The sequence below is a fragment of the Kitasatospora sp. NPDC001660 genome (assembly GCF_053596725.1).
In genome coordinates this window covers 1-93,975 of sequence record NZ_JBSFGU010000030.1, presented here as the reverse complement: position 1 = coordinate 93,975, position 93,975 = coordinate 1, and the positions used below count along the sequence as shown (strand labels likewise).

The 93,975-nt window shown below is 73.7% G+C and carries 88 protein-coding genes and 2 pseudogenes; 49 read left to right on the top strand and 41 right to left on the bottom strand.

Annotation, left to right across the window (positions count from 1 at the left end; all coding sequences use genetic code 11):
* A pseudogene (locus ACWCXH_RS27570) lies at positions 1–96 on the top strand (NADP oxidoreductase); the annotation flags it as partial.
* A gap of 25 nt (positions 97–121) precedes the next feature.
* Here ACWCXH_RS27570 and ACWCXH_RS27565 read toward each other — a convergent pair.
* From ACWCXH_RS27565 to ACWCXH_RS27555, 3 genes are all read right to left on the bottom strand, one after another.
* The gene (locus tag ACWCXH_RS27565; RefSeq protein WP_449804171.1) at positions 122–1,642 is read right to left on the bottom strand and encodes a carboxylesterase/lipase family protein; all 1,521 of its coding nucleotides are present in this window, start codon (positions 1,640–1,642) and stop codon (positions 122–124) included.
* A gap of 180 nt (positions 1,643–1,822) precedes the next feature.
* Positions 1,823–2,059, bottom strand: a complete 237-nt coding sequence (locus ACWCXH_RS27560) for a DUF397 domain-containing protein (RefSeq protein ID WP_449804170.1) — start codon at positions 2,057–2,059, stop codon at positions 1,823–1,825.
* Between the two features lie 472 nt (positions 2,060–2,531).
* On the bottom strand, positions 2,532–4,460 hold the full coding sequence (locus ACWCXH_RS27555; protein WP_449804169.1) for a glycoside hydrolase family 5 protein: 1,929 nt from the start codon (positions 4,458–4,460) through the stop codon (positions 2,532–2,534).
* A 140-nt stretch (positions 4,461–4,600) separates the two neighbouring features.
* Between ACWCXH_RS27555 and ACWCXH_RS27550 the strand changes: the two genes are divergently transcribed.
* Positions 4,601–6,226, top strand: coding sequence for a protein kinase domain-containing protein (locus ACWCXH_RS27550; protein ID WP_449804168.1), 1,626 nt, complete (start codon positions 4,601–4,603; stop codon positions 6,224–6,226).
* Positions 6,227–6,250: 24 nt separating this feature from the next.
* Here ACWCXH_RS27550 and ACWCXH_RS27545 read toward each other — a convergent pair whose 3' ends face one another.
* The 4 genes from ACWCXH_RS27545 to ACWCXH_RS27530 all read right to left on the bottom strand — a co-directional run bounded on the left by ACWCXH_RS27545 (position 6,251) and on the right by ACWCXH_RS27530 (position 8,466).
* Positions 6,251–6,754, bottom strand: coding sequence for an LURP-one-related/scramblase family protein (locus tag ACWCXH_RS27545; protein WP_449804167.1), 504 nt, complete (start codon positions 6,752–6,754; stop codon positions 6,251–6,253).
* A 102-nt stretch (positions 6,755–6,856) separates the two neighbouring features.
* Positions 6,857–7,093: a hypothetical protein gene (locus tag ACWCXH_RS27540; protein WP_449804166.1), complete on the bottom strand. Its 237-nt coding sequence runs from the start codon at positions 7,091–7,093 to the stop codon at positions 6,857–6,859.
* A 75-nt stretch (positions 7,094–7,168) separates the two neighbouring features.
* A complete protein-coding gene (locus ACWCXH_RS27535) occupies positions 7,169–7,966 on the bottom strand; it encodes an alpha/beta hydrolase (RefSeq protein WP_449804165.1) in 798 nt (265 codons plus the stop codon).
* Positions 7,967–8,112: 146 nt separating this feature from the next.
* The gene (locus ACWCXH_RS27530) at positions 8,113–8,466 is read right to left on the bottom strand and encodes a DUF6401 family natural product biosynthesis protein (RefSeq protein WP_449804164.1); all 354 of its coding nucleotides are present in this window, start codon (positions 8,464–8,466) and stop codon (positions 8,113–8,115) included.
* A gap of 142 nt (positions 8,467–8,608) precedes the next feature.
* Here ACWCXH_RS27530 and ACWCXH_RS27525 point away from each other — a divergent pair, with 142 nt between their 5' ends.
* From ACWCXH_RS27525 to ACWCXH_RS27505, 5 genes are all read left to right on the top strand, one after another.
* Positions 8,609–9,535: an LLM class F420-dependent oxidoreductase gene (locus ACWCXH_RS27525; RefSeq protein WP_449804163.1), complete on the top strand. Its 927-nt coding sequence runs from the start codon at positions 8,609–8,611 to the stop codon at positions 9,533–9,535.
* 92 nt (positions 9,536–9,627) lie between these two features.
* The gene (locus ACWCXH_RS27520; protein WP_449804162.1) at positions 9,628–10,275 is read left to right on the top strand and encodes an AAA family ATPase; all 648 of its coding nucleotides are present in this window, start codon (positions 9,628–9,630) and stop codon (positions 10,273–10,275) included.
* Between the two features lie 86 nt (positions 10,276–10,361).
* Positions 10,362–11,339, top strand: coding sequence for a zinc metalloprotease (locus ACWCXH_RS27515; protein ID WP_449804161.1), 978 nt, complete (start codon positions 10,362–10,364; stop codon positions 11,337–11,339).
* Positions 11,340–11,465: 126 nt separating this feature from the next.
* The gene (locus tag ACWCXH_RS27510) at positions 11,466–11,924 is read left to right on the top strand and encodes a universal stress protein (RefSeq protein ID WP_449804160.1); all 459 of its coding nucleotides are present in this window, start codon (positions 11,466–11,468) and stop codon (positions 11,922–11,924) included.
* A 59-nt stretch (positions 11,925–11,983) separates the two neighbouring features.
* Positions 11,984–12,826, top strand: coding sequence for a DNA-formamidopyrimidine glycosylase family protein (locus tag ACWCXH_RS27505; protein WP_449804159.1), 843 nt, complete (start codon positions 11,984–11,986; stop codon positions 12,824–12,826).
* A gap of 45 nt (positions 12,827–12,871) precedes the next feature.
* On the opposite strand, the gene ACWCXH_RS27500 is transcribed toward ACWCXH_RS27505, so the two are convergent.
* Positions 12,872–13,507: a uridine kinase gene (locus ACWCXH_RS27500; protein WP_449804158.1), complete on the bottom strand. Its 636-nt coding sequence runs from the start codon at positions 13,505–13,507 to the stop codon at positions 12,872–12,874.
* A gap of 9 nt (positions 13,508–13,516) precedes the next feature.
* Entirely contained in the window at positions 13,517–14,836 is a 1,320-nt protein-coding gene (locus ACWCXH_RS27495) for an outer membrane protein assembly factor BamB family protein (RefSeq protein WP_449804157.1), read from the bottom strand.
* Between the two features lie 165 nt (positions 14,837–15,001).
* Here ACWCXH_RS27495 and ACWCXH_RS27490 point away from each other — a divergent pair, with 165 nt between their 5' ends.
* The 7 genes from ACWCXH_RS27490 to ACWCXH_RS27460 all read left to right on the top strand — a co-directional run bounded on the left by ACWCXH_RS27490 (position 15,002) and on the right by ACWCXH_RS27460 (position 23,832).
* Entirely contained in the window at positions 15,002–17,485 is a 2,484-nt protein-coding gene (locus ACWCXH_RS27490) for a SpoIIE family protein phosphatase (protein WP_449804156.1), read from the top strand.
* An 84-nt stretch (positions 17,486–17,569) separates the two neighbouring features.
* Positions 17,570–19,237 carry a sensor histidine kinase gene (locus tag ACWCXH_RS27485; protein WP_449804155.1) on the top strand — a complete coding sequence of 556 codons (1,668 nt, stop codon included), beginning with the start codon at positions 17,570–17,572 and terminating at the stop codon, positions 19,235–19,237.
* Between the two features lie 62 nt (positions 19,238–19,299).
* A complete protein-coding gene (locus ACWCXH_RS27480) occupies positions 19,300–19,968 on the top strand; it encodes a response regulator transcription factor (protein ID WP_449804173.1) in 669 nt (222 codons plus the stop codon).
* Positions 19,969–20,523: 555 nt separating this feature from the next.
* Positions 20,524–21,324 carry a transglycosylase family protein gene (locus tag ACWCXH_RS27475; RefSeq protein ID WP_449804154.1) on the top strand — a complete coding sequence of 267 codons (801 nt, stop codon included), beginning with the start codon at positions 20,524–20,526 and terminating at the stop codon, positions 21,322–21,324.
* A gap of 639 nt (positions 21,325–21,963) precedes the next feature.
* Complete coding sequence (locus tag ACWCXH_RS27470) at positions 21,964–22,242, top strand: hypothetical protein (RefSeq protein ID WP_449804153.1); 279 nt, start codon at positions 21,964–21,966, stop codon at positions 22,240–22,242.
* A 110-nt stretch (positions 22,243–22,352) separates the two neighbouring features.
* Positions 22,353–23,102: an SDR family NAD(P)-dependent oxidoreductase gene (locus ACWCXH_RS27465; RefSeq protein WP_449804152.1), complete on the top strand. Its 750-nt coding sequence runs from the start codon at positions 22,353–22,355 to the stop codon at positions 23,100–23,102.
* A gap of 121 nt (positions 23,103–23,223) precedes the next feature.
* Positions 23,224–23,832 (top strand): TIGR03086 family metal-binding protein, encoded by a 609-nt coding sequence (locus tag ACWCXH_RS27460; protein ID WP_449804151.1) that lies wholly within the window; start codon positions 23,224–23,226, stop codon positions 23,830–23,832.
* Positions 23,833–23,921: 89 nt separating this feature from the next.
* On the opposite strand, the gene ACWCXH_RS27455 is transcribed toward ACWCXH_RS27460, so the two are convergent.
* Together ACWCXH_RS27455 and ACWCXH_RS27450 are read right to left on the bottom strand one after the other, a co-directional pair.
* On the bottom strand, positions 23,922–24,407 hold the full coding sequence (locus tag ACWCXH_RS27455; RefSeq protein ID WP_449804150.1) for a (2Fe-2S)-binding protein: 486 nt from the start codon (positions 24,405–24,407) through the stop codon (positions 23,922–23,924).
* A gap of 45 nt (positions 24,408–24,452) precedes the next feature.
* The gene (locus ACWCXH_RS27450; RefSeq protein WP_449804149.1) at positions 24,453–26,936 is read right to left on the bottom strand and encodes a xanthine dehydrogenase family protein molybdopterin-binding subunit; all 2,484 of its coding nucleotides are present in this window, start codon (positions 26,934–26,936) and stop codon (positions 24,453–24,455) included.
* Between the two features lie 127 nt (positions 26,937–27,063).
* Here ACWCXH_RS27450 and ACWCXH_RS27445 point away from each other — a divergent pair, with 127 nt between their 5' ends.
* Positions 27,064–28,317: an MFS transporter gene (locus tag ACWCXH_RS27445; protein WP_449804148.1), complete on the top strand. Its 1,254-nt coding sequence runs from the start codon at positions 27,064–27,066 to the stop codon at positions 28,315–28,317.
* On the opposite strand, the gene ACWCXH_RS27440 is transcribed toward ACWCXH_RS27445, so the two are convergent.
* On the bottom strand, positions 28,266–28,466 hold the full coding sequence (locus ACWCXH_RS27440) for a hypothetical protein (RefSeq protein WP_449804147.1): 201 nt from the start codon (positions 28,464–28,466) through the stop codon (positions 28,266–28,268). The two genes, ACWCXH_RS27445 and ACWCXH_RS27440, sit on opposite strands and share 52 nt — an antisense overlap.
* Before the next feature lie 105 nt (positions 28,467–28,571).
* On the opposite strand from ACWCXH_RS27440, the gene ACWCXH_RS27435 reads away from it, so the two are divergent.
* Entirely contained in the window at positions 28,572–29,330 is a 759-nt protein-coding gene (locus tag ACWCXH_RS27435) for a Mut7-C RNAse domain-containing protein (RefSeq protein ID WP_449804146.1), read from the top strand.
* A gap of 169 nt (positions 29,331–29,499) precedes the next feature.
* Complete coding sequence (locus tag ACWCXH_RS27430; protein ID WP_449804145.1) at positions 29,500–29,913, top strand: cupin domain-containing protein; 414 nt, start codon at positions 29,500–29,502, stop codon at positions 29,911–29,913.
* 155 nt (positions 29,914–30,068) lie between these two features.
* On the opposite strand, the gene ACWCXH_RS27425 is transcribed toward ACWCXH_RS27430, so the two are convergent.
* Positions 30,069–30,914, bottom strand: coding sequence for a hypothetical protein (locus ACWCXH_RS27425; RefSeq protein WP_449804144.1), 846 nt, complete (start codon positions 30,912–30,914; stop codon positions 30,069–30,071).
* Between the two features lie 122 nt (positions 30,915–31,036).
* On the opposite strand from ACWCXH_RS27425, the gene ACWCXH_RS27420 reads away from it, so the two are divergent.
* Positions 31,037–32,221 (top strand): cytochrome P450 family protein, encoded by a 1,185-nt coding sequence (locus ACWCXH_RS27420; RefSeq protein WP_449804143.1) that lies wholly within the window; start codon positions 31,037–31,039, stop codon positions 32,219–32,221.
* Between the two features lie 87 nt (positions 32,222–32,308).
* Complete coding sequence (locus tag ACWCXH_RS27415) at positions 32,309–33,391, top strand: TerD family protein (protein ID WP_449804142.1); 1,083 nt, start codon at positions 32,309–32,311, stop codon at positions 33,389–33,391.
* A gap of 38 nt (positions 33,392–33,429) precedes the next feature.
* Here the strand turns inward: ACWCXH_RS27415 and ACWCXH_RS27410 are convergent, their stop codons facing one another.
* Entirely contained in the window at positions 33,430–33,648 is a 219-nt protein-coding gene (locus ACWCXH_RS27410) for a hypothetical protein (RefSeq protein WP_449804141.1), read from the bottom strand.
* Between ACWCXH_RS27410 and ACWCXH_RS27405 the strand changes: the two genes are divergently transcribed.
* Positions 33,641–35,224, top strand: a complete 1,584-nt coding sequence (locus tag ACWCXH_RS27405) for a phytoene desaturase family protein (protein ID WP_449804140.1) — start codon at positions 33,641–33,643, stop codon at positions 35,222–35,224. The two genes, ACWCXH_RS27410 and ACWCXH_RS27405, sit on opposite strands and share 8 nt — an antisense overlap.
* Positions 35,225–35,291: 67 nt before the next feature.
* A complete protein-coding gene (locus tag ACWCXH_RS27400; RefSeq protein WP_449804139.1) occupies positions 35,292–35,900 on the top strand; it encodes an SUKH-4 family immunity protein in 609 nt (202 codons plus the stop codon).
* Positions 35,901–35,933: 33 nt separating this feature from the next.
* Here the strand turns inward: ACWCXH_RS27400 and ACWCXH_RS27395 are convergent, their stop codons facing one another.
* From ACWCXH_RS27395 to ACWCXH_RS27385, 3 genes are read right to left on the bottom strand one after another with little or no spacing between them, the layout of a single operon-like run.
* Positions 35,934–38,657 carry a molybdopterin-dependent oxidoreductase gene (locus ACWCXH_RS27395; RefSeq protein ID WP_449804138.1) on the bottom strand — a complete coding sequence of 908 codons (2,724 nt, stop codon included), beginning with the start codon at positions 38,655–38,657 and terminating at the stop codon, positions 35,934–35,936.
* A gap of 5 nt (positions 38,658–38,662) precedes the next feature.
* Positions 38,663–39,493 (bottom strand): FAD binding domain-containing protein, encoded by an 831-nt coding sequence (locus ACWCXH_RS27390; RefSeq protein ID WP_449804137.1) that lies wholly within the window; start codon positions 39,491–39,493, stop codon positions 38,663–38,665.
* Positions 39,484–39,690: a hypothetical protein gene (locus ACWCXH_RS27385; RefSeq protein ID WP_449804136.1), complete on the bottom strand. Its 207-nt coding sequence runs from the start codon at positions 39,688–39,690 to the stop codon at positions 39,484–39,486. The genes ACWCXH_RS27390 and ACWCXH_RS27385 overlap by 10 nt, the downstream gene beginning before the upstream one ends.
* Before the next feature lie 132 nt (positions 39,691–39,822).
* On the opposite strand from ACWCXH_RS27385, the gene ACWCXH_RS27380 reads away from it, so the two are divergent.
* From ACWCXH_RS27380 to ACWCXH_RS27370, 3 genes are all read left to right on the top strand, one after another.
* A complete protein-coding gene (locus ACWCXH_RS27380) occupies positions 39,823–40,791 on the top strand; it encodes an antibiotic biosynthesis monooxygenase (RefSeq protein ID WP_449804135.1) in 969 nt (322 codons plus the stop codon).
* A gap of 140 nt (positions 40,792–40,931) precedes the next feature.
* Complete coding sequence (locus tag ACWCXH_RS27375) at positions 40,932–41,423, top strand: N-acetyltransferase family protein (RefSeq protein ID WP_449804134.1); 492 nt, start codon at positions 40,932–40,934, stop codon at positions 41,421–41,423.
* A gap of 273 nt (positions 41,424–41,696) precedes the next feature.
* A complete protein-coding gene (locus tag ACWCXH_RS27370) occupies positions 41,697–43,169 on the top strand; it encodes an MFS transporter (protein WP_449804133.1) in 1,473 nt (490 codons plus the stop codon).
* 60 nt (positions 43,170–43,229) lie between these two features.
* On the opposite strand, the gene ACWCXH_RS27365 is transcribed toward ACWCXH_RS27370, so the two are convergent.
* The gene (locus ACWCXH_RS27365) at positions 43,230–44,072 is read right to left on the bottom strand and encodes an ABC transporter permease (protein WP_449804132.1); all 843 of its coding nucleotides are present in this window, start codon (positions 44,070–44,072) and stop codon (positions 43,230–43,232) included.
* Entirely contained in the window at positions 44,069–44,980 is a 912-nt protein-coding gene (locus tag ACWCXH_RS27360; RefSeq protein ID WP_449804131.1) for an ABC transporter ATP-binding protein, read from the bottom strand. The genes ACWCXH_RS27365 and ACWCXH_RS27360 overlap by 4 nt, the downstream gene beginning before the upstream one ends.
* A gap of 178 nt (positions 44,981–45,158) precedes the next feature.
* Here ACWCXH_RS27360 and ACWCXH_RS27355 point away from each other — a divergent pair, with 178 nt between their 5' ends.
* The 3 genes from ACWCXH_RS27355 to ACWCXH_RS27345 are packed head-to-tail and all read left to right on the top strand — an operon-like array spanning position 45,159 to position 47,414.
* A complete protein-coding gene (locus ACWCXH_RS27355) occupies positions 45,159–46,373 on the top strand; it encodes a sensor histidine kinase (protein WP_449804130.1) in 1,215 nt (404 codons plus the stop codon).
* A gap of 50 nt (positions 46,374–46,423) precedes the next feature.
* Positions 46,424–47,077, top strand: a complete 654-nt coding sequence (locus ACWCXH_RS27350) for a response regulator (protein WP_449804172.1) — start codon at positions 46,424–46,426, stop codon at positions 47,075–47,077.
* Positions 47,078–47,105: 28 nt separating this feature from the next.
* Positions 47,106–47,414, top strand: coding sequence for an alpha/beta fold hydrolase (locus ACWCXH_RS27345; RefSeq protein ID WP_449804129.1), 309 nt, complete (start codon positions 47,106–47,108; stop codon positions 47,412–47,414).
* Here ACWCXH_RS27345 and ACWCXH_RS27340 read toward each other — a convergent pair.
* The 6 genes from ACWCXH_RS27340 to ACWCXH_RS27315 form a co-directional block, all read right to left on the bottom strand.
* A complete protein-coding gene (locus ACWCXH_RS27340) occupies positions 47,383–48,108 on the bottom strand; it encodes a hypothetical protein (RefSeq protein ID WP_449804128.1) in 726 nt (241 codons plus the stop codon). The two genes, ACWCXH_RS27345 and ACWCXH_RS27340, sit on opposite strands and share 32 nt — an antisense overlap.
* A 207-nt stretch (positions 48,109–48,315) precedes the next feature.
* Positions 48,316–49,005, bottom strand: coding sequence for a DUF6304 family protein (locus ACWCXH_RS27335; protein ID WP_449804127.1), 690 nt, complete (start codon positions 49,003–49,005; stop codon positions 48,316–48,318).
* A gap of 58 nt (positions 49,006–49,063) precedes the next feature.
* On the bottom strand, positions 49,064–50,377 hold the full coding sequence (locus ACWCXH_RS27330; protein ID WP_449804126.1) for an ABC transporter ATP-binding protein: 1,314 nt from the start codon (positions 50,375–50,377) through the stop codon (positions 49,064–49,066).
* 12 nt (positions 50,378–50,389) lie between these two features.
* Complete coding sequence (locus tag ACWCXH_RS27325) at positions 50,390–52,066, bottom strand: ABC transporter permease (RefSeq protein WP_449804125.1); 1,677 nt, start codon at positions 52,064–52,066, stop codon at positions 50,390–50,392.
* A gap of 218 nt (positions 52,067–52,284) precedes the next feature.
* Complete coding sequence (locus ACWCXH_RS27320) at positions 52,285–53,277, bottom strand: DUF1648 domain-containing protein (protein WP_449804124.1); 993 nt, start codon at positions 53,275–53,277, stop codon at positions 52,285–52,287.
* A 53-nt stretch (positions 53,278–53,330) separates the two neighbouring features.
* A complete protein-coding gene (locus ACWCXH_RS27315; protein WP_449804123.1) occupies positions 53,331–53,678 on the bottom strand; it encodes a GntR family transcriptional regulator in 348 nt (115 codons plus the stop codon).
* Positions 53,679–53,941: 263 nt separating this feature from the next.
* On the opposite strand from ACWCXH_RS27315, the gene ACWCXH_RS27310 reads away from it, so the two are divergent.
* The 4 genes from ACWCXH_RS27310 to ACWCXH_RS27295 all read left to right on the top strand — a co-directional run bounded on the left by ACWCXH_RS27310 (position 53,942) and on the right by ACWCXH_RS27295 (position 59,309).
* On the top strand, positions 53,942–56,317 hold the full coding sequence (locus ACWCXH_RS27310; RefSeq protein ID WP_449804122.1) for a DUF4118 domain-containing protein: 2,376 nt from the start codon (positions 53,942–53,944) through the stop codon (positions 56,315–56,317).
* 250 nt (positions 56,318–56,567) lie between these two features.
* Positions 56,568–57,122 carry a universal stress protein gene (locus ACWCXH_RS27305; protein WP_449804121.1) on the top strand — a complete coding sequence of 185 codons (555 nt, stop codon included), beginning with the start codon at positions 56,568–56,570 and terminating at the stop codon, positions 57,120–57,122.
* 6 nt (positions 57,123–57,128) lie between these two features.
* Positions 57,129–57,545: a hypothetical protein gene (locus ACWCXH_RS27300; protein ID WP_449804120.1), complete on the top strand. Its 417-nt coding sequence runs from the start codon at positions 57,129–57,131 to the stop codon at positions 57,543–57,545.
* A 225-nt stretch (positions 57,546–57,770) separates the two neighbouring features.
* Positions 57,771–59,309, top strand: coding sequence for a hypothetical protein (locus ACWCXH_RS27295; RefSeq protein WP_449804119.1), 1,539 nt, complete (start codon positions 57,771–57,773; stop codon positions 59,307–59,309).
* A 112-nt stretch (positions 59,310–59,421) separates the two neighbouring features.
* Here the strand turns inward: ACWCXH_RS27295 and ACWCXH_RS27290 are convergent.
* A pseudogene (locus ACWCXH_RS27290) lies at positions 59,422–59,583 on the bottom strand (oxidoreductase C-terminal domain-containing protein); the annotation flags it as partial.
* Between the two features lie 340 nt (positions 59,584–59,923).
* Between ACWCXH_RS27290 and ACWCXH_RS27285 the strand changes: the two are divergent.
* Complete coding sequence (locus tag ACWCXH_RS27285) at positions 59,924–60,898, top strand: asparagine synthase-related protein (RefSeq protein ID WP_449804118.1); 975 nt, start codon at positions 59,924–59,926, stop codon at positions 60,896–60,898.
* Between the two features lie 41 nt (positions 60,899–60,939).
* Positions 60,940–61,464 carry a GNAT family N-acetyltransferase gene (locus ACWCXH_RS27280; RefSeq protein ID WP_449804117.1) on the top strand — a complete coding sequence of 175 codons (525 nt, stop codon included), beginning with the start codon at positions 60,940–60,942 and terminating at the stop codon, positions 61,462–61,464.
* A gap of 861 nt (positions 61,465–62,325) precedes the next feature.
* Here the strand turns inward: ACWCXH_RS27280 and ACWCXH_RS27275 are convergent.
* From ACWCXH_RS27275 to ACWCXH_RS27255, 5 genes are all read right to left on the bottom strand, one after another.
* A complete protein-coding gene (locus tag ACWCXH_RS27275) occupies positions 62,326–63,567 on the bottom strand; it encodes an NAD(P)/FAD-dependent oxidoreductase (protein WP_449804116.1) in 1,242 nt (413 codons plus the stop codon).
* Between the two features lie 135 nt (positions 63,568–63,702).
* The gene (locus ACWCXH_RS27270) at positions 63,703–64,134 is read right to left on the bottom strand and encodes a nuclear transport factor 2 family protein (RefSeq protein WP_449804115.1); all 432 of its coding nucleotides are present in this window, start codon (positions 64,132–64,134) and stop codon (positions 63,703–63,705) included.
* A 6-nt stretch (positions 64,135–64,140) separates the two neighbouring features.
* The gene (locus tag ACWCXH_RS27265) at positions 64,141–64,944 is read right to left on the bottom strand and encodes an MBL fold metallo-hydrolase (RefSeq protein WP_449804114.1); all 804 of its coding nucleotides are present in this window, start codon (positions 64,942–64,944) and stop codon (positions 64,141–64,143) included.
* 87 nt (positions 64,945–65,031) lie between these two features.
* The gene (locus ACWCXH_RS27260; protein ID WP_449804113.1) at positions 65,032–65,589 is read right to left on the bottom strand and encodes a hypothetical protein; all 558 of its coding nucleotides are present in this window, start codon (positions 65,587–65,589) and stop codon (positions 65,032–65,034) included.
* Between the two features lie 28 nt (positions 65,590–65,617).
* Positions 65,618–66,898, bottom strand: a complete 1,281-nt coding sequence (locus ACWCXH_RS27255; RefSeq protein ID WP_449804112.1) for an MFS transporter — start codon at positions 66,896–66,898, stop codon at positions 65,618–65,620.
* 178 nt (positions 66,899–67,076) lie between these two features.
* On the opposite strand from ACWCXH_RS27255, the gene ACWCXH_RS27250 reads away from it, so the two are divergent.
* Both ACWCXH_RS27250 and ACWCXH_RS27245 read left to right on the top strand, forming a co-directional pair.
* A complete protein-coding gene (locus ACWCXH_RS27250; RefSeq protein ID WP_449804111.1) occupies positions 67,077–68,165 on the top strand; it encodes a DUF5937 family protein in 1,089 nt (362 codons plus the stop codon).
* A 121-nt stretch (positions 68,166–68,286) separates the two neighbouring features.
* Positions 68,287–69,153 (top strand): PhzF family phenazine biosynthesis protein, encoded by an 867-nt coding sequence (locus ACWCXH_RS27245; protein WP_449804110.1) that lies wholly within the window; start codon positions 68,287–68,289, stop codon positions 69,151–69,153.
* Between the two features lie 55 nt (positions 69,154–69,208).
* Here ACWCXH_RS27245 and ACWCXH_RS27240 read toward each other — a convergent pair whose 3' ends face one another.
* The 3 genes from ACWCXH_RS27240 to ACWCXH_RS27230 all read right to left on the bottom strand — a co-directional run bounded on the left by ACWCXH_RS27240 (position 69,209) and on the right by ACWCXH_RS27230 (position 72,901).
* Complete coding sequence (locus ACWCXH_RS27240; RefSeq protein WP_449804109.1) at positions 69,209–71,593, bottom strand: FtsX-like permease family protein; 2,385 nt, start codon at positions 71,591–71,593, stop codon at positions 69,209–69,211.
* A gap of 91 nt (positions 71,594–71,684) precedes the next feature.
* Positions 71,685–72,371, bottom strand: coding sequence for an ABC transporter ATP-binding protein (locus ACWCXH_RS27235; RefSeq protein WP_449804108.1), 687 nt, complete (start codon positions 72,369–72,371; stop codon positions 71,685–71,687).
* Positions 72,368–72,901 carry a PadR family transcriptional regulator gene (locus ACWCXH_RS27230; protein ID WP_449804107.1) on the bottom strand — a complete coding sequence of 178 codons (534 nt, stop codon included), beginning with the start codon at positions 72,899–72,901 and terminating at the stop codon, positions 72,368–72,370. The genes ACWCXH_RS27235 and ACWCXH_RS27230 overlap by 4 nt, the downstream gene beginning before the upstream one ends.
* 127 nt (positions 72,902–73,028) lie before the next feature.
* On the opposite strand from ACWCXH_RS27230, the gene ACWCXH_RS27225 reads away from it, so the two are divergent.
* Positions 73,029–73,757, top strand: a complete 729-nt coding sequence (locus ACWCXH_RS27225) for a dienelactone hydrolase family protein (protein WP_449804106.1) — start codon at positions 73,029–73,031, stop codon at positions 73,755–73,757.
* A 140-nt stretch (positions 73,758–73,897) separates the two neighbouring features.
* Here the strand turns inward: ACWCXH_RS27225 and ACWCXH_RS27220 are convergent, their stop codons facing one another.
* Positions 73,898–74,155, bottom strand: a complete 258-nt coding sequence (locus ACWCXH_RS27220; protein ID WP_449804105.1) for a ferredoxin — start codon at positions 74,153–74,155, stop codon at positions 73,898–73,900.
* On the bottom strand, positions 74,152–75,369 hold the full coding sequence (locus ACWCXH_RS27215; protein WP_449804104.1) for a cytochrome P450: 1,218 nt from the start codon (positions 75,367–75,369) through the stop codon (positions 74,152–74,154). Before ACWCXH_RS27215 ends, ACWCXH_RS27220 begins: the two co-directional genes overlap by 4 nt.
* Before the next feature lie 565 nt (positions 75,370–75,934).
* Here ACWCXH_RS27215 and ACWCXH_RS27210 point away from each other — a divergent pair.
* From ACWCXH_RS27210 to ACWCXH_RS27200, 3 genes are read left to right on the top strand one after another with little or no spacing between them, the layout of a single operon-like run.
* Positions 75,935–77,020, top strand: a complete 1,086-nt coding sequence (locus ACWCXH_RS27210; protein WP_449804103.1) for an S-(hydroxymethyl)mycothiol dehydrogenase — start codon at positions 75,935–75,937, stop codon at positions 77,018–77,020.
* Entirely contained in the window at positions 77,017–77,658 is a 642-nt protein-coding gene (locus ACWCXH_RS27205; protein ID WP_449804102.1) for an MBL fold metallo-hydrolase, read from the top strand. The genes ACWCXH_RS27210 and ACWCXH_RS27205 overlap by 4 nt, the downstream gene beginning before the upstream one ends.
* 55 nt (positions 77,659–77,713) lie before the next feature.
* Positions 77,714–78,115, top strand: a complete 402-nt coding sequence (locus tag ACWCXH_RS27200; RefSeq protein ID WP_449804101.1) for a PPOX class F420-dependent oxidoreductase — start codon at positions 77,714–77,716, stop codon at positions 78,113–78,115.
* Between the two features lie 20 nt (positions 78,116–78,135).
* Here the strand turns inward: ACWCXH_RS27200 and ACWCXH_RS27195 are convergent, their stop codons facing one another.
* From ACWCXH_RS27195 to ACWCXH_RS27180, 4 genes are all read right to left on the bottom strand, one after another.
* Positions 78,136–78,540 (bottom strand): SRPBCC family protein, encoded by a 405-nt coding sequence (locus ACWCXH_RS27195; RefSeq protein ID WP_449804100.1) that lies wholly within the window; start codon positions 78,538–78,540, stop codon positions 78,136–78,138.
* The gene (locus tag ACWCXH_RS27190; protein WP_449804099.1) at positions 78,537–78,851 is read right to left on the bottom strand and encodes an ArsR/SmtB family transcription factor; all 315 of its coding nucleotides are present in this window, start codon (positions 78,849–78,851) and stop codon (positions 78,537–78,539) included. Before ACWCXH_RS27190 ends, ACWCXH_RS27195 begins: the two co-directional genes overlap by 4 nt.
* A 344-nt stretch (positions 78,852–79,195) precedes the next feature.
* Positions 79,196–80,236, bottom strand: coding sequence for an LGFP repeat-containing protein (locus ACWCXH_RS27185; RefSeq protein ID WP_449804098.1), 1,041 nt, complete (start codon positions 80,234–80,236; stop codon positions 79,196–79,198).
* A 38-nt stretch (positions 80,237–80,274) separates the two neighbouring features.
* Positions 80,275–81,510 (bottom strand): DUF4185 domain-containing protein, encoded by a 1,236-nt coding sequence (locus ACWCXH_RS27180; RefSeq protein ID WP_449804097.1) that lies wholly within the window; start codon positions 81,508–81,510, stop codon positions 80,275–80,277.
* 283 nt (positions 81,511–81,793) lie between these two features.
* Between ACWCXH_RS27180 and ACWCXH_RS27175 the strand changes: the two genes are divergently transcribed.
* The 3 genes from ACWCXH_RS27175 to ACWCXH_RS27165 all read left to right on the top strand — a co-directional run bounded on the left by ACWCXH_RS27175 (position 81,794) and on the right by ACWCXH_RS27165 (position 84,538).
* Positions 81,794–82,843, top strand: coding sequence for a helix-turn-helix domain-containing protein (locus tag ACWCXH_RS27175; RefSeq protein WP_449804096.1), 1,050 nt, complete (start codon positions 81,794–81,796; stop codon positions 82,841–82,843).
* 120 nt (positions 82,844–82,963) lie between these two features.
* Positions 82,964–83,503, top strand: a complete 540-nt coding sequence (locus ACWCXH_RS27170) for a carboxymuconolactone decarboxylase family protein (RefSeq protein WP_449804095.1) — start codon at positions 82,964–82,966, stop codon at positions 83,501–83,503.
* Between the two features lie 51 nt (positions 83,504–83,554).
* Positions 83,555–84,538 carry a hypothetical protein gene (locus tag ACWCXH_RS27165; protein ID WP_449804094.1) on the top strand — a complete coding sequence of 328 codons (984 nt, stop codon included), beginning with the start codon at positions 83,555–83,557 and terminating at the stop codon, positions 84,536–84,538.
* 51 nt (positions 84,539–84,589) lie between these two features.
* Here ACWCXH_RS27165 and ACWCXH_RS27160 read toward each other — a convergent pair whose 3' ends face one another.
* Positions 84,590–85,519, bottom strand: coding sequence for a LysR family transcriptional regulator (locus ACWCXH_RS27160; RefSeq protein WP_449804093.1), 930 nt, complete (start codon positions 85,517–85,519; stop codon positions 84,590–84,592).
* Positions 85,520–86,514: 995 nt separating this feature from the next.
* On the opposite strand from ACWCXH_RS27160, the gene ACWCXH_RS27155 reads away from it, so the two are divergent.
* From ACWCXH_RS27155 to ACWCXH_RS27125, 7 genes are all read left to right on the top strand, one after another.
* A complete protein-coding gene (locus tag ACWCXH_RS27155) occupies positions 86,515–87,168 on the top strand; it encodes a PucR family transcriptional regulator (RefSeq protein WP_449804092.1) in 654 nt (217 codons plus the stop codon).
* 249 nt (positions 87,169–87,417) lie between these two features.
* On the top strand, positions 87,418–88,089 hold the full coding sequence (locus tag ACWCXH_RS27150; protein WP_449804091.1) for a DUF4142 domain-containing protein: 672 nt from the start codon (positions 87,418–87,420) through the stop codon (positions 88,087–88,089).
* Positions 88,090–88,160: 71 nt separating this feature from the next.
* Positions 88,161–89,549, top strand: coding sequence for a DUF1996 domain-containing protein (locus ACWCXH_RS27145; protein WP_449804090.1), 1,389 nt, complete (start codon positions 88,161–88,163; stop codon positions 89,547–89,549).
* A 165-nt stretch (positions 89,550–89,714) separates the two neighbouring features.
* Complete coding sequence (locus ACWCXH_RS27140) at positions 89,715–90,620, top strand: hypothetical protein (RefSeq protein WP_449804089.1); 906 nt, start codon at positions 89,715–89,717, stop codon at positions 90,618–90,620.
* Positions 90,617–92,059 (top strand): NADH-ubiquinone oxidoreductase-F iron-sulfur binding region domain-containing protein, encoded by a 1,443-nt coding sequence (locus tag ACWCXH_RS27135; protein WP_449804088.1) that lies wholly within the window; start codon positions 90,617–90,619, stop codon positions 92,057–92,059. Before ACWCXH_RS27140 ends, ACWCXH_RS27135 begins: the two co-directional genes overlap by 4 nt.
* Before the next feature lie 226 nt (positions 92,060–92,285).
* A complete protein-coding gene (locus tag ACWCXH_RS27130) occupies positions 92,286–93,323 on the top strand; it encodes an SCO0930 family lipoprotein (protein ID WP_449804087.1) in 1,038 nt (345 codons plus the stop codon).
* On the top strand, positions 93,320–93,838 hold the full coding sequence (locus ACWCXH_RS27125) for a hypothetical protein (protein WP_449804086.1): 519 nt from the start codon (positions 93,320–93,322) through the stop codon (positions 93,836–93,838). The genes ACWCXH_RS27130 and ACWCXH_RS27125 overlap by 4 nt, the downstream gene beginning before the upstream one ends.
* The last annotated feature ends 137 nt before the right edge of the window (positions 93,839–93,975 follow it).

Here is a 93,975-nt window from a genome sequence, read left to right as displayed (position 1 = left end):
CCCGGAGGCCTGTTCGCCGGGGCCGCCGAGGGCTTCGCCGTGATCGACACCGGCAACTACTACCCGAAGGAGCGCGACGGCCTGATCGCCGAGATTCCCGGCACCCCCACAGCCGGTCGCGTCAGGAGTCCTGCGACCAGAGGTCGCAGTTGTGCTCGTCCGCCAGGTCGACCGTCCGCGCCCCCTCGCCCGGCGCCAGGCTGCGGGCCTCGCCGCCGTCCTCGTCGAACTGCTGCCACGGGTACCCGGTGGCGGCGAAGTGCGTCCACGAGTGAATCATGCGCTCGGCGAGCCGTTGCTGTCCCGGGTCGAGCGTCGTGGGCAGACCGGCGACGTCGAACAGGTAGGGCAACTCCGAGGCGTGGTAGGCCCCGTAGGGGAAGCCCGCCGGGAGCCCGGCCGACACGGGAGCGCTGCGGTCGGCGAACTCGTAGGCGTACACAAAGGTGTGACGGGCGAGCAGACGGTCGCTCGCCAGCGTCGGGCATGACCAGATCCGGTCGGTGGCGACGGTCGCCCACGCGACGGCGGGGGAGGGGTAGTCGCTCGCCGGGTACCGCTCGGCGACGGCGTCGGCCCGGTCACCGAAGCTCTGCGCCAGCAGGTCGTGGTAGCCCTGCTCGGTCATCGGATGCCCCAGGTTCAGGACGGCGGCGAAGCCGCGGTGCTCGTCGCGCGTGCCGCCCTGGAGCACCGGGACGCGCTGGAACCGGCCGTCCCGCAGCGCCTGGGCCGGTTCGGCGGGAAGCAGTGGCGTGTCGTACGCGGGTTTGACGAACTGCCCGAGGTGGTCGACCAGTTGGGCGGCGGGTTTGCGCCGCAGGCAGTCGACATCGGTGCAGTCGAGGGCGGTGCCGAGCGCACTGCCCGCCGACTCGACGGCGGCCCGGCTGGTCCACGGCGAGCCGGCCGGCATGGTCGGCCAGAACAGCGCCTTCGGGTAGTCGATGAGGCAGGAGCCGCTCTGGATGACCGCCTTGTCGAACAGGCCCGCAGCGGAGGGCGAGGTGAGCTGGGAGCACACGCTCATCCCGCCCGCCGACTGCCCGGCCAGCGTGACGTTCCCGGGGTCGCCGCCGAACGCGGCGGCGTTGCGGCGCACCCAGCGCAGCGCGGCCTGCTGGTCGGCGAGGCCGAAGTCGCCGGAGCCGGCGAGGCCCGGGTAGCCGAAGTACCCGTAGATGCCGAGCCGGTAGTTGACCGTCACCACGACGACGTCGCCGTCGACGGCCATGCGGTGCGGGTCGTAGTCGCTGCCGGCGCCGCCGGTGAAGCTTCCGCCGTGCAGCCAGACGACGACCGGGCGGTGCTTGGCGCCTTGCGGGGCGGTGACGTTGAGGTAGAGGCAGTCCTCGTCGCCGGTCGTACCCTGCGGGCAGCGGTTGCCGGGCGCGGTCGCGTCGCGCGGGCCGGACCACGGTATGACGGGCTGCGGGTCGCGCCAGCGCAGGTCGCCGGTGGGCGGGGCGGCGTAGGGGATGCCCTGGAACGTGCGGTACCCGTTGTGGGCGCTGCCGTGGACGCGTCCGGTGTCGGTGGCGGCGATGGGGTCCGCATCGGGCGCTGCGGCTGAGGCCGGCGCGGCGGGCAGGGCGAGCGCGGTGAGTAGCGCGCCCACGAGGAGCGCGGAGAACTTTGGCATGTTCGGAGACCTTCCGGGTCGGAGGCATGGGTTGGATGCATGGCTCGGAAGAGAAGCTCGGAATCCTGGCCGAGCACCCCGATGATACAGATGTATCACGCGGTGGTGATAGGGGATTCCGACCACAAAACAGGCCGCCCGCTCGGATCGAGCGGGCGGCCTGGGGAGGTTGACGGGGGCTCAGACCTCGCCGAATTCACCGGCCTGGACAGCGCAGACAAACGACCGCCAAGCCTCGGTCGGGAAGACGAGTGTGGGACCCTGGGGGTCCTTGGAGTCGCGGACCCTGCCCGGGTGCGCGTCATCCACCTCGATGCAGCCGCCACCGCCGTTGCCGACGTGAACCCGGGCGATCTCCTCCTCGCCGGGCTCCACGTAAGTTCCCTGGCCGCCGGGGGATTTGCTGCCGTGGAACACGCCGCGGCGGTCACCGGCCCAAGACTTCCGGGGAGCCCCGGCGGCCCGGCAGCGGGTGGCGTACGCTCCTGCACGACCCGGACGTGGGCCCCGAACCGCCACGCAGGAAGTCGGTCGGGCCGACTTCCTGCGACGGGGGCGCCTCCGCCATGGTCCGGCTCCGTGCCCAAAACCGGCGGGCTGGCTGACCCAATCATTCATTCGACTGACGGACCCAATCAGGCTCGGCGGATTTGATGAGACCTCCATTTTACAAGGGGCGGATTCCGCCGCCGATCCCGAACGTGGCTATTGAAACGTCCCTCCGGTCCTTCGGGAGCGAGGGCCGGCCGGTTTCAGGAAGTCGACCAGGCCGACTTCCTGCACGCAACCATGAAAGAGCTCAGTACCCGTGCACTTAAGTCCACGACCTGGAGCAGCGGTTATGGAAAGGCCGGGCCGCCCTCCGCGCGAGGACGGCCCGGGGTGGTGCTCAGCCCAGCGCGCGGCAGAGCAGCGCGTCCGGCACGCCGTAGTGCAGCCAGCGCCAGGTCATCGCCACGCCCGCGACGTACTCGCCCGCGGCGCACTGGCCCTTGTAGTAGCCCGGGGCCCAGTCGCTGGCAGCCGAATCGGCGCCCGTCGACGCCTGCGGCCGGTTGTCACCGTGGTCGAACCACAGGACGCGCCCGGTCGTGGGCAGCGTGCCGGTCGCCGGTGCGCACAGCAGGGCCGCCATCGCATTGCTGTGGACGCTGTAGCCGACGGCGAAGTCCCCGTTCGGGCACTGGAGTTTGTTGTAGCCGGAGGCCCAGTCGCCGTCCGTGACGTAGCGCTCGTCGGTCACCGCGACCCAGTCTCCCGCCCCGGTGCCCGGCTGCCCGGCGTCCGTGCACAGGCCGCGGCTGTCGCTGCGCCCGAGGCCGATCAGGCGCTGCCCGTCCGGGCAGTTCCCCTTGCGGTTGCCGCTGCTCCAGTCCGGCAGGTCGAGCATGCGGCGGGACACGTTCTGGTCGGCGTGGTCGAGGTCGAGCATGTTCCAGTGCGGTGCGTCCGCCACCGGGCCGGTGTACGAGGGGGCGGTGACCAGCCGGTTCCAGTCGTCCGCGCGCCAGTCGCCCGGGTCCTCGACGCTGAGCCGCCGCCCGGACCGGTCGTAGTGCAGCAGCGCCCAACTGTCCTGCGGGACACCATTGTTGTGCCAGCCGACGAGCGGCCACACGGCGAAGTCGGTGTCGTGTGCGGCGAGGATCGCGGTGAAGTTGTCGAACCAGGCGTGCTCCTTGGCGTCCGTCGAACCGCGTCCACCCGCGCCGAACTCGCTGATCCAGACCGGCGCGGTGAAGTGCTGTCCGGTCCGGGTGGCGAAGAGGGCCTCGTCGTCCACGGCCGCGGCGAGCTGCTCGGGCGTGAAGTCCTGGTAGCGCGGGTCGCCGGTGGCGCCCAGTCCGCTGCCCGCGCCGGTGTTGGCCGGTCCGGTGTAGGCGTAGAAGTGTGCCGAGTAGACCAACTTGCCGGAGTCGACGAGGGTGTTGGAGAGCGTGGCCACCGGCGTGAGCATCGGCCGGCCGTGCGGCAGGCCCGCCAGCGGGATGCCCTGCCAGTTGATGCCCTCCATGATGATCAGCAGATCGGGGTCGGCCCGGAGGATCCGGTTGCCCGCCTCCTCGAACGCGGCGTACTCGTCATGGCCGTCGCCCATGCCCCAGTTGGGGTCGTCCCAGGTGTCCCGCCGCACCTCGTTGCGCAGGTCCGCGCCGACGACGCGCTTGTTGTCGCGGTACCGGTTCGCCATGAACAGCCAGTCGTCCTCCCACTGCTGGGTCGACTGGCTGCTGTTCCAGCGCTCGTTGCCGTCGAGCCCGCAGCAGAACCGGTACGTGGTCGTGTGGTTGTTGAGGATGACGGCGAACCCGTCCGAGGTGAGGGCCGAGACCACGGCGTCGTACACCTGGAGCGGTGTGCTGCCGCGCAACTGGGGGTTGGCGGCGACGGCGGCGTCCGGGACGGCGGTGCCGTCGTGGATCATCGCGTCCGCGAACGGCAGCCGCACGCTGTTCAGTCCGAGGCTGTGGAAGCCCGCCAGGATCTCCGTCAGTGGCGCCCGGTCGAGCCCGAGCGGCAGGTTGTACGAGACCTGCCCGGCCTGGTTGTTCGCCGGGTCGTTCGGGTCCCCACTGCCCTCCCAAGTGCCCTGCGCCCCGGACCAGTTCCCGGACCGCAACTTGAAGCGGTTCCCGCCGGCGTCGACGACGTACCGCCCCCGGGTGCTCAGCGGTCCCGTCCAGGAGGCCGACAGTTGCGCGCCGGTGAGCGCCACCGGCGCCGGCACCACGGCGGCCGAAGCGGCCGGGGGCGGTGCAACAGCCAATGCACACAGAGTCGTTGCGAGCGACAGCAAACGTATCGCGAGTCTTCTCATGGTGATCCCGACGTGGTGAGGGTGATGGAGACCGGACGCTGGTGGTCCTCCACCTCACTTCCCCTGTTTGTGACGGTCATGCCATGCGTCGCCCCCACCTCGTGCACGTGGTGTCCCCGCCGCCCCCTACGATGACCGCCATGAATGCACCGGGGGCGGAGAGACGCCTCATCGACGGCCGGTTCGACCTGCTCCAGCAGCTCGGCGGCGGAGGCATGGGCCTGGTCTGGCGGGCCCTCGACACCGCGCTGCAGCGCGAGGTCGTCCTCAAGGAGGTCCGCCCGCCGGACCCGGCCACGGCCGCCGCCGATCCGGCCATGGCGCGGGAGCTGCGCGAGCGCGTCCTGCGCGAGGCCCGGGCGCTCGCGCGCCTCCAGCACCCCAACGTCGTGGTCATCCACCACATCGTCGACACCCCCGAACACCCGCACCCCTGGCTCGTCATGGAGCTCGTCTCCGGCGGCAGCCTCGCCGACCGCCTCGGCCAGGGCCCGCTCGGCGTCGCCGAGGCCGCCCGGATCGGCCGCGGCGTCCTCGCCGCGCTCCGCGCCGCCCACGCCGTCGGCATCCAGCACCGCGACGTCAAGCCCGGCAACGTCCTGCTGCGCCCCGACGGCACCCCGGTGCTCGCCGACTTCGGCATCGCCGCGATCCAGGACGCCACCGCCCTCACCGCGACCGGCGCGCTCATAGGCTCGCCCGAGTACATCGCACCCGAACGCCTCCGCGGCCAGGAGGGCAACCCCTCCTCCGACCTGTGGTCGCTCGGCATGATGCTGTACGTCTCGCTGGAGGGCTACCACCCGCTGCGCCGCGCGAGCACCCTCGCGACCCTCGCCGCCGTCCTCGACGAGCCGCTCCCGCCCCCGCACCGGGCCGGCCCGCTCGGGCCGCTGCTGTCCGCCGTGCTCGCCAAGGACCCGGCGGTGCGCCCGGACGCCGAGCAGTTCGACCGGATGCTCGCGGCGGCCGAGCACGACTTCCCGACGCCCCCGCCGATGACGGTGCAGACGACGAACCTGCGGCCCGGGCCGCCGCCGATGGACGTCGTCCCGTCGGGCCCGGTCACGGCTCCGACCCCGGCTCCGGCCCCGTCGCGGCGCAGCCTCGCGCCCCTCGCCGTGGCGGCCGTCGTCGTCGGGCTCGGCTACGGCGGCCTGAACTGGTACATGCACCAGGGCGGCAGCACCGCGGCCCCCTCGACCACGGTCACGGCCGGGACGAAGGTCTCCGCGGGCACCGGCGCCACCCCGGCAGCCGTCCCGCCCTCCGGGCTCGCGCTGCCGTCCGTCGCCCCCGAGACGCCCGCCGCCAAGGTGGACCTCCTCACCCCCGACGGCGTCCGGAAGGTGGTGGACGCCCTGCACCCGTTCGCGCCGAACGGCATGGTCTGGGAGCTGACCATCTACCCCGAGTACGCGATCGCGAGGGTCCCCGTCGCCGGCCAGCCCAAGGGCTACGACCGCATCGAGTACCGCGACGGCGAGTTCACCAAGGAGGCCGTCGCCGGGAGCGGTTCGATCATGCCCACCGACAAGCTCTTCGATCTCGGCCAGTACAACTGGGACCTGCTCCCCGGCCTCCTGAAGAAGGCCCAGGACAGCATCAACGTCCCCCAGCCGACGTCGCGTTACGTGGTTGCCGAATCCGACATCCTCGACCAGGCCCCTGCCCTCCTGGTCTACCTCGGCGACGACTACGGCGACGGCTACCTCGAAACCGACCCCAAGGGCAACGTCATCCGCACCTACCCCAAGGGCTCCTGACCCCGTCGGCGGGCGCCGGGGCCGTCAGAGGTTGGTGAGCTGGTCGCCCTTGGCGTCCTGGAGGACGTGGTCCACGCACACGGCGAGGACGAGCAGGAGGAGCGCGTCCTGCGGGTAGAGGACGTCGACGGCGTAGGCGTCGCGGACCGTGAACCAGCGGCGGGAGATGTGGGCGAGGGTCGTGCCCTCGTGCTGGATGTCGAACTCGCGGTCCCACAGGTTGCCCGCTATCCGCAGCCGCCGGCCGTCGGCCAGGCGCACCTTGAAACGGTCGCCGAACAGGGAGAACATCTTCTTGCTGATCTTGGCCGTCACCGCGCCCTCCTGCTTGATGAGGAGGGTGTGGTGGATCGTGAAGGCCTTGCGGACGATGCTCGCGACGTGCTCGCCGCGGGTGTCGACCAGGGCGAAGGTCCGCCGCAGCCGGAGGAACTTCCGGTTGACCCGGTAGAGCCTCTCCCGGTGCTCGGTCTCGATCCAGGCCTCCTCGTGGAAGGCGAACATGCGGTCGCGGACCAGGTAACGCATCTGGCGAATCCCCCCGTGCTGATCGTGTCCGCCGGCCCTGCGGCGCGGCGCGCACAGAGCGTAGCGGCTGATCGGTGCGGGGGACCGCGAGGGGGTGGGCCTTTACCGGTCCCAGAGGTTCGGCTGGGGGTTGATGCCCTGCCCGTCGATGTCCGCCCCCCACTCGTCCTCGCCCTCGGCGCCGGTGCAGTAGCCGACGCCCTCCACGTGTCCGCCGGCCGCGTGGCACTGTTCGGCGGTGACATCGCGCCGGGCGGCCGAGGCCGGGGCGGCGGCGCCGGTGGCGAGGAGGGCGGCGGCGACGGTCAGGGCCGCGCGGCGGATCAGTGTGGTGTGCATGTGGCCAACGACAGCACGGCGCCACGGGCGCGGCGAGTCCGATGCCTCCGTTTCGCCGACGGGTCCGGTGACCGGTCAGGCGTCGCCGCGCCGGGGCTGGCGCGGCAGCGGGAGGGTGAGCGCCTCGCGGGAGCCCCGCGGCAGGGCGAGTGCGGAGACGGTCTCGGCGGGCAGGTCGCGCAGGCCGAGCATCGCGGTGGCGAGGCGGGCCGTGGCGCGGTGCCAGTCGGGGATGCGCTGGAGCATCGCGTGACCGCTGCCGGTGACGGTGTAGCCGCAGACACGGGCGCCGGCGGCGCGGCTGCGGGCGGCGAAGGCGTGGGTGTCGGCGGGCGGGGTGACGGTGTCGCGGTCGCCGTGCAGCATCAGCACGTCGCGGTCGGCGAGGTGCTCGCACGGGTCGTCGGCCGGGCACCAGGGGGCGAGCGCGACGAGGCCGGTGACGTTCGGGTGGCCGCCCGCGCGCAGCGCCGCCCGGCCGCCCATCGAGTGCCCGATCAGGACGGTCGGCACGCCGCCGAGCTCCTCGCGGAGCTCGTCGAGGGCGACGAACGCGTCCCGGGCGGCGTCGGCGCGCTCGTCGTTCCAGCCACGGTGGCGGTAGCGGACGGTGCCGATGGCGATGCCGGCCCCGGCGGTGTCCCGGCGCAGCGCGCGGAGGAAGCCGTGCATCCGGAGCAGCGGCAGGTTGAGACGGCCGGGCCGGGCGAGGTTGCGCTCCTCGCCGCCGTGCAGCACGAGGACGGCCGCACCGGGCCGCTCCGGCCGGACCCGCCAGTGCAGCGCCCGGTGCCCGCCGGGCAGCGGCCCGGCCGCCGTGTCCGCCCGACTGGTCGAGTCGTCGTCGACGCCGGCCCTGATCGTCCCGCTCACTCCGCGTCCTCCCAGCCCCCCGCGCCCTTCGTCCGTGGACCGCCAACTGTACGCGCGCTGACGTCCCCGGTCGCCGGTGCGTCGCGCGGAGCCCGGTTCACCCGGGGGGATCAAGCCGCAGGAGCCTGGCACCGGAACGAAAAGCCCTAAGCGGGGAGCAGCCCGTGCTCGCGGACCAGCCAGCAGATCGCGGTGAGCCGTCCGACGGCGAAGTCGTACCCGACCGGCTCCCGCCAGCCGATCTCGGCGAGCGCGTCCAGGAAGCCGAGCGCGTACTGCGACAGTTCCTCGCGGTCCAGGGGCCAGGGCAGCAGCTCCGGCCCCTGCGCGTACAGGAGCTCGCGCAGTTCGGCGGCGTGCTGGTCGACCGTCGCGACGAAGCCGGGCTCGAACGCGAACTCGGCCAGCCGCGGCGTGAAGGCGGCGACGATGCCCGGCAGCGGGCAGCCGGCCGGTTCGTCGGGGAAGCGGCCGAAGGACTCGTCGGAGGTGGCGAACATCCGTCCACGGTAGGCGAACCCGGGGGCGGGAGCGGCGAGCGGTGACGGTTCCGTGCTGAGACCTTGGCCACCTCGCGGACACCTCGTGCATTGGCCGGTTCCGTCGCGTGACCGGCGGGCCGGCGGTACGAGAATGGCCCTCATGGATCTTCGAATCTTCACCGAGCCCCAGCAGGGTGCGAGCTACGAGACCCTGCTGACGGTCGCCCGCGCCGCCGAGGACCTGGGCGCGTTCAGCGCCTTCTTCCGCTCCGACCACTACCTGAGGATGGGCGGCGTCGACGGCCTGCCCGGTCCCACCGACGCCTGGATCACCCTGGCCGGCCTCGCCCGCGACACCAGCACCATCCGCCTGGGCACCCTGATGACCGCCGCCACCTTCCGGCAGCCCGGCGTCACCGCGATCCAGGTCGCCCAGGTCGACGCGATGAGCGGCGGCCGGGTCGAGTTCGGCCTCGGCGCCGGCTGGTTCGAGGACGAGCACCGCGCGTACGGCATCCCCTTCCCGAAGGAGCGGATCGGGCGGCTGGAGGAGCAACTGGAGATCATCACCGGCCTCTGGCGGACCGAGCCCGGCGAGAGCTTCGACTTCGCCGGCCGGTACTACACCCTCACCGACTCGCCGGCCCTGCCCAAGCCGGTGCAGGAGCGCATCCCGGTGCTGGTCGGCGGGCACGGGCCGAAGCGCACGCCGGCCCTGGCTGCGCGCTTCGCGGACGAGTTCAACCTGGCGTTCTCCTCGATCGAGGACACCGAGGCGCAGTTCGGCCGGGTGCGCGTCGCCGCCGAGCGGGCCGGCCGCCGGGCGGACGACCTCGTGTACTCGGCCGCGCAGGTCGCCTGCGTCGGGCGCGACGACGCCGAGGTGGCCCGGCGGGCCGCCGCGATCGGCCGCGAGATCGACGAGCTGAGGGCGAACGGCCTGGCCGGCACCCCGGGGGAGGTCGTGGAGAAGATCGGCCGGTACGCCGCCGTCGGCACCGGGCGGATCTACCTGCAGATCCTCGACCTGCACGACCTCGACCACCTGGAGCTCATCGCGACCGCCGTCGCCCCGCAGCTGGACTGACCGGTATCCCCGCACCCGCTCTGACCACGGCTCTTTACTCCCTCTTGGGAATGCGCGATGCTCCAGGTGGAGGAACGGCAGGGGGAGGCCCGGTGACCAGGACGCGAACGGGGGAGGCGGCGGCACCCCGGGTGCCGCCGCCCCGGTCCGCCCCCGGGGCGCTGCGCCCCCACGGGCTGCACGACCTGCGCAGCGCTTCCGCCCCGGGGGTGCTGCACTACCCCGCGGGCGACCTCCTGGTCGTCTCCGGCCTGCCCGGCAGCGGCAAGAGCACCCTCATGCGGCACAGCATCCGTGCCCCGCTGATCGACTCCCAGCAGGTCCGCGAGGAGTACGCGGCCCGCCTGCCCGCCCGCCTCCCGTACGCGCTCTACCGCCCGCTCGTCCGGCTCGCCCACTACCGGCGGCTGCGGCGCGCCGTGCTCGACGGCGGGCCGCTCGCGGTGCACGACTGCGGCGCGCTGCCCTGGGTGCGGGCCTGGCTCGTCGCCGCCGCCGGGCGGCAGGGGCGGCGGGTGCACCTGCTGCTCCTCGACGCCGACGCCGACACCGCGCTCGACGGCCAGCGGGTCCGCGGGCGGGCCGTCTCCCGGTACGCCTTCGCGCGGCACCGCGCCGCCGCCCGTCGCCTGTACGAGGGCCTTGGCGCGGGGGAGCGGCCGGCCGGGTGTGCGTCGGCCGTGGTACTCGACCGGGCCGCCGCGCGTGCCCTGCGGGAGATCGTCTTCGTGGCGTCGTAGTCTCGGCGAGTCCGCGCGCGGCCGGCCCCGGCCCGGCCCGGCCGTAGCAGCCGGCGCCCCGTCAGATCCCCTCGTCAGGAGCGCAGATGCGCCGTTCCGTTCGGGTGCGCTCGCGTGCCCTCCGCCTGTTCCCCTGCGCCGCCGCGCTCGTCGCGGCCGCCGGCCTGGGGCAGGTCAGGGCCCCGGCCGCGCACATCGCCCCGGTGGCCGCCTCCGCCGCCTCCGCCGCCTCCGCGGCGTGCGACGGCACCGACGCCGCTGCCCGCCGGCCCGCCGGGAGCGACGGCGGGCGGGACCCGAACTCCGTCACCGCCGCCCAGGCCCAGGCCATGGACGACGACCTCCGCTCCCACCTCGCCCAGCTCGCCGGCTCACACGCCCTCGGTGGCACCACGACGATCCCGGTGTACGTCCACGTGATCCACGCGGGCGACACCGGCCGCCTCGCCGACGCCACCGTCGCCGCCCAGGTCGACCACCTCAACGCGACCTACGGCGGCCAGGGCGAGGGCAACACCCCGACCGGCTTCCAGTTCGCGCTGGCCGGCACCGACCACACCGACAACTCCGACTGGTACTACGGCATGACGCCCGGATCCGCCGCCGAGCGTGCGATGAAGAGCCGGCTACGCAAGGGCGGTGCCGGCACCCTCAACCTCTACACGGCCAGGCTCGGCCAGTCCCTGCTCGGCTGGGCGACCTTCCCCGACCTCTACCGCTCCGACCCGACCGACGACGGTGTCGTCGTGCTCGACGCCTCCCTGCCCGGCGGCTCGGCCGCCAACTACAACGCGGGCTCCAGCGCCACCCACGAGATCGGCCACTGGCTCGGCCTCTTCCACACCTTCCAGGGCGGCTGTCTGCCCCCGGGCGACTACGTGGACGACACCCCGCCCGAGCGCAGCCCGGCCTACGGCTGCCCCGAGGGCCGTCACACCTGCCCGGGGCTCGGCCTCGACCCGATCCACAACTTCATGGACTACAGCTACGACTCCTGCATGACCCAGTTCACCCCGGGACAGGTCCAGCGGATGGCCAACTCATGGGTGGCATACCGGAGTTGATTGAGCCTGGGGCGGCCTGCGGCCGGCGGCGCGCAGCCTGTGGTCCGCCCGGCGTGGCGCCGCCCGGCGTTATGCCCGATTTGATCTAGGTTGGCAGGGAAACCGTTACCCGAAAGGAGCAACGCCATGACCGGCATCCCCCGGATCGTCGTCGGTGTGGACGGATCGCCCGCCTCCGAGCAGGCCCTGCGGTGGGCCCTCGACTACGCGAGGGCCGTCGGAGGCAGCGTCCACGCGGTCGCCGCCTGGGAATACCCCGCGTTCTACGGCTGGGCCGGGACGAGCGTGCCGCCCGACGGGTTCAACCCCGAGGACATCGCCGGGACGACCCTCGCCGAGTCCGTCGCCAGGGTGGCCGGCGACGCCCCCGGCGTACCGGTCAACCAGAGCGTGATTCCGGGCAACGCCACGGGGGCGCTGCTGCAGGCGGCCCACGGCGCCGCGCTCCTCGTCGTCGGCAGTCGCGGCCTCGGCGGCTTCTCCGGCGCGCTGCTCGGCTCCGTCAGCCGCCACGTCACCGAGCACGCGCCCTGCCCGGTCGTCGTCATCCGGGAGGGCCAGGTACCCGCCCCCGGCGAGGGGTAGGCACCCGGCCGCCGCATTCGGCCGCCGCACCGGGCCGCCGCGCGGGGCAGGATGGACTCATGCCAGAAGGTGACTCCGTCTACCGCGTGGCGGCCCTGCTGCGCGACACCCTCGCCGGGGTGCGGCTCACCGCCGCCGACCTGAGGGTTCCCGCCCACGCCACCGCCACGCTCGCCGGCCGCTGGGTCCTGGAGGTCGCCCCGCGCGGCAAGCACCTCCTCACCCGCCTCGAAGGCGGCCTCACCCTCCACACCCATCTGCGGATGGACGGCCGCTGGGAGGTCTACCGCCCCGGCGAGCGCTGGGCCGGCGGCCCCGCCTGGCAGATCCGCGCCGTCCTCGCCACCGAGCGCGGCACCGCCGTCGGCTACCGGCTGCCCGTCGTCGAACTGCTGCGCACCGCCGACGAGGAACGCGCCGTCGGCCACCTCGGCCCCGACCTCCTCGGCCCCGACTGGGACCCGGTCGAAGCCGTCCGCCGCCTGCTCGCCCACCCCGGGCGCCCCCTCGCCGAGGCCCTCCTCGACCAGCGCAACCTCGCCGGCATCGGCAACGTCTACGCCAACGAGCTCAGCTACCTCGCCGGCGTCACCCCGTGGACCCCGATCGGCGAACTCCACAGCCCCGACCGGCTCGTGGAGCGCGCCCGGGAACTCCTCGACGCCAACAAGCTGCGCCCCGGCCACATCACCACCGGCGACACCCGCCACGGCCACCAGCACTGGGTCTACGGCCGGGCCGGCCGCCCGTGCCCGCGCTGCGGCACCCTCGTCCTGACCGCCCGCCAGGGCACCCCGCCGCAGGACCGCGTGGCGTACTGGTGCCCGTACTGCCAGCGCGGCCCCGCGCCGGAGGTCCGCAGCGCCGGACCGCGCACGCCGGGCCGTCGGCTGGGTGCGTGATCAGGCGTGGGGAGACCGGCCGCCGGGCGATCGGCCGCTGGGCGCTCAGTCGCGCTCGACCAGGGCCGGGCGGCGGGGGTCGTCGACGCGGACGGTGACGTCCGCGGCCTCGGACGGGGCCGTCTCGTCCTCGTAGCGGGCGAAGGCGGGCAGCGTCCACCGCTCGTCGGCGGGCGTGCGGCGGGCGAGCGCGGCCGGGGTGAGGGCGAGGTGGACGGTCAGCTCCAGCGGCAGCCAGCGGCCGAGCAGCAGCGCGCCGTCGAGCAGCAGCACACCGCCGGGCGGGAGCCGGGTGTACGGCGCGCGGGTGGAGCGGTCCGTCACCGGGTCGCGCAGGGACGGCAGGACGCGGCCGGTGCCGCCCGGCTCCAGCGGGTCGAGGACCTCGCGCAACAGTGCGCCGTCGTCGAGCCAGAGGTCGTGGAAGGCGTCCGCGTCCTGCTTGCCGTACTCCAGGCGGACGGACGCCGGGCGCAGGAAGCCGCTCGCGGACACCCGCAGGGTGGGGCGGCCGCGCAGCCGCAGCGGCTCGACCAGGGCGTCGGCGAGGTCCCCGGGGCGGGCGGCGGGGGCGCCGTCGACGGCCACCCGCAGCCATCGCCGCCCGGCGCCGGGCAGGGTGGTGATCCGGTCGGCGAGGTGCTCGGCGAGCCGTTCGGGGGAGATCGGGCGTACCTGCACCGGGGCCGCCTAGACCGTGGCCAGCGGGAGCGCGTGCAGGACGTCGTCGTGGCCCGCGTACAGGCACTTCGCGTCGGCGGCGAGCGACCACACGTCCTTGCCGGGACCGGAGTCGCGGAAGGTCCAGAGCGGCCGGCCCGTCGCGGCGTCGATCGCGCACACGCCGCCGCCGGCCGGGCCCGGCACGTAGACGACGCCGCCGACCACCATCGGGTGGCTGCGGGTGTCCAGCAGGAACGGCAGCCTGAGTGACCAGAGCGCGTCCGGGGCGGTCTCGGCGTGGGCGGTGACCAGGCCGTTGTCGCGCGGGAGGTAGATCGTGCCGCCCGCGGCGACCGGGGTCAACGCGCGCCAGTTCTCGCCGCGGGCGGGGGCGAGCGTCCAGAGCTGCGCGCCGGTGGCCGGGTCGAGGGCGCACAGGCCGCCGGAGCCGTCGGGAACGTGGACGGCGCGCTGCCCCACCGTGCACCAGCGGAGGTTCTCGTGCCCCGGCGCCGTCCAGCGCTGCCGGCCGGTCGCGGCGTCCCGGACGACCAGCTCGGTGCGGCCCTCGGGGGAGCGGACGGAGGCGATGACGCCGGTGGGGTCGGCCGAGGGGGCGAGCAGCTTCTCGCCGAGGTCGGCGGGGGAGGCCCAGAGGAGCGTGCTGTCCGCGATGCGCACCGCGAAGGTCTTCTGCCCCGGGACCCCGCCCCCGGGCGGGGTCCGGCCGTAGGCGGTGCCGTAGAGGGCGGTGCCGTCGCAGCCGGCGAGGACGACGTCGTCGGTGACGGCCTCCGGCAGGGCGACGGTGAGGTCGGCGGCGGGGTCGGCGAGGTGGCGGCCGTCGATGTGGCCCTGGGAGGTCGTGAACACCCGGTCGCCGCTGATCACCACCCGGGCGGAGGTGGCGTCGTCGCCGTAGTTCCGGTCCGGGGGCGCGAGACGGAGCAGGCGGGTGGGGGCGCCGGTGGCCGGGTCGAGCAGCTGGAGGCCGGCGCTCGTGACGTAGAGCGGCCGGTTCGGACGGGCGGTGAGCCGCTCGGGCGTCATGGCCTCGGGCCCGCGGTACGTCCACACCGGGGTCGGCCCGGAGACGGCGACGGGCGGCGGCGTGGTCGGCGCCGGTGCGGGCGCGGGCCGGTCCGCACCTCGGCGGCCGAACGCCCACACCGCCCCGCCGGCGGCCAGCACCCCGGCCCCGGCCAGCAGCCGGCGCCGGCTCAGCCGGGGCCCGTCACCACCTCCGCCGACCACGTCGCCGGGGGCCCCGCCGCCATCGCCCCCGTCCTCCCCGTCCCACACCCACGCGGCCTCCTGGACACCGCGCTCGGACGAGGACGACTGCATCCTGACAACCTACTTCCCCCGGGGCAGCCCTCGCGGTGCCGATCACCCGGAGGATATCGAACGGCACTCGAACCGTCCGTCCCCGCACCGTGGTCCGCCGCCGGGGCCCGGTGGGCGGGGTGGCTTCGCCTTGACACCGTTCGGGGCCCGGCGTAGCAAAAGAGCATGCGCCAGGGTGTGCACGCCGGTCCGCACGGGCCGCACCGCCCCAGGGAGCCCGATGCCGCCGCCGGGGCGGTGCAGGAGCGGGACGCCCTGTTGGCGGGCGCCGTCCGGGCCGCGCTCGGGGCGACGGGGGCGTACGGGGCGATGGTGTACCTGCGCTCGCGGGACCGGCGCTCGCTTGTGCTGTGCACGATCGCCGGGGTGCCGCTGTCGATCGTGAGCGCGTTCCGGCGGGTCGCGGCGGCCGGGCCGCTGCCGGTGGCGGTCAGCTTCCGCACCAGGCGGACGATCACCCTCGCCGACACCGAGGACACCATGCGGCGCTTCCCGCAGCTCGCGGTCGGCATGCCGTACGACTTCGCCTCCGCCTACGTGCCGGTGACGGCCGGCGGGGAGCGGTTCGGGGTGCTGAGCGTCCTGTGGGCGGCCTCCGACGAGGGCGTGCCGCACGGCGCGCCGCGCCGGCTGCGGTCGGTCGCGGAGCGCCTCGCGGCCGGGCTCGCCGGGCTGGCGGCGGCCGGGCGGGCCCGCGAGCCGAACGGGGACACCCCGGTGGTGGAGCTGCCCGCGCCGTCCACGCCGACCACCCGGGTGGGCCTGTTCGACTGGAACGTGGCCACCGGCACGCTCGCCGCCGACGAGCAGTTCCGGGAGATCCTCGGCTTCGCACCCGGCGAGTTCGACGGCCGGGTCACCTCGCTCACCGCCCGGATCGCACCGGGCGACCTGCCGGAGTTCCGGGCCGCCGTCAAACTTGCCCTCGACCGCGGCGAGGTGCTGGCCGCCTGCCTGCGCGTGCTCGGCCGCGACGGCCGCCCGTACCCGGTGGAGCTGTGGGCGCGCGTGCCGAAGACGATCGAGGAGCACGGCCCCCACCTGGTCGGCGCCGTTCTGGACACCCACACCCTCACCGCCGCCGCGGCAGCCGTCGAGCGACTGTGCGAGGGCGTCTTCTCGCTCGACCCGGACGGCCGCATCACCTACGCCAACCGCGGCGTCGAACCCCTGCTCGGCGCGGCGCGCGAGGACCTGATCGGCCACCTCCCCTGGGAGGCCATGCCCTGGCTCGCCGACCCCTTCTACGAAAACCGCTACCGGGCCGCGATGATCTCCCAGCAGCCCACCGCCTTCCTCGCCACCCGCCCGCCGGACGGCTGGCTGGCCTTCTCCCTCTACCCGGACGCGCACGGCCTCACCGGCCGGGTGGTCGCCGCCGAGGCCCCGCCCGGCGCGGCCGGACCGCCCGCCGCCCCGCCGCGCGGCGCCCGCCCCGGCGTGGGCGACACCTACCACCTGCTCCAGCTCGCCAGCGCCCTCACCGAAGCCGTCAGCGTCGCCGACGTCTGCCGGGCCGTCGCCGAGCAGATCCTGCCGGCCTTCGGCGGCCAGGAGCTCGCCATCTACGCCGTCCGGGACAAGCGCCTCCACCTCGTCTCCCAGACCGGTTACCCCGACGGCTTCCTCGACCGCTTCGAGGGCACCCCCACCAGCGCCCGCATCCCCGGCGCGGAGACGCTCAGCACCGGCACCCCGATCTTCTTCGAGAACGTCGGCGAACTCGCCGCCGCCTACCCCGGCCTCGCCCTCGACGAGATGGGCGCCTGGGCCTTCCTCCCGCTCATCGCCTCCGGCCGACCCGTCGGCAGCTGCATCCTCGGCTTCGACGAGCCCCGCCGCTTCACCGTCGAGGAGCGCGGCCTGCTCACCGCCCTCGGCGGCTTCATCGCCCAGGCGCTGGAGCGCGCCCGCCTCTACGACGCCGAGTTCGCGCTCGCCCGCGGCCTCCAGCAGGCGCTGCTGCCGCACCGGCTGCCCGACGTGCCGGGCGTGCGCACCGCCGCCCGCTACCTGCCCGGCACCCAGGGCATGGAGATCGGCGGCGACTGGTACGACGCGATCGTCACCGGCGCCGACCTCACCCTCGTGATCGGCGACGTCGAGGGCCACAGCGTCGGCGCCGCCGCCACCATGGGCCAGCTGCGCAGCGCCGTCCGCGCCTTCGCCAGCGGAGGCGAACCGCCCGGTCGCGTCCTCGCCCGCACCAACCGGCTGCTCCTCGACCTCGACCCCGGGCTGCTCGCCAGCTGCTGCCTGATCCGGCTCACCCCCGCCGACGGCACCGTCCGCATCGCCCGGGCCGGGCACCTGCCGCCGCTGCTGCGCCGCCCCGGCGGGCGGGCGGAGGCGCTGGACGTGGCGGGCGGGCCGCTGCTGGGGGTGGACGACGGCGCGGAGTACCCGGTCAGCGAGCTGCACCTGGCGGCCGGCTCGGTGCTCGCGCTGTACACGGACGGGCTGGTGGAGGACCCCGCGGTGCCGATCGACCAGGGCATAGACCGACTGCGGGTCGTGCTCGGGCAGGGCGGGCGGAACGAGGGGCCGGAGGCGCTCGCGGACCGGGTGCTGCGGGAGGTCGGCTCGACGCACCGGGTGGACGACGTCGCGCTGCTGCTCACGGAGTTCCGCGGGGCGGTGCGGCGGTGACCCGCCCCGGGGCGACTTTCGTCGGCCGGTGGCGCTACGAAGGGTGACGGCGGCGGGTACGTGCGTCCGGTTAGCCTCGGACGGGTGAACGCGATTGCACGGGCCTGCACGAAGGCGGTACGGACGGCGCTGCCCGGGCCCTGGGGCCCCTGGCCGGCGGTGCGCGAGGCGGTGTTCGCCCTGCTGCTGGGCGGGACGGCCATCCTGCTGGAGGCGCTCGGCCGCACCGGCTTCGCGGTGCCGGTCGGGATCGTGACCCTGCTGCTGTTCCTGCTGCGGCGGGCCTTCCCGGCGAGCGTCCTGCTCGTGACGGCGGCCGTGGCCGGCTGGGCGCCCGGGCCGCTCCCGCTGCTGGTGGTGGCGGGCTGGGCGGCCGGCGCCCGGGTGCGCCGGGTCGGCGCGCTGGTCGCGACGTTCGTCGCCAGCTGGGCGCTGTTCACCGCGACCGGGGTGCTGAAGGACGCCGGCTCGATGTCGCCGAAGGCGATCGTCGCGATCTCGCTGGGCGGCTTCCTGATCACGGCGGTGCTGCCCGCGCTGTGGGGCCGCTACCGGGCGCAGCGCCGCGCGCTCATGGACGCGCTGCGCGAGCGCAACGACCAGCTGGTGCGCGAGCGCGTCATGGTGGTGCACCAGGCGCGGCTGCGCGAGCGGCACCGGATCGCCCAGGACATGCACGACAGCCTGGGCCACCAGCTCGCGCTGATCTCCGTGCACTCGGGTGCGCTGGAGGTGGACCGCACGCTCACCGACCGGCAGCGCGAGGCGGTCGGCGTGCTGCGGCAGGCGGCGGTGGCCGCGATGCGCGAGCTGCGCGAGGTGGTCGGCGTCCTGCACGACGAGTCGACGGCAGTGCCGGCGGCGCCGGCCCCCGCTGGTGCCTCCGGCGGCCGGGGCGGGGTGGACGGGATCGAGGGGCTCGTCGAGTCCTCGCGCGCCGCCGGGGCGGAGGTGTCGTTCGCCGAGGAGGGGGAGCAGCGCCCGTCGGCCGCCGCGGTCGACCACGCGGCGTACCGGATCGTGCAGGAGGCGCTCACCAACGCGCACAAACACGCTTCCGGCGCACCGATCGCGGTCGCGCTCCGGTACGAGCCGGACGCGCTGGTGATCGAGGTCACCAACGCGCGTGCGCCGGAGCCCGTGGGTGCGCGCGCCGGGGCGGGGCAGGTGGTCAGCGGCGGACAGGGCCTGACCGGCCTGCGGGAGCGCGCCCGGTTGGTCGGCGGCATGGTGCACGCCGGGGCGACGCCCGACCAGGGCTTCCGGCTGGCGGCGATGCTCCCGTACGAGGGGGCGGCGGACGGCGCGGGCGACGGCGGGGAGGGTGTCGCCGGGGTCGAGGAGTGGGTGCTGGAGGGCCTGCCCTCCGTCGAGGACGGCGGCCGGCGGCGCAGTCCGGCGCTGGGCTGCGCGGTCGGCGTGGTGGTCGTCGGCCTGACCCTGCTGGGGCTGCTCGTCTGGGGCCTGTGGACGTTCGTCCAGGCCAGCGACGACGCGACCGTGAAGAAGGAGGTCTACGACGGGATCCAGGTCGGTCAGTCGGAGGCGGACGTGGTGGGCCGGCTGCCGCACGGGAGCGACTGGCTGACCGAGGGCTTCGACAAGGGCGGGCCGCCCGTGCCGGCGGGCTCGCACTGCGTGTACTTCCAGTCCAGCGATGAGAGCGACAGGTTCGGCGAGGACAACGCGGTGCGGTTCTGCTTCGCGGACGGGGTCCTGGTGGACAAGGAGCACTACCTGGTCAAGGAGTGACCGGGCCGGGATGTGAGGATGGTGTTGCTGCCGATTCAGCACCGTTCGAGGGGATGACCAGCGTGATCCGAGTCCTCGTCGCCGACGACGAGCCGCTCATCCGGGCCGGGATAAGGATGATCCTCGCCTCCGCCGACGACATCGAGGTGGTTGCGGAGGCCGCCGACGGGCGGCGCGCGCTGGAGCTCGCGCGGGCGCACCGGGTGGACGTCGTGCTGCTGGACATCCAGATGCCGGTCATGGACGGACTGACAGCACTCGGGGAGCTCTCGAAGGCCGCCCCCGGCGCGCGGGCGCTGATCCTCACCACCTTCGGCGAGCGCGAGAACGTCCTGCGCGCCGTGACCGAGGGCGGTGCGGGCTTCCTGCTCAAGGACACCGCGCCGACGGAGCTCATCCAGGCCGTGCGCGCCGCCGCGAGCGGCAACGCCTTCCTGTCGCCGGCCGCGACCAGGCACATCGTCGACTCGCTCGCGTCCGGGCGCAGCGGCTCGGCCGCCGCCCGCAGCGCCGAGGCGCGGCGCCGGCTGGAGGTGCTCACCGAGCGCGAGCTGGAGGTGCTGGCGCTGCTCGGCGAGGGGCTGTCGAACGCCGACGCCGGGGCGCGGATCCACATGAGCGAGGCGACGGTGAAGACGTACGTGAGCCGGATCCTGGCCAAGTTGGGCTGTGAGAACCGGGTTCAGGCGGCGCTGTTGGCGCGGGACGCGGAGCTGGACGGGCGCGACTGAGCGTGTTCCCGTGACAGCGGATCGTGTCGGGTGTGTCGGACGTCACTCAATGGCTGCGCGGAGCCGGGAACTTCGGTTCTGATGGTGACGGTCCGTCATTGATCGTGGCGCTCTGTGGATGAGTGTGCTCGATCTGACGAATGGGCAGGTGTGAGCGAGGGCACGGGAATTGAACATCCGATCTTGAAAATCCGATCGAATGCGGTCGAAATGGACGCCGCTTCTTGATCGATACCGCCGGTAACAGTCAACTGACCTGCGTACCCGAAGAATTGCTTGCTGAGCGGACCGGACCGCCCTTAGCTTCGTTGGCGGCGCAACGAGCGCCACCCGGGTTCACCCCGACGCATGGCCCGCCGACTGACCCGCGGCGCGAGGGCCGTGCCCGCCGACGCGACCGGCCGTACCCAGGCCGTCGGCGAGCGGAGGTGGCCGGGACGGCACGGCACGTCCGACACGTGCCCCGCCGTCCATCGAGTGAGGCGCGCGGATTCGACCGGCCCCGTCCAGGGCCTGGTTCCGTCTGCCTGCCCGGGGCTTGTCGAGAGGATCTACATGAATCCCCGTCACGAGACCGCCGCTTCCACCGACTCCACGACCTCCACCCCCGCCGCCGCCAAGCGCAACCGCGCGCGGATCGGGCTCGTGGCAGGTGCCGCCGTCGCGGCCCTGCCGGTTGCCGGCCTCGTCACGGCCACCTCGGCCTCCGCCGCGCCCACCACCGCCTGGGACACCGTCGCCCAGTGCGAGAGCGGCGGCAACTGGAGCATCAGCACCGGCAACGGGTTCTACGGCGGACTGCAGTTCACCTCCGGCACCTGGGCCGCGTACGGCGGGACCGCGTACGCCTCCCAGGCCAACCAGGCGACCAGGGCGCAGCAGATAGCGGTCGCCGAGAAGGTCCTCGCTTCCCAGGGCCCGGGCGCGTGGCCCGTGTGCTCGCACAAGGCGGGCCTGAGCAAGGGCGGCGCCCCGGCGGAGGTCGCGGATTCCGCGGACGACGCCCCGGCGAAGCCCGCGGCCAAGCCGGCCGCGAAGCCGTCGAAGCCGGCGGCGAAGCAGAGCGCCAAGCAGGACACCAAGCCCGCGACCAGGTCGATGCCGCGGACGCAGCCGCAGGCCCAGCAGGCGCCCGCCCGGCCGGCGAAGCCCGCGAAGCCGGCTCCGGCCACGGAGAAGGCTCCGTCCACCGGCAGGAACGGCGCGGGCGGCAGCTACATCGTGAAGAGCGGTGACACGCTGAGCGAGATCGCGGCCAAGTTCGGCACCGACACCGACACGCTGTACGGCAAGAACGTCCGCATCATCGGCGACGACCCGGACCTGATCTTCCCGGGTCAGGACCTCACCGTCTGACCCATCGTCCGACGCCTCGTCGCACGCAGGCCGAGCGGCCATCCCGAGTCTGGGATGGCCGCTCGGGCGTTGTGGGGGGTGGGGGTTGGGCCCCGGGCCGTCGCCCGACCGCCCGGGGCGCTGTGGGGGCCCTCGGGGCCGCGGGCGGCCCTTCGGCGTGTCGGGCCTGTGCGAACGGTCTGAGGCCGGAGGCATCGTGCCTGGTCGGGTCGCGTGTCGAGAGGGTCGGCCGATGGTGCGGCTGATATCCGACGCCGAGCTCCTGGGATCGTCCGTGGTGGCCAACGACACGATGAACCGCGAGCGCGGGCTCGGCGGGGTGGACAGCTATGCGCGGGAGCTGGGGTTCGACCCGGCACAGTGGCTGCTCGGGAGCGGTGGGGCCGCGCCGGCGTGGCTGGATCTGTGCAGCGGGGAGGGGCGCGCTGGCCGAGGCGGCGCGGCGGTTGCCGGAGGGCGCGGTGCTGACCGGGGTGGACCTCGTCGGGCCGCTCGCGCCGCCGCCCGATGCCGATGCACTGCCGGGGTTGCGGTTGGTCACGGCGGCGCTCGCGGACTGGTCTCCGCGCCGGTCGTACGACCTGATCACCTGTGTGCACGGCCTGCACTACCTCGGCGACCAGCTGGGTGCGATCGCCCGTGCCGCCTCCCTGGCTCGCGCCGGACGGGCGGTTCGCCGCGCACTTCGATCCGGAGTCGGTGCGGTGGGCGGACGGGTCGAGCGCGGCCCGGGCGGTGGTCGCGGGGCTGCGGGCGGCCGGGTTCGAGTACCGGGCGCGGCGGCACCTGCTGGTGCTGGAGGGCGGTCGGAGCGTTCGCCTGCCGTTCACGCACGCCGGGGCGGACGCGGGCGCGGGGCCGAACTGCGCGGGGCAGCCGGCGGTGGCGTCGCACTACCGCGCGCCGGAGCACTGTTGAAGCTTCAACGCGACGTCCGAATACCGCCGGAGGTTCAGGACGCCGCCGCCGAGGATCGAGTCATGCCCGACAGCGGGCCTTCGACGGACATGACGTGTGGAGGGACGGCAATGAACGGTGTGGCGGGGCTCGACGGCAAGGTGGCCCTCGTGACCGGCGGGAGCCGGGGGATCGGGGCGGCGATCGCGCTGCGGCTGGCCGAGGACGGCGCGGACGTCGTCCTCACCTACCAGGGCGGTGCCGAGCGGGCCGGAGCCGTCGCGGCGAAGATCACCGCGATGGGGCGGCGCGGCTGGGCGGTCCGGGCGGACTGCGCGGATCCGGAGGAGGTGCGGGCGGTGGTGGCGGCCGCCGCCGAGCGGTCCGGGCGGCTCGACATCCTGGTGAACAACGCCGGGGTCGGGGCCGTGGGGCCGATCGGCGACATGACGGCGGCGGACGTCGACCGGGTACTGGAGGTGAACGTCCGGGCGCCGTACCTGTTCGTCCAGGCGGCCGCGCCGCTGCTGGCCGAGGGCGGGCGGATCGTCACGATCGGCAGCTGTATCGCCAAGCGGGTCGCCTTCGGGGGAGCGGTGCTCTACGCGACCAGCAAGGCCGCGGTGATCGGGCTGACCAGGGCGCTGGCCCGGGAGCTGGGCCCGCGCGGGATCACGGCGAACGTGGTCCACCCGGGGCCGATCGACACCGACATGAACCCGGCCGACGGCGAGTCGGCCGCGTTCCAGGCCGGTCTGACCGCGCTCGGGCGGTACGGCACCGGAGCGGAGGTGGCCGCGGCGGTCGCGTACCTGGTGAGCGAGGACGCCCGGTACGTCACGGGCGCCGAGCTGGCGGTGGACGGCGGCTTCGCGGCCTGACGATCGCCGATGGTCCGGCCCTGGTTCCCGGCGCCACGCCGGGGCAGGGGCCGGGCCGTTGTCGGTGGTCACGATTAGCATCGCGTCGACCGATCACCTGCCCGCCCAGGAGGGGTGCGCCATGACCGCGACCGACGACCCGATCGACCTGCTCGCCCGGGCGCTCGCCCAGACCGCCGGGCTGATCGACGGCACGGGCGTCGAGCTGGCCGGCCATCCGACGCCGTGCCGCTCGTGGGACGTCGGCATGCTGGTCAGCCATCTCCTGTTCGACCTGCGGCAGTTCACCGTCCAGGCGCGGGGCGGCCGGCCGGACTGGTCGCAGACCTTCGAGCCGGTGGAGACGGACTGGCTGCACGCCTTCGAGGCGGGCGCCGAGGAGCTGGTCGACGCGTGGCGGGCCGCCGGGGACCTCACCGGCACGGTGGAGGTGCCCGGAGTGGGCTCGTTGCCGGCCCGCTTCCCGCTGGACCAGGAGGTCACCGAACTCGCCGTCCACGCCTGGGACTTGGCGCGCTCGACCGGGCAGTCCACGGACGGGCTGGACCACGAGGTGGCGCTCGCCTCGCTCGCGTGGGCGCGCGGGGCGCTCAAGCCGGAGTACCGGGGGACGGACGAGGGCGCGTTCGGCTTCGGCCCCGAGGTCGCCGTGTCGGCGGACGCGCCGCCGTACGACCGGCTCGCGGGGTTCTTCGGCCGTGACCCGAGGGCGGTGGTTCCGGGGGCGTGAGCCAGGTGAGGTAGGGCGCGCGGGGCGTATGCGCGGGAGCGGGTGCGCCGCGCGCGGCAACGTCATCATCGGGCCGCCCCGCTGAACCGTCACCCTCGTCGCCCCGGCCAGGACGCCGGGCGGGTGGCGGCGGCCGCCTGCTTGATGGCCTCGCGGATGCGCGGGTAGGTGCCGCAGCGGCAGATGTTCTGGATCTGGTCGATGTCGGCGTCCGTCGGGTTCGGCGTGCGGCACAGCAGTGCGGCGGCGGTCATGATCTGGCCGGGCTGGCAGAAGCCGCACTGGGCGACGTCGCAGGCGAGCCAGGCCTCCTGGACGGGGTGCAGGGTGTCGCCGTCGGCGAGACCTTCGATCGTGGTGACGGCGCGGTCCGCGCAGTCCTTGACCGCCATCGTGCAGGGCTGGAACTCCTGGCCGTCGAGGTGGCTGGTGCAGGCGCGGCAGACGCCCACGCCGCAGCCGTACTTGGGGCCGGTGACGCCGAGCTTGTCGCGCAGAACCCAGAGCAGCGGCATGTCGTCCGGTGCGTCGACGGTGACCGGCTGCCCGTTGAGGACGAACGTGTGGCTGGGCAAGGTGGAGTCCTTCGGCGGGCTGGGGTGTCGGAAGATGACCGGAGGTCAGAAATTGACGGGGAACGAGCGCGGGCTGGTGCCGGTCGCGCGGGCGTAGGCGTTGGCCACCGCGGCGCAGGCGGCCGGGACGCCCAACTCGCCCGCGCCGCCGGGCGGTCCGCTCGGCGGCATGAGGTGGATCTCGACGACGGGCGGGGAGTGCCGCTGCCGAGCGTAGTGGAAGTCGGCGTAACTGCCTTCGCGGAAGGCGCCGTTGTCGAGGTGGTTGCCGGCCTGCAGGATCACCGAGATGCCGTCCATCAGCGCGCCGGTCAACTGGGCTTCCAGACCCCGGGGGTTGACCACCTGGCCGACGTCGGCGGCGATCACCGCCTTGGTGACGCGCGGGTTCTTCGGGTCGGTGGCGTCGATCTCCACCAGGCAGGCGGCGCGGCCGCCGTTCTCGTCGTGGTAGCCGACGCCCTGGGCCTGCCCGGGCGGCATCGGCCGGCCCCAGTCGCCGGCCTTGGCCGCGGCGTCCAGGACGGCCCGGCCGGCGCCGTCGCGCAGCCGGGCGCGGCGGAAGGCGACCTCGTCCTGCCCCATCCGGCGGGCCAGTTCGTCCATCATGATCTCGTCGGCGACCCGGACGGTGCCGGAGTGGACCGAGCGCCAGCTGCCCGTGTGCACGTCCAGGGGCACTTCGGTGAGGAACTGGGCCGGGAGTCCGACGTCGTAGGGGTTCTTCTCGGCGAGCAGGAAGTACGCCTGGCTGAGGCTGATCCCGGCGAGCGAGAGGTCGAAGCCCGCGGCGGACAGGGCCTCGCCGAGGCCGTGGCGCAGGTCTGTCTTGATGGCGGCGGCGCGGTGCTCGTAGGTGAGCACCTGGCCGAGGCCGTAGGTGGCCCGGACGCGGTGGTGGCTGGCGGGGCGCATCCGGCCGTGGCGCATGTCGTCGTTGCGCGTCCACATGAGCTTGACCGGGCGGCCGGCCGCCCTGGAGACCTGCGCGGCCTCCAGCGCGGCGTCGAAGAACAGCCGCCGCCCGAACGAGCCGCCGCCGCGCACGACGTGGACCGTCACGGCGCTTTGCGGGAGGCCGAGTTCGGCGGCGATGGCCTGCTGGGCGATGATCGGCGTCTGGGCGGCGAACCAGACCTCGGCCCGGTTCGGCCGCACGTCGGCGACGGCCGTCAGGACCTCCATCGGGGCGTGGTTGACGAACGCGAAGTCGAACTCGCCGTCCACGTACCGGGTCAGCAGCGGCGGGACGGGGAACGGCGCGTGGGCGGCGCGGAGCCGGGCGCGGATGTCGGCGTCGGACAGGCCGGCGGCCGGGCCCGGGTTCCAGGTGGTGACGAGTGCGCTGCGGGCCTTGAGCGCCTGGTCGAAGGTTTCCGCGAGGACGGCGACGCCGCTGGGGATCCGCACGACGCCGAGCACGCCGGGCATGGCGCGCGCGGCGGTGGCGTCCAGGGACTTGAGCGTGCCGTTGACCGTGGTCGGGCGGGCGACGACGGTCGGCACGGCGCCCGGGACGGCCAGGTCCCCGGCGTACTTTGCGCGGCCGGTGACGAGGTCGCGGGCGTCGATGCGGCCGGTCGGCCTTCCGACGAGGCGCAGTCGGTCGGCCGTCTTGGGGGCCGAGGAGACGGCCGGGGCGGCGATCGCCGCGGCGTCGGCGGCGAGTTCGCCGTAGCCGGCGCGGCGGCCGTCCGGGGCGAGGACGGCGGAGTCGGCGGTGCGCAGGGTGTCGGCGGGGAGGTTCCAGCGGCGCGCGGCGGCGGTCACGAGCCGGGCGCGGGCGGCGGCAGCGGCGGCCCGCACCGGGTCGTACAGCGAGCGCACCGAGTTGGAGGCGCCGGTGAGCTGGTTGAACAGCAGCTCGGGGCGGCCGTCGGAGAGCGGCACGTCGACGTCGGCGAGCCGGGCGTCGAGTTCGTCGGCGACGAGCAGCGCGACGGCGGTGGTGATGCCCTGGCCGACCTCCAGGCGGGGCAGGTGCAGGACGGCGCGCCCGGCGGTGGTGAGCTCCAGGACGAGCAGGTGCGAGGTCGGCAGGCCGGCCACGATGAGGGCGTCGCCGGGGCCCAGGATGTCCGGGATGCCGGGCAGGCCGGTCAACTGCGGCGGTGCGGAGGACTTCTGGGCCTCGGGCGCGGTACGGACGGCGGCGTGCGCGGTGGCGGGTGCGGCGGCGTCGAGGCCGAGCCGGGCGGCGACGGTGAGGGTCGGCGCGGCGAGGAGGTAGGTGAGGAAGCGGCGGCGACCGGTGGCGGTGTCGGGTGTTCCGGCCGCGTCGGGTGCGCCGGGGGCGCCGTCCGAGGAAGCGGTGGAGGTGCTGATGGGAGGAGCCCTTCGAGCCGGTGGCGGAGTCGAACGGTCGGTGCCGGGTCGCGAATGCCGTTGAGCATAGGAGGGCCTTACTGACGGGTCAACACGACCAATTTTGGTCCGGAGACGGGCGGGTGGGCGGTGGGCGGCCCGGTTCGTTCGTACGGCAGTCCAGTGGTCGCGAGCAGGTGCGGGGGTGTCGGGGGGCGCATTCAAGTGGACCAGGGAAAGGCTTGATCATTGGATCTGTCGCATGGGCCACTGGTTCCCTAGGCTGACGTGCGAGCCGTTGCGAACGGCCGCGGCGCGCGCCGTCCCCCACCGTCCGACCGTCAGGAGCGAAGTGCCGACTCGTCTTGTCCCGCCCGCCGGGCCCCAGCGGACGCTCGCCGCAGCCCAGTTGGCGAGCGCCGTCGGCGACGGCGCCTACTACACCTGCTCCGCGCTCTACTTCACGCACGTCGTCGGGATGTCGGCGGCCCGCCTCGGCGTCGGCCTCGCCGTCGCGTGGGCCCTCGGCTCGCTCGCCGGCGTGCCGCTCGGCCACCTCGCCGACCGGCGCGGGCCGCGGCGCACGGCGGTGGGGCTCGCCCTCGCGACGGCGGCGATCGTCGCCCTGTTCCTGGTGATCCGCTCCTACCCGCTGTTCCTGCTCGCCATCTGCCTCTACGCGACCACCCAGTCCGGGCTCACGGCCGCGCGTCAGGCGCTGGTCGGCGGGCTGGTGTCGCCGGCGGAGCGGACCGGGCTGCTCGCCCACCTGCAGTCGACCCTCAACGGGGGACTGGCGGTCGGCGCCGCGATCGGCGGGATCGCGCTCACCGCCGGTACCCGGGAGGCGTACCTCGGGGCGTTCGTCGTCACCGCGCTCGGGTTCGTGGCGGGCGGGCTGACCTTGCTCCGGCTGCCCGAAGTCCCTTCCAGGGCGGGCGAGTCGAGGCCGGGGGCGAGGTTCGAGGTGCTGACCGACCGGCGCTATGCGGTCGTCGCACTCGTCAACACCGTCCTGCTGCTGCGGATGCCGCTGCTGAGCCTGGTGATCCCGCTCTGGATCGCCGGGCGGGCGCCGGGGCTGGGCTGGCTCGGGTCGGCGCTGTTCGTCCTCAACACCCTTGGGGTGATGGCCTTCCAGGTGCGGGTGGCCCGCGGTGTCACCGGTCCGGCGTCCGGTTCGCGCGCGGTGCGCTCGGCGGGGGCGCTGCTGCTCGCCTCGTGCGCGGTGTTCGGCCTTTCGGCGCTGGACGTGCCGGTGTGGGCGGTCGGGGCGCTGCTCGTGGCGGCATCGGTCCTCCTGGTGATGGGGGAGATGCGGCAGTCGGCCGGTTCGTGGCAGATCAGCTTCGACCTCGCGCCGGCCGACCGGCTCGGGCAGTACCAGGGCTTCTTCGGGACGGGCGTCGCCGTCGCACGGACGCTCGGGCCGCTCGTGCTCACCTCGCTGCTGCTCGACGGCGGGTTGGCGGGCTGGCTGGTGCTGGGCGCGGCGTTCCTCGTGGCGGGCCACGCGATGGGCCCGGCCGTCCGGTGGGCCGAGCGCGACCGTCACTACCGGTCGTCGGCCTCCTCGATGTCGCTCACCGCGGCCGAGGCGCCGTAGAGATCGTCGTCGCCGCCGTAAGGAGGCTCCTGGGTCTTCCGTCCGGGCCCGGGCGTCTCGTCGCGCGCGTCGAAGAGATCGTCCGGCTCCCCGGAACCCAGCCGCGTCAAGGGGTTCGCCGCATCGTCCCGCTTGCTCTGCCCGGCCATCGCGTGCTCCCTGGGCCAGTGCTGCTCCGGATACGTCCGATCGTACTCCCGGACCGCGGCGGAAAACGGTGGCCCCGGCTCGCCGTGCGCTGGCATGCTGGCCGCGTGGACAGACCGCAGATCTCCGTCGACTTCGCCCCCGAGCTGCACCTCTTCGTCGCCGGCCGCCGGCGCGAGGGCCGGTCCGAGCTGCGCACCGACGGCACCTCGACCCTCGGCCACGTCGTCGAGTCCCTCGGCGTGCCGCTCACCGAGGTCGGCACCCTGCTCGTCGACGGCCGCCCGGTGCCCGACTCGCACGTGCCGGCCGACGCCGAGCACGTCTCGGTGCGGGGCGTCGCCCGCCCGCAGCCCGCCCCGGGCCCGCTGCGCTTCCTGCTCGACGTCCACCTCGGCACCCTCGCCCGCCGCCTGCGCCTGCTCGGCATCGACGCCGCCTACGAGAACCCGGACATCGGCGACGCCGCCCTCGCCGCCCGCTCCGCCGCCGAACAGCGCGTCATGCTCTCGCGCGACCGAGGACTGCTGCGCCGCCGTGAACTCTGGGTCGGCGCCTACGTCTACAGTCACCGCCCCGCCGAGCAGCTGCGCGACGTCCTCTCCCGCTTCGCCCCGCCGCTGGCCCCCTGGAGCCGCTGCACGACGTGCAACGGAGAGCTGCGCACCGTGGCGAAGACGACGGTGCGCGAGCAGCTGCACGACGGCACCGAGCGGTCGTACGACGCGTTCGCGCAGTGCGCGGACTGCGGCCAGGCGTACTGGCGCGGCGCGCACCACGCGCGGCTGGACGCGATCGTGGCGGACGCGGTGCGCGAGTTCGGTGGGACGGCGGTCGCGGCGGGTGACTGCGCGGCGGGTGACTGAGCGAGGCCCGGGCGTGGCGCGTGACCTGGGCGCCGCGCCCGGGGTAGAGCCAGGACCGGTGCTCTGGCGGGTGGTCCGCGGCGCGTGGTCTCATCGGCGGTGGGGGGCGAGCCCGAGGTGCTCCGTCGTGCAAGACGTGTCAGAGAGGCCGGGTCGGATGAATTTCCGGATGAACACGCAGCCGTTCGGGACGGCAGAGGTCGGTGGGGCGCCCGTCGTGGTGGCGCCGGACGGGGCGGCGGTGCTCCCGCTGCTGGAGATGGACGGACAGGGCAGCCTCGCCGTGTTCGAGCTCGCACCGGGGGCGGTGACGCGCGCGGTGTCGCACGCCACCGTGCAGGAGCTGTGGTTCGTCACCGAGGGCCGCGGCGAGCTGTGGCGCCGGCAGGGGGACCGGGAGGAGACGGTGGCCCTGACCCCAGGGCCGTCCGCGTCGATACCGCTCGGCACCGCGTTCCAGTTCCGGGCGGACGAGGACGCCGACGGGCCGCTGCGCATCGTGGCCGTCACGATGCCGCCGTGGCCGGGGACGGACTCCGAGGCCCGCCCGGAGAAGGGCGAGTGGGAGGCGACGGTCCGATGAGCCGGGCAGGGGGAGATTGCGCCGCGTCTCGGCGGCGGCGCTCACGGTGCTGACCGTGCTCGGGTTGTCGACGGTCCCGGCGGCCGTCGCGCCGCCGGTCGAACCGCACCTGCGGCCGTGGGACGCCTGACGGACCGCCGGCCGTCCTCCGCCCGTCACTGCGGCAGGTGGAGGGCGAGGGTCCAGGTGTGACTGATGTACTTGTTCGCCCGCTCGGGGTTCTGCTCGCGGATGACGGCGGTGAGGCGGTCGGCGGCGGTGTGCTCCAGCGTGGAGGTGAACCGGTGGCCCTCGCCGCCTGGCACGGTGATGAGTTCGGCGAGCACGGCGTCCGTCAGGTCGCGGCCGACGGCGCGCAGCACGCCCGCGTCGAGGAGCAGGACGGTGCCGTCGGGCAGGACGACCGGGCGCCCCACCTGGGGCGCGGTGAGCAGCAGCGGACTGCGCTCGATCACTCCGCCGGGGCGCAGCCGCACGACGCGGCTCCCGGTGGGGTTCCGGCGGTCGGTCTCGACGACGCGCACGCCGGTGCCGACGACGTAGTGGCCGTAGGTGTGCCAGGTGTCGGTGAGCTCGCCGTCGCGGTCGTACTGCCAGGTGTGGAAGAGGTCGTAGCCCTCCAGCCCGAGCACGAACCGGCCCCCGCCGAGCGCCGCGCCGCGCTCGCCGCGGAGTTCGGCGATCAGGGTGCCGTCGGCGAGGTCGAGGAGGTACGCGGGGCCGAGGGGTCCCCACGCGCAGTAGTCCACCGAGCCGGTGGTGACGAGGACGCGCCCGGAGGAGATGTGCGCCGCGTTGGGCACTCCCGGGACGGGGTGGGTCCACCGGACGTGCCCGGCGGTGTCGGTACAGGTGATCTCGAAGGCGCGGCCGCCGATGACCAGGTCGTCGCGCCGGGCGAACGGCTCCTCCGGGACACGGTGCGTAGGCTCCAGGCCGCGCTTGCTCTGCTGGTCGAGTACGGTGACGCGCCAGTTGCCCGGGCCGGTCGTGTTCCCCATGCCGGCGATCCTAGGGCCTTTCTTCAAGCCCCCGCCTGCCGGGCGCACCCGGCGTGAGCGGTCGGGGGACGGGCGGAGGGGACGCGGGCAGGGCGGCCCGCCGCTGCCCGTAGGGTGATCATGTGACGTCATCCGACCTGACCGTGAAGGCCCTGATCGCCGACCCCTACGCGGGCTACGCCGCCCTGCGCGCATCCGCTCCCGTCCACCGGATCGTCGGACCGGACGGACTGCCCGTCTGGCTGGTGACCCGCTACGCGGACGTCCGCCAGGCCCTCGCCGACCCGCGCCTGTCCCTCGACAAGGCCCATGCGGCGCCCGGCAATTACCACGGCTTCAAGCTGCCGCCCGCCCTCGACGCCAACCTGCTCAACATGGACCCGCCCGACCATACCCGCATCCGCCGGCTGGTCACCAAGGCGTTCACCCCGGGCCGGATCGCCGCCCTGCGCGGCCCGATCGAGCAGGTCGCCGAGAAGCTGCTCGACGCGATGGCCCCGCTCGGCCGCACCGACCTGCTCGCCGCCTACGCCGCGCCGCTGCCCATCACGGTCATCTGCGACCTGCTCGGCGTCCCCGAGGACGACCGGCACGACTTCCGCGCCTGGACCGACACCCTCATCACCCCCGACCCGAACCGCCCTCAGGACGCCAAGGCCGCCGTCGGCGCGATGCTCGGCTTCTTCACCGGCCTCATCGAGCGCAAGCGCACCGAACCCGGCGACGACCTCCTCTCCGACCTGATCGCCGTCCGCGACGCCGAGGACCGCCTGACCGAGGACGAACTCACCTCGCTCGCCTTCCTGATCCTCTTCGCCGGCTACGAGAACACCGTCCACCTCATCGCCAACGCCGTCCTCGCCCTGCTCACCCACCCCGAGCAACTCGCGGCCCTGCGCGCCGAACCGGCGCTGATCGACGGCACGTTCGAGGAGTTCGCCCGCTTCGACGGCCCGGCACCGCTGTCCATCCGCCGCTTCCCGCGCGAGGACGTCACCATCGGCGACGTCACCGTCCCGGCCGGCGAGACCGTCCTGCTCGTCATCGCCTCCGCCAACCGCGACCCCGACCGGTTCGCCGACCCGGACCGGCTCGACCTGCGCCGCCGCGACAACGGCCACCTCTCCCTCGGCCACGGCATCCACTACTGCCTCGGCGCGCCGCTCGCCCGGCTGGAGACCGAACTCGCCCTCGGCGCCCTGCTGCGCCGCTTCCCGGACCTGGCCCTCGACGTGCCCGTCGAGCAGCTCCGCCACCGGCCCGCGCTGCGGGCCCGCGGCCTGCTGGAACTGCCCGTCCGGTACTGAGCCGGCAGCGGGAACCGGGACGACTTCGACAGCGTTGTCGAGGTCGGACAGCGGAAAAGCGCAAGGGTGTGGAGGAGAGGAAGCGCCATGGGTGTGGCCCTGACGAAGGGCGGCAACGTCTCGCTGGGCAGGCAGGCCCCCGGGCTGGGGGCCGTGCGGGTGGGCCTCGGCTGGACGGCGGGTCCCGGATACGACCTGGACGCCAGCGCGCTGCTGTGCGGGCGCTCCGGGAAGGTCGTCTCGGACGGGCACTTCGTCTTCTTCAACAACCTGCGCAGCCCGGACGGTTCGGTCCGCCACCACGGCAGCGACGCCGGCGGGGCGGGCGGTCCGGCCGGGCCGGGCGGCACCGGCGGCGACCGCGAGTGGATCGACGTCAAGCTCACCGACGTGCCCGTCGAGGTCGAGCGGATCGTCTTCGCGGTCGCCATCTACGACGCCGCGCAGCGCTCCCAGGCCTTCGGCCAGGTCCGCGGCGCGTACATCCGCCTCACCGACCCGGACGGCGCCACCGAGGTGGTGCGCTACGATGTCGCGCCCGAGGCGGGCAGCGAGACGGCGATGGTGTTCGGCGAGCTCTACCGGCACGGCGCGGACTGGAAGTTCCGCGCCGTCGGGCAGGGTTACGCGACCGGGCTGGCGGGCATCGCGACCGACTTCGGCGTCGCGCTCCTCCAGCCGGCGCCGGCTGCTCCCGCCGTCCGACCGGCCGCCGCCCCGGCGGTCGTTCCGCAGCCGGTAACGTCCCACCAGGCATCAACGGCTCAGCAAGCAACAGGGAGTTCCCCAGTGACGTGCTTCTTCGACCCCTCGCACGGCGTCGGCTCGACCGCGGTGCTGTGGTCGCCGCAGTGGGGCGTGCCGCGCCAGATCCAGGCGTGTGCGGCCTGCGCCCAGCGCGTGCAGACCACCCCGCCGCCGTTCTACACCCCGCAGCAGGGGTACCCGCAGCCGGTCCAGCAGGGGTACCCCCAGGGCTACCAGCAGGGGTACCCGCAGGTCCCGGGGCAGGGCCAGCAGGGCGGCCACCGCTACGGCACCGGCGCCCTGGTGGGCGCGGGCGTCGCCGGCCTGGTCGGCGGCGCGCTGCTCAACGAGGCGCTGAGCGACGACGAGCCCGAGGTCGTCGTCAACAACTACTACGAGGGCGACGACGACAGCTTCTTCTAAGCCGTTTCCCTGGGCCGTGCGCGCCTCGATGGCGGTCGTCAGCTGATGACGACCGCCATCCGGCCGTACGTCGCACAGCCGTTCTCGAAGTCCTCCTCACGAGACCGTCGTCCGGCCACGCGCAGGATCACCGTGGCCATGACGCCACGAAGGACGGCCCCGGAGCGCAGCCGGTACGCCTCGAACGGGTGGCGGAGCGTTCGTCCCGCCCTGTTCCCTCCTCCGCGGTGGCTGCCGTAGCGTTGCGGGATGACCACGAACGCGTCCTCGCGGTACGACGCCGTGATCGTCGGCGGCGGGCACAACGGACTGGTGGCGGCGGCGTACCTCGCGCGGGCCGGGCAGCGGGTGCTGGTGCTCGAACGTCTGCCGAGGGTGGGCGGGGCGGCGGTGTCGGCCGAGGTGTTCCCGGGGGTCGACGCGCGCCTGTCGCGGTACTCCTACCTGGTGAGCCTGCTCCCTCACACGATCGTGCGCGAGCTCGGCCTGCGGCTGGAGCTGCGGCGGCGCCGGATCGCCTCCTACACGCCCGCCGTGCGGGACGGGAAGCCGACCGGGCTGCTCGTGGACGCGGCCGACCCCGACCGGACGCGGGAGTCGTTCCGGGCGCTCACCGGCGGGGACCGCGAGTGGGAGGCCTGGCACCGCTTCTACGGCACGACCGGGCGGGTGGCCGAGCGCGTCTTCCCGACGCTCACCGAGCCGCTGCCCCCGCGCGCCGAGCTGCGCCGCCGGATCGGGGACGACGCCGCCTGGGAGGCACTGTTCGAGCGGCCGCTGGGCGAGACGATCGAGCGGACCTTCGCCGACGACCTCGTGCGCGGCGTGGTGCTGACGGACGCGCTGATCGGCACGTTCACCCACGCCCACGACCCCTCCCTGCGGCAGAACCGCTGCTTCCTCTACCACGTCATCGGCAACGGAACGGGCGACTGGGACGTCCCGGTCGGCGGGATGGGCGCGGTGACCGGCGCGCTCGCCGAGGCGGCGCTGGCGGCCGGCGCCGAGCTGCGCACCGGCTGCGAGGTCACCGCGATCGCCACCGACGGGCACGGCGACGCGGAGGTGGCGTACCGTCACGAGGGCGGCGAGTCCGTGGTGGCGGGCCGAAAGGTCCTGGTGAATGCCGCCCCGGCCACTCTGGCCCGGCTGCTCGGCGACGAGCCGTCGCATGAAGTGGCGCCGGAAGGTGCGCAGTTGAAGGTCAACATGGTGCTGCGCCGACTGCCCGCCCTCCGGGACTCCGCCGTGGACCCGCGCGACGCCTTCGCCGGGACCTTCCACATCGCCGAGAGCTACCGGCAGTTGGAGACGGCCTACCGTGAGGCGGCGGCCGGTCGGCTGCCCTCGGCGCCGCCGTCGGAGATCTACTGCCACACGCTCACCGACACCTCGATCCTCGGCCCGGACGCGCTCCGCCAGGGCCTCCACACGCTGACCCTGTTCGGACTGCACACGCCCGCGCGGCTGTTCACCGACCCCGAGGCCAAGGAGCGCGCGCTGGCGGCGAGTCTGGCGCAGCTGGACGAGGTGCTCGCCGAGCCGATCGCCGACTGCCTGGCGACGGACGCGGACGGGCGGCCGTGCGTGGAGGCCAGGACGCCGCTGGACCTGGAGCGCGAGATCGGCCTGCCGGGCGGCCACATCTTTCACCGCGACCTCTCCTTCCCGTACGCGGAAGGGGATCCGACCGCTGCCGCCGCCCGCTGGGGCGTGGCGACGGCGTACTCGAACGTGCTGCTGTGCGGCGCGGGCGCGGTCCGCGGCGGGGGAGTGAGCGGCATTCCCGGGCACAACGCGGCGATGGCCGTCCTGGAGGAGCCGATCCGGTAGCGCCTGCTGTCGGTGCGATGCGCTTGGATGGGTCCGTTGCACCGCTCAGACCGGGGGAGATCCACCCATGACCACCGCTTTTGACGCCGAGTTGCCCGCCGCAGCCAAGAACCCCACCGCCGAGTGGCTGGAGTCCTGCTACGGCCCGGGCACCCTGTGGCGCCCGAGCCCGGAGTCGCTGCCCGAGGGGCTGGAGCACGCCGGGACCCGTGCGTTCCTGACGGAGATCGGCATCCCGGCCGCCCGGAACGGCTTCACCGGGTTCGACGGCGAGGACCTCCCCGAGCGCGGCCTGTGGGAGGCGGACCCGGACGAGATATTCGGCCGCCGCTACCCCGACGACGACACCCCGCCGGACGGCTACGCCTACTGCGTCGGGCTCGTCAACGAGGTGCACCTGATGGCGGACGGCGTCAGCGGCACGGTCGAGGCGTACGACCCGAACGGCTGGGACCACGCCGCCGGCCACGTGGGGTGCGTGGCCGAGTCGGTGCCGCAGGCGCTGGCCGCGTTCGTCCTGCTGGCCGGGCTGGAGGAGCGCTTCGACGACGGCGACGCGACGGCACTGGACGAATTCACCGCGCTGCTGGAGAAGTTGGGCCTCGACCTGGAGCAGCACGACTTCTGGCAGAGCGTGGTGGACGAGCTGCGGGACGGCTACCTGGACCTCGACTGACGCCCTCTCCCACGTCTCCCTGTCGGCATCGGTTCAGCCGGTTCCGCGGTCGGCGGCGATGGCCAGACAGATCCGGTCGCGCGCCAACGGCAGGGTGTCGAACCGGATCCCGGTGGCATCGCGCACCGCGTTGGCCAGGGCGGGAGCGATCGGGGTGAAGGGGCTCTCGCTCATCGGCTTGGCACCCAGCGGTCCGAGGACGTCGGCGGTGTCCGCGAAGTACACCTCCGGCAGCGGCACGTCGCCGAACGCCGGGATGTGGTAGTTGCGGAAGGTCGCGGTGGTGACGTGTCCGTCCTCGTCCAGCACCAGCGATTCGTACATGGCCGCCCCGACGGCCTGCACGATGCCGCCCTCGATCTGCCCGCGGCACTGCATGGGATTGATGACCCGGCCGGCGTCGGCCGCGTGGACGCTCTGCAGGATCCTGATCTCGCCGGTCCCGGCATGCACCGCGACCCGGAAACCCTGGACGTTGAACGCAACCGAACGCGGGGAGCCCGCGCTCGTCCCGGTCGCGGACAGCTCCTGCCCGGCGGCCCGGGACGCCGTCGCGATCTCGGCGAGCGGGACCCGCGCGTCGCCGCACCGCGCCTGGTCGCCGTCGAGCTCACAGTCCGACGGATCGACACCGGCGTACTCGGCGCCGGCGGCGACGATGCGATCGCGCAGCGCTTCCGCGGCACGGGTGGCCGCCAACCCTGCGACCACGGTGCCGGTCGAGCCGAACGCCCCGGTGTCGTGGTCGACCTGGTCCGTGTCGGCGTGGACGATCCGGATGCTCTCGGGATCCGCACCGAGCACGCTCGCAGCGAGCTGCCGGTGCACGGTCGTCGTGCCCTGGCCGAATTCGGCGGTGCCGACGGCCAGTTCGTAGCGACCGTCGGCCAGCAGCGAGATCCGTGCATCGGCCCGGTGCCCTCGGGGCGGGATCGTGTCGATCATCCCCAGCGCCATGCCCTGTCCGACGAGCCAGTCCTCTCCCGGCGGCAGCGGCACGCCGTCGCCGCGACGCAGGGCCTCGCCGACCACGGCCAGGCACTGGTCCAGGCCGTAGCTGCCGATTTCGACGTCGTCCGGCTCCGTACTGAAGCTCACCATGGGATCGCCCGGCCGGATCACGTTGCGTTCCCGGAAGGCGACCGGGTCCATGTCGAGCGCGCGGGCGAGTTCGTCCATCGCCGACTCGACGGCGAAGATCGTCTGGCTGAGCCCGTATCCACGGAAGGCCCCGGAAGGCACGGTGTTGGTGTACACGGTGTAGCCGTCGACCCTCTTGTTCGCGCAACGGTAGACGGCGATCGACTCGTTGCAGCCGTGGACCACCGTGGTGGCGTGGTTGCCGTACGCGCCGGTGTTGGACACCACCCGCAGCTGCAACGCCGTGAGCGTTCCGTCGCGCTGAGCGGCGGCCTTGACGTGCACGCTGACCGGGTGGCGGGTGACGGTGGCGGTGAACTGCTCCTCACGCGTGAACTCCACCTGCACGGGCCGCCGGGTGCGCAGGGCCGCGAGCGCGACGAGGTCCTCGGTGAGCATCTCCTGTTTGGCCCCGAAGCCGCCGCCGACACGGCCGCACAGGACCCGTACCTGCTCCGTCGGCAGGTCGAAGAGGGTGCACAGCGCGTTCCTGGTGAGGAACGGCACCTGGCTGCTGGTCCGCACGGTGAGGCGGCCGGACTCGTCCAGCCAGGCGATCGAGGCGTGCGTCTCCAGGTGCGCGTGCTGGACGCGCTGGCTGACGTAGGTGCGCTCATGGATGACGTCGGCCGCCGCGAAGGCCGCCTCGACGTCGCCGATGTCCCCGTGCACCTCGGCGGCGATGTTGCGTCCGGCGTCCGCGATGTACTGCGCGGTCCCCTTGTTCGGGTGCAGCACCGGAGAGCCGGGCGTCATCGCCTCCTCAGGGTCGAACACGGCCGGCAGCACGTCGTAGCTGACGACCAGCCGGCGGCAGCCCTCCTCCGCGGCGGCCACGGTGTCGGCCACCACGGCCGCGACCCGCTGCCCGGGGAAGCGGACGACGTCGTCGAGGAGCAGCGTGTCAGCGGGGTCGAACGTGGGGTCCTCGTGCCGTCCCGTCGAGTACAGCCGTGGCGGTGAGTCCTCGTGGGTGAACACGGCCCGCACGCCGGGAACGGCACGTGCGGCGCTGGTGTCGATCGCCGTGATCCGGGCGTGGGCATGCGGCGAGCGCAGCACCTTCATGTGCAGCAGGCCGTCGACGTGGACGTCCAGGGTGTAGCGGGCCGTGCCGGTCACCACCTGCGGGCCGGCGGGCGCCGGCAGATTCCGCCCGCACGGCTGCCCTTCCGGGTCCTCCTCGATGCGCTCGACGCCATGGATGGCTTCCTCGATCGAGCGGTATCCGGTGCACCGGCACAGGTTTCCCTTCAGCGCCCTGGGGAGGTCCTCCTGTTGACCGGGGTCCAGAGCGGCCACCGTCATGATCATTCCTGCGGTGCAGAAGCCGCACTGGAAGCCCTGCGCGGCCAGGAAGTTCCGCTGCACCGGATGCAACTCGCCCTCGCGGGCCAGCCCTTCGACCGTGGTCACCCGGCGGCCGGCCGCGCGGAGCGCGGGAAAGAGACAACTGTGCACGGGCCGCCCGTCGACGTGCACGGTGCACGCACCGCAGTCGCCCGCATCGCAGCCCTTCTTCACACCGAACCAGCCGAGGTCCCGCAGACACGTGCGCAGGCACTGCCCGGGGCGCGGCTGGGTGCTGAAGAGCTGGCCGTTCACCTCGATCCTCATGACCGTCACCTCTCCTGCCTGCCGGACAGCTCGGTCCGGATCTCCTCGGCGAACCGAACGGTCATGAGCCGCCGCCACGCCGGCGCTCCGTGCACGTCGCGGTGGTAGAGCTCCGGCGGTACGGCCCGTTCCAGAGCGGCGAAGAGCTCGGCCCGCCCGGGCAGCCCGTGGAACGCCAACCGGACCGGGCGGACGGTGGAGGCCGTCACGGTCAGCACGAACGAACCGTCGTCGGGTGACCGCCTGCCGATCACCAGTGCCGCGGAACGGCCGTGCGGGGTCAGCGAGATCCAGCGGAAAGCCGTACGGCAGCGCAGCGCGGAAGCCGGCAGCGTGACCGAGCGCAGTAGCTCGCCGGGGCCCAGCACGTTGCGCTGCGGACCGGTGACGAAGTCGGCTGCCCCGACCTGCCGTTCCGCACCGTCGGTCGTCCAGATCGTGCAGGTGCCGTCGAGTGCAGCGGCGAGCGAGATCATCGGGCCCGCGGGCAGCGACAGGCAGAGGTTGCCGCCCACGGTCGCCTCGTTCCAGACCTTGAACGAGCCCAGCAGTGCCTGACGGCACTGGCCGATCAGCGGGGCCGCGATCCACTCCGCCGGCGCCTTGATCTCGAAGAGCCGCGCCAGTGTGCACGTCGCGCCGATCTCCAGCCCGTGTGCGTCGATCCGAAACGGCTGCCAGCCGAACCCTCTCAGATCGATCAGCCGGCGAAGCTGTGGCTGCGGTTCGGAGAACAGCCACGTACCGCCGGCAAGCCACGCGTCGCCCGGCTGCCACGTCGCCTGCTCCGCACGGGTGGGTGCCTCGACGACCGAGGTGATGGTGTTCAGATCCACCGGGGCCCCCAAACCGTCTTCCGGATGGTCCCCACTGTGCCGTGCGCCGCCGGGTCCACCTGGAGGACGCCGTTCTGTCCACGAATGATGATCTCGCCGTCACGGGTGATCGCGGCGCCGCACGGGCCGCCCCAGTCCTGCTCGACGGAATCGGCGGCCAACGCGACCGCCTCGGTCATGAATTCCCGGTGTTCCATGGCCGGCGCCTCCGATGAGAGTGCCGCACTCGATCCATCACGTGGAGTGACCAATGTGAAATCAAGAGGAAATCTCAACCTTCAAAGGCGTCAACTTGCGCCGTATTTTTCCTCCTCGTTAGTCTAGTGAGGGTGAGTTCCCCTGCAAGCCGCGGCTCCCGCAGCGACGTCGCCACCGTCGTGACCTCGCAGAAGGTCCGTGCGGGCTGCGAAGCCGACTACCGGCGCTGGCAGGATCGGACCAGCGAGACCGTGCGGGGCTTCGAGGGATTCGAGGGCACCGAGCAGTACCCGTCGAGTTCCGCCGGCGAAAACGAGTGGGTCGTGGTATTCCGCTTCTCACGCCTGGACCAGTTGACAGCGTGGCTGGATTCCGATGCGCGCCGTGAGCTCCTCGAACAGGGACGTACCCTGTTCGAGGAGCCCCCCACCCAGGAAGTTCTCGTTGGCGGCACTCCGGTCCGCGATTCCGTGACAGCGGTGATCTCCCATGAAGTGCGGCCCGAGCGGGAGCAGGATTTCGTGCGCTGGCAGGAAAAGGCCGTGGCGGCGCAGCGGAAGTTTCCCGGCTTCACGGGTTCGGAGTTGTTCCGGCCGGTGGAGGGCGTCCAGGACAGGTGGGTCGTCGTGTTCCGCTTCGATACCCGTCAACACCTCGACGACTGGCTCGGATCCGCCGTGCGTGAGCGGCTCCTGGACGAGGGCCGGGACTTCTTCGTCTCCTATGACGTCCGCAAAATCGGATCCGCTTTCGGCAGCTGGTTCGGGTTTGACGCAGACGCAGAGCGCGGAGTTCCGCCCGACTGGAAGCAAGCCATGGTCGTGCTCCTGGCCCTCTATCCCACCGTCACGGTCCTGAACCTCACGGTGGCTCCCTGGCTCAAGGCTCTGGGGGCGCCCGGATATCTCGGCCTGTTCATCTCGAACGTGTTGAGCGTCTGCATCCTGACGTGGCTGCTGATGCCCCTGTTGACCAGGTCCCTCGCGTTCTGGCTGATGCCCAGCCGGGCGCAGTCGCTGCGCACCCATGTGGCAGGCGCCGTACTGGTGGCGCTGTGCTGGGCGGTGTTCATCGCGATCTTCGGCTTCACCACCGGATGAGTCGGCGCCGGCGAACGGCCGCCGACTCACCGGCCCGGTACGACACGGCCGTTCAGTCCCGAGTACATGCTGCGGGCGGGCGGGCTCTCGCGGGAAAACGGGCTTGCCGTTCCGGCGTCCGGTACGGCAGGGTCCGCAGCATGCTTGAACTGCGAATCCTTTCTTCGGATGACTGGCCCGTCTTCCGCGAGCTGCGCCTCGCCGCGCTCGCCGAGGCGCCGTACGCCTTCGGGTCCACGCTGGCCGACTGGCAGGGCGCGGGCGACCACGAGGCGCGCTGGCGCTCCCGGCTGGAGATCCCCGGTGCGCTCGACCTGGTCGCCGTGCTGGACGGCCGGCCCGTCGCCATGGCCACCGGCGTCCCCTCCGACGAGGACCCGACCGTCGCCGAACTGATCTCCATGTGGGTCGGCCCGGAGGCCCGCGGCCAGGGCGTCGGGGACCGCCTCATCGCCGAGATCGCCGGATGGGCCACCACCCAGGGCCATCGGACCCTCAAGCTCAGCGTGATGCCCGGCAACGACGCCGCGATGGCCCTCTACCGCCGCAACGCGTTCGCCGACACCGACGAACTCGGCGACCTCCTCGACGACGGCGTCAGCCGCGAACTCGTCCTCGCGAAGGCTCTGTAGGCGTAGCCTCCCGGCGCCGTCTTAAGGACCCAGCGTCGCCTCATGGGTGACGCGGTCTGGAACGGCATGCTGGAGGACGCGGCCGGGGACGACGGCGCCGGACCTGCGCCGCACGCCTGGAGGCCGCTGTGACGCCGAGGCCCCGGGCGGATAGGGGTCCTGGACCCGCCGCGCGGCGGTTCGGCCGTCCGGGTGAGCCGGGTGGACCCCGCGGTCGGGCGGGGCGAGGATGAGTGCCGAGGACGGGCTCCGGACGTCCGGAAGAGGCTGCCCATGAACCCCGATCCCACCAACAACGCCGCGCCCCTGCCGTCCCCGTCCGGCGCCTCCGCCGTCGGAGGGCGGGCCGAGGCACGGCGTTGGCAGGCGCTCGCGGTGTGCCTGGTGGCCGGGTTCATGACGCTGCTGGACGTCAGCATCGTGAACGTCGCCCTGCCGACGGTCCGCACCGGGCTCCACATGTCGGAGAGCGGGCTGCAGTGGGTGGTGAGCGGCTACTCGCTCGCCTTCGGCCTGGTGCTCGTCCCGGCCGGGCGGCTCGGCGACGCGCACAGCCGGCGGGCCGTGTTCCTGACCGGGCTCGCGCTGTTCACCCTGGCCAGCGCGCTCGCGGGGGCGGCGCAGGACCAGGACTGGCTGGTGCTGGCCCGGCTGTTCCAGGGTGCGGCGGGCGGGGTGCTGGTGCCGCAGGTGTCCGGGTTCATCCAGACGCTGTTCCAGGGGCCCGAGCGGGGGAGGGCGTTCGGCGCGCTCGGGGCGACGATCGGGGTGTCGACGGCCGTCGGCCCGCTGCTGGGCGGGCTGCTGATCCACCTGTTCGGGCCGCAGGACGGCTGGCGGTGGGTGTTCCTGGTCAACCTGCCGATCGGGGCCGTGGCCCTGCCGATCGCCCACCACCTGCTGCCGGCGCCCGCGCCGACGGGCGAGCGGGCGGGGCGCCGGGACTTCGACCCGGCCGGGGTGCTGCTGCTCGGCGCCGGGACGGTGGCGCTGCTGCTGCCGTTCGTCCAGGTGCAGCAGTGGCACAGCGCCGCGCGGTGGCTGCTGCTGCCGGTGGCGGCCCTGCTGCTGGGGGCGTTCGTCGCGTGGGAGCGGTACTACGCGCGGCGCCGGGAGCCGCTCGTGAACATGGAGCTGTTCGCGGTGCGCCCGTACGCGGCGGGGGTGTCGCTGTCGCTGGTGTACTTCGCCGGGTTCACCGCGATCTTCTTCATCTTCACGCTGTACGTCCAGACGGGCCTGCACTACTCGGCGCTCGCGGCGGGCCTGTCGGTCACGCCGTTCGCGGTCGGCTCGGCCTTCGCGGCGGCGTTCGGCGGGCGGGTGGTCACCCGGCTGGGGCGGCGGCTGGTGGTGGCCGGGCTGGTGCTGGTGCTGGTCGGTCTGGCGGCGTCGATCCTGGCGGTGTGGCTGGGCCCGGGGACGTGGACGGGCTGGGCGACGGCGCTGCCGCTGCTGGTGGCGGGGGTGGGCAGCGGGCTGGTGATCTCGCCGAACCAGACGCTGACCCTCCAGCAGGTGCCGCTGGCCCGGGCCGGCAGCGCGGGCGGGGTGCTGCAGACCGCGCAGCGCGTCGGCTCGGCGGCGGGCATCGCGATCGTCGGCTCGGTCTTCTTCGCGTCCGTGCAGGGCCGGAACCCGGACTGGTCGCTGGCCTTCCGGCTGGGGGCGACGGTCGCGGCGGGGTTGATCCTGGCGGCTCTGGTGATCGCGCTGGCGGACCTGGCGGCGGGGCGACGGAAGTGAGGCGCGGGGCCCGCCGCCCCACGTGGCGGGCCCCGCGAGGGCCGGCCGTTCCGGAGGCCGTCAGTGGTCGCGGCGGCGGATCGTGAGCGCGGCGATCACGACCGAGGCGAGCGACCACACCGCGAACGTGATCCAGCCGCTCGCGACCGTGGCCGGGTACGCGGACACCCGCTGGTTCGTCAGGTCGACGGCGGCCAGGGTGCGCCAGGCGGTGAACGGCAGGCCGTGCTCGATGTCGGCCGACCAGTGGTAGGTGTCGGTGAAGAAGGACGGCACGAAGAAGAGCATCAGGATCGTGCTCACGACGCTCGCCGCGGTGTGCCGGATCAGCACGCCGAGGCAGAGGCCGACCAGCGCGCAGACCGGCGCGAACAGCGCGGCCGCCGCGACGAACCGGAAGGCGCCCGGATCGGTGATCGGCAGCCCGATGCCCTGGCCGGCGAGGATCGCCTGCGCGACCCCGAAGGCGGTGCCCGCGACGGCGACGCCCCAGCCGAGCGTGACGGCCGTCAGCACGAGGGCCTTGGCGAGCAGGAACGCGCGCCGGTCGGGGACGGCCGCGAGGCTCGCCCGGATCAGGCCGCTGGCGTACTCGCCGACCACCACGAACGCGCCGAGCCCGCCCGCGACCAGCATCACCACGTCGGCACCGATGGCGCTGAACGCGGAGTCGAGGGCCGGCTGGACGTAGCTCGCCGCCGGACCTGGGGTGTAGTGGTCGTACGTGTAGGTCGCGTTCTTGACGGCGGCGATGACGGTCACGGCGGCGCCGAGGAGCAGCACCCAGGGGATCGAGCGCAGCGACCAGAACTTGATCCATTCGGCGGCGAGGAGGTCGCGGAAGCGCGGGCGCGGCTCGGTAGTGACACGGGTAGCGCTGTCGGTGTGCGTCATGGTGCTCAACGGGGCTCTCCGGCAAGGTATTCGACGCTGTCGGCGGTCAGTTCCATGAACGCCTCCTCCAGGGAGGCGCCGCGGGTGGTCAGGGTGTGCAGCAACAGGCGGTGATCCAGGGCGAGTTCGCCGATCCGGGTGGCGTCCAGGCCGGTGACGGCGAGGCTGCCGTCCGGGCCGGGGCGGACGGTGGCGCCCGCGTCCGTCAACACGCCCGTCAGCCGGCCGGGTTCGGCCGCGCCGACGGTCACGCTCGACCGGCCGGCCCGGGCGGAGAACCCCGCGAGGCTGTCGTCGGCGATCAGCCGGCCCCGGCCGATCACGACCAGGCGGTCGGCGGTGTGCTCCATCTCGCTCATCAGGTGGCTGGAGACGAAGACCGTCCGCCCCTCGGCGGCCAGACGGCGGAAGAGGCCGCGCACCCACAGGACGCCCTCCGGGTCGAGGCCGTTGAGCGGCTCGTCGAAGAGCAGCACCGGCGGGTCGCCGAGCAGGGCGCCCGCGATGCCGAGCCGCTGGCGCATGCCGAGCGAGTACCCGCCGATCCGGCGGCGCGCCGCGTCGGCCAGGCCGACCTCGCGCAGCACCTCGTCGACCCGCCCGAGCGGGATCGCGTTGCTGCGGGCCAGGGCCCGAAGGTGCGCCCGGCCGATGCGACCGCCGTGGACGTCGGCGGCGTCGAGCAGGGCGCCGACGTGCCGCAGGCCGCGTGGCAGGCTCCGGAAGGGCCGCCCGTCGACGGTCGCGGTGCCGCTCGTCGGGTCGTCGAGCCCGAGGATCATCCGCAGGGTGGTGGACTTGCCGGCGCCGTTCGGGCCGAGGAAGCCGGTGACGTGGCCGGGGCGGACGGTGAAGGTGAGGTGGTCGACGGCCGTCCGGCGGCCGTAGCGCTTGGTCAGCTCGGTGACTTCGATCATGGGCACCACAGTGCCGGGACGGGGCCCGCCGCCACATCGGACCAGCGCTGACACCGTGTGACCCGGTCCGTCACTCCCGGCCGTACGGGCTGTCAACCCCAGCCGTACGGGCCGTCACCCCCGGTCGTACAACCACGGTCCGATGACCGGCCGGCGCACCGTCGATACGATCATCCTCGTGATCGCGACGCCCTCTCCGCCCCTGTTCCGGCGCGTCCCGCCCGAGGTGTGGGTCGGGCTCGCCTGGTGCGTGGCCGCCGCCTACCCGGCCGTCCTGCTGGGCGGTTCCGCCCGGTACCACGACGGCGCCGCCGCGCACGGCGGCCTGGCCTTCACCCTGCTCGACACCGCGGTGGCCTTCGCCGGAGCCGCGCTGGTGCGCCGCCTGCCGGTGCTCTCGGTCGCGCTGCTGTTCATCGCCGCCTGGACGGAGACCGACGGCTGGCGGGCGGACGTCCAGGTGCCCCCGCTCTCGCTGCTGGCCGTCTACACCGCGCTCTGCCTGATCACCGCCGCCGCGCCGCGCCGCACCTCCCGGCTCGCGTTCGCGCTGGTCATGACGCTCCTCGTGCTGCACATCGGTCTCGTCCACGGAAACACCGTCGGCATCTTCACCGGCACCCACATCGGCTCCGCCGACGGCGCCGCGCTGCTCGCCCTCGTCGCCTGGCTGGTCGGCCGCTCGGTGCGGCAGAACCGCGAGCACGCCGGGGCGCTGAGCACCCGGGCCGCCGCGCAGGCCGTCACCGACGAACGCCTTCGGATCGCCCGCGAGATGCACGACACCGTCGCGCACAGCATCGGCATCGTCGCCCTCCAGGCCGGCGCCGCCCGCCGGGTCATCGACACCCGGCCCGAGCGGGCCAAGGAGGCGCTCGGCGAGATCGAGGCCGCCGGGCGGGAGACCCTGGCCGGGCTGCGCCGGATGCTCGGCGCGCTGCGCCAGGCCGAGGGAGAGGTGTCGGCCACCGCGCCGCAGGGCCTGGCCGACCTCGACCGGCTGGCCGCCGCGACCACCGCCGCCGGGGTCGAGGTCGAGGTCCGGCGTCTCGGCGAACAGGGCCGGCTGCCGCCCGAGTTGGACCTCGCGGTGTTCCGCATCATCCAGGAGTCCGTCACCAACGTGGTGAGGCACGCGGACGCGCGCGCGTGCCGGGTCTCCGTCGACCGTACGAAGGAGGACGAGGTGTCCGTCGAGATCACCGACCGGGGCCGCGGCCACGGCACCACTGCGGGCCGCGGCCACGCCATCGCCCCGGGCAGCGGCTTCGGCCTCGCCGGGCTGCGCGAGCGGGTCGCGCTGCTGCACGGCGAGTTCAGCGCCGGGCCGCGCCCCGACGGCGGGTTCCGGGTCGCCGCCCGGCTGCCCCTGCGGGCGGAGGCGGGGCGGTGATCCGCGTCGTGCTGGCCGACGACCAGCCGCTGGTCCGGGCCGCGCTGGAGATGGTGATTGCGGAGACGGACGACGTCGAGGTGGTCGGGGAGGCCGGCAACGGCGCCGAGGCCGTCCGGCTGGCCGCCGAACTGCGGCCGGACGTCGTCGTGATGGACATCCGGATGCCCGGCACGGACGGCATCGAGGCCACCCGCCTGGTCACCGCCGCCGGCGGGCCGACCCGGGTCGTCGTCCTCACCACCTTCGACGACGACGACCACGTGTACGCGGCGCTGAGCGCCGGGGCGTCCGGGTTCCTGGTCAAGGACATGGCCCTGGACGACATCCTCGGCGCCGTGCGGGTGGTCGCGGCGGGGGACGCGCTCATCGCGCCGAGCGTCACCCGCCGCCTGATCTCCACCTTCGTGGAGCAGGCCACACCGGCAAGGCGGGCCGGGCCCTCCGCCGGGCGGGCCGCGCCCGCCGCGGCGTTCGCCGACGAGCACCCGCGCCTCGCCGCGATCACCGGGCGGGAGCGCGAGATCCTGACACTGGTCGGCCGGGGCCTGTCCAACACCGAGATCGCCGCCGAGCTGGTGCTCAGCATCGCCACCGTCAAGACCTACATGACCCGGTTGCTCGCCAAGCTCGACGCCCGGGACCGGGTGCAGCTGGTCATCCTCGCCTACGAGGCGGGCCTGGTCCCGGCGGCCCGGCCGTGAGCGGTCCGCCGGGAGGCCCGGTCAGCGCTTGACCGCCACGCCCGCGTACATCGCCCTTGCCCCGGCCGTCCTGCGCGCGGCCGCCGCGAGCGACCTGCCGGACCCCGCGACCCTGCGGACGCTGCCGCATCCCACCCTGATCCTCGCCTGGGAGGGCGACCCGGGCCACCCCGCCGAAACCGCCGGGGCCCTGGCCGAACTGCTGCCCGCCGCCGAGCTCCACATCTCCCGGGATCCCGACGACATCCACACGTGGGGCCCGCGTGCGGCGGCCTTCCTCGGCCGGGTGCCCGACGGCCCGTCCGCTACTGCGGCGCCGGGTCCGCAGCCGGTGTGACGGCGGACGGCCGCCCGGACAGCCCCGCGGCGGATGCGAGTTCGACCGCGGCGCCCGTCCAGGCGGCACCGAAGGCCCACGTCGCGAGCCATTCGCAGAGGTACACCGGCCGGATCGTCCAGTCCGCCCCGACGTGCGTCAGCGCGGCGGCGACGGCGAGCAGGAGCAGTGCGGGGATCAGCACGCCGGCCGCCAGGTAGCCCCGGGCGACCCACGGCCGCCGGTCGTACCGCGGGTCGCGGAACGAGCGGATCGAGAACAGCGCCAGCACGACGTACAGCAGCCCCGCGAGGACGAGGTGGACCACCCCGACCGCCCTCTGGAGCCCCGTCGGGTCCGCGGACGTGGTCGGGAACAGCGCGACGCCGAGCGCACACACCCCGGCCGCCGTGCTCCACCGGTCGTCCCGGCGGTCGAAGCGGTAGCAGACGAGGAACACCCCGAGCGCGCAGAGGCTGCCGACGAGGATGTTCCGCGTGCTGCTGTAGTAGGCGCCGCTCATCGACGCCGGCCAGGATCCGGCTGTGCTCAGCCCCCTGAGCTCGGCGAACAGCCAGTTCCCCAGCGGCAGCGCGATCGGCAGCAGGATGCCGATCAGCCCGACGCCGAGACGGAGGAAGGTGACGGTCCGCTCGTCCTGCGAGTCGGACGGATCACGTGACGGGTTTCTGTCGGTACGCCAGTCGTGGCTCATGAACGCCTCCTTGACGCTCGGCGCTGCAACTGTTGTACCCACGACCGTTCATGAGCCCACACCACCGGATCGGGCGGTTTCCACGGGCCCGGCGGTGACACCGCGCCTCGCGCTGAAGAAGCGGTACGCCCCGGTCGACCGGGGCCGGCAGCGCCGCGCGGGTGTACCACCACGGGCCGCGCGCACCCGCGCCCGCGGCGCCCCGCCCTACCCCCGGTAGCCGGTGCCCGGGTGGCGGGGTTCGAACTCCGCGCAGTGGAAGGTCTCCTGGGCGAAGCCGGTGCGGCGGTCCCAGAGGCGGAAGATGTCGGCCTTGCCGGTGACGGTGCGGTAGGCGTCCTTGGCGTCGCGGAAGCAGGCCAGCGAGCCGATGAAGCCGGAGCCGGCCGGGGAGTAGTCGGAGAACGCGCACGAGATGCAGGCCAGGAGGCCCGTGCCGGGCGGGAGTCGGCGCTGCAGGTCGAGGAGCGCGTCCTCCATGTCCTCCCACGGGCTGCCGGAGGTGACGGTGCCGCCGTCCTCCGGGAGGTCGAGTTCGAGGGTGACGTGCAGGGCGTCGACGCTGCCGTCGGGGTCGGGGTCGCCGAGGACCAGGCGGGCGCGCAGGACGCCGGGCCGGGGGCCCGCGCCGGGGCCGGTCACCTGGAGGGGGGTGCTCCACTCGATCGTGCAGGAGCACAGCTCGTCGAGGCGGGTCAGGTCGGGCGGCAGCGCGTTCTCGTCGAGCCCGCCGACGAGTTCGAGGGAGTCGAGACTCTCGCCCTCGTACCGGTTGCCCCGCAACAGCAGGGTGAAGGTCTGCCCGTCGTTGACCAGGACGGTGTCCACACGGCCCCAGCGGTCGGTGACGACGGCGGGCAGGCGCAGCGGCGGCTCGTATCTCAACTCGCTTGGCATGGTGGAAGTATGGGCCGTCGGGTGAGGACCAGCCACGGTTTTCGGAGGACTGGCGGGACTACAGCGCCGCCTCCGCGCCCGGCTCCAGGACGAACTCGGCGTCGTCCGCGTCGTAGTCGTACAGCTCGCCGTAGCGGCCCCAGTCGATGGCCGTCTCCAGCTGACGCCGGGCGTCCTCGGCGTCGTAGCCGCCGCGCAGGAGGTCGAGGAAGAGGTCCTCGCGGAGCTTGTGGTCCTCGGTGGCGGCCAGGGACTGGACGATGGCGCGCACGAGGGGCGCGCGCCGGGCGGCGTTGCGGGCGAACAGCTGCTTGCTGGTGAGGATGTCGGCGGCGGCGAACTCGCGCCCGGTGGCGGTGATCGCGAGGCGCCCGGCCGAAGTCGCCCCCAGCCCCAGCAGCACGGCGGCGTCGACCAGCGGCAGCAGGTCGTCGACCTCGAAGTTGAGTTCGTCCGCGATCTCGGCCAGGCCCTCCTCGCCGCCCATCGAGAGCAGGATCTCCAGCAGACCGGCCAGCCCGCCGACGCTGGCCGGCGGCAGCGGGGTGGTGACCGGGGTGGCCTGGCGGGCGGCGGGTTCGGCGGCGGGCTGCTCCTCGCGGCCGGTGAGGATGCCGTAGACGGTGTCGACGAGGGCCTCGAACCGCGGGGTGCGGCGGTCGCGCGGGCGCGGCAGGTCGACGGTCAGTTCGGAGCGGATCCGGCCGGGATTGCTGGACAGCACGAGGATCCGGTCGGCGAGCAGGACCGCCTCCTCGATGTTGTGGGTGACGATCAGGATCGACTTGACCGGCGCCTCGTGCCCCTCCCACAGCCCGACCAGCTCGGAGCGGAGGTTCTCCGCGGTCAGCACGTCCAGCGCGGAGAACGGCTCGTCCATGAACAGCGCGTCCGGCTCGACCACGAGCGCCCGGGCGAAGCCGACGCGCTGGCGCATCCCGCCGGACAGCTCCTTGGGGTAGGCGCCCTCGAAGCCGTCCAGGCCGATCAGGTCGATCGCCCGCAGCGCCCGCTCCCGCCGCTCCTCCTCGCCCACCCCGCGCGCCTGGAGGCTGAGTTCGACGTTCTGCTGGACGGTGAGCCAGGGCAGCAGCGCGAAGGACTGGAACACCATCGCCACCCCCGGGTTGGCGGCCCGCAGCGGCGTGCCCCGGTAGGCCACGGTGCCGGAGGACGGCGAGATCAGGCCGGCCAGGCAGCGCAGCAGCGTGGACTTGCCGGAGCCGGACTTGCCGAGCAACGCGACGATCTCGCCCTCGGCCAGGTGCAGGCCGATGTCGTCGAGCACCGGCAGCGCCCGCCCGTCCGGGGTGGTGAAGGTCTTGGTGACGCCGGTGGCCTCGACGATCGTGGTGCGGGTGCTGGTGGTCACGGCGGTCACCCCTCAGAGCGCGTAGCGGGTCTCGGCGAGGCGGTACAGCCGGCGCCAGAGCAGGCGGTTGAGCGCGACGACGTAGACGCTCATGACGATCACCCCGACCAGGATCTTCGGGAAGTCCCCGGTGCCGGTGGCGTCGGCGACGTAGGCGCCGAGGCCGTCGGCGGTGAGGTGGTGCGAGCCGTAGTCGACGACCTCGGCGACGATCGAGGCGTTCCAGGCGCCGCCGGCGGCGGTGATCCCGCCGGTGACGTAGTACGGGAAGACGGCCGGGAGGATGAACGCGCGCCAGCGCAGCCGCCCGCGGACCTGGAAGCCGGTCACCGCCTCGCGCAGGTCGCTGGGGATCGCGGAGGCGCCGGCGATGACGTTGAACAGGATGTACCACTGCGCGCCGAGCGCCATCAGCAGGATCGCCCCGAGGTTCAGCGAGATCCCGAGGGCGACGAACGCGGCGGTGGCGAACGGGAAGAGGAAGTTCGCCGGGAAGCTGGCGAGCACCTGGACGACCGGCTGGGCGAAGCGGGTGACCTTCGGGTTCATCCCGATCCAGACGCCGATCGGCACCCACACGACGGTCGTCACCGTGAGCAGCACCACCACGCGCCCGAAGGTGGCCGCGCCGAGCGCGAAGGCGTGGCCGAACTCGCCGAGCCCGACGGTGGTGTGGACGTAGTCGAAGGCCCGCCAGGCGCCGAGGACGACGACCGCGGCGACGGCGCCCGCGAAGAACGCGTCCCCGGTGCGCTCGCGGACGGCGGTGCGCGAGAGCGGGTGCTCGGCGAGGCCGAAGACCCGCGTGCCGCGGTCCAGCGCGAGCCCGACCGGGCGCAGCGGCCGGGCGACCAGCTCCGGCAGGCTGGAGCGGCGCAGCAGGTCGAGGACGACGCTGCGCGGCCGGTCGGCGGCCTGCGACTCCTCCACCCGGAACCGCTCGGACCAGGCCGTCATCGGCCGCCAGAACAGCACGTTGACACCGATCACCAGGACGATCATCACGCCGATGGCGATGCCGACCTGTCCGAGGTCGCCGGCCGCGATGGCGGTGGCCGCGTAGGAGCCGATGCCGGGCAGGGCGTAGTGGTGGTTGAGGACGCTGATCGACTCGGAGGCGGCGAGGAAGAACCAGGCGCCGCCGAAGCTCATCATGCCGTTCCAGACCAGCGGGATCATGCCGCTCGGCACGTCGAGCCGCCAGAACCGCTGCCACTTGGTCAGCCGCATCACCCGGGCCGCCTCGTCGAGTTCGCGCGGCTGGCTGGTCAGCGAGTAGTGGAACGCGAAGGTCATGTTCCAGGCCATCGAGGTGAAGATGGCGAAGATCGACGCGCATTCGAGGCCGAGGGTGGAACCGGGGAAGAGGTTGATGAAGGCGGTGACGGTGATCGACAGGAAGCCGAGGACCGGGACCGACTGGAGGATGTCCAGGACCGGCAGCAGCACCTTCTCCGCGCGGCGCATGCGGGCCGCGGCGGTGGCGTAGACGAAGGTGAAGAGCACCGAGGCGACCAGTGCGGCGAACATCCGCAGCAGTGAACGCACCGCGTAGAACGGCAGGTTGGCCGGATCGGTGGAGACGGTGGCGGGGGCCTGGTCGGGCAGGAAGGGTGCGTTGAGCGAGGGGGCGAGGCGCAGCAGCCCGTAGAGCAGGGCCACGAGCGCGGCGGCGACCAGGACGTCCACCCAACGCAGTGCGGGGCGGTGCCACACTCCGCGCGACGGGAATCCGCCGTCGCCGGCCACCCGCACCACCGCCCGTCCGCGTCTCGCCGCCGTGCCGTCCGACCGGCACCGGCTGATCGGACGTGGCCGAACCTGCCCGGCCGCGCTCCAGCCTGACCGCAAGCGGGCGGGCCCGCCACCCGGACGGCGCCGGGTGGCGGACGGCCGCACGACTCGGGTCAGGACGGTGTGCGGGACCCGGCGGCGAGTGAGTTGAGCAGTGCGGCCCCGCGCTCGGCGTCGTCGACGCTGACCGCGAACCGGCGGCCGTGGCGGTCGTGGACGACCAGGCAGGTGCCGCTGCGGAGCATCACGGTGGTGCCCGGGCCGCTCACCCGGTAGCCCCAGCCGCCGGCCTGTGCGGGAGTGCGCTGCTCGGCGCCCGCCGCGTCGATGTCCGCCGGGGACCAGTGCCGCTTGGGCCAGCCGAACGGGCCGAAGCCGACGTCCAGGCCCTTCGGCGTCACCCGGGCCTGCACGGAGGAGCAGACGAGGACGGCCAGCGACGGGAGCGCGAGCGAGACCGTCAGCGTCCAGTGCGGGGCGGTCACCCCGGTCGCTCCCGCCAGCGCGGTGCCGGCGGCGCCGAGGGCGAGGACGGCGGCGATGACTTGCAGCCACACGTTGGAGGTGCGGGACAGCCAGACCACCTGCTCGCCGGCCGGGACCGTCATGACCGGGCCGCGCCGCGGGGTGCCGGTGCCGGTGGCAGCGGCGCGGGCGGCGACGGGCGTGCGGGTCGCGAACCAGGTGGCCAGGCCCGCGGCGCCGGTCGCCAGGACGATGACGATCACCCAGGCGTCCATCGAGGCGGCGTCCTGCCAGCGCGTCCGGTCGATGTTGGCGTGCACGATCGACGCCTGCGCGCCCGTCAGCAGCACCCCGCCGGAGGCCAGGATCGCCCCGGGCGCGCCCGGGGCCTGGCGGCCCTGGAAGTGGCGGACGACGGCGGCGAGCAGCACCAGCCCCAGCCAGACCGCCGCCGGGAACAGCGCGGCGGCGGTCAGCGACATCGAGCCGTCGGGCCGGCTGCCGCTCCAGTGCGTGGCCACCGGGTCCGGCAGCCGGTGGTGCGCCGCCAGCGGGAGGGCGACGAGCAGCGCCAGCACGCCGAGTGAGAACACCGCGCTCGCCCAGAGCCCTCCCCGGCGTGGCTTGCGGCCTGCTGTCACAGGCTCCGTTCCTACAGGCTGCGTTACTACAGGCTCTGAAGGCTCCGAGTCCTTCACGGCATCCCCCTGATCAGGTCCACGAGATCGTTCCTGCTGTAGCCGGCGCGGGCCGCGTCCGCGATCAACTCCCGTACGCGGTCCACCAGTTCGGCGCGCGAATCGGCGTCGGCGGCGACCGTGATGCCGCGGCCGCGGCGGAACTCCAGCACCCCCTCGTCGCGCAGGGCGCGCAACCCGCGCAGGACGGTGTTGGTGTTGACGCCGAGGGCCCGGGCGAGGTCCCGGGCGGGCGGCAGCTTGTCACCGGGGGCGCACTCGCCCTCGGCGATCGCCCGACGGATCGCGCCCGCCACCTGCTCGTGCAGGGGGCGGGCGTCGCCGATGTCCAGCTTCAGCAACATGGTGCTACTGACGATAGCACCATGCGGTCTCAGTGGGAGCGGGCGGTTCCGGGGGCCGTCGCGGCGGCCGTCTCCAGCTCCGGCAGCGCCGACCGGACGGCCTGGCAATCCGTCGCCGCGAGCCGGTGCCGCACCAAGACGATCCGTCACCTCGGATTTCGGATGCGGCCTGTTGCTTGCCGCAAAACCGCAGGTCGGGGTGGTCGTCTCGCGCGGCGTGCCGCCCTGGACGACCATGGACCGGAAGGAGGTGACGGCAGCGCGTGACCGGACGACTGCGGGTGTTCCTGGGGGCGGCGCCGGGGGTCGGCAAGACCTACGCCATGCTCGCCGAGGGCCGTCGGCTGCGCGACGAGGGCACCGACGTCGTCGTGGGCCTGGTCGAGACCTACGGGCGGCGCGGCACCGAGCGGCAGCTGGGCGACCTCCCCGTGCTGCCCCGCCGCCGGACCACCTACCGCGGCATGGACCTCACCGAACTCGACACCGGCGCCGTCCTCGCCCGCCGCCCCGCCCTGGCCCTCGTCGACGAACTCGCCCACACCAACGCCCCCGGAAGCCGCCACACCAAGCGCTGGCAGGACGTGCGCGAACTCCTCGACGCCGGCATCGACGTCGCCACCACCCTCAACATCCAGCACCTGGAGAGCCTCAACGACGTCGTCGAGCAGATCACCGGCGTCGCCCAGCACGAGCACATCCCCGACGACGTCGTCCGCGGCGCCGACCGGATCGAACTCGTGGACCTCAGCCCGCAGGCGCTGCGCTCGCGCATGGCCCAGGGCGAGATCTACCCGCCCGACCGCGTCGACGTCGCCCTCGACCACTACTTCCGGGCCGGCAACCTCGGCGCCCTGCGCGAACTCGCCCTGCTCTGGCTCGCCGACCGCGTCGAGGAGGAACTCGCCGACTACCGCGCCCGGCACGGCATCCGCGCCCCCTGGGAGACCAAGGAGCGCATCGTCGTCGCCCTCAACGGCGCCCCCCAGGGCGAGCACCTCATCCGCCGCGGCGCCCGCACCGCCACCCGCGTCCACGGCGACCTCATCGGCGTCCACGTCCGCCCCGACGACGCCCTCGCGATCCGCGAACCCCCCGCCCTCGCCGACCAGCGCACCCTCCTGCGCGAACTCCACGGCACCTACGTCGAAGTCAGCGGCGACGACGTCGCCCGCACCCTCGTCGACTTCGCCCGCACCGAGAGCGCCACCCAGCTCCTGCTCGGCCCCACCAGCCGCAGCCGTCTGCGCGAACTCGCCACCGGCTCCGTCATCAACCGCGTCATCCGGCTCGCCGGCCCCATCGACGTCCGCGTCCTGCCCCCGCCCGAACCCGGCCTCCTCGCCGTGCCGCCCGCACCCCGGCGCCGCCGCCCGGCCGCCGTCCCGCTGCCCCGCCGCCGCCTCGCCTGGCTGCTCGGCCCCGCCGGCACGGCCGCCCTCGCCTGGGCGCTCTCCCCCCTGCGGACCTCCCTCGCGCTCCCCGGCGCCCTGCTCTGCCTCCTCCTCGCCGTCGCCGCCACCGCCCGCCTCGGCGGCCTGCTGCCCGCCGCCGGCAGCACCGCCGCCGGGGCGCTCGCCGCCGACTACTTCTTCACCAACCCCTGGCACAGCCTCGCCGTCGACCGCGGCGCCGACCTCGCCGCCCTGCTCCTCTTCCTCGCCGTCGCCGGCATCCTCGCCCACCTCATCGACGGCCTCACCCGCCGCGGCCAACAGGCCGACCGCGCCCGCGCCGAGGCGGCCGTACTCGCCCGGCTGGCCGGCGCGACCGTCGAGTCCGGCGCCCGCGCCCTGCCCGAACTCGTCGCCGACCTGCGCCAGGTCTTCGGCCTCGACGGCGCCGTCGTCCTCATCCGCACCGGCCCGCTCTGGCAGCCCGCCGCCGCCTCCGGCGCCGCCGTCCCGCTGCGCCCCGACGAGGCCTCGCTCACCGTCGAGCTCGACCGGGACGCGGTCCTCGCCCTGCGCGGCCCGGCGCTGACCGAGGAGGACACCCGCCTGCTCGGCCCGTACGTCACCCAGCTGCGCCTGGCCCGCGAGCGCGAGCGGCTGGCCGCGCAGGCCTCCGCCGCCGAGACCCTCGCCCACGCCGACGCCCTGCACACCGCCCTGCTGGAGGCGGTCGGCCACGACCTGCGGGCGCCGCTCGCCGCCGTCCGCCGGGAGGCCGCCCGGCTGCCTGCGCCGGAGGGCGGGCGGATCGGCGCACAGGCGCAGCGGATGGAACGGCTGGTGACCGACCTGCTGGACCTCAACCGGCTGCGGGCCGGAGTGACGCCGGTGGTGCTGCGGCCGACGGCCGTCGGCGGGGTGGTGGCCGCGGCGGCGGCCTCCTCGCCGCCGGGGGTGCGCGCCGACCTGCCGGAGGGGCTGCCGCGCGTGCTCGCCGACCCCGGGCTGCTGGAGCGGGCGGTCACGGACGTCCTCGCGGCGGCGGCCCGCCCGGCCGTGGTCGACGCAGGCGCGGTGGGCGCCCGGGTCCACGTCCGAGTCACCGCCCCCGGCCCGGCCCCGGACGCCCCGGGCCTGACGGTGGCCCAGGGCTTCGTCGAGGCGATGAACGGCGAGCTGACCGCCGAACCCGCACTGGGCGGCGGCACGGCCTACATCCTGGACCTGCCCCGCGCGCCGGGGTGAGGTGCTCGGCCGACGGCCGGGCCCGACCAGTGCACGAGCAGTTCTTCACGCCGGCCTGGCGGTTCCGGGCCCGCCCTGATGATTCCTTGGTGAGACGGGCTCCGCTTCCTCCGTTCGGCTGGCGTATGGACCGCGTTGGGATGGCCATCGAAGGCGTCAGGGAAGCGCTAAGAAACGTGCCAAAGGGCCGTCCCGGCGATTGGCTGGAATCCGACGCGAAACCTGCGAACGACGGACACGAGGACGGACCATGCACGGCAACCGGCGGTACGAGGACAGCGACACCCCCAGGGTGGTGGTCGGCGTCAGCGGGTCGCTGGGGAGTCTCGCGGCGCTGCACCGGGCCGCCGCCGAGGCCCGCCGCACCGGCGCCGCGCTGGTGCCGGTGCTCGCCTGGGAGCCGCCGGGCGGCGAGCTCGGCTACCGCCGCTCGCCCTGCCCGCCGCTGCTCTCCGCCGCCCGCGCCGCCGCCGACCAGCGGCTGCGCGACGCGCTCGACGCGGCCTTCGCGGGTGCAGACCCCGGGGTGCCGGTGCGTCCGGTGGTCGTCCGCGGCGAGACCGGCGCGGCGCTCGTCCACGTCGCCGACCGGCCCGACGACCTCCTCGTCCTCGGGCACGGCGGTGGCCTGCTGCGCCGCCGCTTCCGTCGCGCCGTCGCGGCGTACTGCCTGCGCGAGGCCGGCTGCCCGGTGCTGGCCGTCCCGACTCCGCCGCTCCAGCGCGAGCTGGAGGCCCTGCACCGGCGCACCCGGTGGCACCTGCCGATCGGTCCTGCTCCTGAACTCGTGGCCATGAAGGGGTAGTTGCCCGTGCGGATGTACTCGGCGCGCCCCGGCGGCCGGCGCTACCGCCCGGTCGTGGACCGGCTGGCGGTGGCGGTCTCCGGCACCGTGGCGCTCGTCGCCGGCGGCGCGCTGGCGCTCGGCCTCGGTGCGCTGGGGGAGCTGCACTCGGGCTGGTTCGCCCTGACCGCGTACGTGGCGCTGAGCGGGCTGACGGGCGTGTTCTCCCGGCCGTCGGCGGCGCCGGTGATCGGGGTGGCGGCCTGGCTGTGCTGCAACGCGTTCGCCGAGCACCGGCACGCCGAGCTGGGCTGGTCCGGGCCGTGGCCGGAGGGCGGCCACTTCGCGCTGTTCACGGCCGCCGCGCTGCTGGTGGCACTGCCGGCCGCCGTGCCGCGGCGGACGGTCCGGGTGGGCAGGGTGAGCGTCCGCCCGCACGTATGAGCGAAGCGGGCCCGCCAAGGTGGCGTCAAGATCGCCGCCCCGGGCGTCAGGGAGTCGTCAGGAACGGCCGGCCGGGCAGTGGGCGCGCCTAGCGTGAGCTGCGCAGAAACGGTTCGGCGCCGGGCTTGCAGGGCCCGTCGGCGGACCGCGCCGACCCCGGGTCCCGGCCGGTTCCTCCGGGACCTTCGGCAGCCGGTGAAAAGCAGGTGAAGGGGGCGCGCGGCGATGCCAACGGGTACGTCGAGCGGTACGGTCGTCGTTCGGACAGCGGAATCGCCCGGGGAGGCGAGGCCCGCCACGGCCGTCCCGCCCGCCGGGCCGCGCGCCCCCCGCCCCTGGAGACCGCGGGCGCCCCGGGCGTGGTCCGCACGCCGAACGTGGTCCACACCCCGCCTGGTCCGCGCCCTCACCGGCACCTGCCTCGCCGGCCTCGCCCTCTCCGGCGTCGTCACCGCCACCGTCCTCGGCGGCGCGCACGACGGCACCGACGCCATCGGGCACCAGGCCGCCCCGCAGGTCGTCCGCTCCGCCGACCTGTACTTCGCGCTCAACGACATGGACGCGCAGGCCGCCAACCTCCTCCTCTACGGCGCCGACCCGGACTTCGCCAAGGCCCGCCGCGAGAGCCTCGACACCTACGACCAGCGCCGCAACCAGGTCGCCACCGACCTCCAGCAGGTCGCCGAGGCCACCGCCGACGACCCGGCCGGGCGCACCGCCGTCCAGACCGTCATCGACGAACTCGGCCGCTACGAGGCCCTCGTCGCCCAGGCCCAGCTTCTCGACGACCAGGCCCACGCTGCCGCCGGACGCCCGCCCGCGGACGCCCTCGCCGCGTACCGCTCCGCGACCGACCTGCTGCGCCAGCGCCTCCTGCCCGCCGCGGACGGCATCACCGCCGCCAACGCCGCCACCGTGGAACGCCGGTTCGCCGCCGAGCGCGGCGACCTCGGCAGCGGCCGCTGGTGGATCGTCGCCGCCGGCGTGCTCACCCTCGCGGCCCTCGCCGGACTGCAGCGGCTGCTGGCCGTCCGGTACCGGCGCGTGCTCAACCTGCCGGTCGCCGCCGCCACCGGGCTCGCCCTCGTCGGGCTGGTGGGCGGCGTCGCCCTGGTGAACCGGGCCGACCGGAACCTCGTCGTCGCCAAGCACGACGCCTACGACTCGGTCATCGCGCTCAGCCGCGCCCGCGCGACCGCCTACGACCTCAACGCCGACGAGAGCCGTTTCCTCAGCGACCCGGGCCGGGCGGCCGCGTACGAGCAGAGCTACTTCGACAAGGCACAGTCCTTCGCCCGCGTCAGCGGCACCAGCCTGGCCGGCTACCCCGCCGCCCTCGCCCCGCTCGCCGACCGCCACCGGGCCGACCACACGAACATCGGCTTCGGCGGCTTCCTCGGCGACGAGCTGCACAACATCACCTTCGCCGGCGAACAGGACGCGGCCGAGCGGGTGCTGGCCACCTTCCAGGACTACCAGCGCGACGACCACAAGATCCGCGACCTCAACACGGCCGGCCGCCTCAAGGAGGCGATCGCCTACGACACCGGCACCGCCCCCGGCGAGTCCAACGCCGACTTCGCCCGCCTGGCCGCCGCCCTCGACGACGTGCAGGCGATCAACCAGAAGGCCATGGACCGGGCCGTCGCGACGACGGACGACGACCTCGACGCGGTGACGGCGATCATCGGCGCGGCCCTGCTCGCCGCCGCCCTGGCGCTCACCGCCATCGGCGTCCGCCCGCGCCTGCGCGAGTACGCCTGAGGGCCGGTCGGCGCGGCGGTGAGCCCGGCGGTGACGGCTGCGGGTGTACCGGTACCGGGTCGGGCTGCTGCGCCTCGGTGTCGGTGACCGCTGCGTCCTGCATGTCCGCGCCTCACGCCTCGCCGAGCGGCACCTCGGGGTCGGCGAGGCGGCCCGGGTCCACCGGGCGGGCGGAGCGGACGAGTTCGCGGACCGGGTCGGTGACGTCCCAGATGTTGACGTTCATCCCGGCGAGCACCCGGCCGTCCGAGAGCCAGAAGGCGAGGAACTCGCGGGTGGCCGCCACGACGACTGGGTGATGATCGAAACGCACCAGCGGTCGCGCCCGCGTTCTCACCGGGACCGCCGGTACGGCGCCGGTGTATCTCACCACACGCCCGGACGCCCTGTACGGCTCGTGGGATCTGCTGGGACTGCGCCGGCATTTCGGGCGCCTGGACCTTCAGGAGATCTCCCGGCGAATCTCGCTGTCGGCGCGCTACACCGACGCGACGTTCTGGGCCGACGTCCACCAGCTCACCGAACGCGCCGAAGCCGGCTATGAGAACGGCAGGTTGTCCATCCGGTTCCCGGAACCGGCCGAACACTCCCGGGCCCGTACCCTCCGCGACGGGATGAATCCGGTCGACACCTTCGACCGGCTGCTGAGCAGCTCGATCGGCAGGACACCGTGGGACGGCACCTCGACGGCCGTACAACTGTCGGGCGGTCTCGACTCCACGAACAGCGCTCTGGCTCTCGGCGCCGACGAACGAGGAGCTGGCGTCGTCGCGGCAGCCCTGATCCTCTCCCGCGCGCAGGGAACGCAGCAGGCCCGCCGGCGCCGGACCGTGATCGACCACATCGACCGCGGATGGGCCGACGTGACCGTGAACGCAGTGGACCACCTCCCGTACGCACCGGACTCGATCTACTCCCACCAGGTTCCCGTGTCCCCTTACGGAGACCTGTACCTTGACGCCGTCGACACCCTTCACGCCCGGCTGGAGCAGCACGGGATTCGGACGGTGTTCACGGGCATCGGAGGTGACGAGTTGATGGCCTTCACGAGCGCGGAGGCCCCGCAGCGTGGGGCGCCCCTCTCGGAGCTGCCGGTGTGGCTCGGAGATGTCGCTCGTGAGGCTCTGCGGGATGTCGACACGGGAATCGCGCCCGCTGCCGTTGTCCCCGAGACGGCGCTCATGGCGAAAGCCGGTGTGGCACCGCCGCTCCTCAAGCGCGGCATGTGGCCGGTGCACCCGCTCACCGAGCCCGCGTTGGTCAGGCTGTGCGAGTGGACACCCAGGGACTGGCGCGAGGACAAGCGGCTCCTCAGGGAATGCATCGCCCGCTGCGGGATGGCGCCGGAGATCGCCCGCCCGCCGATCCCGGAGAACTTCGGCAACATCATGGTCCTCGCCATGAACCGCCACGGGGCGCGTCGCATCAGGCAGCTACTCTCGGAGGGCTCACCCCTGCTCGACGCCGGCCTTCTCGACTCCCTGGCACTGCGCGACGTGGCGGACCGACTCGACTCCGGTACCGCTCAACGTGCGGACCGGGAGGTTGTGTTCGCGCTCCTGGCCGACTCGGCAGTCACAATGCGCTGACCACCTGACAAACCTTCAGATTGGAGACGCCCGTGTACCGAATGCGCGAGGCGACCGGGGCGGACAGCGTGGCCATCGCGGACATGATCCGTGAGCGGTCCCGCTGGCTGTCCGATCGAGGCCTTGGGGAGTGTGAGGACGCCGCCGACGAGTTCGGAGCCCAGGCCGCCGCCCCCGACATCCCAGTGTGGGTCCTGGACCACCGGGAACGCGGCATCGTCGGCTGCACGACGATCCTGCGGGAGAGTGCCCTTCCCTCCTGGGGCTTCACCGACGCGGAACGTGCCGAGTCCAGCCTCTTCCTCACGACCAGCTTCACTCGACCGAACCCCCACCGTCTCGGCCGACTGCTCGCTTGGTGGGCCCTCGACCACGCGGCCGGCCACGGCATCCAGTGGGTGCGTCGGGGCGCGGCGCAGGAAGAGCTGTCGCGCTACTACCAGCGCGACCAGGGCTGTGAGCTGCTGCGCGTGGCCGAACTCCCCGAGGCGAAGGTTCACCTCCTCCAACGTCGGGCTACACACATGCCCAACCTGCCGAACCTCATGTCCGGCTTCGGCCTTTAGCGCCGATCATCTGGCCATTGTTCTTCCGCGTCACTATCGAGGCGCGGGGGAGCGGGCAGCAGAGCCCCCGGAGATGCTTGGCGGTGTCATCCCGGGGGCTCTGTGCTGTTGACCTACGAATCAGATCTGCCGCCGGGTAGGCGTCCTGACCCGATGACCCTGCTTCGTAAGGATTGGCGTGAGTCACCCACGCCGACCTGTGCATGAATAGCCTGGGAATTCGGTGGTTCCTCGATCCTGGCGACCGCGAGCGGCTGTCTCATACCGCTCGATCTGGTACGAATTGTGGTACGGTCACTCGCCGAAGCTAGACACGAGCGGGGCGCGGCGCGGCCGGCCGAACATGCAGACGGCGCAGCGACATCCAAAGGCCACGGGCCGTTCTGTTTCGTCGGGGGCTCTGCGCTCAGCACCGTCGACGCAGGGTGTGACGGTGGCTCCCGCCGTCGGCGTGCAGAGGTTGCCCACCGAGTGCAGGGTCGGGATCATTAGCAGCGTGATCATCCTGTTGGAGCTGGAGCCGTCAGATAACTCCGGGCTCGGGCCGGACGTGGTCGACATCGCCCCGGAGGTCCGCTGGGTGCACGCCGCGCCGGCGGATGCCGACGTCCCCGAAGACCCCGGCCGCGGACGCTGTGCGGGCTCGATACAACGTCGATGCAGCACGAGCCGTACCGTCCATCAGGACCGGGACAGCCGTGGTACCCGCCGCTCCTCCACGACCGACGTTGCCGGGAGTGTGAGGCCGTCCTTCGGAGTTTGTGACCAGGCCCGGTGAGATAGAGAGCCCCCGGCCAACGCTTTGCGGCGTCGCTCCGGGGGCACTGTGCGCTACGGGCGGCTCCGGCCGCTTGGCTCAGCTCAGACGTCGCCGAGGGGGATAGCCGGATCCGTCAGCCGGTCCACATTCACCACCCGCTTCGAGCGGATGAGTTCGCGGATCGGGTCGGTCACGTCCCAGATGTTCATGTTCATCCCCGCCAGAACCCGGCCGTCCTGGAGCCAGAACGCCACGAACTCATTGGCCGCCACGTCACCCCGGAACACCACCTTGTCATACCCGTCGGGCTCGACGTAGCCGACGTACTCCATGCCGAGGTCGTACTGGTCGGTGAAGAAGTACGGCACCCGGTCGTACACCGCGTCCGGGTGCCCGAGCATCGCGCGGGCGGCGGTCTGCGGCTGGTTGACGGCGTTGGCCCAGTGCTCGACGCGGATGTGGCGGCCGAGCAGCGGGTGGTAGGCGTTGGCGACGTCGCCGGCCGCGTACACGTCCGGGGCGGAGGTGCGCAGGTGTTCGTCGGTCTTGATCCCGTTGACGATCTCCAGGCCGGCGGCCTTGGCGAGTGCGATGTCGGGGGCGATGCCGATGCCGACGATCACGGCGTCGGCCGGCACGGTGGTGCCGTCGCCGAGCCGCACGCCCGTCACCGTGCCGCCGGTGCCGGTGAGTTCCTCCAGGCTGACCTCGAACCGCAGGTCGACGCCGTGGTCGCGGTGCAGGTCGGCGAAGACCTGGGCGACCTCGCGGCCGAGCACGCGCAGCAGCGGCAGTTCGGCCGCCTCCAGCACGGTGACCTCGGCGCCCGCCGTCCGGGCCGCGGCCGCCGTCTCCAGCCCGATCCAGCCGGCGCCGATCACCGCGACCCGGGCGCCGGGCCGCAGCGCGGTCCTGATCCGGTCGCTGTCCTCGACCCGGCGCAGGTAGAGCACGCCGTCCTGGTCGGCGCCGGGCACCGGCAGGCGGCGCGGCACCGAGCCGGTGGTGAGCAGCAGCTTCCCGTACTCGATCCGCCCGTCGTCGGTGAGGGTCACGGTGTGCGCGGCGGGGTCGATCGAGGCGACGGCGGTGCCGAGGCGCAGCGTGACATCGTGCTCGGCGTACCACTGCGGCGGGTGGACGTAGATCTTCTCGCGGGGCGTCTTACCGAGCAGGTAGCCCTTGGAGAGCGGAGGCCGCTCGTACGGGCGCTCGTGCTCGTCGCCGATCAGGACGATGCCGCCCTCGTACCCGGCCTCGCGCAGCGCCTCCGCGGCCTTCGCGCCGCCGAGCGACGCGCCGACGATGACGATCGGTGGTTCCCGCTCAGGGTCGGTTCCCATGCTGAACTCCTCGCTCTCCGGCCGGAATCAGGGGCCAGCCTGCCGGTGCGGCGGCGGGGTGTCGAGACCGCGGCGGGCGCGCCGCCCGCGGCTCCCCCGTTCGGGTGAAGCCGGGCGTCCGGGTGGAACCGGGCGTCAGCCGGTCGTCGCGTCGCGGACCAGCGCGGTGTCCGTGAACTGCTCGAAGCGCACGATCCGTCCGCCGCGCACGACGAAGTGGTGGGCCACCCGGGCCGCGAGCGGCTTTCCGGTGGTCTTGTGCACGGCCGTGTAGCGGCCCAGGACCACGACGTCCTCGCCGTCCACGACGTAGGTGTCGTCGTGCGCCGTCCAGTTCTGCCACTCGGCGGCGAGGCGTTCCATGACGTTGCTGGTGACGCCCTTCGGGGCGCGGTAGGTGCCGGCGAGCGGGAAGCCGGCCATCTCGGTCCACTCGACGTCGTCGGCCAGGGTGGCGCGCAGGGCGGTGAGGTCGCCGCGGGCGGAGGCCAGGTACTGGCGGCGGACGACGTCGGCGGGCGCGGCGGACTCGTTGAACGCGGCGGTGTCGCGCGGGATTTCGATCATCGCGGCTCAGCCCGAGGTCATCTCGCCCATGGCGACCTTGGTCCCGAGGTCGACCGCCATCAGCAGGCCGAGGCCGGGGAAGCGGCGCTTCAGCGCCTCCTTGGCGGCGGCGGCGTCCGGCGCCCGGTCGATCTCGGTCTCGAACGCGCGCAGGTAGTCGCGGGTGTGGAACACCGAGGTGAGGTTGGTGGGCGAGCCCGCGGTGCGGTGGCCGGCCGCGACGAACTGCGGCTCCAGCGCCTCGATGCCGTCCAACAGGTCGATCCAGGCGGCCCGTTGCCCGGGCGTCGGGGTGTCGGCCGTCCACACGTGCAGGCCCTCGAAGAGCAGCACGCCGCCGAGGATCGCGTGGTGGTGGTGCTGCCACAGGTAGTGCCGGTCGGGCAGGTGGAAGTCGGCGCCGCGCAGCTCGAACCGGTGACCCTCGAAGACGATTTCGTCGTTGTGGAGCGGCTCGGGCCGCACCAGCCGGGTGGGCAGTTCGGGGCCGAGGCGCGCCCAGGCGCGGAGCTTGGCCTCGTACGTGTCCTGGATGTGCTGGACGGTGGACGCGGTGGCGAGGAACCGGGCCTCGGGGAAGGCGTCCTGGACCTCCTGCGCGCCGAAGTAGAAGTCCGGGTCGCCGTGGCTGACGAACACCGTGGTGAGCCGCTTGCCGGTGGCCCGGATCCGCTCGGCGAGCCGGCGGCCGTCGGAGCGGGTGAAGCCGGCGTCCACCAGCAGGGCGTCGTTCGGGCCGGTGACCAGGACGGAGGTCTTGTTGAGGGAGCTGTCCGGGCTGTCGATGACCTCGAAGTCCAGTGCACTCATGTTCCGTGAGTCCTTCCTCGCGGGCCGGGCAGGCGTCGCTGCCCAGCATCGGCCGGGCGGCGCCCGCCCGCATCCGGAAGGAGGGGGTCACCGGGTCCAGAGCGTGAGGTCGCTGCTGGTGGCCACCGCCAGGGTCCGGCCGGAGGGGGAGAAGCCGGCCGCGCGGAAGGTGGACCAGGACGCGTTGAAGACGTACCACCAGCCGTTGCCGTGCCCGGCGTCCCACGGGCCGTGCGTGAGCAGCACCCGGTGGTTCGGCCACTCCGGCGAGATCACTTCCAGACCCCAGTGGTCGGCGGCGCGGTTGTGCAGGCCGCCGCCCCACATCCCGGCCACCGGGATCCGGACGTCGGCGACCGGGCCGAGGCCGGGGCAGGAGAGGTCGGGGCCGTCCGGGTCCTCCTCGGGGTCGTAGTCGCGCTCCAGCTTCTCACCGGTGACGGCGTCGAACAGGCCGTGCCCGGTGACGCTCACGGTCAGCACCAGGTCGTGGCCGCTGCCCGGGTCGGTGGCGAAGCCGATGCCCTGCAGTCCGCCGACCGCGATCACGCCCCGGCCGACGGGCCGCCAGGGCTCCGGCGGGGCGGTCACCTCGGCGGAGGTGACCTGGTCGTGGAGCCGCTGCTGGAACGGGGTCAGTGCCATGCGGATGATCATCCCACCGCCGTCGGCGTCACTCGGCCGGCCCCAGCCGCAGCACCGCCACCGCCCCCGCCAGCGTGCCGACGGCCAGCGTCGGCCACAGCACCCCGGGCCCGGCCGCCAGCAGCGCCGTCAGCACCGCCGGCGCCGCCGCCCGGCCCACGCCCGTCGACAGCTCCCAGCGGGCCAGGGCCCGCCCCAGCAGGTGCGGCGGCGCGACGGCCGTCACCAGGGCCGTGCCCGAGCCGGTGTAGAGGATCTCGCCGAGGGTGAACAGCACCGCGACCACCGCGATCCCCGCCGCGCCCGGCGTGCCGCCCAGCGAGCCGGCCGCCCAGAAGCCCACGAACGACAGCGAGAGGGCCACCCCGGCGGCCGCCATCACCACGCGCCGGGGCCGGTGCGCGAGGCGCAGCACCAGGGCCAGCTGGAGCGCGATCACCATCACCGTGTTGCCCACGAACACCCCCGAGGACCACGCGGGGGAGGCGTGCAGGTGCAGCACCAGCAGCGCGGGCAGGGCCACCTCCAGAATGTCGAAGCAGAAGGCGTACGGCAGGTTGGCGAGGCTGAGCAGGGTGATCCGCCGCATCGGCGCCGGCTCGCCCGGGGCGGTGGCCTCCGCCCGGTCCGGGACCGGAGGAGCCGTCACCCGCAGCGAGTGGACCAGGACGGCGGCGCCGAGGCACGCCACGCCCGTCACACCCGCGAGCAGTCGGATCGCACCCCCGCCGCCGGTCACCGCCAGCGTGGCCAGCAACGCGCCCGCGCCCAGCCCGGCGTTGCGCAGCGAACGCCCGGCGGCCAGCGCGGCGTCCCGCAGCCGCCCCTCGGTCAGCGTGCTCACCACCGCCGCGTGGGTGGCGGGCCAGGACTGGCTGCCCACCCCGATCAGCACGGCCGCCGCCGTGAACCCGGGCAGGCCGCCGGCCACCAGCAGCGCGAGGGAGCCCACCGCCCGCACCGCGAGCGTCGCCGCGGCCGGCCGGGTCCGCGCGCCCCGGTCGATCCACCGGCCGGTCAGCGGCACCACCAGCAGGCCCACGACCATCCCGACGGTCATCGCGAGGCCGGCCGGGCCGGCGCCCAGGCGCAGCACCTCGATCCCGTACAGCAGCAGGAACGGGCGCAGCAGGCCGGTGCCCACCGCGTCCACCAGCAGGGCGGTGGCGTAGCGCGGCCCGCCGGCGGCGGTCAGCAGGCTGAGCAGCGCGGACGGGCCCCGGCGGCTCGTGCCGATCGGCAACGCGGGCGGCTCGCCGGTCCGGGCGGCGGCGTGGTCGTGGACGGACTTCTCCTGGATCAGGCTCATGGCCGACACCGTGCGCCCCGCCCCGCAGCCGGGGCACGTCGATTGACGGTTCGCGTCAATCGACGACAGCACGCATCGGCGCAGGTGGCAGGATCGGGGCCGTGAGAGAGCGAAGCGAGCGAACCATCAAGAGGTGCGCGTGGGCGAATGCCCCTGCCGAGCGCAGCGAGGCGGGCGCATGAGCTTGATCATCGACATCACTGGACTGCCCGACGAGCGGCTCGTCTTCACCCCGTCCCCGCTCGCCGAGCTGAACGCGATGCTGCACGTCCTCGCCGAGCCCGGGCACCACCCCGCGCTGCACGGCTGGGCCTCCAGCACGGCCGCGACGATCCCGCCCGAGCTGTCCGAGCGGCTGCTGGAGGCCGACTTCCTCTGGCGCTCCTCCCGCGCGGACTTCCTCGTGCCCGGCCTGCCCGGCGCCACCCTCGCCGAGGAACTCGACGCCGTCGACCGGATCGACGACGAGCTGTACGTCGCCTCCGCGCTCATCACCACGTGCGGTTCCTCCCGGCTCACCCGGCGGATGGGCTCCCCGCTCACCGACCCCGCCGCCAACGAGCGCGCCCGCGAGCTCGCCCTCGCCCGCGGCCCCCGCCAGGCCGCGTTCGCCGACCGGTTGCTCGCCGACCCGCCCGCCGTCCGCGCCCTGGTCCGGCGGATGCTGGAGGACTGTCAGGACGCGTTCTTCGCCGACGCCTGGCAGCGCGTCCTGCCCGACCTCGCCGCCGACGCCCGGCACAAGGGCGACCTGCTGCGCCTGCGCGGCGCCGGCGAGGCCCTCGCGGCGGTCTCCCCTTCCGTCGCGCTGGAGCAGGCCGGCGGGCGGCGCCGGATCGTCATCGACAAGCTCCAGGACAGCGCCACCACCGGCACCGGGGGAGTCACCTTCATCCCGACCGCCTTCGGCCGCCCCCACCTGCTCGTCGTGCACGCCCCGGGCTGGCGGCCGGTCCTCCAGTACCCCGTCGCCGAGGCCGGGCTGCCCGAACCCGTCTCGCTGGCCCTCGTCCAGCAGCGGCTGGAGGCGCTCGCCCACCCCATCCGGCTGCGCCTGGCCCGCACCATCGCCCGCGGCCCGCACACCACCGGCGAGCTCGCCGCCGCCTGGCAGCTCACCGCCCCCGAGGTCTCCCGCCACCTCGCCGTGCTGCGCAAGGCCGGACTGCTGATCACCCGTCGACGCGGGCGGTACATGCTGTACGAGCTGGACCTGGCCGGCAGCGCCCGCCTCGGCTCCGACCTGCTGGAAGCGGTGCTGCGGTGAGCGAGCGATGGGGGTGCCCGCCCCCGGCCTGGCGGCCGGGAGGTGCCCCCAGGCCGGAGGCTGAGGGAGAGGTGGGCGCATGGGCGGGAACAGCCGTGAAGCGGAAGGCGTTCGTCCCGGCATGACCAACGACGCACCCGCCGCCGCGCCCGAGATCCTCCGCTACGCCGCCTTCGCCACCCGCCCCGAGGGCGGCAACCCGGCCGGCGTGGTCCCCGACGCCACCGGGCTGTCCGCCGAGCGGATGCTCGCCATCGCCGCCGAGGTCGGCTACTCGGAGACCGCCTTCCTCACCCCGGGCACCGCCGAAGGCGCCTACGACGTCCGGTACTTCAGCCCGCTCGCCGAGGTGCCGTTCTGCGGGCACGCGACCGTCGCCTCCGCCGTCGCCCTCGCCGAACGCACCGGCCCCGGGCGGTTCGTCTTCACCACCCAGGCTGGGGAGGTCCCGGTCGAGGTGGACGCGGACGCCGACGGCGTGCTGCGCGCCACCCTCACCAGCGTCGAGCCGAAGGTCGAGGAGGTCACCGAGGCGGACGTCGCCGAGGCGCTCGCCCTCCTCGGCTGGGCCGCCGCCGACCTCGACCCGGCCCTGCCGCCCCGCGTCGCCTACGCCGGCGCCCGCCACCTCGTGCTCGCCGCCGCCACCCGCGACCGCCTGGCCCGCCTCGACTACGACTTCGAAGGCCTCGCCGCCTACATGACGGCGCGTGACCTGATCACCCTCCAACTCGTCTGGCGGGAGAGCGAGCACGTCTTCCACGTTCGCGACCCGTTCCCCGTCGGCGGCGTCGTCGAGGACCCGGCCACCGGCGCGGCCGCCGCCGCGTTCGGCGCCTACCTGCGCGAGCGGGGCGCCGTCGAGGCCCCGGCCGTCCTGACCCTCCACCAGGGCGCCGACCTCGGCCGCCCGGGCCTCCTCCTCGTCGGGCTGCGCGAGGGCGACGCCCGCGTCCGCGTTCGCGGCACCGCGGTGGCGATCCCGTAACGACAGGGCAGCGGTGCTCCCCGTCAGGGCCGCGGTCCTGACGGGGAGCACCGTCCTACTCGTACCGCAGCGCGCTCGGCCGCATCAGGCGCAGCAGTTGCGGCAGCCCGAGCGCGGTCGTGAGGAGGACGGCGCCCGCGGCGATCGCGGTCATGGCCAGCATCGCGCTCCAGTCGAGGGCGAACGCGAGCCCGGCCGTGTACTGCAGCACGGCGCCCGTCGCCAGACCGCCGGCCGTGGCCAGTAGCACGCCGAGGGCCATCGGGACCAGCGTCTGCCACAGCACCGACAGGCCCAGGATCCTGCGCCGGGTGCCGACGGCGTTCAGCACGCCGAGGATGCGGCGCTGCTCGCGGAAGCGCTCCAACTGGCCGACCAGCAGGCTGAGCGCGACCAGCAGCACCGTCACCGCGGAGCCCGCCGTGAGCAGGCGCTTGACGGCGAGGTAGGTCGGGTCGAGCACGCGGTCGAGCGGGAACTCGGCCCGCGCCTGCGGGTCGATCGCCATGACGTTGCTCGTCAACTGCTCCTTGGCGTCCGGCAGTCCGGGCGTCATCGACACCAGGACGGTCGCGGGCTGGCCGCGCAGCGCGTCGGCGGGCGCGGCGCCGGGGGTGAGGAGCAGCAGGCCGTTGCCCAGCCGCCCGTGGGGGTCGCCGCCCTCGATGCCGTCGACGGTGGCCGTCACGGCGGGCAGTCGCCAGGCGGCCGGTTGGCCCGAGGCGCGGAAGAAGGCGGCATGGACGGTCGTCCCGGGCTGGACACCGCCCGGCTGCGCTCCTCGCTGCTTGACGACGAACGCGTCGCCGTCCTTGCAGTCGGGCAGGTTCGCGAAGTCGCGCAGCACCGCGCAGCCGGCGATCCGCACCGCCGGCATCTCCCAGGACTTGCCGGTGGCGGTCTCCAGGGAGAACTCCGTGTAGGCCGCGGTCGCCGCGACCCCGGGCGTGTGGGCGAGCCGCTCCGCCAGGCCGTCGGCCCGGGGCGCACCGCCGGGGAAGGTCACCGACTGCTGGTACGGCCCGACCGCCGGGCGCGGGCGCGGTCGGCCCTCGTAGCTCGCGCTGACGCCGAGGAAGAGCGTCTGGAGCGCGATCGCCCCGGCGATGGCCACCACGATGCCGCTGACCGCGGCCGACGCGGGGCCGGCGCCCAACTGCAGGCGGCGGACCGCCAGTTGCCAGGACACCCCGCCACCGCCCGCGCGCCGGGTGACGGCCTCCACCAGCCAGGGCAGCAGCGTGCAGACGCCAATCAGCATCAGCAGCACGCCGAACGCGACCAGCAGTGAACCGCGGGTGTCCTGCACCGAGTTGAGGACGCCGGTGCGCGGCATCCCGCTCGGGTCGTACTGCGTGGGCAGCACGAGCGCGAACACCGTCACCGCCAGCCCGGCCAGCGGCAGCATCAGCCGCCACCCGATCCGCCGCCGGCCCGGGCCGGTGCGGCGGACCACGCCGAGCGGGTCGACGACGACCCGGCGCAGGGCGGCCAGCGTGACGCCGACGGCCAGCAGCGGCACGGCGACGGCGATCGCGGCGGCGACCGCCGGGTGCGGGGCGACGTCCTGCGGGTAGAAGCTGAAGCCCGCGAGCCTGATCCGCCCGATCAGCTGCCGTCCGACCACGAACAGGACCGCGCCCGCGGCCAGTCCGAGCACGGCGCCGGCCAGCGACTCCCCGGCGGCGATCCGGGCGGCCGTCCGGCGGTCCGCGCCGCCCAGGCGCAGCGCGGCGAGCCTGCGGTCGCGCCGCTCGCCGCCGAAGCGCGCGGCGGCGGCGAGGAAGACACCGACCGGGGCGAGCATCACCATGAGGCCGACGGCGTTGAGCAGGATCAGCTTGGGGTCCATCGGCTTGGGCGGCGAGAAGTGCCCGTACTCGTCGACCCGGACGGCCCCGGTGTCCACCGCGAGCCCGTCGCCGCCGAGCACGTAGCCGGCCTGGCCGGGGCCGAGCAGTCCGGCCGGGCCGATGGTGCCGACGACGCGGTAGGGCAGCCGGTCGCGCAGGAGTTGGTTGGCCGGGTCCTTGAGCAGGTCGGCCAGGGCGGGGGAGACCACCATGTGTCCCGGGGCGGGGTAGGCGGCCAAGCCCGGCGGGAGCGGCGGGTGCGCGCCCTCGGGCTGGACGACCCGGCCGCGGATCGGCGTGCCGCGGAAGGTGGTGTCGGCGGCGGCGACGAGGACGGTCCGGTCGCCGGGGGCGGGGAGGTCCTCGTCGACGAAGGTGTCGTTCTGCGTGTACAGGCGGTCGTTGCGGTGCTGGACGATGCCGGGGAAGGACGCGGTGAACAGCAGCAGTGCCACCCCGAGGCCGACGCCGCACGCGGTGAGCAGCAGCCGGCCCCAGCCGTCCCGCCCGCCGTTCACCGCCAGGCGCACGCCGAGGCCGAGCTGGTCGAGGAACGGCGAGCGGACGTTCTCCGCGGTCCGGCTCATATCGCTGCGCTCCCTCATGCGCCCACCCCGCTCCGCTCGGCGGGGGCATTCGCCCACGCGCACCTTCCGTCGATGAGCTCGCTGCGCTCGCTCATATCGCCGCCGCCAGGTCACGGGTGCGGCCGTCGCGCACGACGATCTCGCGGTCGGCGTACGCGGCGACCCGGACCTCGTGGGTGACGAGGACGACGGCGGCGCCGGACTCCCGGGCGGCGCGGGTGAGGAGCTTCATCACCCGCTCGCCGTTGAGGGAGTCGAGCGCGCCGGTCGGCTCGTCCGCGAAGATCGCCTTCGGCCCGGTGATCAGCGCCCGCGCCGCGCCCACGCGCTGCCCCTGGCCGCCGGAGACCTCGCCGGGGCGCTTGGCGGCGGCGTCCGCCACCTCCAGGCGCTCCAGCCACTCGGCGGCCCGCGCCTCGGCGGCCTTGCGGCGCATCCCGTTGAGGCGCAGCGGCAGCGCGACGTTCTCCAGGCAGGAGAGCTCCGGGACGAGCTGGCCGAACTGGAACAGGAATCCGAACTCGGTGCGCCGCAGCGCGGAGAGCTCGGCGTCCGAGCAGCCGGTGAGGTCGCGTCCCCGGTAGGTGATGGTGCCGCCGTCGGGGCGGGTGATCCCGGCGAGGCAGTGCAGCAGTGTGGACTTGCCCGAGCCCGACGGGCCCATCACGGCGACGAGTTCGCCGGCCGCGACGGTGAGTGAGGCGCCGTCCAGGGCGGTGGTGAGCCCGAAGGCCTTGTGCAGGTCCCGGGCGACGAGCAGGGGTGCGGGGGCGGTCATCGCTGGGACTCCGTGATCCGGGCGGCGAGTTCGTCGAGGCGGGTGGCGGTGAGTTCGAGCCAGCGCAGGTCGGCCTCCAGGTGGAACAGCGCGTGGTCGCAGATCAGCTCGTCGGCCAGGTCGCCGTCGAGCTTGCGGCGGGTCAGCTCGCGCATGGCCTTGAGGTGTTCGGAGCGCTGGAGGTCGAGGATGTCGGCGGCGGAGCGGCCGGTCAGCAGGGCGAGCACGACCTTGTGGTACAGCGTGCTCTGCAGGTACGGCTGCGGGCTCTCCGGGTGGCCGAGCCAGTCGGCGAGGTCCGTGACGCCCGCCTCGGTGATCGCGTACTTCTTCCGGTCCGGCCCGCCGCCCGCCTCGACGCCCTCCACGACGACGAGCCCGTTCTTCAGCAGTCGCGACAGCGTCGCGTACACCTGCCCGTAGTGCAGGGCGCGGTCGCGCCCGAAGTGTTCGTCGTAGAGCCGTTTGATGTCGTATCCGTGGCGGGGCTGGTCTTCCAGCAGGCCGAGGAGCATCTGACCGAGTGACATGCCGGGAACTATACACACCATGTATACAGGGGGGTGAATAGTGCCGGGGAGGGCTCGACCGGCGGGTCGGGGCTAGAATGCGCGCGACATCGCCCGGATCTCCGGGCCCTGCTCCATGGGGGAATTGATGAATGGTCAGTGGCGGGAGCTCGGCGCGCCGGGCGGGATCGAGGCGTACGTCCACCGCCCGGAGGGCGAGGTGCGCGGCGCGGTGGTGGTCTGCCCCGAGCTGTACGGGGTCAACGCCTTCGCCCGTGGTGTCTGCGCGGATCTGGCGGCCCTCGGGTACGTGGCGCTCGCGCCCGACTTCTACTGGCGCAGCCGCCGGCGCACCGAACTCGGCTACAGCGCCGAGGAGCGCGAGGAGGGCCTGGTGCTGATGCGCGGCCTGGACCGCGACCAGCTCGTCGCCGACGCCGCCGAGGCGCTCGCCGCGGCTCGTGGGTGGGCCGACGGGCACGGGGTGGCGTTCGTGGGCACGAGCATGGGCGGCCACATCGCGGTGCGCGCGGCCACCGAGCTGCGCTTCGAGCTGGCCGCCGTGTTCTACCCGGGCTGGCTGCTCAACTCGAGCTTCCCGCTGGTCGGTCCGGTGCCCCCGCTGGAGACGGCCGAGCGCATCGCCGCCAACGGCGTGTACCTGCTGGGCTTCTGTGGCGAGCTGGACCACATCCTCCCGCTGCAGGAGTGGCGGGAGGCCGAGCGGAAGCTGACCGAGGCCAAGGTCGCCCACGAGCTGGTCACCTACCCCGGCGCCCGCCACGGCTTCGTCGCCGACCGCCCGGCGGACCACGACCCCGATGCCACCGCCGACGCCTGGCGCCGCGTGCACGCGGCGCTGGCCGAACGGCTGTAGGGCCGGTCCCGGCCTCGGAGGCGTGCGCCTGTGGACAGCCGCGCCTGACCGAGCGGCCGCTCATCGATCACAGGTGGAGGCTGCGGTGCTGCCCCGGCGAGGCGGGCAGCACCGCAGGAGGGCCTGCTGCGGCAGGGCGCTCACTCCGCCGGGGCGATCCGGTACCCGCCGCGCGCCGAGTGCAGCGTCAGCGCCTCGACCGGGCAGAAGTCGACCGCCTCGCTCAGCCCGGCCGTCAACTCCGCGCCGCCCGCGCCGTATCCGGCCACCGGCTCGGCCAGCCCGTCGGCCCCGAGCGCCAGCGACTCGGGCGCGCTGAGGGCGCACATCCCGGAGCCGATGCAGCGGTCTCGGTCCACCCGCACGACCACGGCGTCCGCCCCCGGACCGGCCGTCACCAGGCCACCTGCAGCGTGTTCGGACTGCGGGTCAGCAGCCCGCGCCGCCAGTCGATGGACCCGGCCGGCTCGGTGAGCCGCAGCGAGGGCAGCCGACGGGCCAGGCGGTGCAGGGCGAGTTCGAGCTCCATCCGGGCCAGCCACGCGCCCAGGCAGTGGTGCGGCCCGGCGCCGAAGGTGTACATCGGCGCGGCGAGCGGGGAGAACAGCTCGGTCAGCAGGTCCCCGGTGAAGACCTCCGGGTCCATGTTGGCCGCGTTGGTGTCGGCGGCGACGACGCTGCCGGCCGGGATCACCACCCCGCCGATCTCGACCTCCTCGACGGTGCGCCGCAGCAGGCCGGGGAAGTAGTCGGTGTCCCCGAGCGGGACGGCCCGCAGCAACTGCTCGGTCGCGGCGGCGGCGCTGGCCTCGTCGGCGGCCAGCTGCTGCCAGGCGTCGCGCCCGTCTCCCAGGAGGTAGACCAGTGCGTTGCCGAGGGTCGTCATGGTGGTCTCGTGCCCGGCCACGACGAGCCCGATCACGAGCGTGACCAACTGCCCCTCGGTGATCGAGCCGTCCTCGGCGGCGGCCGCGAGCAGGCTGCTGACCAGGTCCTCGCCGGGGTCGGTGCGCCGCTCGGTGATCACGGCGGCGCCGAACTCGGCGAACTCGCCCATCGCGGTGACGATCGCCGCGGCGCTGTGGGCGGTGGTGGAGAGCGCGTGGTCGCTCCAGTGCGCGAGCCGCTTGCTGTCCAGGTTGTCGAGCCCCATCAGTCGGCTGATCACCGCGACTGGCAGCGGACGGGTGTAGGCGGCGACGATGTCGGCGGGGGATCCGTGGTCGATCAGCTCGTCGATCAGCCCCTCGATCACCGAGGCCACCCAGGGCCGCCAGCGCGCGATGGCGCGCGGCGTGAACGCCCGTTGCACGGTGCGGCGAAGCCGCTGGTGCTCGGTGCCGTCGATGTTCAGCATGCTGTTCGGATCGTCCAGCAGGTTGGGTGCGTTGGTGAGCGGCGGCGCGTCCGGCGCGTACAGCGGGGCGCGGCCGAGCCGCGGGTCGGTGAGCACCTGCCGCACGTCGGCGTGGCGGCTGACCAGCCAGACCGGGGTGCCGGTGGGCAGCGCGGCGAGCCGGGGCGGACCGCCCTCGACGTGGCGCGGGCAGTGCAGCGGAGTGAGCGGGGCGGTGCCGGTGCCGGCGCCGGTCGCACTGTTCTCGGTGGACATCCGTACTCCAGACTCCAGGGCGGTGGGCCGCGCGGGCGGCCCTGCGGGGGGTGGAACCGGGGAGGTGCGGGGGACGGGTGGGACGGGCCGGCGGACGGCTCGGCTCTGGCCGGCGGGACCGGGGTCGAATGGCTCGAACCGGGTCGGACGGGACCGGGGTCACATGGCTGGGACCGGTCGACGGGTGGGACCGGGTCGGACGGGTCGGGCGCGTCGAACGTGTCGGATGTGCTGAGCGTGGTCGCATGGACCGTTTCTGCTATGACCGTACGTGGGCGGCGGTCCGCACGTCTGCGGTACTTCCGGCCAACGGCGATGCATTCCGGGCACTTCGGTGCGCGCGGACAGGCGCCCGGCGTCGTCCGTGCGCTCCCCGGTCGGGCTGCACCGGGACGACCACGGGATGTGCCGCCGTCATATGCCCTGGGCAGGGCGGACGGTGATCCGGATCACCGGGCCCGTTCTCCGGGCGGGCGCGGGCGTGGACGATACGCTTCGTGGGCAAGTGGTTGGACGCAGGTCACGCCGGGTGCGACGGCGCCCCGGCCGACGGAGGTGGAGACGGATGGCCCAGCAGGTCAAGGCAGTCATCGCACGCGCCAAGGGCGCGCCCGTGGAGGTGACCACGATCGTCGTGCCGGACCCGGGCCCGGGCGAGGCGGTCGTCCGGATCCAGGCCTGCGGCGTGTGCCACACGGACCTCCACTACCGTGAGGGCGGGATCAACGACGAGTTCCCGTTCCTGCTCGGCCACGAGGCCGCGGGCGTGGTCGAGTCGGTCGGCGAGGGCGTCACCGAGGTCGCCCCGGGCGACTTCGTCGTCCTCAACTGGCGGGCGGTGTGCGGCCAGTGCCGCGCGTGCCGGCGCGGCCGCCCGCAGTACTGCTTCAACACCCACAACGCCAAGCAGAAGATGACCCTGCTGGACGGCACCGAGCTGTCCCCGGCGCTCGGCATCGGCGCGTTCGCCGAGAAGACCCTCGTCGCGGCCGGCCAGTGCACCAAGGTCGACCCGGCCGCCGAGCCGGCCGTCGCGGGCCTGCTGGGCTGCGGCGTGATGGCGGGCATCGGCGCCGCGATCAACACCGGCGGCGTCGGCCGGGGCGACTCCGTCGCCGTGATCGGCTGCGGCGGCGTCGGCGGCGCGGCGGTCCTGGGCTCCCGCCTGGCGGGCGCGGCGCGGATCATCGCCGTCGACATCGACGACCGCAAGCTGGAGAAGGCCCGCGCGCTCGGCGCCACCCACACCGTCAACTCCCGCACCACGGACCCGGTCGAGGCCATCCGCGAGATCACCGGCGGCCACGGCGCGGACGTCGTCGTCGAGGCGGTCGGCCGCCCCGAGACGTACCGGCAGGCCTTCTACGCGCGCGACCTCGCCGGCACCGTCGTCCTGGTCGGCGTGCCCACCCCGGAGATGACGCTGGAGCTCCCGCTGCTCGACGTCTTCGGCCGCGGCGGCGCCCTCAAGTCCTCGTGGTACGGCGACTGCCTGCCCTCGCGGGACTTCCCGATGCTGATCGACCTCTACCTCCAGGGTCGCCTGGACCTCGGCGCGTTCGTCACCGAGACCATCGAACTCGACGCGGTGGAGCAGGCGTTCGAGCGCATGCACCAGGGCGACGTGCTCCGCTCGGTGGTCGTGCTGTGAGCGGGCGGAGCGAGCTCGTCATCGACCGTCTCGTGACGGCGGGGACGTTCGAACTCGACGGCGGCAGCTGGGAGGTGGAGAACAACGTCTGGATCGTGGGCGACGACGCCGAGGCGGTGGTGATCGACGCCGCGCACGACGCCGACGCGATCGAGGCCGCGCTCGGCGGGCGCCGACTGGTGGCGATCGTCTCCACCCACGCCCACAACGACCACATCGACGCGGCCCCCGCACTCGCCGAGCGCACCGGCGCGCCGATCCTGCTGCACCCGGACGACCTCCCGCTGTGGAAGCTCACCCACCCCGAGCGCCTCCCGGACGGCGAACTCGCCGACGGGCAGCGCATCGAGGTGGCCGGCACCGCGCTGACCGTCCTGCACACCCCCGGCCACGCGCCGGGCGCGGTCTGCCTGTACGCGCCGGACCTCGGCACCGTCTTCACCGGCGACACCCTCTTCCAGGGCGGGCCGGGCGCGACGGGCCGGTCGTTCTCGCACTTCCCGACGATCATCGACTCCATCCGGGACCGGCTCCTCACCCTCCCGCCCGAGACGGTGGTCCGCACCGGCCACGGTGACCCGACCACGATCGGCGCCGAGGCCCCGGCCCTGCCGGAGTGGATCGCCCGCGGGCACTGACGTCCGCGGCCCCCGGGGTCGGTGACCGTACCCCGGGGGCCGTACGATCGCGGCCATGTCCCACGATCCCCTCCACCTCGACGACGCCTTCCTCGCCTTCTGGCGCGAGCGCCACATCTCCACCCTGACCACCCGGCGCCCCGACGGCTCGCCGCACGTCGTGCCGGTCGGCGTCACGTACGACCCGAAGACGGGCATCGCGCGGGTGATCACCAGCCGCGCCAGCCGCAAGGCGCGCAACGTCGCCGCCGCCGGCGCCGAGGGCCAACGCGTCGCCGTCTGCCAGGTCGACCGCGCCCGCTGGTCCACCCTGGAAGGCGTCGCGGTCGTGCGCGACGAGCCCGAGGAGGTCGCCGACGCCGAGCGCCGCTACGCCGAGCGCTACCGCGAGCCGCGGGTGAACCCGGACCGCGTCGTCATCGAGATCACCGTGGACCGCGTCCTCGGCCGGGCCTGAGCCCCGACCTCACCGCGACCTCACTCCGCCAGGACCGGGGCGATCCGCCGCAGCACGCCGGGCCAGCCCTGGCCCATGCCCTGGTGCGCCTGGCGTCCCATCGGGGTGTCGAGGTCGAAGCCCGCGTGCTCCAGCAGCAGACGCGTCCCGCGCCCCTCGGGCACGAGGCGCCACGTCACGGTGGTGTCCAGCGTGCCCGCGGCGAAGCTGTAGCTCAGCAGCCGCTCCGGCTCGACCGCGACCACCTCGCACGGCTGCTGCCCCCACGGCCCCATGTCGAGCGTGAACCGGTGCCCCACCACCGCCTTGACGTCCCCCGCCGCCCACCACCGGGCGTGCAGTTCCGGATCCGTCAACGCCTGCCACACCCGCGCCGGCGGGTGCGGCAGGAACTCGTCACCGTTGATGACGGCCTTCTCGGTCATGAATTCTCCTCATCCAGGAGCTCGCGCAGCGAACGCATCCGCGCCCGCCAGTACCGCTCGAACGGGTGGAGCCACTCCTCGACCTCGGCGAGAGGCCCGGGCTCCAGGTGGTAGTACCGATGCCGCCCGCGAGGCTCCTCCCGCACCAGCCGGGCACTCTTGAGCACCGCCAGGTGCTCGGAGACCGCCGGCCTGCTGAGCTCGAAGTCACCCGCCAGCTCGCCGGCCGCCCGGGGCCCACTCCGGAGGCTCTCCAACAGCTTCCGCCGTACGGGATTGGCCAGCGCGCTGAAGACATCGACTTCCGCCATGCCTCCACCATGCGTCGGAGTCTCCCGACGTGTCAACTTTTCCCGACATGTGGCCTGCTTCGGACGGGTTCGGGGCGAGTGCGCAGTAGTGGCGGTCGTGCAGGCGGAAGAGCCCGCATCGGCGATGACCTCGACCTCGCCGGGGTCCACCCCTAGGGCAATTCGGCTTCGGCCAACCCGATGTGGCCGGTCGGCCCGACACGATGTCGGGCCGACCGGCCACATCGCTCTTGTCCGTCAATCAGTCGACACTGCGAGCGGGAACCCGTAACGGACGTCGCTTCCGCGAGCGAGGAGGCGGCACGCCGGGCCCGTGAGGCGCCCCCGCAGGGCGGATGCCCGGCCTAGCCGGTGGTGATCCAGGTGCCCCGGGTGGGGTTCCAGTGGATGGTGGCGTTCTGGAAGTGCTGGGCCTTGCCGCCGTTCTCGTCGACCTCGTCGGAGGTGGCGTAGCCGAGGGCGGCTTCGCGGCCGTTGGCGGCGAAGGCGTCGCCGATGGCGCCGTGGATCTCGTGGGTCCCGGTCTGGGGGGACCAGAGGAAGAGGCCGCGTTCGAAGAACTGGTAGCGGCCCTGGGTGCCGTTGGGGGCCTTGGCGGCGTCGGCCTCGTCGGTGGTGGGGAAGCCCCAGCGGCGTTCGGCGTCGGTGGCCCAGAAGGTCTTGAGGATGTCGCCGTAGACGGGGTGGGCTTCGTCGGGGTGCCAGAGGATGATCCCGTTCTGGAACAGCTGGAACCGGCCGCCCAGCGAGGAGTCCTCCTCGGCGCGCACCGGCGGGCCGACCACGCTGCCGGCCCCGCCCAGTGCGGTCCACTTGGCGCCGATCGTCCCGTACGGCTGGAACGCCTCGTCGCGTTGGGCCCGGGCGGTGCCCTCCGCCTGGTCGTAGCGGTCCGGGTACGCCGAACGCTGCACGGCCTGGGCGAGTTGCCCTGGCGTGCTGTTCGGCAGGCCGGGCTCCATCTGCAGGGCCACCTCGAAGAACTTGCCCGCCGCGTAGTCGACGTTGAGCAACTGGTCCGGGGATCCCCAGCCCTGGGACGGGCGCTGCTGGAACACGCCGAGCGAGTCCCGGTCGCCGCAGGACAGGTTGTTCATGTGGGACTCGACCCAGCCGGTCTCGAACCCGGCCAGCATCACCTTGTCGTCCACGTTCATCCGCTGGCCGACCTCGTACACCTTGCGGGTGACGGCGATGTCGCGGTCCGGCGGGACGTTGCAGCCGGCCTCGGTGGCGGGGAGGTGGTCCGGCGGGCCCGGGACCGGCTGTGTGGTGGTCGGCCGCGTGGTCAGCGCCCGGGCGGGAGCGGCCGAGGCGGCAACTCCCGTGGTGGCCAGCAGGGCCGCGGACGCCAGGACGGCGAGGCGGGCGGTGGCGTTGCGCATGTGCTGTCCCTTCCTTGTCGGTTCGTGCTCGGCCACGGTCACGGGTTGATGCCGTCGTACTGGAGCACCCGGTAGGGCGACTGGCCCTGCGTCCCGTTCCACTGAGAGACGATCAGGGTGAGGGAGTTGGCGCCGGCGCTGCCCGGGTGGATGTAGCCGCCGTAGAGGAACGGGAGCTGGGGGCGGCCCCAATGGCTCGGCGGGAAGGTGTTGTTGCCGGCGATCTGGACCTTGGGCGCCGTCCACACCGCGTCGGGGCGGGCAGCGGTGCGGGTGCAGATCGAGTAGTCCGTCACGTCGAAGTAGCTCATGCAGTAGGTGCCGCCGATCCGCTTGACGGAGAACTCCCCGATGTTGTTGCCGGAGAGGATGACCGACGGCGGGGCGGCGGTGGTCCACTGCCAGGACCCGTTGAGGTAGGCCCAGTTCTGCTGCGCGCCGAAGTTCCCGGCCCGGAAGTCGTTCGGCTGGATCCGGAAGAGCTGGATCGCACCGCCGTCACCGGTGTTGCGGTGGGTGCCGTTCCAGCGCTTGGAGAAGATGTAGAGCCAGCCGTCCGGGTCGATCCCGGCGAAGGACCACATCCCGTACATCGACTGGTTGGCGCCCTGGGTGTCGCCCGCCCAGTGGTAGGGGTAGTCCTGCCAGGTCACGCCGTAGTCGTCGGAGTAGGCCACCCCGGACATCAGGGAGCCGTCGTAGCCGGCCGGCGGGGTCCAGGTCGCCACCGAGGTGTACTGGATGTAGGTGCGGCCGCCGAACTCGATGCAGTCGTTGGGGATGCGGCTGAACTCCCAGCCGTAGCCGTTGTCCGCCTGGTGCGCGTAGGTGAACAGCTGGTTGGCCTGGCCACCGGTGGGCATCGCCCAGGTGAAGGAGACCGGCGAGCCGCCGCTGCGGTCGAAGTTCGACTGCGCGAGCATCACCGGCGAGCCGAGGTACGGGTCGCGCTGGGCCGGGTTGGCCCAGGAGTCGCCGAAGACGTACCCCCAGGTGCCGTCGTGCTCCCGGAAGTAGGGGATGCCGAGGTCCCCGGAGCCGAGCCCCTGGGCGCTCGCGGAGTCGCCGGGGGTGTCGCAGAGCGGGGTGCCGTTCTGCGCCAGGGTGGTGGCGCTCGTGCGCGGGGCGGTGGCCGTGCGCCGGGCGGCGGAGTTCGCGGTGGCGGGGCCGGCGGCCGTGCCGAGCAGACCCGCACCGATCGTCAGGCCGGCACCCGCCCTGAGCACCGTGCGGCGGCCGGGCTCGCCGCGGTCGGGCCGGGAAGCGTTGGACATCGGCGGATCCTCCTGAGGGTGATGGTGTGTCACCGGGGCATGCTGCGCCTGTTGACGGCATGTGAACTACCGCACACGACACATCCGGTGGAAAACGGAGTCACGGCACCCCCGGAACCGGTTTGATTCTTGGCATGACCAGTGCGAGGCGAGGGCGCGCCGCCCATCAAACCCGGTCCGGGTCGTGCTGTCACGAGCCGACGAGCCGCTCGGACAAACGCCGGACAAAGCCCGGATGCGCGGTCGGCTGCCACCAGCCCTGACGGACCGAGAGGAGAAGCAGGTGGGACGGCAGGAACAGCCGCTCGACGCCGGGGACGGTCCCCTGGTGCTCTTCGCGCTCGAACTGCGGGAGTTGCGGCGCCAGGCCGGCAGCCCGCCGTACCGCCGGCTCGCCGACCGCACCAACTACTCCGCCTCCACGCTCGCCGAAGCCGCCGCCGGCCGCCGACTGCCGAGCGACGTGGTGCTCGCCGCCTTCGTGACGGCGTGCGGCGGTGACCCGGTGGAGTGGGAGGAGCGCCGGGTCCGCACGTACCGGCTGATCACCCGGCCACCGACGGCGGTCGGACCGGCGCCGGCCGGGGAGGCGGAGCCGCCCGTCGATCCTCCGGCGGTCGAGCCGGTGCCGGCCGGGGAGCCGGTGCCGTTCGCCGATCCGCCCGCGGTGGTGGCCGGTGTGACGACGGCTCGCCGGCCCGCCGTGCTGCGCCGGGTCCTCGGTTCCGCCGTGACCGTCCTGTGCGCGCTGGTCTTCGGCGTCTGCGTGCCGGGCGACTCGGCCGTGCCGGGCGTGCTGACGGCCCTCACCGTCCAGGCCGCCCCGCCCCGGGACACCGCACGGTGGCTGCACCCCGGCACCGACATCCCGGCCCGGTACCGGGAGCTGATCATCGAGGCGGGCACCGGCTGTCCCGAACCCGAGATCACCCCGGCCCTGATCGCGGCGATGCTCAAGGCCGAGAGCGGGTTCGACCCCGAGCTGAGCGACCCGGCCAAGGACGAGTACGGCATCGCCCGCTGGACGCCCCGGGTGCTCCGCCACTACCTGCCGGCGGACCGCCAGGACAGCGTCCCCACCCCGCCGTTCACCGCCGAGGACTCGATCCTCGCAATGGGCCGCATGCTCTGCGCCATCGCCCCGGAGCTGCACGGCGTCCAGGGCGATCCGGCGCTCAACCTGGCCGCCGCCTACCGCACCGCCACCTGGGTGGTGCGCAGCCATGACGAGACCAGGCTCGCGGCCCTCCGGCCGTACCTCGACCAGGTCGGCGACAACCTCCGGCGCTACCGGCCAAAGCCCGCCCCGCACACGGCCCCGGAGACCCGGTAGCCGCCCCCTCGCCGGATCAGCCTCGGCCGGCGGAGCCAGGGCAATCTCGGAGTTGGCGCACCGGCGCGGCACTCGTGACGATGGAACGCCGTCCGTCCTTCCCAGACAAGGGAGTGCACCGTGCCGCACATCACCATCGACAACGGACAGCCGGGAATCAGCGGCCTGCTGACGCTGCGCCCGGACACCGCAGCCCCGCTGGGGATGCTCGCCGACGCGCTGCTGCGGGACCCGGCCCCGATGAGTCGGGGCGAGCGCGAGCTGGTCGCCGCCTACGTCTCCCGGCTCAACGGCACCCGCTTCTGCACGGGTGCCCACAGCGCCTTCGCCGCAGCGCAGTTGGAAGGGGGCGAGGAACTGGTGAAGGCGGCCCTGGCCGATCCCGCGTCCGCGCCGCTCACGGAGCGGATGCGGGCCCTGCTGCGGATCGCGGCGGAGGTGCAGGCGCAGGCCAGGCCGGTCTCGCAGGAGGCGGTGGCGGCCGCCCGCGCGGCCGGCGCCGGCGACACCGAGATCCACGACACCGTTCTGATCGCCGCCGCGTTCTGCATGTACAACCGGTACGTCGACGGCCTGGCCACCGAACTCCCCGAGGACCCGGGCTACTACGCCGCGGGGGCGAAGCGGATCGTCGACTCCGGCTACCGCCGCGGGAACTGAGTCACCGAGCCGCCCGGAGCACCGGAGCCCTGCCGAAGGAGAGTCGCTGCCATGAGCACTTTCGCGTCGGGTCGGCCGAAGGCACAGGCCGACCACACCCCGCGCCACCGCGCCTCCCGCACCTCGCTGTTCGTCACCGGGGACTTCCCCCGGCGCCGCTGGCCCACCCTGCTGCTCAGCACCGCCGGCGGGCTCCTGCTGGCGTACGCCTGGAACGCGAACCTGGTCGACGACGAGATCGGTTTCAGCAGCGCCGACGCCCTGCTCGGGCACGACGCGCACGGCACGCCGATCACCGGGGTGCTCTCCGGCATCCTGTTCGCCTTCGTCTCCGGGCTGGCCGGCTCGTTCACCGCGTGCAACATCGCTGCCTTCGGCGCGGTCGGTCCGCTGGTCGGACAGGCGCCGTCGCTGCGCGGCAGGCTCCTGCACATCGCCCGGCCACTGGGCTGGATCTTCGCGGGCATGGCACCGGTCTCCGCGGCCTACGGGGCACTGGTCGGCCTCGCCGGCACGCACATGCCGCAGTTCTCGACGGCTGCGGGCAAGGGCCTGACGCCCCGGTCGATCCAGTCGATGGCGACCTTCGGCCTGATCGGGCTCGTGATGATCGTGCTCGGCCTGGCCGCCGTCGGCCTGGTCAGGGACCCGCTGGCCGGCCTGTCCCGACGCTTCCCGAACGCACCGCTGGTGCTCGTCGGCGCACTGATCGGCGGCTTCCTGGTGGGCCGGCCGTACCCGCTCTTCCGCGACCTGTTCCGGCACGCCGCCGGTACCCACGACCCGGTCTACGGCGCCGGCGCGTTCCTCCTGCAGTCGGTCGGCAACACCGTGGTCATGGCGCTGCTGTTCCTGCTGCTCGCCTACGGATCGGGCGGACGGCTGCAGCGCAGGCTGGCGGCCGAGCCCGCCCGGATCAGCGTGCTGACCGCTTCGGCCTTCCTGGTCGCCGGGGTCTTCACCGTCGTGTACTGGGACGTGCGGATGCTGGCCAGGCTCGGCTACCTCTGGTTCCCGTCCTCCCCCTGGGGATGAGGCCGGCGGCCGACGACGCGGTCCGGACGCGCCGGCCGGTGGGGGTGGGGATCAGTCGGTGACGAGTTCGGCGGGGCGGTGGGGGGTGGTGGGGGTGTCGGCCACTTCGTGGAGGAGGGAGAGCAGGAGTTCCTCGTAGCCGGAGAGGGGGCGGGCGAGGGTCCAGTTGGCGGTGACGGCGAGGGGGGCCGGGCCAGGGCGGACGTGGAGTTCGGCGAGGACGCCGTGGAGGAGCTCGAAACGGACGGAGCGCCTGGGGACCAGGCTGACGCCGAGGCCGATGCGGACGGCCTCCCGGACGCTCTCCGTTCCCCACAGGTCGAGGGTGCGCGCGCCGACGAGGTCCCAGGTGTGCAGGAGCTCCAGCAGCTGTCGTCGGGTCCGGGAGCCCGGTTCGAGGAGGAGGAAGGACTCGGAGGACAGCTCGGCCGGGATGACCTCCCGCGCGGCCAGCGGGTGGTCGGGCGCGCAGATCAGCACCATGTCGTCGCTGGTGAGTTCCTGCGACTCGTACCGGCCCGGGGGGAGCGGGCCGTCTGCCACGCCGACGCCGATCCGGCCCTGTTCGAGCGCGTCGGCCAGGCACTCGGGGCTGTTGACGACCACGGTGAACAGCCCGTCGGGTTCGCGGCGCCGCAGCTCCCGCATCACCGCCGGCAGCAGGTAGTCGCCGACCGCGGTCGTGCTGCCGACCACCAGGCGTTCGATCGGCCAGCGCGCGGCCGCCTGGACGGCGCCGACGGCGTGATCGGCCAGTGCCAGCATCTCCTTGGTCTGGGCGAGCAGGACCCGTCCGGCCGGGGTGGGGCGGATCTTCGGTCCGGAGCGGTCGACCAGGACGGTTCGCAGGGCCGTCTCCAGGTTCTGCACCTGCTTGGAGACCGAGGACTGGCTCAGGAACAGCACCTGGGCCGCCGCGGAGAACCCACCACATTCGATGACCTTCGAGAAGATCGCCAGCTGGTTCAGGTTGAGTCGCATCACGGCCCCGATCGCGTGGATGTGGTGCAGGGTGTTCGGGCCCGAGGGCCGTGAGACAGGCTTCCGCGGTTCCTGTCATCCCCTCGTGGGGGGCACAGACTACAAGCAAATCGGAGAATACCTGTTCGGTCGGCACAATCGCGGGGGCGAACGGGCGTTCGTCGATTCGGGGGCTCAATGCGGCTGTCCGTGTTCTGGTGGTGATCTCTCCTGACCGGAGCGAAGTGGTCTGTGATCGTGGTGATCTGATGGGACGTCATCACCCGTGTCGCGAGAGGCGTGGACGCCGACCGGGTGCGGTTGTGAGGGATTCGTGCAGTCGAGCTTGCGTCAGGTGCGCCTTTCCGCACACGGAAGTCGGGCGACCGTTGGTGCGTGCACCGGTGGCCCTTGCGGGGTGGCGTCTCCGGTGGTGGGTAACGGTGGTGGGCAACGGTGTGGGCGCCACGCAGAAGATAACGGATTGATAACGCGGCGGGACGAAACCTCCGGCGGCCCATCTCTAAACATGTCCGGCCCGGTCGGGGCCGACGGTTTCGAGAGAGGGGCGTCGCCATGCGGGAAACACGCTCCGGCAGCAGGTCGCCGGTGCCGACTCCGTACGAACTCTTCGTGTTGGGAAGGGTTGCGGGCGGGACGGCGGCCACCGGGTCGCGGTGCGTCAGGCCGCGTCCTGCCCGGGCCATCCGGGTCGGCGCGCTCCCGGAAGGGTCGGGCGGCGGGAGTCTCGGCCTCGCGGGAAGGGGGCCGCGGTGAACGATCTCGCCCTACCGGGGGCTGTCGGCCGCAGGGAACCCGCGCAACGCCGACCCGCCGGTCACGGTGGCACGGCGGGCCACAGCAGCACGATGAGCCGTGAAGGCGCCGTCGGCCGTGGTGGCGCGGCAGATCGCAACGGCACGGCCCGACACGGCGGCACGCCGGGACGGACCGGAACCGGCCACGGTCCCCGCGGCGGCCGGGAGCGGCGCACCGAGCCGACCGCGGTACAGGCGGTGGCACTGTACTCGTCGCCGGGGGCGCCGCCGTCGGGCCTCTCCGGAACGGAGGTCGTCGCCGGCACCAAGGGGAGCTTGCCCTACCTGCTGATCCCGGACCCGCTGCCGGGCATGCCCCGGGCGCTCGCCCTCTGGCTGGAGGGCCGGACCGCCGTGGTGGGGCCGGTCGTGCCGGTCGAGGACGCGGTGGTCTCGCTCGGCTGGGCACGCAGGCTGCTGACGATGGTGCCGCAGGGAGCCTCCGGTGGGATCCACTTCGTCGAGGACCACCTGGCGACGCTCATGCTGTTCCAGGACCCGCTGCTGGCAAGCCACCTCTCGGCCAAGTGGCTCGGACGCCTGGCCGACATGACACCGCGGCAGCGGGAGTGGGCGGAGGAGACACTGCTCGCCTGGTTGGAGGGCGGCGGCACGCTTCCGGCCGCCCGCCTGCTCCGCATCAACCCGCAGGCGGTCCGCAACCGGCTGCGCAACCTGGAGAAGATCTTCGGCAGCGGTCTGAACGACCCCCGGGCCAGGTTCGAGCTCCTGCTGGCGTTGAAGATCCAGGTCATGGCGTCCGAGTACGCGCGCCTGCGGCGCAGAGCCGGGATGCTGTCCCTGCTCCAGACCTCCGGGCCCGAGCGGACCGTCCGGACGAACGGGCGCTGAGGCCCGCCCGCCGACGCCGACTGTTTCCGCGCCGGCGGCACACGGCGCTCGGCACGCCCGTCCCCGGGACCGTCCCCGCCCTCACCGCGCGGACCACCGAGGCCCACCCGGACCAGTTCGCGGGTTCCGCGCGGCCCCGTCCTCCGGGTGCAAGGGAGCCTCCGGGTGCAATGGAGGAAGAGCCCCATGTCATCTTTGAGGAAGAAGCGTCGACCGGAAACGGCCGCGGCTGCCTACGGCCTCCCCCGGGTGAGTCGTCTTCCGAGGTCGTTCGCCACCTTCCTGATCATCGTCGCGATGATCCTCACCGCGGCCGCCCTGGTGTACCCGGTGGCGAAGTCGGCCGGCGCCTACCGCAGCGCCCCGGTGAGCGACGACCAAGGAGTGGTGCAGACGCCCACCGGGCCGCTCACCGCCCTCGACCGTGACTTCGTCAAGCGGGTGCGGCTGGCCGGACTGTGGGAGATCCCCGCAGGCCGGATGGCCCTCGCGAAGGGCACCAGCCCCGAGGTCAAGACGGCCGGGGAGCACCTGGTCCAAGGCCACACCGACCTCGACAAGGCGGTGTTGACCGCCGCCCAGACCCTGAACCTGAACGTGCCCAGCGAGCCCTCGGCGCAGCAGCAGGGCTGGCTCAAGCAGTTGGACGCCGCGCAGGGCGGGCAGTTCGACGAACTCTTCGCGAACATCCTGCGCAGCGCCCACGGGCAGGTGTTCGCGGTCGTGGCCCAGGTGCGCGCGAGCACCCAGAACTCCACGGTCCGGGACCTGGCGAACACGGCCAACGGCACGGTGCTCGACCACATGAACGTCCTGGAGGGCACCGGACTCGTGAAGTTCGACAAGCTCACCGCGCTGCCGACCGGTTCGGCCGCTCCCTCCGCGAGCAGCCCGCCGGCGCCCGCCGGATCGACCCGTTAGACGACGACCCAGATGAAGGCTGTCCGTGGCCTGCTCGGCAGGCCTGATTCCGCCTGAGGAGTGCGAAGAACATGAAGTCTCATAAGCGTGGCACGTCGAAGCGAAGGGCCGGTGCCCTGCTGTTGGCGGGGATCCTGGGTACCGGCGCCGCGGGGACCGTCGCGGCGGTGGCCTTCGCCGGCCAGCGTCCCCCGAGTGAGCCGTCGGCGTCCCCGCAGCTCGGCACCGTCGCCTGCGCCGACGCCGGAGTGGCCCTGAACGAGGTGCCGGAAGCGTCCCAGGACGCGGTCGACAAGAACCTCGCCGACCTCGACGTCCAGGTGGCGGACGCGTACAACCGAATGTCCGCGCCCGCCCCGGGCGACAACGAGAACCGCGTCATGGGCGATCTCGCCAACAAGCGCGCGGACACCCTGAAGAAGCTGGCGGACAGCGCCGGTCCGGACTCCGGTCTGCCGAAGGACCTCTCGGGCATGGCGAAGTGCACGATCAGGCACGACCTGGTGGCGCAGGACGCGGCCAAGGGGTTCAGTGCCGACGGCATGGGCGGCGCCGTCGCCCAGACCAAGGCGGCCGCGCAGGTGAAGTCCCTCCCCAAGAAGGGGTTCGTCGACATCAAGAGCGTGTCCCCGAACGTCCCGGCGCCCGTCACGAAGGGGTCGGCCACCGGCTCCTTCACGTCCCAGTGCGGGCGCAACGAGAACCGCCACCTCAACCCCGACAACGTGATCGTCGCCCCCGGTGTGAGCAACGGCGCGCACCACATGCACGACTACGTGGGGAACGTGGCCACGGACGCGTTCGCCTCCAACAACAAACTCGCCGCCTCGGGCACCACGTGCACCAACGGCGACGGGTCGGCGTACTACTGGCCCGTCCTGCGCGTCTTCGACGGCACCAACGAGAAGGACGCCAATGCGCCCGGTGGTGGCAAGGACAAGAACGTGGGACGGATCCTGCAGCCGGCCGAGGCGGACATCACGTACACCTCCAGCGTCGGGAACCCCGTCCAGCCGATGAAGCGGTTCCTGCGCATCATCACCGGCGACGCCAAGGCCTTCACCAACGGGCCGGCGAACGCCCATGCGTCGTGGAGCTGCACGGGCTTCGAGAACCGCCAGGTCGTCGACAAGTACCCGATCTGCCCGCAGGGGAGCAGGGTCGTCCGGACGCTGAAGTTCCCGGACTGCTGGGACGGCAAGAACATCGACAGCGCCAACCACCGGACCCACACGGCGTTCTCCGACAAGTCGGGCGCGTGCCCGAAGAACTTCAAGGCGATCCCGCAACTGACGCAGCGCATCACCTACGACGTGCCGGCCGGGGTCCGGTTCGGCGTCGACAGCTTCCCCGAACAGCTCCACAACCCGATCACCGATCACGGTGACTTCATCAACAACATGAACCAGGGTCTGCTGGACCAGATGGTCGGTTGCATCAACCAGGGGCGTCGCTGCTAGTGACCCACCCCTTACCGGGCCGACGCGTGGAGGGTCGGCTCCAGGAGAGCGACGGGCGGGCCCGGCCCGGAGCGTGGGAGCGATCGAGACTCCCGCCGCCGCCGGCGCCGCGACCCCGACATCCGATTCGACAGCAGGTTCAGGACGAGGCCGGAGGGCTCAGCAATGGTGAGAGGGCAGAGGCGGCGGTCACGGCGGTTCGGCCCGGTACCGCGGGGCGTCGAGCGGGCCGGCCGGGCGCGAGCGGCGGCCGAGGGCGCCCAGCCCGCGGAGGGCGGTCGCAGGCGGCCGAGCCCGTGGTCGTTCCTGCCGCCGCTGGCGGCGGGCCTGGGCGTGACGGCCATCGTGGTCGACCCCAGACTGCAGTCGTTCCTGACGTACGCCGTCGGGGTGCTCGCACTCGTGTCGTTCACCTCCGCGGTCCTGTGGGGGCTGGCGGCGACCGACCGGCTGATCCTCAGGCCGGCCCACCGGCTCGTCGCGCAGACCGTCCACCGTGCGATGGGCGTCGCCGGCGTCGTCTTCCTGGTCCTGCACGTCTGGATGAAACTGATCGTGGGACAGATCGGCGCGCTCGCGGCCTTCGTGCCGTTCACCGACCCGGCCCGCCCGGTGGTCCTCGGACTGGGCACCGCCGCCGGCTACCTGTTCCCCGCGGTGGCGCTCGCCGGGGCGGCCCGCGGGAGGCTCGCCCGCTCGGGTGACGCGCGCCGGTGGAGGGTCATCCACCTCTGCTCGTACCCGGCCTGGGGCGCGGGCCTGGTCCACGGGCTGCAGTCGGGCCGGCTCGCGGCCTCCTGGGTGGTGCTGCTGTACGGCGTGGCCGTCGTGGGCGTGGCCGTCGCGCTCACGCTCAGGCTGGTCCTCCAGGACCGCAACGGCCCGCGCAAGGCCCCCGCCCTGCCACTCCCGCCGGAGGCCGACGGCTCCGAGGTCACCCTCCCGCGCCTGCCGGCGGCCACGAACCCCGAGATCACCGTCCCGCGCGTGCCGGTGGCCGCGGGGCAGGCCATGGCCGCCGGGCCGGGCCTGGCCGGCATCGGACTCGGACGTCGGCGGCAGGACGGGTGAGCGGCTTGCCCCCACCCGTCATCTGGTTCGGACGGCCGGTCCTGTTCGCCGGCCTGGAGAGCCTGGACCGGGTCGACTACCGCTCCCACCTCGTGGTCCACGGTCAGCTGCCGACACTGCGCGCGGAGGAGCTGGCCGAGCTGGCCGAGAACGTGGACCTGCGCGGCCGGGGAGGTGCCGGATTCCCCTTCGCCCGGAAACTCAGGGCGGTCGTCAAGGCGGTCGCCCGGCGCCGCACCAGGCCGGTCGTGGTCGTCAACGGAACGGAAGGAGAACCGAGTTGTCTGAAGGACACCACGCTGCTGCTGCGCACCCCGCACCTCGTGGTCGACGGCGCGCTGATCGCGGCCGCCGCGCTGGACGCGGAACAGGTGGCGATCGGCGTCACGCGGACCGACACCGAGGAGTCCCTGCGCCGGGCGCTGGCCGAACGGAGGTCGGTGAAGCCGCCGGTGACGGTGGTGCGGCTGCCCGAGCGGTTCGTCACGGGCGAGGGGAGCGCCCTCGCCCGCGGCATCACCAACGGGATCGCCCTGCCCCGGGGAGGCGGCGTGCGCACCAGCGACAGCGGTGTCGGGGGAGCCCCCACGCTGCTGTCCAACGCCGAGACGTACGCCCAGCTCGCCGTGGCGGCCCGCTGGGGTGCGCTGCCCTACCGGGAGATCGGCACCCCCGAGGAACCCGGAACGGTGCTGCTGACGATCGCCGGCTCGACCGTGGTGGAGACTCCCACCGGGGTGCCGCTGGAGACCGTCCTGGCGGCGTGCGGCCTGGACGTCGGACAGGGGGTCCTCGTCGGCGGCTACCACGGGAAGTGGCTGACCCCCGAGGCGGCCCGCTCGGCCGTCGTGTCCCGTCAGTCCTTCCGGAGCCTCGGCGGGGCACTGGGCGCCGGGGCCATCCTGCCGCTGCCGGAGACGACCTGTCCGCTGTGGGAGGTCGTCAGGATCTCCCGCTGGATGGCGGACGAGACGGCCGGCCAGTGCGGGCCCTGCTACCTGGGGCTCCCCGACCTGACCGCGTCCCTGGAGGACCTGGTGCGCGGCGGTGGCCAGCGCGCACTCGACCGGGTGCAGGCCGGCATGCGGGCGGTCACCGGACGGGGGGCGTGCAGCCACCCCGACGCCGCCGCCCGTTTCGTGGCCTCGTCCCTGGCCGTGTTCGACGACGACCTGGTCGCGCACTCGTACCAGGGAGGGTGCGGGCGGCCGTCGCAGGACGTCCTGCCGCTGCCGGAAGTGGAGAGCGCCGGCACCATCGTGGTCGACTGGACGCTCTGCGAGGCCCACGGCCTGTGCACCGGCGTCCTGCCCGACGTCATCCGGCTGGGGGCGGACGGGTTCCCTGCCGCGGGCGTGATGCCCGTACCCGCGAGGCTGCTCTCCCAGGCGGCGCGAGCCGTCGACCGTTGTCCCGCGCTCGCGCTGCGGATGCAGTGAGGCCGACGCGGCCCCGGGCGCTGCGGCGCCGCTTCGAGCGTGGTCCGCGTGGCCCGGGGCGCTCGTCGGGCCGTCGGGCCGGCGGGCCGGTCGAGAGGTTCCGGCGGGCCGTCGAGCCCGAGACCCACATCCCGTGTCCGCGGACCGGCGTTCGACGCCGGACCGGATCACCGGGGACGCACACATCCATGGAACGCCAGATTCCACCGATGGAAAGGCAAGGAACATGTTGACGAAGCGATACGGACTGGCCGGGCTCTGCCTGCTGCTGGTCGGGCTCGTGGTGATGGCCCTGTGGGGCAGCATGAGCAGCAGCGCCAAGACGCCGTCCGGGTCGGGTTCCGGCCAGCTGGTGGGCGCGCAGGAGGCCGCGCCGGCCGGCAGCGGATCCTACGGTTCGTACGACTCCTACGGCGGCGGCAGCGCGTCGCCGTCCGCCGGTGCGTCGGCGGGCGCGGGCCAGGCCGGGGGAGCGCTGACCGTGCGCAACGACGCCAAGCTCGGCATGGTGGTCACCGACGGCCAGGGCTTCACCCTCTACCGGTTCGACAAGGACACGGCCAAGCCCCCGATGTCCAACTGCAACGACGGCTGTGCCAAGACCTGGCCGCCGGTCACCAAGGAGGGCACGACCGCGGGGAGCGGGATCGACGCCGGCGCGATCGGCGAGGTCACGCGGGCCGACGGATCGAAGCAGCTGACGCTGGGTGGCTGGCCGGTCTACCGCTACGCGCAGGACACCGCGGCCGGCGACACCAAGGGCCAGGGCGTCGGCGGCGTCTGGTTCGCCGTGGCGCCCGACGGCAAGAAGGCGGCCCCCGCGGCAACCGGTGCGCCGGCCTACCCGTCGGAGATGCCGACCGGCGCGGCGTCGACGCCCCAGCCGGCGCAGCCCGCCCCGGGTGGAGCCCAGGTCTCCGTGACCACCCAGTCGCAGCTCGGTTCGATCGTGGTGGACGCGCGCGGCATGACGCTGTACCAGTACGCCAAGGACCCGTCCTGGCCGATGCGTTCCCTCTGCGAGGGCCAGTGCGCGATGACCTGGAAGCCGGCGCCCGCCGTCGACCCGAGCCAGGTCAAGGGCGTGGACCCGAAACTGATCGGCAAGATGAAGCGCACCGACGGCACCTGGCAGCTGTCCATCAACTGCAAGCCCGTCTACACCTACACGGGCGACAACGCCCCCGGTGACGCCAACGGGAACGGCAAGGACAACCTGTGGTCGGCCATCAACCCCGCCGGGAAGCCGGTGACGGGTAAGTGACGGTCGGGGACTCCACCGTGGCGGCCGTCCGGCCGCAGAGGACCGTCCGTCGCGCGCTCCAGTGGCTCGCGCTGACCGTCCTGCTCGTCCTGGGCGTCGTCGAACTGGTCGGCGGGCCAGGAGGGTTGCTCGCCCCGACGCGGACGTCGGTCGACGCCGCCCGGACCTCGGTGGAGGACCTGGCCCAGCGGATCGGCTGTCCGGTCGACATCACCGCCGACACGGCGGACCTCCGTCAGGGGCTGTGCACCCTCGGCGCGGACGAGGTCTGGATCGCCACCTTCCCGACCGCCGGGGCCCAGACGGCCTGGACGTCGGAGGCCGAGGCGTACGGAGGGTCGTACCTGGTGGGGGACCGGTGGGTGGTCGTCCTGTCCGACACCACGGCCGACCTCCTGCACGCGAAGCTGGGCGGGGTGGTCACGGGCGGCGCCGACCACATCGGGCACGGCGACCACGCCGCCCATGACACTCATGCCGCTGATGCCGGTCACGATCCGTCCGGGGCCGGCTGACCCCGGCGAACGCTCGATCGATCGGGCGGTGATGACGTGAAGGGGACTCCCCGGGCCCAGGCGCCCGGGGTCGGGGGCGGGGTGTCGAGGTGCTCCTCCGTCGCGGCGACGAGCAGCAGCCGCCCGCCCGGTGCCAG

Bases quoted from the DNA above. Each gene is read 5' to 3' on its own strand.
- ACWCXH_RS27510 (WP_449804160.1), top strand. From the start codon at position 11,466: ATGACCGGCATCCCCCGGATCGTCGTCGGTGTGGACGGATCGCCCGCC.
- ACWCXH_RS27425 (WP_449804144.1), bottom strand. From the start codon at position 30,914: ATGGGGAACACGACCGGCCCGGGCAACTGGCGCGTCACCGTACTCGAC.
- ACWCXH_RS27260 (WP_449804113.1), bottom strand. From the start codon at position 65,589: ATGGCACTGACCCCGTTCCAGCAGCGGCTCCACGACCAGGTCACCTCC.
- ACWCXH_RS27565 (WP_449804171.1), bottom strand. From the start codon at position 1,642: ATGCCAAAGTTCTCCGCGCTCCTCGTGGGCGCGCTACTCACCGCGCTC.
- ACWCXH_RS27430 (WP_449804145.1), top strand. From the start codon at position 29,500: ATGAACACGCAGCCGTTCGGGACGGCAGAGGTCGGTGGGGCGCCCGTC.
- ACWCXH_RS27370 (WP_449804133.1), top strand. From the start codon at position 41,697: ATGAACCCCGATCCCACCAACAACGCCGCGCCCCTGCCGTCCCCGTCC.
- ACWCXH_RS27255 (WP_449804112.1), bottom strand. From the start codon at position 66,898: ATGAGCCTGATCCAGGAGAAGTCCGTCCACGACCACGCCGCCGCCCGG.
- ACWCXH_RS27545 (WP_449804167.1), bottom strand. From the start codon at position 6,754: ATGCGTTACCTGGTCCGCGACCGCATGTTCGCCTTCCACGAGGAGGCC.
- ACWCXH_RS27475 (WP_449804154.1), top strand. From the start codon at position 20,524: ATGAATCCCCGTCACGAGACCGCCGCTTCCACCGACTCCACGACCTCC.
- ACWCXH_RS27395 (WP_449804138.1), bottom strand. From the start codon at position 38,657: ATGAGGATCGAGGTGAACGGCCAGCTCTTCAGCACCCAGCCGCGCCCC.
- ACWCXH_RS27295 (WP_449804119.1), top strand. From the start codon at position 57,771: ATGCCAACGGGTACGTCGAGCGGTACGGTCGTCGTTCGGACAGCGGAA.
- ACWCXH_RS27405 (WP_449804140.1), top strand. From the start codon at position 33,641: ATGACCACGAACGCGTCCTCGCGGTACGACGCCGTGATCGTCGGCGGC.
- ACWCXH_RS27460 (WP_449804151.1), top strand. From the start codon at position 23,224: ATGACCGCGACCGACGACCCGATCGACCTGCTCGCCCGGGCGCTCGCC.
- ACWCXH_RS27285 (WP_449804118.1), top strand. From the start codon at position 59,924: ATGAATCCGGTCGACACCTTCGACCGGCTGCTGAGCAGCTCGATCGGC.
- ACWCXH_RS27185 (WP_449804098.1), bottom strand. From the start codon at position 80,236: ATGCGCAACGCCACCGCCCGCCTCGCCGTCCTGGCGTCCGCGGCCCTG.
- ACWCXH_RS27130 (WP_449804087.1), top strand. From the start codon at position 92,286: ATGTTGACGAAGCGATACGGACTGGCCGGGCTCTGCCTGCTGCTGGTC.
- ACWCXH_RS27230 (WP_449804107.1), bottom strand. From the start codon at position 72,901: ATGTCACTCGGTCAGATGCTCCTCGGCCTGCTGGAAGACCAGCCCCGC.
- ACWCXH_RS27195 (WP_449804100.1), bottom strand. From the start codon at position 78,540: ATGACCGAGAAGGCCGTCATCAACGGTGACGAGTTCCTGCCGCACCCG.
- ACWCXH_RS27375 (WP_449804134.1), top strand. From the start codon at position 40,932: ATGCTTGAACTGCGAATCCTTTCTTCGGATGACTGGCCCGTCTTCCGC.
- ACWCXH_RS27340 (WP_449804128.1), bottom strand. From the start codon at position 48,108: ATGAGCCACGACTGGCGTACCGACAGAAACCCGTCACGTGATCCGTCC.
- ACWCXH_RS27225 (WP_449804106.1), top strand. From the start codon at position 73,029: ATGAATGGTCAGTGGCGGGAGCTCGGCGCGCCGGGCGGGATCGAGGCG.
- ACWCXH_RS27165 (WP_449804094.1), top strand. From the start codon at position 83,555: ATGAGCACTTTCGCGTCGGGTCGGCCGAAGGCACAGGCCGACCACACC.
- ACWCXH_RS27280 (WP_449804117.1), top strand. From the start codon at position 60,940: ATGCGCGAGGCGACCGGGGCGGACAGCGTGGCCATCGCGGACATGATC.
- ACWCXH_RS27530 (WP_449804164.1), bottom strand. From the start codon at position 8,466: ATGTTCGCCACCTCCGACGAGTCCTTCGGCCGCTTCCCCGACGAACCG.
- ACWCXH_RS27245 (WP_449804110.1), top strand. From the start codon at position 68,287: ATGACCAACGACGCACCCGCCGCCGCGCCCGAGATCCTCCGCTACGCC.
- ACWCXH_RS27305 (WP_449804121.1), top strand. From the start codon at position 56,568: ATGCACGGCAACCGGCGGTACGAGGACAGCGACACCCCCAGGGTGGTG.
- ACWCXH_RS27250 (WP_449804111.1), top strand. From the start codon at position 67,077: ATGAGCTTGATCATCGACATCACTGGACTGCCCGACGAGCGGCTCGTC.
- ACWCXH_RS27160 (WP_449804093.1), bottom strand. From the start codon at position 85,519: ATGCGACTCAACCTGAACCAGCTGGCGATCTTCTCGAAGGTCATCGAA.
- ACWCXH_RS27495 (WP_449804157.1), bottom strand. From the start codon at position 14,836: ATGCAGTCGTCCTCGTCCGAGCGCGGTGTCCAGGAGGCCGCGTGGGTG.
- ACWCXH_RS27235 (WP_449804108.1), bottom strand. From the start codon at position 72,371: ATGACCGCCCCCGCACCCCTGCTCGTCGCCCGGGACCTGCACAAGGCC.
- ACWCXH_RS27190 (WP_449804099.1), bottom strand. From the start codon at position 78,851: ATGGCGGAAGTCGATGTCTTCAGCGCGCTGGCCAATCCCGTACGGCGG.
- ACWCXH_RS27275 (WP_449804116.1), bottom strand. From the start codon at position 63,567: ATGGGAACCGACCCTGAGCGGGAACCACCGATCGTCATCGTCGGCGCG.
- ACWCXH_RS27265 (WP_449804114.1), bottom strand. From the start codon at position 64,944: ATGAGTGCACTGGACTTCGAGGTCATCGACAGCCCGGACAGCTCCCTC.
- ACWCXH_RS27215 (WP_449804104.1), bottom strand. From the start codon at position 75,369: ATGTCCACCGAGAACAGTGCGACCGGCGCCGGCACCGGCACCGCCCCG.
- ACWCXH_RS27525 (WP_449804163.1), top strand. From the start codon at position 8,609: ATGGATCTTCGAATCTTCACCGAGCCCCAGCAGGGTGCGAGCTACGAG.
- ACWCXH_RS27465 (WP_449804152.1), top strand. From the start codon at position 22,353: ATGAACGGTGTGGCGGGGCTCGACGGCAAGGTGGCCCTCGTGACCGGC.
- ACWCXH_RS27145 (WP_449804090.1), top strand. From the start codon at position 88,161: ATGAAGTCTCATAAGCGTGGCACGTCGAAGCGAAGGGCCGGTGCCCTG.
- ACWCXH_RS27400 (WP_449804139.1), top strand. From the start codon at position 35,292: ATGACCACCGCTTTTGACGCCGAGTTGCCCGCCGCAGCCAAGAACCCC.
- ACWCXH_RS27415 (WP_449804142.1), top strand. From the start codon at position 32,309: ATGGGTGTGGCCCTGACGAAGGGCGGCAACGTCTCGCTGGGCAGGCAG.
- ACWCXH_RS27440 (WP_449804147.1), bottom strand. From the start codon at position 28,466: ATGGCCGGGCAGAGCAAGCGGGACGATGCGGCGAACCCCTTGACGCGG.
- ACWCXH_RS27240 (WP_449804109.1), bottom strand. From the start codon at position 71,593: ATGAGCCGGACCGCGGAGAACGTCCGCTCGCCGTTCCTCGACCAGCTC.
- ACWCXH_RS27385 (WP_449804136.1), bottom strand. From the start codon at position 39,690: ATGGAACACCGGGAATTCATGACCGAGGCGGTCGCGTTGGCCGCCGAT.
- ACWCXH_RS27315 (WP_449804123.1), bottom strand. From the start codon at position 53,678: ATGTTGCTGAAGCTGGACATCGGCGACGCCCGCCCCCTGCACGAGCAG.
- ACWCXH_RS27555 (WP_449804169.1), bottom strand. From the start codon at position 4,460: ATGAGAAGACTCGCGATACGTTTGCTGTCGCTCGCAACGACTCTGTGT.
- ACWCXH_RS27550 (WP_449804168.1), top strand. From the start codon at position 4,601: ATGAATGCACCGGGGGCGGAGAGACGCCTCATCGACGGCCGGTTCGAC.
- ACWCXH_RS27505 (WP_449804159.1), top strand. From the start codon at position 11,984: ATGCCAGAAGGTGACTCCGTCTACCGCGTGGCGGCCCTGCTGCGCGAC.
- ACWCXH_RS27140 (WP_449804089.1), top strand. From the start codon at position 89,715: ATGGTGAGAGGGCAGAGGCGGCGGTCACGGCGGTTCGGCCCGGTACCG.
- ACWCXH_RS27200 (WP_449804101.1), top strand. From the start codon at position 77,714: ATGTCCCACGATCCCCTCCACCTCGACGACGCCTTCCTCGCCTTCTGG.
- ACWCXH_RS27350 (WP_449804172.1), top strand. From the start codon at position 46,424: ATGGTGATTGCGGAGACGGACGACGTCGAGGTGGTCGGGGAGGCCGGC.
- ACWCXH_RS27360 (WP_449804131.1), bottom strand. From the start codon at position 44,980: ATGATCGAAGTCACCGAGCTGACCAAGCGCTACGGCCGCCGGACGGCC.
- ACWCXH_RS27335 (WP_449804127.1), bottom strand. From the start codon at position 49,005: ATGCCAAGCGAGTTGAGATACGAGCCGCCGCTGCGCCTGCCCGCCGTC.
- ACWCXH_RS27270 (WP_449804115.1), bottom strand. From the start codon at position 64,134: ATGATCGAAATCCCGCGCGACACCGCCGCGTTCAACGAGTCCGCCGCG.
- ACWCXH_RS27515 (WP_449804161.1), top strand. From the start codon at position 10,362: ATGCGCCGTTCCGTTCGGGTGCGCTCGCGTGCCCTCCGCCTGTTCCCC.
- ACWCXH_RS27180 (WP_449804097.1), bottom strand. From the start codon at position 81,510: ATGTCCAACGCTTCCCGGCCCGACCGCGGCGAGCCCGGCCGCCGCACG.
- ACWCXH_RS27490 (WP_449804156.1), top strand. From the start codon at position 15,002: ATGCGCCAGGGTGTGCACGCCGGTCCGCACGGGCCGCACCGCCCCAGG.
- ACWCXH_RS27540 (WP_449804166.1), bottom strand. From the start codon at position 7,093: ATGCACACCACACTGATCCGCCGCGCGGCCCTGACCGTCGCCGCCGCC.
- ACWCXH_RS27210 (WP_449804103.1), top strand. From the start codon at position 75,935: ATGGCCCAGCAGGTCAAGGCAGTCATCGCACGCGCCAAGGGCGCGCCC.